This is a genomic window from Oerskovia sp. NPDC060338 (assembly GCF_042726295.1).
GTDB lineage: Bacteria > Actinomycetota > Actinomycetes > Actinomycetales > Cellulomonadaceae > Oerskovia > Oerskovia merdavium.
The window spans coordinates 71,701-187,043 of record NZ_JBHXCQ010000007.1; the positions used below are offsets into that span (position 1 = coordinate 71,701).

The following is a 115,343-nucleotide window of genomic DNA, read 5'->3' on the forward strand; positions in this document are numbered from 1 at the left end:
GTGGTGGTGCTCGTGTGCCTCATGCTGCGTCCAGTGGTCGTGGCGACCACGCGCGACACGGCCCGCACCGAGGACTGACCGGGCGAGCAGGGGAGCCGGCCGGCAGGCCGCTGCGTCCTCCTGGCGCCGAGTCATCCGGCGAACGCGACCTGCACGGGCACGAGCTCGCCCGACCGCACGGCCACCGCCCGGCCCGCAGGCCCGGTGCCGGGGTCGAGCACCTGGTCGAGCGACGCCCCGAACACGTCGGCGCTGCCGCGTTCGCCAGGACGCAGCACGAGCCCGCACCGCGCCGCGCGCACCTCGGCGAGCGGCCCGCGGTGAGCCGTCGCTGCGGCCACCGTCGACGCGGAGGCCAGGAGCACGACACCTGCCCGCACGAGTTCCGTGAGGACCTCGACCTCGAGCGGGCACGCCTGCTGGAGGACGTCGAGGTCGTCGACGACCACGACGTCCCCCCGGGCCGGAGGGTCGGTGGAGAGCAGCTTGAGCGCCTCGGCTGCCTCGAAGGGTGAGAAGCTGCACGCGACCACGACGTGGCCAGCGCCGTCGTGCGTGGCCGCGAGCTGCGTGAGACGCAGGTCGCGCGAGAGCACCGCCCGCACCCGGCCCGTCGGCAGCACGTACCCGAGCAGAAGGAGCAGCGCGCTGCTCCGCCCGCTGCCCCCCGGGCCGACGACGAGCGCGCCGGCACCCAGGTCGAGGCGCACGGGAGCCGCCGCGTCACCTCCGATCCCGACCGGCACGGCCCGGAGCGGGACCTCGCCCGGGCCGGGGAGGTCTGCCGGCGCCACGAGGCGCGGGAGGGGAGCGAGCCGGACCGGGGCCGGTCGGCCGTCGTCGCGGGACGTCGCGTCCGAGAGGGGGCCGCGTCCCGGTGCCGGTGAGGCGTCGACCACGACCTGGCACTCGACGGGCTCGTCGGACCCGAGCCACACGGCGCGCCCGGCTCGCCCACCGCGCCCTGCGAGCCGGGAGGGCACGCCGTGCGCGACGTCGTCGTGCACGGCGCTCGAGGTCAGCACGAGCCGCGGCCCGACGCGGTGCGCGAGCCCACCCAGCCCCGGGGTCTGGCCCGAGAGCGCGACGTGCACGCCGTGCGACGCCCCGTCGCCGAGGAGGCGCCCCAGGAGGTCGGCCCCCGCACCGCCCGCCAGGAGCCCGAGCGAGGCGCGCAGGTCCTCGATCCCGTCGAGCAGCACGAGCGTGGGCTCGCGGTCCGTCCGGCCGAGCAGGAGGTCGACGAGCCGCGCGACCCTGCGCGGGTCGTGCTGGTCGACGACGGTCCCGCAGCCGGCGTGCGCACGCAGCCCGGGGCCCGTGAGAGCGGGATCCTGGGCGACGACGTGCACGTCCCACCCCCGGTCGAGCGCCGCGACGGCGAGTGCCCGCAGCGCCGTGGTCCGGCCCGAGCGCGGGCGGCCGACGACCGCGAGGTGGCCGTCGCCGACGTCCCACGTCACGACTCCTCGGCTCTGCTCGCCGGGCAGGTCGGAGAGGGCGAGCGGAAGGTGGCTCTGCACGTCGCCGGAGGTGGTGCCCGCTCCCGGGAGGTCCGACGGCGTCACACGCCCCGGCAGGCCCGGGAGCCAGGGCGCGGGGTAGGGAGCGTGGCCCGCGAGCACCGCCGCCTCGCGGGCGGCCGCGACGAGGAGCGCCACCTGGTCGGTGGCGTCCGGTGCGTGTCCGCCCGGGGAGACGGGGGCGGCGCCCCACCGTGGAGCGGCACGCACGGCGTCCGTCCCCCGCGGGGCGGGCGCCGCCGCGTGGGCGCACTGGAACGCGAAGGGCGCGCCGTCGCCGCGGCGCAGGACCGCCCGCCCGGGACGGTCGACAGGTATCCGCGCCGCGTGAGGGGCGTCGATCACGTCGTGCGAGTCGCCCGTGTCGATCTGCCGCAGCGCGATCCGCAGCGAGATGTTGGCGCGCATGTCCGCGGTGACCGCACCGGCCGGCCGCTGGGTGGCCAGGACGAGGTGGACCCCGAGCGACCGGCCCTGGGACGCGAGGCGCAGGAGCCCGGGCAGGAAGTCCGGCAGGTCGTCGGCGAGCGCCCGGAACTCGTCGACCACCACGAGCAGCCGGGGCAGGACGCCCGGAGGGAGGTCGTCGAGGCAGGTGGCGCCCGCGCCTGCGACCACGTGCTCACGACGGCGCAGCTCGGCGCGGAGCCCGGCGAGCGCCCTGCCCGCCAGGCCGGGCTCGAGGTCCGTGACCTGCCCCACGACGTGCGGGAGTCCGACGCACCCGCCGAAGCTCGCTCCGCCCTTGTAGTCGACGAGCGCGATGGCGAGGTCGCGCGGGGACGTGGTGAGGGCCAGCCCCAGGACGAGCGACTGGAGCAGCTCGGACTTGCCCGCGCCCGTGGTCCCGGCGACCAGTGCGTGCGGGCCGTCCCGCACGACGTCGACCACCACCGGATGTCCGTGCGCGTCGAGACCGAGGGGGACCGGCAGGCCCGGCGTCGTCGACGCGCTTCGGGAGGACGTCTCCCACCGGTGAGCGACACGGGTCGCGAGCGAGCAGCGGACGTCGGCCGAGGGGGCGACGGCGTCGCTCGTACCGAGCCCGAGGAGCGCCGCGAGCGACGCCGCAGCGGGAAGCCCGGGGGCGACAGGGTCGGACGGTTCACCTGCGGCCGGGTCGCCCGTGCCGGCGGGCCAGCGCCCGAGCCCGGCCGCCGCGGCGAGGTGCCGGGCGTAGCGCTCGGACCAGGTGGCGGTGACGCCGACGGCGGGGGCGGGACGGGTGCTCCCGTCCGCGAGGTGCCATCCGCCGTTCGTGGCGTCGAGCACGGTCCGGCACCACGCGGGCACGGCATCCCGACCGGTGGCGAGCAGGATCAGCCGGTCGTGCGGGCCCCGTGCAGCCCACCACCGGTCGAGGTCCTGCGCTCCCACCGAGGGGCCCTCGTGCCCTGCCGGAGAGGTGTCCACGAGGAGCAACCGGTCGCCCGCGGACGCCCCCGGCGAGGCTTCCTGGCGCCGGCGCGACCGGGGGAGCCAGCGCAGCCACGCCCACTCGTGCGCGTCCTCGTCGGCGTGCACCGCCTCGACCGTGGCGCCCGAGGCGACCTGGGCCAGGAGGAGCGTGCGCGCCGCAGCGAGCCGGTCCGCCCGCCGCCCGACGACGGCCACGCACCCGTCGGGGAGCCGTGCGCCCTGGGCGCGGGGAGGCGTGGCCAGGGGGTCGGCCCAGGGGGCCGGGCCGGTCCCGGTGGCCGCCCTCGGCGCGCGCGACGGGTCGGGGGCAGCCCGGTGGACCGCGACCACGGCCGTCATGAGGTCCGCCGGGCTCGGGGCCGGTGGGTCGTCGTCCGCGGGCTCTGACGCTGCGAGGGGGATGCGGTCCGTCCCCCCGGCTCCTCGCGTCGCGGCGCCTCGGGACGCCTCGGTCGGTGCGGGGGCACCGCCCGGGTCACCACCCGTACGCCCGACCCGACCGGCGCCCGGGCCGGACCCGTCCTGCCCGCGCGAGCGACGCCGTCGGGCAGCGACGAGGAGCGGGACCACGAGCGTGAGCGGACCGAGCAGGGCGAGGAGCGCGAGCACGGGTTGGCGCAGCGTGGCCGCGAGCGCGAGCGAGCCGACCGCAGGGGTGAGCGCCATGGCGACCGACTGACCGCTGAGGCCCGGGCCGCCGGCCCGCACCGGGACGGGGAGGGGCAGCGCACTCGTGACGGCCCACTCCTCGAGGCGGGGACGCGGCCGCAGGTCGTAGACGGCACCGCCCACGTGCAGGACCCTGCCCGCGGGCCAGGAGCGAGGACGAGCGCCCCGGACCGGGCGCGGACGCGCACCAGGGGACTCCCACGTGCCGTGGGCGCCGCGGACCGCGACCCGGACCGGCCCGCCCTGCCCTCCCCGCCCGGACCGCCGGTTCCACCGGACCCACGGGAATCCCCGGACTCGTCCTGTCCGCCGCTCTCCGGCCGTGACCACGACCGTCGCTCCTCCAGGGCCCGCGGCCGCCAGCACGAGCCCGGATGCCTCCGGCACGGCGTGCAGCCCGCCGCTCCCCGGACCCGAGAGGACCGCGACGTGCCAGGGGGCGCGCAGCGCCGCGGCCTCGGGGTCCCGCTCCGTGGCGCTCGCGGCCGGACCCGTCCCGGGCATGAGTGCGTGCAGGGTCGCCCCCGGGAGCAGGGGGCGGGTGCCGACGAGGTGGTCGTCGTGCACGAGCACCCCGTCGGCCGCGAGCGGTTCGGCCAGCAGCTCGGGTCTGCGCGCGAGGCGCGCGAGGTCGGCCCGGAGGTCGCCCAGGCGGGCGCCGGGCTCGAGCAGGACGTCGAGGCCGGGGTGGAGGGTCATGCGCACGACCCGATCCTGGTGCCGGGACGGGTGTTCCTGCAGACGACGACGGCGCGCCTGTGGACGAGGTGGTCGTCCACAGGCGCGCCGTCGGGCGTCGAGCCTTGCCGCGGGTCAGTCGACCGCGAGCGCCTCCACGGGAGAGGTGCGGGCTGCCGAGCGGCCGGGGATCACCGACGCCAGGAGACCGGCGACGAGGGCCACGACCAGGACCAGGGCGACGTCGCGCCACGGCACGGCGAGCGTCACGTCGCCCATCACGGCCAGGGCCGTGGACGCGCCGGCCCAGCCGTACGCGATGCCGAGCAGGATGCCGAGCACCGCACCGACCCCCGCGATGAGCATGCCCTCGATCGCGAGCATCCAGCGCAGCTGGGACCGGCTCAGGCCGATGGCCCGCAGGGTCGCGGACTCCCGACGGCGCTCGATGACCGAGAGCGACAGCGTGTTCGCGACACCGATGAGGGCGATGACGACCGCGACCGCGAGGAGGCCGACGATGACGCCGAGGATCGTGTCGACGACCTTCTGGTACATCGCACGCTCGACCGCGGCCCCCGTGACGTCGATCGGGAGGTCGGTCTCCGCGAGCGCGTCCTGGAGGGCGGGCACCACGGACGCGGCGTCGTTGACGTCGGCCAGGCCGACCCAGGCGCTCGTGACGGGTGTCCCCGTCGCGACGCCCTCGAGCGTCTGCGGCGTGACGAGCAGGGCACGTCCACCCATCGGGGTCACGAGCGCCTCGAGGGTCGCAGGCGTCCCCTGGGGGTTCGCGTCCTCGGGGAGCGGTGCGGCGGCCAGCTCGAGCTCGTCGCCCGTCGAGATGCCCCAGTCCTCGGCGACCCCTGCCGGGACGACGACGGTGCCCGGGGCCAGGCCCTCGACCGCCTTCTCGTCGCGCACGAGCGCGGCCGCCGCGCCGGGGTCGACCCCGCGTGCGAGGAACGTGACGTCGTTGCCGTCGAGGGCGACGGTGACCGACGTCGCGGTCAGCGGGACGACGGACTCGACGCCGTCGACCTTCTCGGCCGTGCCGATCGTCGACTGCGGGAGCGCGACGGGCTGGTTGCCGCCGTACTCGTCGTAGCCGTCGGTCGCGAGCGAGACGTCCACGGGGTAGCGACCGTCGAGCTCGTTGTTCATGCTCATCCGGGCGCTCACCGCCCCGGTCGACATCATGGCCACGAGCGTCACGCCGATGAGGAGCGCGGTGCTCGTCGCGGCGGTGCGGCGCGGGTTGCGCAGGGTGTTCGCGGCCGCGAGCTTGGCCGTGCTGCCGGAGCCCGTCAGGACCTTGCCCACGAGGCTCACGACCTTGGGGAGCCAGAAGATCGCTCCCACGAGGACGCCCACGAACGAGGCCGCGCCACCGGCGGTCGCGGCGAGCAGGCCCGCCTCCGCGCTGCCCTGCTGCCCCAGGAGGACTCCCAGGACCAGGAGGCCCGCACCTCCGACGACGAGGATCGACGAGATCGCGAGGCGGACGCGTCCTGCTCCCGACGTGAGGGTCGGCGCGTCAGAGGGACGCAGCGCGGCGAGCGGCGCGACCCGGGTCGCGGCACGCGCCGGCGAGAACGACGCGACGAGCGTCACGACGGTCCCCACGAGCAGCGGGACGAGGACCGCGACGGGCGTCACCTGGACGACCGAGGGCAGCGGGATGCCGAGGTCCATGCTGCCCGCGACGGTCAGCGCGAGCTGGACGAGCCCGATGCCGAACAGGATGCCGGCGACCGAGGCGAACAGGCCCAGGATCACGGCCTCGAGCAGGACCGAGCGGGCCAGCTGCTTGCGGTCGGCACCCACGCAGCGCAGGAGCGCGAGCGTCCGGGTGCGCTGGGCGACGAGCACCTGGAAGGTGTTCGCGATGACCAGGGCCGCGACGAGCAGCGCGATCGCCGCGAACGTGAGGATCACGTAGGTGAAGACGTCCTCGCCGCCCGTCATCTGGGCGGCCTGCTCCTTGGCGTACTCGGCGCTCGTCCAGACCTCGGTGTCTCCCCCGAGCGAGCCCGTGACGCTCGACCGGACGGCCTCGAGGTCGGCACCGGGCGCCAGGGCGACCAGCACCGCGTTGTACGCGGTCGCGGACTCGCCCGGGACGAAGCTCTCTGCCTCCCAGGCGGTCAGGTCCTCGTCCGACAGGACGCCCGCGCCACCCACCTGGGCGTAGGCGCCCATCGGGTCGTCGAGGGTCCCGACGAGGGTCAGCTTTTCGTTCGTGTCGACGAAGGTGCCCGCGGGCTCCTCCTCGACGGGGGCGTCCTGGTCGGTGGGCGCGGTCTCGCTGCCCGCCTCGTCGGTCGCCCCGTCGGCGGGCGCGATCTCCTCGGGGGCGGCGGTCTCGCCGTCCGTCGCACCAGTCGGTGCGCCCTGCTCGGTGGCCGCGCCCTCGGCGTTCGGCGTCCACACCGAGCGCACGACGGTCACGGTGTCGCCGAGCCCGAGCCCGAGCCGCTCGGCGACGTCGGACGGCAGCGCGATCTCGCCCGAGCGTGCGGGCATCGCACCCTCGACGAGCTCCTGGGCCTCGAAGCGCGGGTCCGAGGCGGTCGGGACGACGACCTGGTAGGTGCGCTTGCCCCCCGAGACGAGCTCGAAGGCCCGCAGGACCTGCGGGTCGGCGGCCTCGACGCCCTCGGTCCCGCGGATCTCCGCGACCCCTGCCTGGTCGATGCCGGCGTTGCTCGCGACCACGAGGTCCGAGTCGGCGAACTGCGCGGCGATCGAGTCGGTCGTGATGCGGTTGATGACGGTTCCCGCGAGCAGGGTCGCGGTGAGGAACGCGGTCCCGATGAGGATCGCGATGCCGGCGGCGCTCAGCCGCCCGATGCTGCGGCGCATCTGCGCCAGGGTGAGCCGGACCATCAGGCGCGCACCGCCGTCGGACCGGTGGTGCCGGCGAGCGCGTCCGCGGGGTCGTTCTCGAGCGTGCGCAGCGCGTCGAGCCCGGCGAGGACCGACTCGGGGGTCGGGTTGTCGATGTCTCCCGCGATGCGGCCGTCGGCGATGAGGATGACGCGGTCGGCGTAGGCGGCGGCCGTGGGGTCGTGCGTGACCATGATGATGGTCCGGCCGAGCTCGCGCACCGAGCGGCGCAGGAAGCTCAGGACCTCGGCGCCCGAGCGCGAGTCCAGGTTGCCCGTGGGCTCGTCCGCGAAGACGACCTCGGGCTTGGCGATGAGCGCGCGGGCGATGGCCACGCGCTGCTGCTGCCCGCCCGAGAGCTCGCTGGGGCGGTGCGTGAGGCGCGCGCCCAGGCCCAGGGTCTGGACGAGCGTCGCGAGCCACTCCTTGGTCTCGGCGTCGACCTTGCGTCCTGCCAGCTCGATCGGCAGCGTGATGTTCTGCTCGGCCGTGAACATGGGCAGCAGGTTGAACGACTGGAAGACGAAGCCGACGCGGTCGCGGCGCAGCCTGGTCAGCTCGTTGTCGCCCAGGGCGGTGATCTCGGTGTCGCCGATGAATCCCTGGCCGCTCGAGGCGGTGTCGAGCCCGGCGAGCAGGTGCATGAGCGTGGACTTGCCCGAGCCCGAGGGCCCCATGATCGCGGTGAACGCGCCCTTCTCGAAGTCCACGTCGACGCCGTCGAGGGCGCGCACGGTCGCCTCGCCCTTGCCGTACAGCTTGGTCAGGGACCGGGCACGCACGGCGGGCGTGCCTTGCGCCGGAGGGGTGCCGGGGATGGGCTGGTACACGGTGGTGTCCACGTCTGCTCCAGGAGAGTTCGTCGTCGGTCTGCGCCGGTCCTGGGCGGGGGCGCGCAGGGCGCCCGGGCCCGGGACCGAGGGGTGCGGGAGAGGGCGCGAGGCCCTCGTTCCCACCTGATGACGACACTAGGAGCCGGGGTGGTGGTCGTGCGTCCGGCGAGGGGCGGGTCCTCGGGACGCGGGACGTCATCCCGTGGTCGTACACCGACCGGGGGAAACCCCTACCGGCGAGGTGCCCGACGGCGTCACGCGCCCGGGCGCACGAGTCCCGTCTCGTACGCGGTCACCACGGCCTGGACGCGGTCGCGCGCCCCGAGCTTGGCGAGGATGCGTCCGACATGGGTCTTGACCGTGGCCTCGGCGACGAACAGGTCGCTCGCGATCTCGTTGTTCGAGCGGCCGCGGGCCATGAGGACGAGGACCTCGCGCTCACGCTCGGTGAGGGAGGAGATCTGCTCCTGCGCACCCGTGTCGACGAGCTGCTCGGCGGGCAGGGCCACGACCAGGTGCTCGAGGAGCCGGCGCGTCGACGACGGGGCGATCACCGCGTCGCCCGAGTGCACGGTACGGATCGCGGCGAGCATCTCCTCGGGCGGGGCGTCCTTCAGGAGGAACCCGCTGGCCCCGGACCGGATGGCCTCGAGCACGTACTCGTCGAGGTCGAACGTCGTGAGCACGATGACCCGGGGCACGTGGTGGCCCTCGGCCGCCGCGGCCGTGAGCCGGGCCGTGGCCGAGAGCCCGTCGAGGTGCGGCATGCGCACGTCCATGAGCACGACGTCGACCGGGTGGTCCGCGAGGAGCCGCAGGGCCTGGAGCCCGTCGCCCGCCTCGACCGTGACCTGGAGGTCGGGCTGGGAGTCGATGACCATCCGGAACCCGGCGCGCACGAGCTGCTGGTCGTCGACGAGCGCGACCCGGATGGGGTCCTGCGCGGGGAGGTCGGGCGTGAAGAAGGTGGAGGTCATGGTTCCTGGGGATCGTCGGGTGCGGGTGCGGGTGGCGTCGTGGCTGCAGGCGCGGGGAGCGCTCCTGTGCCGGGCGTGCCAGGCGTGCCGGGCGTCTGCTGCCCCATCCTGCCCGACGCCGGTGCGGGCGGCGCCGCGACGGGGGGAGCGGCGCCGTCGAGCCGGGGGATGGGCATGGTGAACCGGACGCGGAACCCGCCGCCGGGGCGCGGACCCGTGGTCACCGCGCCGCCGAAGATCACCGCGCGCTCGCGCATCCCGAGCAGGCCGTAGCCGGGGGAGTGCGTGCCGTCGGCCGACGCCCCGCGGCCGTCGTCGTCGACCGCGAGCTGGAGCGTGTCGACGCCCCAGGTCACGACGACCGTGACGGTCGGGTCGGGACCCGCGTGCTTGAGGATGTTGGTGAGCGCCTCCTGGCACACGCGGTAGACGGTCAGTCCCGCCCCCGGGGGCAGGGGGCGCGGGGTGCCCATGCGGACGAGCGAGATGCGCATGCCGCTGTCGCGGACCTGCGAGACGAGGGACTCGAGGTCGGCCGAGTCGGGCTGGGGCGTGAGCTCGACGCGTCGCACGGAACCCGTGGCGGTCGGCACGGGGCCGGTCGCCGGGCCGCCCGTGCGAGGGACGGGCGCCGCGCCCGCTGCGCCGTGCGCCCGGGCCTCGTCCAGGACCTGCCGGGGCCGGTTGTTGAGCCCGGGGGCGTGCGTGAGCTGCGCGGGACGACCCGAGCCAGCGACCGCGTCGCGGTCGTCGGTGCGCAGGACGCCCAGGAGCCGGCGCATGTCCGCGAGGGCCGCGCGCCCGGTGTCCGAGACCGTGGCCAGCGCACGCGTGGCCGCCGCGGGGTCGGTGGCTCCCGCGTACCGGCCGCCGTCGGCCTGGGCGATGATGACCGACAGCGAGTGGGCAACGATGTCGTGCATCTCGCGGGCGATGCGCGAGCGCTCGGCGGCCGTCGCGATCTGCGCCTGCTGGTCGCGCTCGACCTCGAGACGCTCGGCGCGGTCGACCAGGGCGTTGATGGTCTCGCGCCGTGAGCGGCGCACCAGCCCGAAGGCCCAGACGGCGAGGAACATCATCGTGGAGAACATCGCCGTGAAGACGAACACCCCCGCCGCCTCGGCCGCGCTGCTCGCGTTGACGGCGAGCCTCAGCCCCAGTACGAGCGACCCGGCGGCCGACGAGATCATCGCGGTGCGGTGGGCCCAGCGGGGGCCGTAGACCGTGACGGAGAACAGCGAGATCAGCAAGAGGAAGTCGGAGGGCAGGAAGATGATCCCGACGAGCAGGTGGAGCAGCGCGACCGCGTAGACCGTGACCGCCGAGGCGACGGGGCGGACGCGCCGCCAGGGGAGCGGGGCGAGCATGCCGATCGTGAAGAGCGTCGAGAGCGTCGACCCGCCCGTGACGGAGGACCCGTAGGCGAGCGCGAACGGGATGAACACGAGCGCGACGACGACCGTGCTCGTGAGGTCGACCGCGAACCGGTGCCGCTCCCACCACTTGCCCATGTTCTCGTACCAACCCATGCCTGCCAGCGTAGGTGGCGGGCTCGGGGCGACGCGTCCACCTCCGGACGGACGGGACGCGCGACCGTGGGGGGACCCGCGGCGGGTGTGCGGCCGGGACGAGGGGCGGCGCACGAGGTCCTGCGGCGGGGAACGGGAGGACGGGGTCCTGCCGGGCGGCGCGGACCGGGACAGACCCGGGCAGAGCGGGACGGCGACTTCGGGGTGTCCATCAGGTGTGTCACGAGCGTCCCACGGGGCCTGATGGATAACGCCAAAGTTCTGCGAATGCCCTAGCATGATCGAATGACCCACGTACTGCTAGCGGAGGACGACCCGGCGATTGCCGAACCTTTGGCGCGTGCGCTGACGCGTGAGGGTTACAACGTGGTCGTGCATGGAACTGGTCAAGGAGCGATCGACGCCGCGAGCGGTGTCGACATCGTGGTCCTGGATCTGGGCCTCCCGGACATGGACGGCCTGGACGTCGCACGTGAGATCCGCAACAAGGGTCTGACGACACCGGTCCTGGTCCTGACCGCGCGTGCCGACGAGGTCGACCTGGTGGTCGGCCTCGATGCCGGCGCCGACGACTACGTGACCAAGCCCTTCCGCCTGGCCGAGCTCCTCGCCCGCGTCCGGGCACTCCTGCGCCGCACGCACGGCGACCCGACCGACGAGGAAGAGCTGGTCGCCCAGGACGTCCGCATCGACGTCGCTGCGCACCGCGCCTTCCAGGGCGACCGCGAGCTGCACCTGACGACCAAGGAGTTCGAACTCCTGCGCGTCCTCATCGCGAGCGCCGGGTCCGTCGTGGTGCGCGACACCCTCATGCGAGACGTGTGGGGCTCGGAGCCCGTGGGCTCCACCAAGACCCTGGACATGCACGTGTCCTGGCTGCGTCGCAAGCTCGGGGACGACGCCAACTCGCCGCGCTACGTCTCCACGGTGCGAGGCCTCGGCTTCCGCTTCGAGACCGGCGAGGGCTGATCCCCCGACGGGGCTGAGCGAAGGATCGGGGAAGCGTGCGTCGACGCGTTCTGCAGGCGACGGTCGCGGCCGTCGCCGTCGCCGTGCTCCTGCTCGGCTTTCCGCTCGCGTTCCTCGGTGCGCAGTTCGTCCTGGCCAACGAGATGGCCCAGCTCCAGGGCCGCGTCGACACCCTGGCGCGGAACATCGACAACAGGCTCGCGCAGAACGAGCCCATCCCGCAGTCCGTCCTCGACAACGCGTCCGAGGGGCGACCGGGGGAGCTGCCCGCGTACGTGTTCGTGAACCTCCCGGACGGTGAGCAGATGACCGCGGGCGAGGTCATCACGGGGCGAGCCAACGAGGCGGCGGACCGGACGGACCAGAACGCGACGGTCGCGCTGAGCACGTCGTTCGCCGAGAGCTACTGGAACGCCGCCCAGATCGTCCTGCTCGTCGTGGCGGCCTCGGTCGTGGCGTTCGCAGCGGGGATCGCCATGGCCGTCTGGCAGGCGAACCGGCTCTCCGCGCCGCTGGTCTACCTCGCGGCGTCGGCCGAGCAGCTCGGGTCGGGGCAGGTGCGCCCACGGCTCGAACCCTCCGGGGTCGAGGAGATCGACCTCGTCGCGGCCGAGCTCGCACGCAGCTCGGACCGTCTGGCCGGCCGCCTCGCGGCCGAGCGGCAGTTCGCCTCCGACGCCTCGCACCAGCTCCGCACGCCCCTGACGGCGCTGAGCATGCGGCTCGAGGAGATCTCGATGGCCTCGGACGACCCTGCCGTCCAGGAGGAGGCCCGCATCTCGCTCGAGCAGGTCGAGCGGCTGGTCACGGTGGTCGACGACCTGCTGACCCAGTCGCGGCGCGCCCAGGGCGGGACCACCGAGGCCGTGCGGCTCATCGAGGTCGTCCGGCAGCAGGAGGAGGAGTGGGTACCCACGTTCGCCCAGGCCGGGCGTGAGCTCGTGATCGACGTGCCCGAGGGGTACCAGGTCCTGGCCACGCCGGGCGCGCTCGCCCAGGTCCTCGCGACGCTCATCGAGAACTCGCTCAAGCACGGTGCGGGCACCACGACGGTCCGCGCCCGCCCCAGCGGGACGAGCGGGGCGGTCGCGGTCGAGGTCGGCGACGAGGGCGAGGGTGTCTCGGACGAGATGGCGCCACGGGTCTTCGAGCGCGGCGCGACCTCGGGAGCGGGGACGGGGCTGGGGCTCGCGCTCGCGCGCGACCTGGCCGCGGCCGACGGAGGCAGGCTCGAGCTCGCGCAGCGCCGTCCGCCGATCTTCGCGCTCTTCCTCGCCGGGGTCCCGCGGACGCTCGACCCGCGGGTCGTCCTGCCGACGGGCACGCTGATCTCTGCGCGCGGCGGCCGCCGGCGGCGGCGTGGTCGTGGTCCTGAGGTCGAGCCCCGCTAGGTGCCTCGCGCTCCGGTGGTCGGCGGGATGCCGCGCCCGGTCAGGCTCCCGTGAAGACGAACCTGCGGTAGCTCACGTAACGGAAGACGTTGGCCAGGGCCAGGCCGACCACGTTCGCGGAGATGTTCTCCGCGAGCGGCGACGTCAGGCCGAGGATGCTCGTCGAGAAGGCGAGGCATCCGAGCGAGATGGCCATGCCGACGGCGTTGACGAGCAGGAAGCCGACCAGCTCTCGCGTGCGCTGCGTGGTGCGCCGGTCGGAGAACGTCCAGTAGCGGCTGCCGAGCCACGAGACCAGGGTCGACACGACGACGGCGATCGCCTTGGCCTCGAGGGGGCTCGAGCTGAGCGCCTCCCAGGGGCCGAACCGCAGGAGGTTGAAGACACCGAGGTCGACGAAGAACGCGATCGTCCCGACGAAGCTGAAGCGCCCGAGCTCGAGGAGCCGCGCGGCGACGCGGGCGCGGCGCAGCGCACCACGAGCGAGGCCGTCGGCCGTCGCGCGGGCGGACCTGACCTCGCGAGCGGTGGACGGCCGGACGGGATCGAGCGCGAGCTCGTCGACCTGGCTGGACATGGTGGGCAGGGTACGCCGTCGACCTGGGAACAATTGCCAGGAGCAACCGATCGCTGGGACGGGTCGGCCAGAGCCGCGTCGAGCGACTACCCTCGGTACACGTGTCAGCACCAGTGATCGCCGTTGTCGGAGGCGGGCAGCTCGCCCGCATGATGGCCCCTGCGGCCGGTGAGCTCGGGGTGCACCTGCGGGTGCTCGTCGAGGCTCCCGGGTCGTCGGCGGCCCAGGTCGTGACCGACGCCCCGGTGGGCGCGGCCGGGGACGAGGCCGCGGTGCGTGAGCTCATCGCCCCGACCGACGGGCGGGCGCCCGCTGACGTCCTCACGTTCGAGCACGAGCACGTGCCCAACGACCTGCTCGCCGACCTCATCGCGCACGGCACCCCGGTGCGCCCCGCGCCGCACGCGCTGGTCCAGGCGCAGGACAAGATCGTCATGCGTCGGCGGCTCACCGAGCTCGGGGCTCCGTGCCCGCGCTGGGCACCGCTGCCCGTCGACCCCGAGCAGGGGCACGCGAGGCTCGTCGAGTTCCTCGCCGAGGTCGGGGGACAGGCCGTGGTCAAGACCTCGCGCGGTGGATACGACGGCAAGGGCGTGCGCGTCGTGTCGTCGGCCGACGAAGCCGCTGACTGGCTCGCGGCGGCCGCTGCGGGCGGACCGCAGCTCCTCGTCGAGGAGAAGGTCCCCTTCACGCGTGAGCTCGCGGTCCTGGTCGCTCGCCGCCCGAGCGGCGAGGTCCGCACCTGGCCCGTGGTCGAGTCGATCCAGCGCGACGGGGTGTGCTCCGAGGTCGTGGCCCCCGCGCCCGACCTCACCGAGGCCGAGGCCGAGGAGGCCAGGACCGCCGCGATCGCGATCGCCGAGGGGCTCGACGTGACGGGCGTGCTCGCGGTCGAGATGTTCGAGGTCCTCGAGAGCACGGGCGACGGCCGTCCCGCCCGCCGTGTCCTGGTCAACGAGCTCGCGATGCGCCCGCACAACTCGGGGCACTGGACCATCGACGGCTCGGTCACGAGCCAGTTCGAGCAGCACCTGCGCGCCGTGCTCGACCTGCCGCTGGGCGACACGTCGCCCACCGCCCCGTGGACCGTCATGGCCAACGTGCTGGGGTCGAACCTGCCCCGGCTGACCGACGCCCTGCCCGCGGTCCTGGGGGCGTTCCCCGACGCGCGCGTCAACCTGTACGGCAAGGACGTGCGCCCGGGCCGCAAGCTCGCCCACGTGAACGTGAGCGGACACGACCTGGGCGAGGTCCGCCGTCGGGCGCTGGGTGCTGCCGCGCTGCTGCGCGGCGAGACCCTCCGCGCGAACCCCACCAGCGACGAGACGAAGGCCTGAGACATGACGGAGAACGCTGCGACCAGCACGCACACGGTGACCGGTACCCCCGTCGTGGGGATCGTGATGGGGTCCGACTCCGACTGGCCCGTCATGCAGGAGGCCGCGAACGCGCTGCGAGAGTTCGGCGTGGCGATCGAGGTCGACGTCGTCTCGGCCCACCGCATGCCCACCGAGATGATCGACTACGGGCGCAGCGCTGCCGAGCGCGGCCTGCGGGTCGTCATCGCGGGCGCCGGGGGCGCAGCGCACCTGCCGGGCATGCTGGCGGCCGTGACACCCCTGCCGGTCATCGGGGTGCCCGTGCCCCTGCGCTACCTCGACGGCATGGACTCGCTCCTGTCGATCGTGCAGATGCCCGCCGGCGTGCCCGTCGCGACCGTCTCGATCGGGGGCGCGCGCAACGCAGGCCTGCTGGCCGCGCGCATCCTGGCGTCCGGCACCGACGACGACGCCGCGCACCTGCGCGAGAAGATGGTCGCCTTCCAGGAGGGGCTGAGCGAGCAGGCGCACGCCAAGGGCGCCGCGCTGCGCGCCTCGGTCGCGGGCGAGCGCCGGACGGGGTTCGGGGCGTAGGCGGCGGCTCGGCTTTTTGCCCGCACAGACCGAGCACGTAGGATGCCCGGACCGGGAGAGCAGGGCGACGAGCCGTGCCGGGGAGCACGCGCAGGTGCGTGGTCGGTGGGGGCGACTCGGTGAACAGGCCGACCGATGAAGGAACCCGACCGTGACCCTCCCGACGGAGAGCATCGCCGCGCGACCTGAGGTGGCGACGGCCGTGGACCCGGCCACCCGTGCGGTTGCCGCAGCACCTACCCCGCGACGTCGGGACCTCGACGGGCTCCGTGCCGTTGCGATCCTGCTCGTCGCGATCTATCACGTGTGGGTCCACCGGGTGTCGGGCGGTGTCGACGTCTTCCTCATGCTGTCGGGGTTCTTCGTCGGTGGGGGACTTCTCCGGAGCTTCGCCCGTGGCACGCCGGTGAGGCTGCGCACCTATCTACCCAGGCTCGGGCGGAGGCTGCTGCCCGCCCTGCTCGTGACGCTCCTCGGCGTGCTCGCGGCGACGCTCCTGATCCTGCCGCGCACGCGGTGGACCGACATCTCCTCGGAGACCCTGGCCTCCTTGCTCTACGCTGAGAACTGGCGGCTCGCTCTGTCCGGACAGGCCTACGGTGCGGCGGACGTCGGGCAGAGCCCCCTGCAGCACATCTGGTCGCTCTCGGTCCAGGGTCAGCTCTTCGTGCTGGTGCCGGTGCTCCTGCTCAGTCTCTGGTGGATCGGCCGACGCTGGGACCTGCGAGTGCGACTGCGGCTCGTGCGCGTCGCGGTCGTCGTGGTCGCCGTCGCATCCTTCCTCTACGCGATCGTCCTGGTCGGCGTCGACCAGCCTTTCGCGTACTACGACACCTTCGCGCGCGCCTGGGAGTACCTGGCGGGGACCGTCCTCGCGCTCGTCGTGGCGAAGGTCTCCTGGTCGAGGACGGCCCGGGTCGTCGCCGGCTGGCTGGGACTGGCGCTGATCCTCGCCGCTGGCGTGCTGCTCGACGGCGGTGCGGTCTTCCCCGGGCCCCTGACGACGGTGCCCCTCGCGGGGGCCGCGCTGCTGATCCTTGCGGGGACAGGGCCGGTGCAGGTCGGGGTGTCGCGGCTGCTCGCCTGGACACCCTTCGCGCGGGCCGGCGAGTATGCCTACACGTTCTACCTGTGGCACTGGCCCGTCCTCGTCTTCGTGATCGCGATCCGGGACCGGCCCGTCGGCTGGATGGCAGGAACCGGTGTGCTCCTGGTGTCGGCCGGACTGGCGTGGGCTACCAAGAGGTGGGTCGAGGATCCCTTGCGGGACGGCTCGGTCGCTGTCGTGGGGAGGTCCGTCTTCTCGTCCGGTGTTCGGCACGGGAGCCCGGTGCGCCGGAACGTGGTCACTCGACCGCTTGCGCTGCTGGTCGGCGTCGGCCTCCTTCTCCCGGCATCCTGGCTCGGCTACGTCGAGCTCACCAAGGCACAGAGCCGGTCTGCCATCTCGCTCGCGGACCTGGAGATGTACCCGGGAGCATTTGCCGTCCTGGAGCCGGGGGTGTTCACGGTCGACACGGAGATCGACCCGATCCCCTCGACGCTCGTCGCCCTGGAGGACAAGGTCCGGGCTGTCGCCGACGGCTGTGGCACCGGCCCCGGAGACACGGAGGTCAAGGTCTGCAGCTATGGCGATCTCGCTGCGGACCGAGTCATCGCCGTCGTGGGGGGATCCCACGCGGAGTACTGGATCGACGCACTCTCCGAGGTAGGTGAACGGGAGGGCTTTCGTGTCGACTCGATCATCAAGTGGGGTTGTTCGTTGATCGACGGCACGGAGGGGACCGGGGTTCTCGCCGAGGACCCGTCGTGCATCGCATGGTCGGACAGGACGCTCGTCAGGCTCGACTCCCTGCGGCCCGACGCAGTCTTCACCACGGCTACTCGCCCCGCGGGCGAGGACATCCCAGGCCGTGAGACCGTTCCCGCGGCGTACGTGTCTGCGTGGGAGCGCTTGTCGTCCGAGGGGATCTCGGTCGTCGCGATCCGGGACACGCCGTGGTTGAACGTCTCACCGGTCGAGTGCGTGGACGTCTTCGGCCCTTACGCGCCGGAGTGTGCGGTGCCTCGGGCCGATGTCCTCGACGACGTCGATCCTCTGATCGAGCTCGACCTCGCGACGCCGGTCAACGTCCGGTTCATCGACCTCAACGACGTCATCTGCCCCGACGGTGTGTGCTCTTTCGTCCAGGGCAACAGGATCGTCTACCGCGACAGTCATCATCTGACGGCAAGCTACGTCCAGACGCTGGCGCCGGTACTCGGGGCGCGCGTGCTCGAGTCGCTCGGCTGGTGAGCGCCGAACCCTATTGCGGCAGCCCGCCCACGACCCCGGCCGACAGCTTGCCGTCGCGGATGTCGGCCCAGAATGCAGGGCTCAGGTCGGGGTCGAGCTGCACGGTGGATCCCACACCACCCGGTCGGTAGTCAGGGTTGGAGATCGGCGGGGTGCCCGTGATGCCGTCGGGGCCGTTGGCCTCTCGGAACGCGAGAGCCATCTTGCCGAGGTCGACGATCCCGGTCTTCTCGTCGACCACGAGCGAGGCGAGACCGGCGTCGATCAACGAGACCTGGGTCCCGGGCTTGAACAGGAGGCTCTTGTCCGCGGCCTTCTGGCTGACGGCTCCGATGACCTGGCGCTGGCGCTCGGCGCGGCCGATGTCTCCCTGGGGATCGGAGTAGCGCATCCGGGAGAACGCTAGAGCCGTGTGACCGTCGGCCGGGTGGCACCCGGCAGTCCAGACGAGCTCGCTCCGCGGGTCGTTCACGTCGTAGTCGAGACAGAGCTCGACACCCCCGACAGCGTCCACGATGCCTTCGACGCCTCCGAAACCGATCTCGATGTAGTGGTCGACCGTGATCCCCGTCAGCTGCTCCACGGTCTGGACGAGGAGGGGTGCTCCGCCCCACGAGTACGCCGCGTTGAGCTTCGAGGCGCCCTTGCCGGGGATCTCCGCGAACGTGTCGCGAGGCAGGCTGATGAGCGACGCCGGACCGCTGCGGGGCTTGTGGAGCAGCATGATCGTGTCGGTACGCGCTCCCTCCGTGCCGTCCTCGCTGATGCCTTCGCCGCGGGCGTCGGAACCCGCGAGGAGATAGGTCTCGCCAGGGGTGCCCGCTGCCCCGGAGAGAGCCTCGACGTGCTGGATCTTCCCGTTCGCCCAGACGAGCAGGCCGATGGGCCAGGCCAGGAGGAGCACGAGGGCGAAGACGCCGACGACGGCGGCGAGACGCCGCTTGCGGAGCCGGAATCCGGACCGGCCGCGCGTCGACGTTCCGTCGAGCCGAGGGCGGGAGGGGGCAGGACGGGTGACAGGTGGGCGTGCTCCTTGTCCACCGGACGCCGGTCCGTGGGCGGGCCGCGGTCGGACACCTGGCGAACCGGCAGCGGAGCGGCTCGTGGCCGCAGGGCGGATCGAACCGGGGGTTCCGGGCCCGCTGGCGGGCCGACCGCGATCCGGTCCCTGGACTCCGGTCGCCCGAACCGGAGCGCTCGCGGGGCGAGGCTGCCGACCTGCACCAGGCGTGACGGACGGAGGGGCATCAGCACTCGATGCTGCGCGCCTCGTGGGCGGGGGAGCCGCAGCGCCGTCAGGCCTCGCGGTGCGAGCGCCGACGGGGCGGGCGGGAGCCGCCGGGGGAGGCGTCCCCGGGCGGGACTGCGGCGAGGACGTGCTGCGCGAGGACTGTCGCTTGATCCGTGGTTCCGCCGAGAGGGGGACGTCGGGCGAGAGAGGTTCCTGCGGCTGAGCAGACGATGCCCGAGAACCGTCCGATCCCACGGCGATGGCGTCGTTGGCACTCGGCGGGCGGACTGCCCGTCCCGACTGTGGAGTGAAGCTCGGGGGGCGTGTGCGGCCCGACTGCGACTCTTCGTGCGACATCGGTGACCTCAGCTGCCGACCGACGTGGCGCCGTCGTGCAAGCGAGGCCGTTCGCCTGCTCGCGTGTCGAGGAACAGGGCGACTCTGCACGTCATGAAGGTGATCGTGCCACCCGAAGAGTCCGGCGCGGCGGAGGCACGGCCGGAGACTGACAGGGAACGCGGGCAGGTCGTCACGGGAATAGAGCCTATTGCTCGCGGACGGCGAGCCCGGGCGAGCAGCGAGCGCTTCGGGTGGAGGACTTGTGCAGACTCGCCTCAGGTACGCTTCCAGCGTGCCAGCACCAGAATCCCCTTCGCCCACCCCTGAGCACGAAGTGTCCGTCGTCGCGGTCGTCGTCGCCTACAACCGGCGCGACCTGCTCAAGGAGGCGCTCGACGCGCTCGCCCTGCAGTCACATCGTCTGGCCGGGGTCGTCGTCGTCGACAACAGGTCCGACGACGACTCCGAGGTAGTTGCGTCCGAGCACCCGATCGGCGCAGAGGTCTTGTCCCTGAGCCGCAACACCGGCGGCGCCGGGGGGTTCGCGGCAGGTATCGCCCACGCACTCAGCGTGTTCGACCCCGAGTGCGTCTGGCTCATGGACGACGACACGATCCCGACCCCCACGGCCCTCGAGGAGCTCATCAGGGCGCGTGAAGAGTACCCGGAACCGGTCGCGCTGCTCGGGAGCCGGGTCGTCTGGCACGACGGTCGGGACCATCCGATGAACACCCCGCGCAGGCGGCCCGGAGCGACGGGCGACGAGATCAAGGACTCGGTCGCCGTCGGAGCGGTGCCCGTCCGCTCCTCGTCGTTCGTCTCGATGCTCGTCGACACGCGCGCGGTCCGTTTCCACGGGCTGCCGGTGGCCGACTACTTCATCTGGAACGACGACTTCGAGTTCTCGTGCCGCCTCCTGCGCCGTGGGATCGGTCTCTACGTGCCGACGAGCGTCGTCGAGCACCGGACCAAGGTCTTCGGATCGACCGACGTGGACCCGGGTGAGCGGTTCTACTTCGAGGTGCGGAACAAGGTCTGGATGCTGACACGCTCTCCTTCGCTCTCCCCGGAGGAGAGGATCCTGTACACCGGGTCCTCGTTGAGGCGATGGGGGCGTACCTTTGCCGGCTCGTCGAACCGGGAGGTCCTGCGCAAGGCCGGCCTCAAGGGACTGCGCGACGGGATCTTCCGAGCCCCTCGGCCCACCGTGCGCGTACTTGACGGAGCCGGGGTGCCGACGGACGAGGTCCATGACATCGAGTCCGGCGCCGGACGTGCCTGAGGCTGGACCGTCGGCGGCCGCCGACACCGGATTCTCCGTCCTTCTTCCCGTCTACCACCGCGACTCGCCGCAGTTCCTCCGTCGGGCGTTCGGCTCGGTGACGGTCGAGCAGACGCTACGGCCCGACGAGGTCGTGATCGTCCGTGACGGGCCGGTCGGCCGGGAGCTCGGGCAGGCGCTCGACGAGCTCGTCGCGACGAGCCCCGTTCCGGTCGTCGTCGTCGAGCTCGCCGAGAACGTCGGGCTGGCGCGAGCGCTCGAGCAGGGCCTCGCGCGGTGTGCCCACGAGATCGTCGCCCGGATGGACGCCGACGACATCAGCCGACCTGAGCGCTTCGCCGTCCAGATCCCCCTGGTGGTCGGAGGGCTGGACATCGTCGGTTCGGCGATCGAGGAGTTTGCCGATGAGTCCCAGGTCCATGGCGGCGAGGCGGTGGTCCGTACGCCGCCGTTGTCCGCCCAGGACATCGCGACCGGGTCACGGTTCCACTCACCGTTCAACCACCCCAGCGTGGTCTACCGTCGGTCCGCCGTGGCGGCGGCCGGGGGGTACCAAGACCTCCCGCTCATGGAGGACTACTGGCTGTTCGCACGGATGCTCCAGGCGGGGGCGCGAGCGCAGAACGTCGCCCAACCGCTCGTCCTGTACCGCGTCGGCGCAGGTGCCTACGCCCGCCGAGGTGGCTGGCGACTCCTGCGCTCGGAGCTACGCCTGCAGCGTCGGATGCGGCGCGCAGGGTTCACCACCCGAGCTCAGCTCGTGAGGAACGTCGTCGTCCGGGGCGGGTACCGGTTGATCCCCGAGGCGCTGCGACGACGGATGTACCGGTGGTGGGTCTTCGCGCGCTGACCGTCCCGCGAGGAAGGGCTCTAGCGTGCGAGGCCCGGCGGCACGAGCTGTTGAGTGAATGCCCGGATCCTTGTGGGGAAGGAGGCGGTGGTCGGTACAGGTGGACGTGATGTCGACTGGTCGGGGAGGCCGTAGATCGACCGGGCGAGGACTTCCTTCGCGTACTGAAGGCCCTTGGAACGTTCAGCCAGGGTCCCCACCGACAGCGAGGTCGGCTGAGCCAGGTCTGAGCCGACGATCGCCCACCCGCTGCCGAGGTCCACGAGTGATCGGTGCTTCGTGTCGTAGTAGCCCTCGTGCACGGAGATCGCTATCCCTCGGGCGCCAACCCTGGCTGCGAGCAGGTGTGGGTGGAATCGGGTCGAGATCCATCGTTGGTGGGCACCGGCCGGGAAGCCTCGATTCCAGAGGTGCTGGAAGGGGTAGAACTGGGCTCCCGGCCAGTCGGCTCCGACATCTTGGGCGGACGACGCGTCGATACGCGGGATGCACTCGATGAAGGCGATGCGGTCGGGAGGCGTTCCCCAGGCTTCGACCTGCGCCCTGATGAAGGCTCGCAGGGCACCCTTGTCGATCTGGACCAGATCGTCTTGAAGGACGATGCCGACATCGAACAGGTCTGCTGTCGCACTGTCGATATGCGCGTAGGGGGCGCTGAGGAACACGTCGTCAGCCGTGCGCTGGGCGCCCAGAGGAGGGTCGCCCGCGTCAGCGAGCGTCAGCGCCGAAGGGATGTCTCGGACGTCGACGACATCGAACGCAGAGAGGTCCTGGACCAGGTCGTTCCTGTTGCCGTCCGACAGGGGCGTGAGGCCAGCCCCTGAGAGTGCAGTGCGAGCGCCCGTGTTCTCGGCGAGCCAGCCGACACCCGCCACTACCGCGAAGTTGGAAGACCAGAGCTCGTTCAGGTAGCCGCCACCAATGATGTGCACGATGTCCGCCGACCTGAGCACGTCGATTCCGGCGGCCCACCACGGTGCATGACCTGGGTCGTGCAGCGCCTTGAGCACGAATGCGCGCGCATCACCGAACTGCTCACCGAGGTCCCGTAGGCGCCACATCGTGTCGGTGACACGAAGCCGGGGATGCAGACCAGCCAGCAGAGCGGCAGCCGGCCCTGGGTGGGGTGTGTCGAACCACACGTCGTCGTTCGGATGGTGTACCGCGAGGTACTCCAACCAGGTTCGTGCGATCAGCTCGTCCCCGTAGTTGGGGTTGCCAGCGACGCCGACCAGGTAGATGACTCGTCGCTCCATCGGTACGGTCCAATCTGTGATCCTCGGTGAAAACTGACCACACGGTACCGCGCCGACGCAGTAGCGCCTGAATGCGGCATTTGCGGCTGGCCGGGAGGCCGCGTGAAGATTGGGTGCAGAGCCCTCCTGAGGCGTGGGGCAAGGTGCGGCTCGGCTACGATTGGTCGGCTGCTGACCAACCGAGGAGTATGAGTGGACGCCGACCTTGTCGTTGTAGGATCTGGTTTTTTCGGCCTGACGGTCGCTGAACGGATCGCGGAGGAGCACGGTCGCAAGGTGCTCGTCATCGACCGACGGGAGCACATCGGGGGTAACGCCTACAGCGAGGCGGAGCCCACGACCGGCATCGAGGTGCACCGTTACGGTGCTCACCTCTTCCATACCTCGAACGAGCGGGTGTGGGAGTACGTCAACCGGTTCACGGCGTTCACGAACTACGTGCACCGGGTGTACACCACCCACCGCGGCGAGGTCTTCCCGATGCCCATCAACCTCGGCACCGTGAATCAGTTCTTCCGGTCCGCGCACGGCCCGCAGGCGGCCCGTGACCTGCTTCTCGAGCAGGCCGCGGAGCTCGGCGGCAAGACACCCGAGAACCTCGACGAGCAGGGGATCTCCCTCATCGGGCGTCCTCTCTACGAGGCCTTCATCCGTGACTACACGGCGAAGCAGTGGCAGACCGATCCCAAGGATCTTCCGGCGAGCATCATCTCGCGGCTCCCGGTGCGCTACACGTACGACAACCGGTACTTCAACGACACCCACGAGGGCCTCCCGAAGGACGGCTACACCGCGTGGATCGAGCGGATGGCGGACCACAAGAACATCGAGGTCAGGCTCGGCGTCGACTTCTTCGACGAGAGCCAGCCCGTGAACAAGAAGGCCGTCGTCGGGAACGTCCCGGTGGTCTACACCGGGCCGGTCGACCGCTACTTCGACTACGCGGAGGGCGACCTCTCCTGGCGAACGCTCGACTTCGAGGAGGAGGTGCTCCCTGTCGGGGACTTCCAGGGCACCTCCGTCATGAACTACGCAGATGCCGACGTGCCGTACACCCGGATCCACGAGTTCCGGCACTTCCATCCGGAGCGGGAGTACCCGTCGGACAAGACGGTCATCATGCGTGAGTTCTCCCGGTTCGCCGAGAAGGCGGACGAGCCGTACTACCCCATCAACACGGCGGCTGACCGGGAACGGCTCCTTGCCTATCGTGACCTCGCTGCCGCAGAGAAGGACGTCCTGTTCGGCGGACGGCTCGGTACGTACAAGTACCTCGACATGCACATGGCGATCGGCTCCGCGCTGTCGATGGTGGACAACAAGCTGAGCCCGTACTTCGCCCAGGGCGGTCACCTCACGAGCGGAGGCGTCGACGCGTGACGCTTCCCACGGCGGCACAGCCTTTCGCCGCTCCCGGGCGTGGGGGTGGACTGCTCGACGTCTTCAGGCGCCGCTACCTCGCCAAGCTCCTCGTGAACAAGGAGCTCCGCGTCAGGTACCGCGGGTCGGTCCTGGGCCTCCTCTGGTCCTACGTCAAGCCCGCGGTCCAGTTCGTGGTCTTCTACTTCGCCGTCGGAGTCTTTCTCCGGATGAACCAGAACGTGGACGATTTCGCCGTCTACCTCTTCTCGGGCATCGTCGCGATCAACTTCTTCAGCGAGGCATTCGGCAACGCCACCCGGTCGATCGTCGGAAACTCTGCGCTCGTCAAGAAGATCTACCTGCCGAGGGAGCTCTTTCCTGTCTCCTCGGTCTGGGTCGCTGTCGTGCACTTCCTTCCACAGCTCGTCGTCCTCATCATCGGTGCGTTCATCGCCGGATGGCGTCCGAACCTGCTCGAGCTGAGCGCAGGGTTGCTCGGCTTCGTCATCATCGCGGTCCTCTCGTTGGGCCTGGGGCTCTTCTTCGGGGCGATCAACGTGCTCTTCCGGGACGCCGAGAATATCGTGGACCTCATCCTCATGGTCGCGACCTGGATGTCTCCGGTGCTCTACCAGTGGACCAACGTGACCGACGCGATCGGCAAGGGGGTGCTCTGGTACATCTACCAGGCGAACCCGCTGACCGCCGCTGTCGAGCTGTTCCACTTCTGCTTCTGGTTCCCGGGAACCGACCGCAGTGCGCCACTCCCGCCCGGGCTCCTGTGGTCGAGCCTCTTCGCGCTCGTTCTCTCGTTCGTCGTGCTGGGGATCGGCCAGCTCGTCTTCCGTCGGCTCGACGGCCGATTCGCTCAGGAGCTGTGACATGACCGCTGTCCTCACCGACCAGGCTCGCATCGTCGTCTCCGGGATCGGCAAGAGCTTCGTCCTCCATCACACGCACACGCTCAAGGACCGGGTCGTGCGCGCGTTCAAGAAGAACGCCAGTGCCTCCTCGTCGGACTTCACGGCCCTCAAGGACGTCAACTTCGAGGTTGCCGACGGCGAGGCGGTCGCGCTCCTCGGGCTCAACGGCTCGGGCAAGAGCACGCTGCTCAAGCTGATCTCGGGCGTCATGCGCCCGGACAAGGGCGACGTCCTCGTCCGGGGAAAGATCGCCGGTCTGATCGAGGTCGGCGCGGGCTTCCACCCTGACCTCACAGGCCGTGAGAACGTGTACCTGAACGGCGCGATCCTCGGGATGACCGAGAAGGAGATCAACGAGCGGTTCGACATGATCGTCGCGTTCAGCGAGATCGAGGAGTTCATCGACACCGAGGTGAAGTTCTACTCCTCGGGGATGTTCCTCCGTCTCGCGTTCGCGGTCGCAGTCCATACCGACCCAGATGTCTTCCTCGTCGACGAGATCCTTGCCGTGGGCGACGAGCCGTTTCAGAAGAAGTGTCTTGCACGGATCCGCGAGCTCAAGGCAGCCGGCAAGGCACTGGTGATCGTGAGTCATGACCTTGGCATGATCGAGCAGCTGTGCGACCGCGCAATCCTGCTGCAGCAAGGAAACGTCGTCTTCGACGGGCCGACGCCCCGAGCGGTGGCCATCCTTCGCGGAGAGAATCTAGGTGAATCGTGAGTGACGTTGTGAACCCGTTCGAGGCCAGACTGCTCGAGGAGCTCGAGGGCCAGTTCCCGGAACGTGAGATCCGTATCAGTCTGACGGGCGAGGGACGTGCCATCGGGGTGCGGCTCGGCACGAAGTGGTTCGCGAGCGCGCTCGCGGCTCTGTCGCTCGCTGCCGGTGATGCCGCGTTCCAGGTGGTGCTCCTCGAGTCCGGTGACGAGCCCCTCCCCAACCCGACCACGCTCGATCCCTCGATGGCCGGTGGGCTCTTCGGGCAGCGTGACGCGGTGGGGCTGATCTCTGTCTCGGGCGCGTCCGGAAGTACGCGACCGGTCGTCCAGAAGGCTCTTCGGGTGCCCTCGCAAGCCCTGCTGGACGAGCGCGGTGACTTTCATTTCATCGCACCGACATCGCTGAAGCGCCGTGTCGTGGGCTCCGCCTACGAGCGCGTCTACAGCCGTGCTCCGATCCTGCTCGACCGCTGGCGGCAGGACCGCAACTCACGAGGGAACGTGACGCAGGAGATGGTGGCGCGCACCGCACTGCCACTCACCACCGTGTCCTCGGACGAGCGTGAGGTCGCGACGGCGCCCGTCGCCTGGTTCGCCCTCCACTGGCTGGAGTCGGGAGGCGCCGAGTCCTGGGCGCTGGAGAGCGCGCAGATCGCGGCCGACGCGGGATATCGCGTGCTGATCACCGCAGACGTGCCCGCTCCTCAGCGGTTGCTCGATCGTGTGGCAGAAATCACCCACGACGTCTTCATCCCCTCGAACGTCCTTGCGGACGACGACTGGGGCAAGTTCCTGACGGCGCTCATGGAGACGTATCAGCCATCTGTTCTCCACATCCATCATTCCGCGCGCGCATACTCGTTCCTCCCTGAGCTGCGTCACATGTATCCGGATGTCACTGTCCTGGACAGCACCCACATAGTCGAGCACCGCACTGGAGGATTCGTTCGCCAGAGCATCGAGATGTCACCGTACATCGACCTTCACCACGTCATCTCGCCCGAGCTCCGTGACCTCTACCTTCTCGATGCACGCATCGAGCCGTCCAAGGTCGCCTACCGGCCACTCACGTCATCGACTGACGTCGAGACCGGGACGGCGTCGCCCCGTGCCGACGGGCCTCTGAGGATCGGATTCCTGGGGCGCGTCGCACCGCAGAAGCGGCCGTTTCTCTTTGTCGAGCTGGTCCGCCGACTGACCCGTCGTCATCCAGGACAGTTCGAGTACCTGATGCAGGGAAGCGGTGGGCTCTCGGCGCTCACCGATGCCCAGATCGCTCGGCAGGGTCTGAAGGACGTGATCGATCGTCGTCCGTGGGGTCCGATCGCAGACTTCATGGACTCCGTCGACGTCTTGGTGATCACCAGCGACAACGAAGGACTGACGCTGACCTCGCTCGAGGCTGAGGAGCACGGGGTGCTCGTGCTGTCGGCAGACGTCGGCAGCCAGCGCACGGTGATCGCCCCTGACCTGCTCGTGCCGCGTGCACCGAAGGCGTTCCTCAAGGCGGCAGAGGCAGCCCTCGTCCGGCTCGCGGGGTCGCGATCGGCATTCGACGAAGCGCGTACGGCGCAGTCAGAACTCATCCAGGCACTACGGGAGATCGAGCCGGCCTCGCTCTTCCTCTCATCGAAGCTGCAGCAACTCAAGGAGAAGAACTGATGCGCGTTGGCGCCGTCATCGTCACGTACAACAGGCGCGAGCTCTTGAAGCAGACGCTCGCGGGGATCGAGGGGCAGAAGAGGCTTCCCGACCATGTCGTGATCATCGACAACGCCTCGGACGACGGGACGGACGAATACCTCGCCGGGCGGGAGTTCACGGTCCCGACGACAGTCCGACGGCTGCCGGAGAACACGGGTGGCGCCGGTGGCTTCGCCACCGGGACCGAGGTCGCGTACGAGCTCGGTCTCGATGCCATGTGGCTCATGGACGACGACACCGTTCCCCAGCCCGAGGCGCTCGGCGAGCTGGTCGACGGCCTGGACCGCGCATCCGATCTGCTCGGGTACCTTCCGAGTTTTGCGTGCAGCCTGGTCCTGTGGAAGGACGGGTCGTTGTGCGAGATGAACACCCCTGATCCCACCTGGGACTTCGCCCGGCCGCTCGCGATGGGTGCGGACTTCACGCTCATGAAGTCGTGCAGCTTCGTCTCGGTGCTCGTGACGCGTGAGGCGGTCCACGCCGTGGGACTTCCCAGCGCCAACTTCTTCATCTGGTACGACGACGCCGAGTACACGCAGCGGCTCTCCAAGTACCGTCCGGGCATCTTCCTGCCGTCCTCCAAGGTGAACCACCTGCTCCCGCAGAACCGAGGCGTGAACTTCGGCGACGTGAACGACGGGAACATCTGGAAGTTCGAGTACGGCGTGCGCAACCAGATTGCCTCCGCCCGCGTCTTCCGGAGTCCGACGCTCGCGGCCTCGCTCGTGGAGAACATGACCAAGCAACTGACGCACTCCGGCGTTCCGTGGCGTCTGCGCATGCGGCTCGTGAAGGCTGCTGCCAAGGGTGTCGTCTTCCGGCCAGAGGTGAACCAGGCGCGGTCCACCAGGTGACTGGAGCAGGGGGCGGCGGGGGGCTTGGTGAGAGCACGAGACATCACGTCCGTGCGCTCACCGGGGTGCGGATCATCGCGGCGCTGCTGGTTGTCTTCTTCCATATTCGCGGGAACATCGCCTCGGAGTTCCCCTCGGTCTACTCGGTGGTCGGACCGATAATCGATCACGGAGAACTTGGCGTCGACCTCTTCTTCGTCCTGTCAGGTTTCGTTCTTGCCCTGAACTACACGTCTCGGATGGGGCAGCGGTTCGAACGGGGAGCCGCCGGGCGGTTCTTGTGGGCGCGGATCGCAAGGATCTGGCCGGTCTTCTTCGTCACCCTCGCTGTGGCTGGGGTCTGGCACGGGATCTTCGTGGCCGGCGGCGGTGGGGATCCGGTCGCCCCGCGAGAATACTCGGTTCCGAGCTTCCTCCAGCAGACCTTTCTCGTCGCGCTGTGGGACGAGCCGGACTTCGATCGGTTGATGTGGAACGGCCCGGCCTGGTCCGTCTCTGCGGAGGCGCTCGCCTACCTGGTCTTTCCTGTCTCCGTACTGCTCTTCTACCGCCTGGGGCGCATCGTCGGTGCGCGAGCGAATGCGTTGCTGGCGGTTGCAGCGATGCTGCCCGTGACCATGTTCGTCGGCGCAAGCGGAGGACTCTACTTCGAGTGGTCCTGGCTGTTGCGGATCGTGTGCGGCTTCACGGCGGGGGCTCTCTTGTACCAGAGCTACCACCGTTGGCGGCCGACGGCCTCGCAGCGGGCATGGGCGAGCCACGGCGCGGTGGCCATCATCGTGCTGGTGATTGCGATCTGCTATGTCGCGGGAGCGACGGGCTACGGTCATCTCGTGCCGATGGTCGCTCCACTCTTCGTGGTGCTCATCGGACTCCTCGCAGTTGGAGACCGGCATGTCGTCAAGCTTCTCGGAACGCGGCTCTTCTTGGTGGGTGGTGCGGCGTCGTACAGCGTCTACATGGTCCATATGCTCGTCATCGAACCGTTCTGGTGGGCCCAGGGCAAGATCCCGGCACTCTTCGCTCCGGGTAGCGTGGGGTCAAAGATCGGCTTCATCGCGATCCCGTTCGTCGTCTGTGTCGTCGGCTACGTCTTGTGGCGGTACGTCGAAGAGCCGGCGCGCCATGTGATGCGACGGATGTCCCTGCGATTCGCAGAACAGTCGCCTGGCGCGCGCGCGATGGTGTCGCTTCCGACAGAGAACAGCGCCGCTCGAGTGCTCGACGCGGAGAAGACGTGACCGCGGGCTCCACGTGCGTGGGCCCAGGGTGCGGTGAGAGGGACTGATGGCCACCGAAGTCGATGAGACAAGTGTCTCGACCGTTGATCGGAAGCAGAAGACCAACCACAGGCGTGACGTCTACTGGTGTGTTGCGGTGGTGGTGACGGTCGTCGTCGCGGGCGTGCTGCCGACTCTTTTTGCTCCGCGCTACTACTTCAACGACGACACCCAGATCGGCGCATTCGGCATCTGGTTCCGCATCGGCGAGCTGCTCCGCGAGCAACAGCTGCCCATCATCAATCCGCGCACGTGGATGGCGGGCAACTACTTCGTCGAAGGTCAGTGGGGACTGCTCAACCCCATGATCCTGATGATCGGCGCCTTCGCCCGCGCGACCAGCGACGCGGTCGTCTTCTCGAGTGTCGTCAAGATTGTCTTCCTGGCGGTGGCCGGCCTGGGTGCCTACGGGCTCGCCAGGAACTACGGTGCACACCGACACTGGGCTTACATCGCGGGTACCGGCTTTCCGCTGGCGGGCTTTACCTTCTACATGGACGCCACGACCTGGGTGACCGGGCTGTTCACCTCCGCACTCATTCCCTGGTTCTGGTGGATGGCTCGTCGGACGGTGCGTGGTGCGAACCCCATCGGTGCATTCGTGGCTGGCTACCTGGTGATAACCGTGGGATACGTGCACGGAACCATCGCGCTCGTGTTCGTGGTCGCCGTCACTCTCTTGGACGCGTGGTTGGCTCGACGCCTCAAGGGTGGTCTCGTCCTCCTTGCCACGTCCGTTCTCCTCGGGCTCGTCGCGCTCGCGGTCTACCTGCCTGGTGTCCTCACCGCCAGCGTGACGGTGCGAGAGGGGACCTCGATCTTGAACGACGGTTTCTTCGTCGCCGACCTGAACGGACTCCTCGCCAGTGCGGTCTCGACGGCCCGGCCAGAGGTCTCTGCGTGGTGGGGCGCTTTTGCCCTCGTTCCCATGCTCTACGTGAGCTGGGCCCTGCCGCTCATCGCCTTCGTCGACTTCCGAAGGGTCGGCCCGTCCCTTCGCCGGCTCGTCGGTCTCGGGGTCTTCCTGCTGGTGATGATCCTGTGGGTCATGGGTCCCAGCTATGTGGGGCCCCTGCGTATTCCGGTACGGATGATGCCCTACGTCGCGTTGGCTCTGCTGGTCGGCCTCGCGGTGCTCTTGTCCAGGGCGCCTCTCCGCCGACCCGGCATCAGCAGACTCCTCATCTTCGCCGGTCTGGTCGCCGTCGGTCTGTATGTCGCCTTTGCGCAGGTTCCGGACTCGATGGCTCAGCTCGCGGCTGCCGGTGCTCTGCTCTTTGTCACCGGCGTGGTGTTCTATCTGGTACTCCGGCGTGGCCAGGCAGGCCCGCGCGCAGCAGCGATGGTGGGCGTGGTCGCGATGCTTGCCACCTTCGCGAACGTCCTCGTCCAGCACCACTACCAGCCTGCTCCGCCGCTCCAGGACTTCGGGCTCTTCGCGAAGACGGCGGACTATCGTCCGCAGCTCGCCGCTGCGGAAGGTGACGTGTTCGTGGTCGGTTCGCCGACGGCGGGCCCGCTTCCCCAGATCTGGGACGAGACGTTGCTGGCCAACCAGTGGTATCTCAATGCGAGCTCGGTACAGAACGTCTACACGCCGATCGGGTACGCGAGCTACGCCACCACCATGTGCATGAACAATCGTGGTGAGACCTGCTCTGCTTCCCTGGACAGCCTTCTGTCGACCCCCGCGGGGATGGATCGGCCGCTCGTCGACTTGATGGGCATCAGCAGCATCCAGCTCATCAAGTCGGCGTTCGAGGGCGAGCTCCCTCCGCTCCCGGCAGACTGGTCGGTCGTTGATGATCAGGAGCTCACCCAGCTGTGGGTCAGAGACGTTCCCGTCGCATCGGCTGGTGGTGTGACCTGGACGACCCCAGGTCTCACCATCTCCGATGTGGAGGTCGAAGACGATCGCGTGTCGTTCACGGTCGACGAAGTGCCTGAGGACGGGGCAGACGTCGTGTTCAGCCGTCTTGCCTGGCCCGGATACTCTGCGTCCGGTGCAGAGATCGCAGAGCCCGCCGCGTCGTTCCTGCTGACCGCATCCGTGGCTCCAGGTGCCCAGGGACAGTTGGTGGAGATCGAGTTCCGGCCGCCGGGCTGGACTTTCGAGGTAGCCGCCTTCGGCGTCGGCGTTCTTGGCAGCCTTGTCTTGAGCCTCGTGCTCCGCGTGAAGAGGCCTCGTGACCCCTCGGCGGTAGATCGCGCCAGGCGACCCGCCACATCTGATTGAACCGTCCCGCGTCCTTTGCCCCTGGGGACGCGGGACAACTCGATTGCTGCCTTCCCACAGGGAGCTCGTCGAGCATCCCATCCGTCGATCGACCTGGAGCTGTCTTGACTCGGTACCCGGACCGGACCCACATCGAGGTCCGAGGACGCTGGACCACTACCTGGAGCGTGGCCGTCGTCCTTGCGGTGTGCGCTGTCTCAGCGGTACTTCCGCTGTTGTGGAACCGTCGCTTCTACTGGTGGGACGACACCGTGAACGGCGCGTTCGGCCAGTGGTATCACACCGGCATGTCGCTGCGAACGGGCACGCTCCCGATGCTGGAGCCCAGCGTGTGGTCTAGCGGGAACTTGTTCGCGGAGGGCCAGTGGGGGACGTACAACCCCATCGTCTGGTTGATCGCGCTCGGGTCGACGCTGGTGGCCAGCGCCGCGCTCTTCACGACGATCGTCAAGCTGGCTGCGATCATGATCGGCGCGGTCGGGGTCTACTTTCTTGCACGCCATCTTGGTGCCCGCGACGTCTACGCGGTCCTTGCCGGCGTGACAGCCCCCTTCTCGGGCTTCACCACCTACTTCGACGCCCCGTCGTGGGTCACCGGACTCTTCGCCTGGGCCCTGATCCCCTGGGTATGGCTCCTGGTGCGCCGCAGTGCATTCGACGGACGGAGCCCATTGCCGGCGTTCCTGGTCGCGTACCTCACCATCACGATCGGCTACGTCCACGGGACGATCGCCCTGGTCTTCATCCTGGCGAGCGTCCTTGTCCAAGGGATGGTGAGGCGTGACAGGAGGGCGATCCTGATCGTTCTCGGGATCGGCTCGCTCGCCGGACTTGTTGCGGTCGCTGTCCATCTTCCGTCGCTGCTGACCGCGTCCGTGACGAACAGGTCGGGTACGGGTGTCTACATGGATCAGTTCATGACGCTCGACCTCTCGGGGCTCGCGATGTCGAGCATCGCGACAGCGCTCCCGCAGGTCGCGTCGTGGTGGTGGGCCGGGTTGACCGCGGCGGTGCCGATGGCGTACATCGCATGGTCGCTGCCTCTCGTCGCCTTCATCGACCTTCCACGAGCTGCTGCCGTCGTGCGCAAGAGGCTGGACGTGGTCATCGCCGGCGGTCTGTTCTTCCTGTTCCTCATGCTGCCGACCGTGGTAGGACCGCTTCGTTACCCGTCGCGGATGATGCCCTACCTGGCACTGACGGTGGTGCTGCTGCTTGCGGTTCTTCTGTCGAAGGCGCGCGTCGACGCGCTAAGGGTGGGTCGCCTCGCACTGGCGCTCGGACTTGCCGCGCTCGGTTTCTATCTGAGCTGGGCACAGACGCCCCACCTTGCGACGTCGCACCTCCTGTCGGCTCTCATCGTCGCCGTCGCGATCATCGCCTTGTACCTGTGCTGGCGGCGGCCAGTGCAGCGAGGACGGTCTTGGGCGGCGACGTCTTGGGCAACCCTCAGCATCATCGCTGTCGCGTCGATCGCGACGCTGGCGCTCCAGCACTCCACCCATCGAGCACCTGCATGGCCCGACCAGGGGCTTCCATCTCGTGTGGAGGGCTTTCAGCAGCAGCTCGAAGGTGCGGTCAACGACACCTTGGTCGTCGGTGACACCCAGGCCTTGCTTCCCGAGCCGGCCTTGTGGGACGAGACCTTGCAGGCGAACACCTGGTACGTCAATCCCCACAACGTGATGAACCGCTATCAGCTCCTTGGGTACGGCCCGTTCAACGCGACCATGTGTCTCGAGTACCTCGGGGGGACGTGTCCGGAGCTCCTGACCAATCTCTTCGAGGTGCGGGAGGCGACGGGCCTCCGCCTGGTCGACCAGATCCGCATCGACACCCTGCAGATCGTGAAGGCCGACGTCCCTGAAGAACTCTGGGCGCAGACTCCCGAAGGTTGGACCACGGTGAACGATGGGCGTTTCACCAGGACGTGGGTCCGGGACGAGCCGCTCGGGCCTGCCGGGGGAGTTGTCTGGTCCGCGCCAGGTGTTTCGGTGACTGAGGTGTCCACAACCAACACGTCTGTCGTCTTCAGGGTCGACTCGCTCCCCGACAGCGGCCCCCGAACTGTTGCGTTCAGTCGCCTCCCGTGGCCGGGATATTCGACCTCCGACGGCAGGATCACCGCGCCGACCGACTTGTTCCTTCTGACGGTGGAGGTCCCTGAGGGGGCCGAAGGGGACGAGGTGACGGTCACCTTCAGGCCCCCGGGCTGGAATATCGAGCTGGCCTGCCTGGCGATCGCCCTGACGTTGGCGGCCCTGTGGGCGCTCGTCTTCGGGGTTCGTGGGCGCCGCGGTTCGTCCCGGTCTGGCGTCGACCCGGCCGCGGACTGAAAGGTTGCCACGCCGGGTCGACTCCGACCCGGCGTGGCAGGTCTCCAGGAAGACCAGAGGCGGTCAGAGGCTGAGCCGATCTGCCCTCGGACTGACGATCAAGGGCTCTGGCGCATCGTGCTGAGGATTCTCCGGTGTGCAAAGGGGCGTGCGTTGCGCGGGATTCGTGCGGGTCCGGACGACGAGCGGGCCGTCTTTGGGCACCTGCGCCGGTCTTTCGGCACCAGCCGACGCCAGAGGGGCCCTCACCTTCGGCGAGAGCGCCCCGGGCATCGCGGTGTGGACCTACGCGTCAGGGATCCGCGCCAGGGCGGCGTCGTTGATCGTGGCGATCAACGGCGTCCCGTGCGGCGAGTTGAGTACGAGCAAGGCATCCCAGGTCGGAACGGCGATCTTGCCGGAGCTCCCGACGGAGTACACGGTGGACCCGGAACCCTTGACGAACACCGGACCAGTCCGGGCGGGTTCGGAGGACATCTTGAGCCTTTCACACGCACGGGTGGTGAGTGGGGTCACGGGCAGCACTTCAGGGTCGGCACCCAGGGGACGACGTGGGATGAGCAGTCCTCGCTGCCCGACGAACGGGTTCGTGCCGCAGGTGATGACGGACGAAAGTGGCGATGTTGTTCCGCGGTATCCGTTCACGGTCGCTCGGTCGACCGTCCTCCAGGTCATGAGGCCGATCTCGTGTGCCTCCACGAACGACTCGAGGTGAATCTTGGCCGATCCGTCCACGAGGTAGATCTCGGGCCCGCTGTCGGCCTTGATCAGTGTCCCTGCGGGGATCGCCAGGCCCGCCGAGGGGATGGCATCCAAGGTGGACTGGGGAACCGTGACGATTCGCGGCGCAGCAGTTCCTGCGACTGCCACGAGCTCGTCCCAGGTCCGCGCCCATCGACGCACGCCGTTCTCCAGTAGATAGACCTCGGAGCGCTCCACAGATCGCGCAAATAGTGGAGCGGTCGCGGCAGGAAGCTGTGGAAAGCGAGCAAGAGAGGCGGCGGAGAACGGCGTTGCGGTCCCCGGCACCGTTCCCTCGACTGCGGACAGCGGGAGCAGGCCCGTCACCGTGACGAGATACTCGGCACCGGACGAGTCGGCAGCCTTTCCACCGAACGGCGTACCGACGGGCATGGCGTTGATGCTCTGCCCGTCCAGCACGCCAGCCGGGATGTCGCGGAGTGCCGTCTGTGACTGTGCATCTGCGGGGACGGCGAACTTCGTGCCACCTTGGGTCATCCATCGTGGCGCGGTGGTCTCGCGTGCGACGGCCATGGAATCGGCAGGAAGGACCGGTTGCCCGTACGGCAGGGAGGCCAAGACAGTCGTGGGGAGCGTCGTCTGGGGGCCCGCTGCCCCCGTGCTCGACACGAGTGAACCGTTCATGACCTCACGCTTGACCCCAGCGGTCAGCCAGAACAGTGCCCCATGACTCGACAGGACGAGGTCCGAGAGCGTCGTGCCGCGAGGAAAGGAGCTGACCTGCGCGCTCGACAGCGTGGAGTACCGAGTGCAGGCCCCGCCTCCCCACGCGGCGACGACCGCGCAGCTCGGGAAGTGGAAGCGCTGTCCGTCAGCTATCAGGTAGATGCCGCCGTCGCCCGAGTCGCGGACGATGCGAGACAGAGGATCGCCGGTCGTGCGGCTCGCGAGGAACTCGTCGGAGGCCGTCCCGAGCGGCCCCAGGCGTTCGAGGAACGTGAGGTAGAGCTGCCAGTCGGTGATCGGGTACTTCGTGTTCTCGGAGACGAGGTAGACGGTGGCGTCCGACGCGCTCCGGACCAGGGAGGTCCCGGAGGACGTCGAACCGAACCAGTCCGTGAAGAGACGCCAGAAGTTCCGGTTCCCGTAGGACGAGCAGGAGTCCCCGGTCCCGTACAGGTTGGCGAGGGCGGCGTTGTTCGGCTGGTAGGGCGTGTAGATGTACAACGCAGCCGTCGACTGGTTCTGGATGTACACCGGCGAAGTTCCACAGGCCGCGTTGGGATGGAACAGGATGTTGTTCGTCCTGCCGGCCTGATATCCGTAGCGAGTCGGATTGGCTCGGTAGACCAGGAACTGTCGAGCGGCACGATAGACCTGATTGCTGAACCCGTAGTACTCGGTGTTGCAGGGAGCCGTATCTGGGCAGCCGAACCCCATTGCCGCGTCGTAGTTGCGCGTCGTGGGTCGTGACCTGGTGACGAGGCTGTTTTCCTTCTCCAGCATGACCAGCAGCACACGGGGGCTGACTCCACATGCCTGCGAGACCTTGGTGATGATCGCGGCGGCCGACTCGTTGCTCGCCCCGCTGTAGGGCCAGCAGTAGCCCGCCTCGATCGGCCGAGTGCGTGTCGTCTCTCGATAGTCCTTCAGGCAGGGCTTCTCACCGGCCACGCAGTTCGCACCGCGAGTATTGAGGAAGGACTGGATCTCAGCCTGGGACATCGCAGCGCTGTCTTGGAAGACGGAGTCCGAGATGATGTTCCCCGGCTGGAAGTTGCCGGCGTCGGCGGCAGCCGCAGGGGGAGCAGGTGCAGTCAGCGCGAGTATCAGGACGACGGCGAGCGATACGGTCAGGATGGCGCCTATCGCGCGATCAACTCGTCCCTTGGCAGGAGAGGCGATCACGGGATCACGACCTCGAACCGTTCCGACTGGCCCGACGAGGACGAGGACGAGTAGGTCACGGTGCCCACCCAGGTGCCCGGGGCAAGGTCGGAGATCGGCAGACTCAGCGGAGTGCACCAGGTCGACGTCGCGTCAGCTTGAGCAGCACCGGAGGTGGACCGTGTCACTTCTCCGGACGTGAGCTCAGCGACGCAGGTGCCTGAGTTCTCGACGATCTCGGGAACCAGTGCATTGATCTCCATGCGCTCGTCCACGACGCCCGCGAAGGCGACCGACGGGACGACCTTCGACCTCCCGTCCGAGCTGGGCCGGTCCTCTCCCGAGACCTCGAGGTCGGTCGACGGTGCCGAGGCCCCGGGTGGCGGTTCGACGGGCGGAGAGCCTGCGGTGGACCCCTCGGTCTCTGAAGCATCTCTGGGCGGCGCGCTCCCGGGGTCCGAGGCGCAGCCGCCGACAGCCAGCGCTCCGGCGAGCACGAGGGAGATTCCGGCACGACGTGGTGTGAGAGTGAGCAACTGTCGACCTCCTCCTACCTGGGCAGCCTGGATGAGAGTCAGGCTATGTCAGGGGAGGGCGTGTGGGTCGTCATGTTGATCGAGCATCGGCGTGTCAGTCGTCGAGGGGCTTCATCCGCTTGCCCAACGCGAGGTAGGCCAGGCGTCGCTGGACGGCAAGGAGCTCGGCGCGGACGTCGCCGAGCCGGACGTCCCCCCTGGTGATGGTGTCTGGCGCGAGCGACTGTGCTATGCGGTGGAACTCCGCGGCCTCGGCGGCCTGCTGGCGCATGAGCCGGACCGACCATTGGGAAGCGCTGACGCGGAACGAGGCGAGCGATTCCCGCAGAGCGACCATGTCGCCCTGCACCAGGACGTGCGCGTACGAGCCGGCGTCGATGTAGTAGCGCAGGTCCTGCCACCAGCCGGCCTTCTCGAGCGCCTCCGTCCGCATCATGACGCACGCCGGCTCGCCGAAGATGTTCCCACCGGAACGGACGGTCGCGCGCAGCGCCTCCGCTCCGCCGACCTGGCCCTCCAGATGCCCCAGACCGCGCGACCGGACGAACTCCTTGCCGCGTGCGTCGACCAGGTCGCGCTGGGAGGCCACCAGCTTGACACGCTCGCCGCCGGCGTCGAGCGCTGCGAGCTGTCGCTCGAGCATCCGGGGATGGATGAGATCGTCCCCGCACACCAGCTTGATCACCTCACCTGTGGCGAGCTGGCTCACACGGTTCCAGTTGCGTCGTGCGCCACCTCCCGCCTCCGTGCTCACGAGGGTCAGGCGAGGGTCGTGGGAGAAGCGCTCGACGACCGCCACGGTGTCGTCCGTCGACGCATGGTCGGCCACGATGAGCTCGAAGTCGGCGAACGTCTGGTTCAGGATCGACTCGATCGTCGCTCCGATGTACTCGCCGTTGTTGTAGGCGGGGACGACGACGGACACGCGGGGCTTCATGGGGTACTTCCTTCTTCGGGGCGGAGTCGTGGTGGAGCCGACGCTGCGGAGCTCCCGCGCCGGAAGGAGAAGCCCTTGTGGCCGAAGTAGCTCACGAGCGCCGTGACGAAGGTGATCAGGAGCTGGGCGAGGATCGGGGGCAGGCCGAGCACCTCGACGCACAGCGGCAGGGCCAGGAGATTGATGCCGAGCGAGCTGAGGTTCACGACCTCGAACCTGGCGAGGTCGAGCCAGACCTGTCCTCTGACGCGGAAGACGAACCGGCGGTAGAGCACGAAGGCGCACAGAACCGCGGCCACGTGGGCACACACGAGGCTGGCCATGTACCCGTAGGCGCCCAACCGCGGCCCGAGCAGAAGCTCGAACACGATGAACCAGGCCGTACCCAGGACGGTGTTGAAGGCTCCCACGACCAGGAAGGCCACCCGCTGATCGCGGATGATGCGGAACAACGGGCCGCGTGGCCCGTGCATCCCGGCCGGAGGGGCCGAGTCGAGCGCTTCTGCCGGGGCCTCCGTGGTCACGGTCGTGTCTGGGCTCAATGTCTCGCTTCTCGTCACGTTGTGGTCCGGGAGGGCGCCGTCGTGAGCGTGCCGGGGACCCGATCTGCACCGACTATAGTCGGGCGCGTGACAACGCCAGAATCCTCGGGATCGATCCATCGTGTGTCAGTCGTCATTCCTGTCTATCAAGGCGCCAAGACGCTCCCCGCCCTCCTCGCGGAGATCGACTCGCTGTCGAGCGGTTTCGTGACGACAGGCGGGCGCGACGCCGTCGTGAGCGAGGTCCTCCTCGTCCATGACCACGGTCCGGACCGGTCCGACGAGACGATCCGCGACCTTGCCGCCGTGTACCCGTACGTGCGCCCGGTCTGGTTGAGCCGGAACTTCGGGCAGCACGCCGCGACCCTCGCAGGGATGGCGTCCTCAGGAGGCGACTGGATCGTCACTCTCGACGAGGACGGGCAGCACGATCCCCGTGAGATGGCGGACCTGCTCGACGCAGCTCTCGATGTCGGCGCCACGGTCGTCTACGGTGCGCCGCGCAATCCCGCACCGCACGGCGCCGTGCGCAACGCGGCGTCCCGGACGTCGAAGCGTCTCATAGCCGGCGTCATGGGTGGTGCAGACACGTCGATCTACCAGAGCTACCGGCTCGTCCTGGGAGAGATCGGTCGATCGGTCGCCGCGTACGCTGGCTCGGGCGTCTATCTGGATGTCGCCCTGGGATGGGTCGCGGGCGAGGTCACGACCGCGCCGATCACCCTGCGCGAAGAGGACAGGGCGTCCGGGTACTCGTATCGTCGTCTGCTCTCCCACTTCTGGCGGATGGTCCTCTCGAGCGGCACGAGGGGACTCCGGCTGGTGAGCGTACTCGGGGTGATCCTCGGGGTGATCGGCGTGATCATGGCCGTCTTCTTGACGGTGAACAAAATCGCAGGCGAGGACGTACCTTCGGGCTGGACGTCCCTCATCGTCGTCATCCTCCTGACGAGCGGGGCGATACTCTTCTCACTGGGCGTCGTTGCCGAGTACATCGGTGTAGCCGTCAACCAAGCGATGGGCAAGCCCCTGTACCTCATCGTCTCCGACCCGAGGAACGGTCCCCTCGGGAAGCGGGCGCAGCGCTCTTGAGCACCGCAGAGCGGGCTACCTCATTGGTGGTCGGTGCGAGAGGGCTCCTCGGTCGGGCGGTGCTTCAGGAGTCGGCAGCGCGCGGTGCGATCGTCGTGCCGGCACGTGTCCGGTGGAGCGATCCCGACGATGCAGCGAAGGATCTTTCGGCCGCTCTCGACGAGGCGCGCACGACGGGCGCCGGTCCGATGCGGATCCTGTGGTGCGCCGGCGCAGGTGTGACGGCGACCCCTCAAGAGGTCTTGGACGCGGAGCTGGCCGTCTTTGACGCTTTCCTCGACGTCGTCGCGAGGATGGGGGCCGAGGACCGGTCGCGGACGACCTTCTTCTACGCCTCGTCGGCCGGGGGGGTGTACGCCGGTGCCAGTGAGCCGCCATTCAGCGAAGCCACCTCTCCGTCACCGCTCGCACCGTACGGTCACGCGAAGCTGCAGGCGGAGGCTGCTCTCGCACGGCTGTCGGACGTAGATGTTCACGTCCTGATCGGGCGTATCGCGAACATCTACGGGCCGGGTCAGGACCTTGGCAAGCCTCAGGGGCTCATCTCCCAGCTCTGCCTGGCTCACCACACAGCTCGACCGATCGGCGTATACGTCTCGCTCGACACTTTGCGAGACTACGTCTTCGTCGACGACTGTGCGGCGATGATCATGGACATGGTAGAGCGTCGCGAGCAGCTGGTCGACGACTCTGGCCCGGTGATCAAGATCATCGCGTCCCAGCAGTCGGTGTCGATCGCGATGCTGCTCGGGGAGATGCGTCGGATCTTCAAGCGAGCGCCGCGGGTCGTCCTCGCCTCCTCTCCGCACGCGCGCCAGCAGGCACGGGACCTGCGCTTCCGCTCGACGATCTGGCCGGAGATCGACCGGCGGGTCTTTCGGACCCTGGCCTCCGGGGTCGGGGTCACGGACGAGGACATCGGGCTGCGGGTCCGGTCCGCAAGATGACGGAGGGGAAGCGCGAGAACGTCATGCAGTACATTGATTGGTCGTTGTCAGATCTACTCGGAGGGGTCCTGTGAAGGCTCTCATTACCGGTGGCGCCGGCTTCATCGGCGCCAACTTCGTCCACCAGACCGTCCAGGAACGTCCGGATGTCGATGTCGTGGTGCTGGACGCCCTCACGTACGCGGGGGACGTCTCGTCGCTCGCCGCCGTTCGTGACCGCATCGAGTTCGTGCAGGGCGATGTCGCCGACGCAGAGGTCGTCGACTCCCTCGTGGCCGATGCGGACGTCGTCATCCACTTCGCGGCGGAGTCACACAACGACAACTCACTCAAGGACCCGTGGCCGTTCGTGCAGACGAACGTGATCGGGACGTTCACCCTGCTGGAGGCGGTCCGTAAGCACGGCGTGCGGTACCACCACATCTCGACCGACGAGGTGTACGGCGACCTCGAGCTGGACGACCCTGAGCGCTTCACGGCCGAGACCCCCTACAACCCGTCGAGCCCCTACTCGTCTACGAAGGCGTCGAGCGACCTGCTCGTCCGCGCATGGGCGCGATCCTTCGGGGTCCAGGCAACGATCTCCAACTGCTCCAACAACTACGGGCCGTATCAGCACATCGAGAAGTTCATCCCTCGTCAGATCACCAACTTGATCGATGGGATTCGCCCTCGCCTCTACGGCAGCGGAGAGAACGTCCGCGACTGGATCCATGTGCACGACCACAACTCGGCGGTGTGGAGGATCATCGAGTCCGGGAAGATCGGTGACACCTATCTGATCGGAGCGGACGGTGAGAAGAACAACCTCGAAGTTGTCCGCAGCCTGCTCGAGATCTTCGGCCGGGATGGCGACGACTTCGACCTGGTAGCCGACCGGCCGGGGCATGATCTTCGTTACGCCATCGACTCGAGCAAGCTCCGGGACGAACTCGGCTGGGTTCCGCAGTTCACCGAGTTCGATTCCGGGCTCCGTGCCACTGTGGACTGGTACCGCGAGAACGAGCAGTGGTGGCGCCCGGCGAAGGCTGCCATCGAGGAGAAGTACGCCGCGAGCGGTCAGTAGCAGGACTCCGGTATCGATGCCGGCGCATCGCACGCGCGTCGAACGACGAACGCAACGATGCGCCGGTAGCGTGTCAGAGGAGAACACGGGACAGGGACGACCAAGCAACGGTTTCTCCTGATCGTGTGGCCCCTGACCGGAGGTAATCATGCCCAAGCGTTTCCGGACCGCCATCGTCGCCCTGTTGACATCCGCTGGACTCCTTCTGCCGGGGGCGCTGGTTCCGGTAGGCGCAACCGGTGTCGAGCCGGCACTCCTGTCTCACCCGGCACCGGCATCCGCCGCCCTGCCTGAGCCACCCGCGCCTGTCTTCTCCGAGGTCTCGTTCGCTGCGGCAGGGGAGGCGTCGGCCAGGAGCGGCGCCTCCTCAGGGGCAACCACCTTCGGAACGGCCCCTCGCACGCTTGTCGCTGCGTCCGACGTGGGGGGCTTTGCGACCGTCGGTGTCACCTGGGCTGGTGATGCTGCGCCGCAGATCGAGGTGCGAACTCAGACCGCGTCCGAGTGGTCCGGATGGCAGGACCTCGAGGTCGACGACCCGACCGGTAGTGGTCCCGAGGCGGGACGTAGCGGGACTGCACCCTTTGCGATCGGGCGTGTCGACCGGGTGGAAGCCCGGATCACCCCGACCAGCTCTGCCGACCTCCTTGACCCTCGGTTGACGGTCATCGATCCCGGTGTGTCAGACGTGGACGCGCGTGCCACAACGGTCCCCCCCGCCTCGCGCGCGACGCCGGGACGTGCCGGCGTGGCAGACGTTTCAAGGTCGGGAGAGGTGCAAGCGACCCTCGCCACCTCGATGGGCAGCAACGGCGCGCCCGACTTCGTCTCGCGGGCACTGTGGGGCGCGGACGAGTCGCTGATGAGGTGGAGTCCCTCGCAGGGGGACTTTCGCGGCGCGATAGTTCACCACACCGCCGGTACGAACAACTACGGTCCCGGGGATGTCCCCGCGATAATCCGCGGAATCTACGCATACCACTCTCAGACTCGCGGTTGGGGCGACATCGGTTACAACTTCCTGGTCGACAAGTTCGGACGCGTCTGGGAAGGGCGCGCCGGAGGGGTGGAGCTGGAGACCATCGGCGCCCACACCACGAGCTACAACGCCCAGACCTTCGGGGTGTCTGTCCTTGGCAACTACCAGGAAGCGACAGTCAGCAACGAGGCAGTCACAGCCGTGGTGGGGATCCTGGCGTGGAAGATGTCGTTGCTCGGGATCGACGCCGGCGGCACGATGAGTGTCAACGGGAAGGTCCTGCCGACGATCATCGGGCACCGGGACGTGGCAGCGACCTCGTGCCCTGGGCAGAGCCTCTGGGCCCGGCAGGCTGAGATCAGGCAACGCGTCAAAGCGGAACAGGCGAGATACGGGGCGATCTACGGCGTGGGTACCGGGGCCTTCGTCAAGTCCCCGGCGCGACCGGAGGTGTATCTCGTCGTCGGGGCCACCAAGCATCATGTGACGTCCGGCGCGGTCCTCACCTCGCTCTCGCGGCTCGGTCGGATTCAGGACGCGCCCGACGTCTATCTCAACTTTCTCTCCACCGGCCCCTCGCTCAAGCGTTTCGTCCGAGACCCGGGCTCGGGTGTCGTCGCGTTCGTGGACTCGAACTACCGGCTCCGGGCACCCTCGTGTCAGATGGTCGCCGACTACGGGGGATCGTGCGGGGACCTCGTCAATCTGTCCATGACCCAATGGTCGCTCCTGTCGCAGGGACCTGAGCTGACCTCGGCCTACGGTACGACCAATGGCAAGCTCTTCTTCATTGCTGGAGGAACCCGCCGCGAGGTGTTCGACGCGGCCTCACTGACCGCGCAGGGGCTGCCGTCGCTTCACAATGTGCTGAGCGAGGACGGTATTGGTGCACTGCCATACGGCGCGCCGATCATCAGGGATCGGGTTGTCGTCCAGCAGCGCTCGAGCTCGAACGCGATGCTCTACGTCGACGGACGAGCTGCCGCGCTGACGCCGTCGCTCGTGGCCGACTCCGCGTTGAGGACGCTCCCGCGAGGGAGCCTCGACGGGCAGAGCGTGGGGCTCGTGCCGACGACCTCGGCGGTGAGCGGGCTGGTCGTGGCTTCCGGGACGTCACAGAACTTCGTGCTCACGTCCAGCGGGCTGCTCGATGTCACGCACTCGGGCACGTTCGCCCCATCGACGGCCAGGTCCACCTGGTCGGCGAGCCTCGTGTCGGCGTTCACCCCGCAGTCGACCGCCGGAAGGGCTGTGGCACTCAAGGCGACCGGTGCGCCGGAGATCTGGATTCTTCAGAACGGGCAACGCCGGTGGGCGAAGACCTGGAGTGCCTATGTCGGTGCTTTCGGTGGTGCGGCCCCGATCTACTGGGAGGTGGCCTCGACCACGGTCGACTCGATCCCTCGAGGCGCCGACCTCAGTTGATGTGCTCCGCGTCGCCGCAGGGGGGCTGGACAGCACTGCCGCAGCACGTCCCTCGAGCCCGAAGGGCGTGCACTGGGTGCGTGACCGAGCGTGACGGTCTGCCACATCTCCTCGGTGAGGTGCTCAGCACGTGGTACGGACGGGGCGCGGCGGTCGGCAGGGTGCGCGACGTGCCGCTGGGGACGGGTGGTGGGCTGGAAAGGACTATGACGGCCGAGGATCGGGGTCGAGGGGGCCGCTCAGGGCCTTGCATCGCGTGCTGGTGGACGCGTTGACGCCACCGAGCTACCTTCCGATCAGTGGGCTGGAATCAGCGTGGCGCGCTCGCTTCGAGCGAGACGGTCGTCGCGCTGGTGGTGGATGACGACGATCGGACAGCGCCTTCCGAGGCCACCCGCTGAGCGACCACGACGAGGGCGAACCACGCCACTCCGTAGGCGACGACCAGGACGAGGATCGGCAACGGGGGAGTCCACGACGCGGCATCGGTCTTGAACCACCCGCCCCACGCTCCGTTGACATAGCGGTGCAGGTTGACGACGAAGACGGAGACGTTCGCAACGGCAAACAAGAGACCGATCGTCCAGGTCGTCCGACGCACGAACCAGGGAGGAAGCCCGTCACTGCGCTCAGCGAGCGCGAAGGCGGCGAGCAGGATCACCCCGAACGCGATCGGGAACGTGTACCTGCCCTGCCAGTAGTAACCGACGTCTTCCACCAGCGGAACCTGTGCAGCGACGGGGATGAGCACCACGAGCACTGCCGTGGCGGCGATAGCGATCCTGTCGCGGTTCAGCCCGATGGCCCAGGCGAGGATCGCGACGGTCAGGATCGTGCCACCCAGGGTCATGTGTAGCCACCCGGGGATCGGAACGTCCAACCAGCCGAGCGCGGCGAGCATCTGGTGCAGATAGGTGCTCGTATCGCCGAGGGTGCGCAGGATCGCCTCGCGCTGCGTGATGCCCGGGCCCCCCGGACCTTGTGGCACGGCATTTGCATTGAGGATCCAGAAGCTGGCGGCCGCGCAGATGGCGACACAAGCGGCAATTCCCCAGATCGCCTTTCGGTGTCGTACCGCGTCGACCACGGGGCGCCAGCCTGTGCTCACGACGACCATCACGACGATCAGTGCCACCCAAAGCGGCCCGAGGCTCCTGGGCAGCGCGACGAGGGCCGTGGCGAGAATTATCCGGACGATCCGCCTGTTCAGCAGATCGGGTGCAGGGTGGCGGACGATCGCGAGGCAGGACAGCCAGAGCAGCACGGCACCCGTCACCTCGAACGACTGAGGGTTGACAGCACCCGTCAGATTCACGAAGGTCGGCGTCAGCGGGAGCAGGAGGGCGAGTCCGAGCCATCGTCGGCGCGGGAGCTCGGCGACGGTCCGCGCTGCGAGTCCCATGACCGCCGCACAGACGAGCGCGTTCATGAGGCGCATCAGGTAGAGAGTGTGCTCACCACCGCCGGGAAGCAGCGCGGGGAGTCCGACCACGGCGTAGTAGGCCGGGTTGTAGTTGATCGCTGACGAGTCGATCTCCTGCGGCGTGCTCAGGTCTCCCTCGAGCGTCGGTTGGCACGAGGCCGAGGCTCCGCTCTGGAACATTATGCAGTCGGCGTACCGCGCCAGCTGGGCGTAGAGGCTGGGTAGCTCGACCCACCCGGTACCGGTGCTGGCCCCGTCAGGGGAGATGTCTTCGGCTCCACGCACCGTGGCGGCGGCCTTCACCACGTGCGAGGGCTCGTCGGCCGACGCCATGATCGGGTTGCTGATGGCCCACAGGGAGCTCACGAGGAAGTAGGCGACGAAGGCCCACCAGAACGCCGCCCGGGGAGTCAGCGAGCCAGTTGGCGTGACGAGCCGCAACGCGGACCGGAAGGGGCGCGAACGCGTGTGGTGAGGCATGCCTGGCTTTCGATCGGACGGGGCCACGTCGAGCCGACCTGGCCCCGTGTACTGGGCTAGTTCTGAGGGGGCACCTGCGACTCGTCACGCCACATCCGGACGATCTTGCGTTCGCCGAGAAGGAGCGTGACGAGTGCCGCGCCGGTTCCGGTGCACAGGGCGAGCGCGACTCTGAGCGACAGCTCGATGTCGACGGCGAGCGTTGCGCACGCGATGACCAGCCCGATTCCCCAACCGATGGCGATGAGTCGCTCGCGGTGGTGGGCGATCAGCGACTGGGCGTATGCCTGGGCGAGCATGAAGAGTCCACCTGACACCGCGATGAGAACCAGCGTCGAGGTCCCGATGGTGAAGGCTGGTCCGTAGGCCACACTGAGTGCCCACGGACCGAGGACGGCCACGCCCAGCGTGCCGACGCTGGCCAGTGCTGCGGAGATGAGGAGCGTCTTGCGCATGGTCGTCCGGTACGCGGGCCAGTCGTGACGAACGACGATCGCGGCGAGCGCCGGCAGCACCACGACCTGGACGGGGGTGAAGAGGAAGAGTGGGATGCGAGCGATCGTCACAGCCGCGATGAAACGCCCACTGAGATCTTGCTGGCTGGCGCCGGCAAGGACGGCCATCGCGATCGGCCCCATGTTGGCGAGGAGTTGGCTCGACAGGGCAGCCGCGACGAGCCCCCCGAGCGGGCTCTCGGTCGCATCGGGCAGGGGGCGTGCCCGCAGTGGGCGCATCAGGGTGGTGGGGCGGACCGTGATCAACGTGGCGACGAGCGGAGCGATGACGAGGATCGTGGCATAGGCGACCTGGGACGAGGCGCCGGTCACGAAAAGTGCCAACGACAGGAAGATCCTCAAGCCACCGTCGACGGCGAGCTGGGCGCCATAGCGACGGAACTGCCCGGTACCGGCCAGGATCCCTCGCGCGTAGTAGGCGAACGCCTGGGCGCCAAGGCCGAGGACGACGACCAGTACCATCGATCCTGAAGCCAGGGGCCCGTCCGCCAGCCATCGGTAGCCGACAAGTGCGAGAGCCACGACGGTGAGGATCGCGAGGCCGACATATCGCACGATGCGGGTGACCTGACCGCTCGCCGCGCCGTCGGCACGCGCAGCGGAGAGCCTCCGCGCGATCTCCTGCTCGACGGGCTGGAAGAGTCCGATCCCGATCGCGTTCAAGAGGGTCCACGCGACCGAGACTGGAGCCGTGCCGGCCGGGCCGAGGTCGCGTCCGGCGAGTGCCAGGAAGACGAAGTGCGCGGCCCCGAAGACTCCCAGCCCGACGGCGACGTGCAGGGTCGATCTGTTCGAGCTTTCGGTGATCTCAGCCGACATCATCGGTCTCCTGGGCGCCGATGTTGCTCAAGGATGTCTGCCTCAGCTCGTCGACGTCATGCCTCAGCATGGCGACCTCTTCGACGAGCGTCCGGGTCTCGTCCTCGAGCGAGGTGATCTCGGTGCTGAGCTGGACGCAGACGATCAGCAGCACCATGAGCGCGAGGGCGAAGAGCAGGTTGCTGGGGGTCTCCACACCGACAGCCGTGGCGAGCGCCGTGACGAGTGCGGGAAACGCCCCGAAGATGCACACACCGATCGCAAGGAGGAGCCAGATGGCGACGTACTTCTCTCGAAGCCGCCGCCGACGCAGGAGTACCAGCAGGGACAGGACGAGGACGAGGCAGGAGGCCAGTGCGAAGGCGTAGCCGCTCACGATGCGTCCGGAACGATGGCGACCGGGCGTGACAGGGCGATGACCAGCGCGAGCGCTGCGCGCCCGAGGAAGATCGCTGCCTTCAAGGGATGGTGCGACGGCACGCCTCCTGCACGAGGTCTCATCGAGACTCCGGTCTGGCGGATGCGGAGTCCGGCACGAGAGGCGATGACGATGGACTCCACGGTGTCTCCGAGGTATTCGGCCGGGTAGTCCCGGGAGAAGAGTGCGATGGCCCGTCGGTTGGATGCCTTGAATCCGGACGTGGTGTCGGTCAGAGTGGTACCGGCGACCCGGGAGAGGATCACCGAGAGCAGGCCCATCGCCCACCGACGTGGGCCGCGGACGGAGTAGTCGCCCTCGCCGGCGAATCGGGCGCCGATCACGATGTCGGCCTCGCCGTCGCTCAGGAGAGCCAGAAGCCGTGGGACGTCGGCAGGTGAGTGCTGTCCGTCTGCATCGAGCTGGACGGCGGCGTCGTACCCGTTCCGGTGGGCGAACTTGTAGCCGGCGCGCATCGCCCCGCCGACGCCGAGGTTGACGGGAAGGTCAAGAAGCATCACGGAGCGGCTTCGTGCAACTCTCGAGGTCTGATCCGTCGATCCGTCGCTCACGACGAGGACCTCCACACCGGGCAGGGTACGGGTCAGCTCGTCGAGAACTCCGGGGAGAGCCGCTTCCTCGTTCCATGCGGGCACTACCACGAGGACGCGCATCTGGTCGATCACGCCGGACATCCTATCGTCGGCTCGAACGTCACCGTCCGCCGCTTTCCATGAGGGATCGCACGAACTCGTCGACGGCGCTCCAGGTCGGAAGGAGCGCGTCCGCGGCCGCCTGGGCGAGCGTGGGAGCGTCGGAGTCCTTCTCGGAGAGAATCGGTGTCAGTGAGGCTCCCGACCGGCCGGTGGTCGGCCAGGCGATCCCCAGGTCCGGGTCGAGGGGGTCGATCCCGTGCTCGCGCCCGGGCGCGTAGCCCGTGGAGCAGAGATAGAGAACTGTCGAGCCGTCCTCGAGGGACATGAAGGCGTGGCCCAGGCCTTCGCTGATGTAGACAGCGCGACGGTCGACATCGTCGAGCAGTACCGAGTCCCACTGGCCGAAGGTCGGCGAGCCGGTCCGGACGTCGACGACGACGTCGAGCACCGCTCCCTTGGCGCAGGTGATGTACTTCGCCTGCCCGGGGGGGACGTCGGCAAAGTGAATGCCTCGGAGAACACCGGCGGCGGACACCGAGCAGTTGGCCTGTTGGAGGTCGAACGCGTGCCCGGTGACCGCCTCGAACGCGGGTGCCTTGAACCACTCGAGGAACGCGCCACGGGCGTCACCGAACTGCGTCGTGGTGATCTCCCAGGCGCCGGGGACGCTCAGCTCACGAAACTCCATGCTCTCCTCAATCTTCTTGTCACGCGCGCCGGTCACCGGGAGGTTCCTGGGACCGATCGATCAGTCGACGCTCTCGCAGGTCCGCCTCGTCAGGCCCTCGCTCGCCGGGGGCGAGCGGTCGACCACGATCGCAACCTAGAAGAATCCGTCGGATCTCGTCGGGCCTAGAATCAGGTGATTCTGCGGGCCGGACGGACCGCGCACTGAGTGATCATACGAGGACGGGCCCGCCCACTCCTCCAGGACGGAGCCATCTGGGATGGAAGCATCATCGCACCGATCGAAGAAGTGGCTGGTGGTTGGGTCCGCCGGCATGCTCGGCCAGGACATGGTCCGGGTGCTCGAACTATCGGGACATGACGTGTCCGGGGTCACCCGGTCGGAGCTGGACGTCACGGATCCGACGTCGGCGGAGGCAGGTGTCGCGGGGTTCGACGTGGTGGTGAACTGTGCCGCATGGACCGCGGTCGATGACGCCGAATCTCGTGAGGGCGAGGCCTTCGACATCAATGCGGTCGGTGCCGCGAACCTTGCGAAGGCCTCGAACCGTACCGGTGCCCGGCTCGTTCAGATCTCGACCGACTACGTCTTCGCTGGCTCCGCGACAGTGCCCTATGACGAGGACCAGGCTGTCGCTCCACGCTCGGCCTACGGTCGGACGAAGGCTGCAGGGGAGTGGGCGGTCTTGGCGGCCTCTGCCGGACATCTGGTGGTGAGAACTGCATGGTTGTACGGAGCTGGTGGGCCGTGCTTCCCTCGCACGATGGCACAGCTTGCTCGTGAGCGCGACGAACTGAGCGTCGTGGCGGACCAGGTCGGACAGCCCACCTGGACGGTCGACCTCGCAGACCTGGTGCTGCGTCTGGTGGACACCGACGCCCCGGGCGGCGTCTACCACGGGACCTCCGCCGGAGAGACGTCCTGGTTCGACTTCACTCGGGCGATCGTCGAGTCGATCGGTGCCTCGGTGAGCGTCGTGCCAACGACGAGCGAGGCGTTCGTGCGCCCTGCTCCGCGACCTGCCTACTCGGTGCTCAGTCACGGAGCGCTCGAAGCGGTGGGGGTCGCCGCGATCGGCGACTGGTTCGAGCGCTGGCAACGCGCTTCGGCGGAAGTGCTCGGAGCCTGACGTCCCGCGGGCCGGCCCCGCGTCCGGCGGCCGGCCCGCAGACGAGGCCGTCTAGCTGGGGTGCGGAGAGCTGGTCGTTCCGAGCAAGCCGAGCAGGTACGTCCCGTAGCCAGACTTGACGAGGCGCTCGGCGCGTTCACGGAGCTCGTCGTCCGTCAGGAAGCCTCGACGCCAGGCGACCTCCTCCGGCGAGCCGATCTTGAGACCCTGCCGGTTCTCGATGGTGCGGACAAAGTCCGAGGCCTCAAGCAGTGAGTCGAAGGTGCCGGTGTCCAGCCATGCCGTGCCTCGCGGAAGAACCTCGACCTGCAGGCGTCCTTGGCGCAGGTACTCGCGGTTGACGTCCGTGATCTCATACTCGCCGCGTGCCGACGGTTCGAGGTCCCGTGCGATCGAGACGACGTCGTTGTCGTAGAAGTAGAGGCCAGGGACGGCGTAGTTCGAGCGGGGGACAGCAGGCTTCTCCTCGAGCGACAACGCCATACCGTTCGCGTCGAACTCGACCACGCCGTAGGCCGTAGGGTCTGACACGCGATAGGCGAAGACTGCTCCGCCGTCGATCGACTCGAACCTGGTCAGCTGGCTGCCCAGTCCAGGGCCGTAGAAGATGTTGTCGCCGAGGACCAGCGAGACGGAGTCGTTGCCGACGAAGTCAGCGCCGAGGACGAACGCCTGGGCGAGGCCGTTCGGCTCCGCTTGCACGGCGTACGAGATAGCCACACCGAACTGCCCGCCGTCGCCGAGCAGCCGATGGAACTGTTCGGCGTCGTGAGGCGTCGTGATGACGAGGATGTCCTTGATCCCGGCAAGGATGAGTGTGGACAGGGGATAGTAGATCATCGGCTTGTCGTACACAGGGACTAGCTGCTTGCTCACGCCGAGCGTGATCGGGTGGAGACGGGTACCGGATCCTCCGGCCAGAATGATTCCGCGCATGGGCGGGATCATCTCACGTCGAGTGGTCGGGAGCTCGGACGTCCCCCGGCGGCCGACGCGCTAGCCACCCGTGCGGGTGCTTGCCGGAGTGCGGGCGACAACGACGAACTCGTTGTACACGAAGCGTGTGCCCAGGCGACGTGGGAACGGGAAGGACCTGGACGTCGCCACGTCCAGACCGAGCCCGGCGCAGATCGCCAGGAGGCGGTCGGAGTCGACGAAGTCGACGTGCGACGAGTCGCTCGCGTACCCGCGTTCTTGGGGACAGACGAGCATGACGACCGAACCTGGCCGGAGGTACGGGAGGTACTCTGCGAGAAGCGGTGCCTGAGTCTCGGGTGACAGGTGCTCAAGGACGTGCGCTACGAGCAACCCGTCGAACTCCGCACCCTCGGAACGAGCCCAGGTGTGGAACTCTGCAGGGGTGTGGGCCGTCAGTCCGCGGGCTCGACAAAAGGCCACCGAGCTCGCGTTGTGGTCGATCCCCACGCTTCGAGCCCCGAGTGCGCCGAGATTGCGGCCAACCCCGCAGCCCAGGTCGAGCGTCCTTGCGGAACCGAGAGTGCGGCGCACGTTCCAACGGTAGGGGGCCTGGACGTGGAGCGCCCGCTTCCACCATGCGCCCTGCAGCGCGCGGAGCCGCTCAGAGTAGGCCTCCGACCTCGTGTCCATGGTTGCGTCCATCTGACCGTCGTTCTCCATGCGGGTCTCTCCTTCAAGCGACGGGTCCAGCGTGTTCGAGGGGCGTCGGCAGATCGTTCACGTTCCGGTCAAGGAGCGCCGGAAGTCCTGCTATGTGCGCGTCGACCGATTCGTCGCACCGTCGTGGGCTTGCCGGATCTCTCTTGATTGCCGTACTGTACGCGACCGAGCTTCGGCTCGCTCACTCTGCTGAAGGAGCTGCCATGCTGCGTGGTTCAGGTCGACTTGCCATCATTCTCGCCCTGGCGCTCGGAGGTGCGGGAACTACCCCCGTCGCGACGGCGGTCGAGAGCGACTACTTCCTGGCGAGGTCGGAGTTCAGCTCGGCGATCTTCCGTGTCGAGGGTCGAATCGACGGTTCATGGAGCGACTACCACTACGTGTCCTTCGACGAGTGGCGACAGCTCGGTTTTGAGGAACCAGTCGTCCTCGAGGCGGAGCTCCTGTCTGCCTCGTGGACCGACCACATCTACTGGCGGGTCGACTGGCCTCCAACCGGTGGGCCGTCGACGAGTAACGAGACGGGTCGGCTCACCCTCGAGCAATGGCGGGGCACCGGATTTCGAGAGCCCTACCAGGACCCGGACTTCTGCGAGCGCCTGCCGTGTTCGATCGCGAAGTTCCCGTCGTCCTCAGAGCTCTTCGTCCAGGTGCCGCTCTCGTCGGAGATCCACAAGCTGACGTTCAGCGAGTGGGACTTCATGGGGCGGCCGGCGGTGGACAACATGCAGACGGACGGCTGGTACAAGCTGCCGTGGGCAGCCAACATCTTCCGCATCGACCCGTCCCAGATCGGTCCACGAGACCCCTTCTACTACGACACCCAGTTCGGGGAGCACCGCACGGAGAAGTACTCCTACTGGGCGGCCTGGGACTTTCCGACCCCGAAGGTCGTCGAGTCGGTGCGTCGTGACCGATTCGTCAAGTTCCCGGAGTCTCCAGCGATCTACTACGACGGCCCTGCGGGGTTCTTCCACATGTCGTCGGGCCAGTGGGCTGCGGCGGGCTATCCGATCCCTGGTGTCCACACGGGTCCACGTGCCTTCTACACCTGGTGAACCCGTCATGCCTTTGGCGGGAGGACCGTATCGACTCGCTCTGTAGCGACGAGCCGTGCGAGTCGTGGGTCGTCGGTGCCCAGGTGTGAGGTGACGGTACCGACGAGCACCACCGAGCCGTCCGAGGCCAGCACCTGCAGGGCGCGACGCAGCAGTCGGAAGGCGTCGCCCTCCTGGACGAGGACGCGTGCCCCGGGGGAGACGTCGTCGCCGAGCCGGGCCGCCCAGGTGACCAGCTCGCCGTGGAGCACGGCTCCCGGCTCGAGCGCGACCGTGGCCAGGTCGACCTCCTCGACCCAGCCGATCTGGTCGCCGTAGGTCATGACGGCCGAGCCCGCATCGATGGCACCGGCGGGCAGGTCGCCGTCGAATCGACGCGCGAGAGCGGGGAGCGGCACGGCGACGACGGGCGCGCGCGTTCCCGTCCAGGCGGCCGGCCGGGACGTCACGACGACGTCGACGTCGCGCGCGAGGTCGAGGAGCGCGGGTTCCGCGGGCTGGTCCTCCGGCCCGACGGCGCCGCTCGCCGGGGCGTCCGGCAGGAGGACGAGCGTGGCACCGGCCCGCCATGCGGCGAGCCCCCAGACAATCGCCCGCCAATGCGGGGGCAGGTCGAGAAGGACTCGTGTCCCCGGGGCTGCGTCGAATTCCTCGACGAGGAGGTTGACGGTTTTGTTGACCCAGTTGTGCAGGACTGCTCCCGAAAGCTCCACGCGCTCGCCGTCGTCGCCGTACCAGGTGACGCGGGGTCGCCCGGGGTCTCGGAGGATGAGACGTTGCAGGTCAGCGACGTGAGCGGCGGGTGCAGAGGAGAGGGTCATGGGGCCCAGCCTAGGGCGCGGCCGTCGGCGCCGCGGGTTCCGTGATTTCACCCACGGGATCTGCTCGATAGCACATTTCGGCTTGACGGACGCGCATGACACGCGTGTAATTTCCCTAATGCAGTTTCCAAAGAACGGCATGAAGGGGCGCATCATGTGGAACGTGCTGGGCGAGGACCAAGGGGCATTCCCCTCGGATGCAGGTCGGACGATCGAGACGGTGGCGCCAGTGCTGCCGCTCTTCGGTCAGGTGGTGGACGACACGCTCATGGGGTGGCAGGAGCGTGCTCTGTGCGCTCAGACGGACCCTGAGGCGTTCTTCCCGGAGAAGGGCGGCTCGACTCGCGAGGCGAAGAAGGTCTGCACGGGGTGCGAGGTGCGGTCCGAGTGCCTCGAGTACGCGCTCGAGCACGACGAGAGGTTCGGCATCTGGGGCGGGCTCTCCGAGCGCGAGCGGCGCAAGCTGAAGCGCCGCGTGGTCTGACGGACCCGCTGCCCGCCTCGGAGTGACGGGCCCTGCGGGCCGTCGTGCCGAGGCCCCAGCACGGGGTGCCCCGGGGGCTGCAGGTCCGCGACCTGCCGGGCCGAGGTCCCACGATCTCCAGCGGGGGCGGGTCATGATGACGGCAGGATGACTTCTTCAGACACCACCACCGTGACCGGGCCCCTCTCTCAGCCGGGTGCATCGCAGCAGCGTGCACGTGGTGTGGCGCCTGACGCCACGGCCGCAGCATCGGGCTCGGCCTCGACGCCGGTCACGGTCGCCGCCGTGATCGTGACGCAGGGACACACGCCCTACCTCCCGGAGACCCTCGAAGCGGTCCGGGCGCAGTCGATCGCCCCCGACACGGTGATCGTCGTCGACGTGGCCGCGTCCCGGGCCATGAGCGAGTACCAGGAGCTGCACCTGGGCGGCGCTCGCTTCCTCGCTGCCCCGCACGCACGGTCCTTCGGTCAGGCGGTCGACACGGCCCTCGCGTCGCGGGGCGAGGACCCCCCTCCGACCTGGCTGTGGCTGCTCCACGACGACTCCCCGCCCGAGCCCGGCGCCCTGGCCGAGCAGCTGCGCGCGGTCGAGCACTCCGCCACGGTCGCCGTCGCGGGCGCCAAGCAGCGTCGATGGGACGAGGGTGGCGACGACGACGGGCTGCTCCTCGAGGTCGGCTTCACCATCTCCCCGCTGGGGCGCCGGATGACTGGCATCGACGAGCACGAGATCGACCAGGGCCAGCACGACGCCCGGGAGGACGTCCTGGCGGTCGGGCTCGCCGGAGCGCTCGTGCGGACCTCGGTCTGGTTGGAGCTGGGCGGCACCGACCCCGAGTACGGGGTGTTCGGCGACGGCCTCGACCTCTGCCGCCGTGCTCGGCTCGCGGGTCATCGGATCGTCGTCGTTCCTCGGGCGGTCGTGCGCCACGCGCAGGCCTCGCTCCTGGGCCTCCGGCAGGAGGACCAGCGAGACGACGAGGAGGTCCCCGCTCCCGACGTCGATGCGTCCTACGGTGCACGTCGACGGAGTCTCCTGCACCAGCGGCTCGTGAGCGTCTCCGGTCCGAGCCTGCTGCCGGCTGCTCTCGCGATGATTCTCTGGGCCCCGTTCCAGGCCATGTACCGTCTCGCGGTCAAACGCCCGGGGCAGGCTCGGGACGAGCTCCTCGCGCCCTTGTGGGCGGTCTTCCGCTTCCGGGCGCTCGCACGGTCCCGGGGCAGGATCCGACGGACGAGCGTCCTCCCGCGCCGCGCCCTGGCGCCCCTGCAGGGGACGTGGCGGGACGTGCTCGGGGAGCGCCGGGGCCATCGCCTCGCGCATGCCGAGCTGAGCAGGACGGTCGAAGCGCCGACGGACCTCGAGCGTGCCGAGCTACGAGCCCTGGCGCGTCGTCGACAGGCGATGCTCACGGTGGCCGTCGTCGCCCTGCTCGGTGTGACCGCTGTCGTCTTCGGCCCGCTGCTCTCCGTGCTCGGCGCCGGGGGGCGGTTCGTCGGAGGCGCGCTCCTTCCGGTGCAGGGCCGTCTCGCGGAGGTGTGGCAGGCCGCGACCGGTGGCTGGATCTCGGAGGGCTTGGGGGCCGCGGCCCCCGCTGATCCGTTCACGACCCTCCTGCTGTCGGCCTCGCTCCTCGGCGGAGGCGTCGCGCAGCCGGTGATCGGCGTGCTCGTCGTGACGTCGTTCCTCGTCGCGGGGCTCGGAGCCTGGTTCGCCGCGGGTGGAGTCACGCGCTCGGTCTGGTTGCGCGCCTGGGCGGCCGTGGTCTGGGTCGCGGCGCCCTCGCTCCTGATCGCGCTCGGCGACGGCAGGTTGGGCGCTCTCGTCGCCCATGCCGCGCTTCCCTGGGTCGCGCTCGGGGTCCTGCGCGCGCTCGGCGTCCAGGCGCGCGACGAGGTCGCGCCCGCGCTGGTGGCCACCTCGGTGGTCGAGGTGGGTAGGGCGGCACCTGCCCCGCGCGTCGTCCGCACGGCGCGGCGCAGGCGCCAGGGATCGATCGGGGCGGCCGCGGCGGCGGGACTCGCGCTGTTCATCGCGGTGTGCGGAGCCCCCGTCCTGCTGCTCGTCGCTGCCCTCGCGCTGACCGTCGTGGCGGTGGCCGCCACGCAGCACCGCAGGTATCTCGTGCTGGTGCTCCTCCCGTCGATCGTCCTGCTCGCCCCCTTCTGGGGGCGCGTCGTCACGACCTGGGACGACGGCGGCTGGCGGCTCCTGCTCGCGGACCCGGGGGCTCCGGTCCAGGCCGTGGCCGCGCCGGCGTGGCAGCAGCTGCTCGGTCAGCCCGTCGAGGCCGTCGCATGGTTCGGCCTGGATGAGGGCGCCCTGGGCGAGGCCGGCCGCTGGGCACCTCTCGCGACCGGCGCGCTCGTCGTGGTCCTCGCACTCGTGGCGTTGTTCCGTCGGCGGGGGGCTGCGGTGGTGAGCGCCTGGTTCATCGCGGCGCTGGGCCTCGCGACGGCCGTCCTGGCGGGCTCCGTGGAGGTCGCGGTCGGCGAGGACGGTGCGGTCACCGGCTGGCCCGGCGTCGGGGTCTCGGTGGTCCTCCTGGCGCTCCTGGGGGCCGCGCTGCTCGGCGCGCCGGCTCTGCGGCGCCCGGTCCGCCCGGCCGCCACCGTGGTCCCGCAGGACCGCACCCGTGCGGGGTGGCGGGCCTGCGCCGTCGGGCTGCTGGCGCTCGTCGCCCTCGCCCTCCCCGCGGCCTCGCTCGCCTCGTGGGTGCTGTTCGCGACCGAGCAGGACGGCGCGGTGGGCGAACTGACCGTCACGACCGAGCCCGTCGTGCCCAAGGTGGGCCAGCAGATGCAGGACTCCGACCGCGAGGTGCGCGTGCTCTCGATCGAGCTGGGGCCCGGTGGCGTGCTCGAGTACGCCCTGCTCCGCGGCGACGGGCCGCAGATGATCGACTCCTCGAGCGCGGTCCGTGCCCGGGCCATGGACGACCCGTCGTTCGCTCAGGGCCCCGTGCCAGAGCTCGTCGCCGCGATGGCCTCCGGGAGCTCGGCCGACGCCGCGACCGGGCTCGCCGACCTGGCCGTCGGTGCGGTCCTGATCCCGGCCGAGCCGGCCCCAGACCCGACGACCGCTCGCGAGCGCGCCGAGCTCGTCGCCCGCCTCGACATGGTGCCCGGCCTCGAGCGCGTGACCGAGGGGCAGTCGGGCGTCCTGTGGCGCGTCGCGCCGGGACCGACGGAGACCGACGCACCCGCCTGGGCGCGCGTCGTCGACGCCCTCCCCGCGACTCCTGCCGCGGGGGACGAGACGACCGAGCCGGTGTCCGTCGAGCGCCTCCTCCCTGCTGACGACAAGACCGTGGCGACCCGGGTCGCCCCCGGTGCGCAGACACGCGCCGTGGTCCTCGCGGAGACGGCTGACCCCGGGTGGTCGGCGACGCTCGACGGCCGGAACCTCCCGCGCGCCGAGGTCGACGGGCGCCAGGCGTTCCTGCTCGGCCCCGACGGCGGGTTCCTGCGCATAGAGCACGACCCCGTGCACCGGCTCCCGTGGCTGGTCGCCGCCGGGGTCACCCTGTTGATCTTCGTGCTCCTGGCCGTGCCGGTGGGACGTCGTCGGACCGGAACGAGGTAGTACCAGTGACCACCAGACGCTCGCGCCCGCGCGCCGCCCTGCGCCGCGTCGCGACCATCTCCACGGGGCTCGTGGCCGTCGCGCTCACGGGGGTCGTGGCGGCAGTCGGCGTGCCCGAGGGTTGGGGTGCCGCGCCCGGCGCCGCCTCGACCGACGTCGAGCAGATCGAGGCGACGACACCCGAGCGCGTGCTCGTGTGCCCCGCACCCGTGCGTCTCGCGGACACGGCGCAGGTGGGTGACGCGCAGTTCGGCGCCGCTCCCGTCGAGACCACGACCGCCCTGCGCGCGGCCGTGGTCGGCGGCGCGGGGACAGGCTCGGCGAACCCGGGGGACACCCCTGTGAACCTCACGGGCCTCGACGCGCTGGACGCGTCGCCGCTCGAGGAGGGGGAAGGCGCGACGATCGTCTCGCTGGCCGACGTGACGGACGGCGAGGTGCTTCGCGTCGGTGCAGGCACCCCGGTCGACACCAGGGTCGCGGCGTCGGTGGGCTCGGTGACGACCGCCGGGGACCTCCGAGGCCTGGCGGCAGCGAGCTGCGCGGTGCCCGACATCAGCCAGTGGCTCGTCGGGGGGAGCACCGAGGTCGGCAGCAGCGCCCAGCTCGTGCTCCAGAACCCCGGACGAACGCCCGCCACGGTGCGCCTGAGCATCTGGGGGCCGGGCGGACCCGTCGTCCTCAGCGGGGGTGGGCAGTACCTCGTCCCGCCCGGAGAGGAGGTCGTGACCCTCGTCGAGGCGGTCGCTCCCGAGCAGCGCCGCCTGGCCGTTCACGTCGAGTCCACGGGAGGGACGGTCGCGGCCTACCTGCAGCACAGCACCCTCGACGGCCTGGTGCCGGTCGGGGTCGACTTCGTGGTCCCCGGTGCCGAGCCGACCACGGCCCTCGCGCTCGGCGTCACGAGCGCCGGCGAGTCCGTCGAGGACCCCTGGGCGCCCCAGCTGCGCCTGCTCGCGCCGGGGTCCGAGGCGGGAAGCGCGACCGTGACGGTCTACGGTGCCGACGGCCGCGTGCGGTTGCGAGGTGGCGAGGAGCAGGACCTCGCCCCCGGCGCGGTCACGGACGTGTCGCTCGGTGGCTTGCCCGCAGGGGACTACACCGTCGCAGTGGACTCGACCGTGCCGGTCGTGGCCGGTGCCTTCCAGGCGCGTGCCGGAGACCCGGTCCCCGACTCGCTCGACGACACCCCGCAGGTCGACCGCGCGTGGGTCGCGGCGACCGCGCTCGACGCGCTCTCGGCAGCAGCCGAGGACGACTTGTCGGCCGACGGTGCCGGCAGGGAGACGGTCGAGCCCACCGCGGCCCGGACGACCGACCGCGGGACCGTGACGCTCGTCCCCGGCACCAACAGCGTCGTGCGGGTGGGAGCGGTACCCTCGGTGCGCGGCGACGATGCGGCGCCGACGGGAACGTTCAGCGGGACGCTGCGCGCGTACGGAGCCGATGGTGCCCTGCTGGGCGAGACCGTTCTCGCTGTCGAGGCGGGGACGACGACGAGTCTTGACGCGCTCGCGATCGGCGACGGTAAGGAGCCCGCCGTCCTCACGCTCGACGCGAGCGAGAAGTCGGCGGGATCTCCCCAGGACGGTCCGACCCTCGTCTGGTCGGTGCTCGCGAGCGCGGGGTCGCCCGTGGCGGACGCGGACGAGGGAGCGCCCGGCACGCTGGTGTCGGTGCTCGTCCCGGTGCCGCCCGCGTCGAGCCAGGGCACGGTCGCGGTCCGCGCCACGAGCACCGCGGGCCTGCCCGACTGAGTCCGGTCGGCGACCCGCTCAGTGCCCGCCCTGGTACCGCGGGTCGATCTCCTCGGGAGTGCGCGCGAGCATGTGCGCGACCTGCTCCACGACGACGTCGCGCACCAGGTCGGCCGTGTCGTCGTCGTCGAACGCCCGGGACTCGATGGGGCGCCGGTAGACGACGATCCGGGCGGGCTGCCCGGAGTCGGCGGGGAAGTACCGACCGAGCGGCACCCCGGCGTCCTCCCAGGGCGCGGGGTCGGAGGGCGGGACGTCCTCGACCGCGAACTCGGTGCCGTGCAGCTGCTTGGACCAGCTGCGCTCGAGCAGGGCGATCGTGGCGATCACGTGCGCGTCGAACTTCTCGCCGCGCGTGCGGTTGGCGGGTGCCGACGGCGGGAGCAGAGGGCCGCGGATCCCGCGGCCGCGCCGGTCGCGGCGACGCGGGTGCGGCCCGGAGTCGTTGAGGTCCGGCCCGCGGGCCGGGATGCGCAGCGACGCCACGAGGGGTGCGGGTGCGTCGGACGCAGTGCGCTCGGGACGTCGACGGCGCCCGTGCGGGGTGGGAGACGGGGAGGGCGAGGGGTGGGCGGGCACGTCTCCGAGCCTAGAGGACGGCAGCGTGCCGTGCCCGGGGCGACCGGTCGCGAGGACGGGGATCGGCGTGTATGGCATCGCGACCATCGTGCAGGGCGTAGTGTCAGCGCGTGAGATCCGTCAGACAGTGCTCGCGCACCGCATGCACCCGCGCGTCGGTGGCGACCCTCACCTACGTCTACGCGGACTCGACCGCCGTGCTCGGGCCCCTCGCCCACATGGCCGAGCCCCACAGCTACGATCTCTGCGCCGAGCACGCCGAGCGGCTCACGGCTCCCCGAGGGTGGGAGGTCGTCCGGCTGACACAGCACTTCGTCGAGACCGGGCCCAGCGACGACGACCTGTCCGCGCTGGCCGAGGCCGTCCGCGAGGCGGGCCGCACGCGTCGAGGCGCAGAGCCCGACGACGTCACCGAGGTCGGGCGCCGAGGTCATCTGCGGGTCCTGCGCGCCGAGGGCGACTGAACGCAGGGTCCTGCCGTCCCGGCTAGGCTGAACCGGTGCCCATCGACCTGACCCAGCTGATCAAGGCCTACGACGTCCGAGGTACCGTCCCGGACCAGTTCAACCCCCAGGTGGCCCGAGCGATCGGCGCTGCGTTCGCGCGCGTCGTCGTGCTGCCCGAGGCGAGCCCCGGTGAGCCGGACGCCGTCCCGCGCGTCGCCGTCGGGCGGGACATGCGCGACAGCGGACCCGAGCTCGTCGACGCGTTCGCGCAGGGCCTTGCCGACGCGGGCGTGGACGTGATCCGGATCGGGCTGTGCTCGACCGACGGGCTGTACTACGCGTCGGGGGCTCTGGACGTCCCGGGCGCCATGTTCACGGCCTCGCACAACCCCGCCGTCTACAACGGCATCAAGCTGTGCCGTGCCGGCGCGCGCCCCGTCGGGCAGGACTCGGGTCTGGTCGCGGTGCGCGAGCTCGCCCAGGAATACCTCGACGGCGAGCTGCCCGCCCCGGTGGAGGAGCGGGGAGAGATCACCGACCGCGACATGCTCGCGGACTATGCGGCGTTCCTGCGCTCGCTCGTGGACCTGCGCGGCATCCGCCCGCTCAAGGTCGTCGTCGACGCGGGCAACGGCATGGGCGGCTACACCGCTCCCGCGGTCCTCGGGACCGCGGCGGGCCTCGAGGCGCTGCCGCTCGACGTCGTGCCCCTGTACTTCGAGCTCGACGGCTCGTTCCCGAACCACGAGGCCAACCCGCTCGACCCCAAGAACCTGGTGGACCTGCAGGCCGCGGTCGTCGAGCACGACGCGGACCTGGGCCTCGCGTTCGACGGCGACGCCGACCGCTGCTTCGTGATCGACGAGCACGGCGACCCCGTGTCGCCGTCCGCGATCACGGCGCTGGTCGGGCTGCGCGAGGTCGAGCGCGAGAAGGCCGCCGGGCGGGTCCCGACGATCATCCACAACCTCATCACCTCGCGCGCGGTGCCGGACTTCATGTCCGCGGCCGGGGCGAAGGTCGTCCGGACGCGCGTGGGGCACTCCTTCATCAAGGCGCAGATGGCCGACAACGACGCGGTGTTCGGCGGCGAGCACAGCGCCCACTACTACTTCCGCGACTTCTTCTTCGCCGACACGGGCATGCTCGCGGCGATGCACGTGCTCGCGGCGCTCGGCGGTCAGGAGCACCCGCTCTCGGCGCTCGGCGAGGTCTACGAGCCGTACACGTCAAGCGGGGAGATCAACTCCGAGGTGGCCGACGTCCCGGCCGCGCGGGCCCGTGTCGTGCAGGCGTACGTGACCGAGGAGGGCGCAGGGCCCGTCGTGGTCGACGAGCTCGACGGCCTCACGGTCTCCCACTGGGACTCCCACCCGCAGTGGTGGTTCAACCTCCGTGCGTCCAACACCGAGCCGCTCCTGCGGCTCAACGTCGAGGCCGCCGACGAGGACATCATGGAAAAGGTGCGCGACGACGTCCTGTCGCTCGTGCGCGCCACCGAGAACGAGAACTGAGGTCGAGCACATGAGCAAGGACACGACGGCGGGCGCCCCCACGGGTGGATCCGTGACCCTCGACGCCTGGGTACGCGAGGCGCTGCGCTGCCCCGTGACCGGCGCGACCCTCGTCGAGGGCACAGGCCCCGACGGGAGCCCCGAGCTCCACTCGACGGACACCGAGCGCCCGCTCGCCTATCCCGTACGTGACGGGATCCCCGTGCTGCTGGAGGGCGACGCGCGGGCTCTGTAGGGCCTGGCGCCGACGCCCTTCGCCGTGAGCCCGGGGCCCTTCGGGGGCGGCCACCGGGCTCACCTGTTCTCCTGGGGCTACCCTTCCTCTCGGGTTCCCGTGCGTGTTCGCGTGGCGAGGGCCGAGCAGAATCCCGTCGGCCCCGCCTACGTCTACGCGGTCATCGTCTCGATCGTGCTTGTTCGCGGTCGGCAGTCTGTTCGTGCTGAACGAGGCGTGGCCCAACTGGTAGGACCACCATCCCATCACCGAGCGGCAGTGGGTGCCCGTCAGCAGTCGTGGCCGTCGGTCATCCGCACGGCAGGGCCATCCCCATCGCGCGCCCATCCATCTCGAGCCGGACCTGCGTCGCGCAGTGCGGGTGGCCGAGGCTTCTCCCGCCCGGCCGAAGTCCTGCGCTCAGCCGATGGCACCGGCTGTCTCCCGCAGCCGAGGTCGGTCTCCGTCGTCGTGGGCCTGGGCACGACGAAGCACCCGTGATCAGGACCGGGGCCTCGTGCCTGCCGCTGACTCGAGCACCGCGAGGTTCTGGCGTGCGAGGTCGGCGGTCATGGGATTCTGCACGGCGACGTCGAGGTGCTCGCGGGCGAGGTCGAGCTCTCCCGTACGAGCCGCGGCGACTCCCCGCAGGAGCCGCGCCCGGGGGTCCTCGCCACGCTCGAGGACTTCGTCGAGCAGGGTCCCGGTCACCTGCGGCTCGCCCAGCGCGAGGTGCCCGAGCGCGAGCGAGAGACGAGCCTCGGAGGACGACGGATGGCTCGCGAGGGCGCGCCCCGCCCACGTGACGGTCGCTCGTGCAGACGGCTCGTGCCCGACCTCTGCCCCGGCCGAGAAGGTCTGCGCGGCGATCAGGGGGACGTCTCGGTCCCAGGGGCGGAGGGTCTGCGCGAGGTCGAATGCGGACTCCGAGTCGTCGACGTCGCCGGCCGCCGCGGCTGTCACCGCGCGGGCGAGGGGGATCTCAGCGGCCGATGCAAGGACCAGCGCCGCACAGAGCAGTCCGCCCGTGGCCAGGACGAGCGGTGCCTTCCATGGCTTCCGACGCACCGAGGAGGCCTCGGGTGCACTCTTGCTTCGCACGTCCTGCGGGCCTGAGACCAGCGCTCCTGCGGCGAGGCCCACGAGCGCGACCGTGCCGATCGTCGTGAAGTGCGTGAAGAGGGCGAAGGACGCGCCGACCACGGCCGCGAACGATCCGTGGACGAGCAGGGTCCGAGTGTCCTGAGGTCCCCACGGGTGCGCGACGGTCCGAGCGTTCTCCGAGCAGGCGGCGCGGCTCCCGACGACGAGCACGGTCAGCGCGAGGGCGAGCGCGCCCAGGAGCATCGGGACACCGCCCGAGACGGCGGCCTGGAGCGGCCAGGCGTGCGCCGAGTCCAGGACCAGAGCCGGAGCCGAGGAGAACGTGGCGGCCTCGGACCGCTGGCCCGGGTAGGCGTCGACGAGACCGCTGGGCCCAGCGCCGACGAGGGGGCGGTCCGCGACCAGGCGCACCAAGGAAAGCCAGAGGTCGGCACGGCCACCGATGGTCGTCGCGGCGAGCGGGTCCGCGCCCGTGAGCCTGTCGCGTGAGGCGGGGAGGAGCAAGGCGCCCAACAGTGCCATGCAGGGTGCCATGAGCGGCACCAGGGCAGTCACGGGCGAGTGCCGAGGAGGGAAGAGCGCCGACCCACGCGACCGTAGCCGAGGTGCGATCGCGAGGACAGCGCCGACGACCACGGTTCCCATCAGCGCAGCTCGTGACCCGGACACCACGATCACGGTGACCGCGCTGAGCACGCCGACGAGCGGGAGGGCGCGGACAGGCTTGTCCCGGACGTCGTGCGGAGGGGTCGCCGGGGTCGAGACGACGAACGGCAGGAGGAGTGCGACCAGGACCATCCCGCAGATGCCCTGGTCGGTCGCGTTGCCCAGCAGCGCACCGGGGCGGGAGACGTCGCCCCCCGTCGGGCGCTGACCGGTCGCCTCGAGGACGCTCACTGCGCCGAGGAGGACCGATGCGACCGAGAGCATCCTTGTCCACGCGAAGATCACCCTGTCGGGGGCGCCCGGTCCGAGGACGCGCGCCCCGGCCCAGGCGACGCCTACGTACACGGGCAGGGCGACGAGTCCTTCGTAGCGAGGCCACCGTCCGACGGCCTGTGCCAACGGTGCGTCGGAGGCGAGGGCGGCCACCATCAGCCAGACCGCGCCCAGGCCGAGCAGGACGACGACCGCCCGCGGGAGCGTGCCACGCCGGGCCACGGGGACCGCGGTCATGACTGCGCACGCCGCGACCGCGAGCTTCGGGAGCGTGAACCGGTCGAGGCCCCCTGGCAGGAGGACGAGCGGGACACAGGTCATCAGCACGAGCGCCGCGCGGCCGTCACGCACGGCTGTGAGCAGCGCACCGACGAGGGCGGTACGGCGTGGGACCGAGAGCCGGGCAGCGTGTGGAGGCACCGGACGAGACTAGTGGCTCCTCACGGGAGGGAATCGCGTCGCATATCCACCCAGACTCGGACAAACGAATTGTGCGTTCCCGGCATTCTCCGACACACTGTGCGCGTCCGTCCGCATCGGTGCGCGACGGATCCGAACGAACGGAGCATCGATGCCCCTCCCACCACGGACCCGATCGGTCGAGCGCCGAGCTCGCCGGGGACACCTCGCCCGTCGCGCCGGCGGCAGGACCCTCGCTGCCGCCCTGGCGCTCGCGGTCCTTCTGCCGACCGGAGCGGTCGCGGCCACGGACCCGGTGCCCCCCGGATCGTCGACGACCCAGTCTGTGCAGGTCGCATCCTCGTTGAGCCTGAGCGGCAGGCTCGTCTCCCCGGAGAGTCAGCCGGTCGCAGGCGTCCTGGTCCAGGTGCACGACGTCGCCGACCGGACGAGTCCCGCCGGGACCTGGACGGCGGAGGACGGGACGTTCCGCCTCGCCGGTCTCGATCCGACGACTGCCTACGAGGTCGCGGTGCACGACTCGACCGCGACGTACCTCGGAGGCTTCGTCGTGAGTGCCGGAGGAGAGGCCTGGCTCACCCGGGATCGTTCGCGCGCCCAGGTCTTCTCCGAGACGACTGCCCTCGGTGATGTCCGCCTCGAGGCACCCTCGACGATCCAGGGCAGCGTGCTGGACTCGGTAGGCCGGGCCGCGGCTGGAACGGCGGTCGTGGCCAGCGCTCCCGACGAGTCGTCGAGCGCGCTCGTCGGAGAAGACGGTACGTTCGTGATCGAGGGGGTCAGCACCCGCACCGACCACGTCCTGTCGGTTGTAGGCCAGCCGGGCGTCAACACCCCGCAGTACCTCACGTTCGAGGACGGGACCTGGATCACGCAGGGCGACCTCGCGGGAGCGACCTCGGTGCGTGGGGGTACGTCCGGCGTCACCGTCCGCCTCCGCCCCTCTCCACGGGTCGACGGGACGCTCCACGACGCCGCCGGGGTGGGGATCGACGGCCTGTACGTCCAGCTGCTGAAGAGCGGGTCGGGTGAGTGGGCAGGCTCCTCCCCGACCCTCAACCGTGGGAAGTTCGCGTTCGACGGGCTCGAGATCGGTGCTGACTTCGTCTTGTTCGTCTCGAGCTACAGCGACCCGCGCTATCTCGGTGGCTACGTCCGAATCGCGGACGACGGGACAGCCACCCTGGTACCGGACGTCGTGGACGCGACGCGGGTCTCGACCGGGACGCTCGGCCTCGACGTCACCGTCGGCGAGACAGGAGGGTTCTCGGGGCGGCTCACCGGTGTCGGCGGAACCTCGGAGTACTACTCGTTCACGCTCCACTCCGCGGACGGAGAGATCGTCGGCTGGCCAGGGCAGGTCGCGGCGGACTGGGGGCTCGGCGCAGACGGGGCGTACTCCCTGCGCTCGTCGGCCCCTGGGACCTACCGGATCGGCGTCAACCGGCAGAGCGGCATCTCTCGGTACGCCGCGACGTACTTCTCGGCGACCAAGGCCCAGGGGGTGACCACGGTCGCCGAGGCGTCGCCGGTGCTGCTGACCGCGGGCGAGATCACCTCGGACGTCGACGTCGAGCTGCGTGAGTGTGCTTCTGTCAGCGGGAAGCTGACCGGATGGCGTCCCACGTCCGGGACTGTCACGGTCTACGACGACGAGAACCCGGACGTCGCGACGCGCCAGGCCATCGTCGCCCCGGACGGGACGTACTCGGTCACTGGCCTGCTTCCCGGGCGTTACCACGTCGCTGTGGACTACTTCTCCGACTCGGGGCCGGCGTTGTGGGGCAAGGTGTTCCTGGGCGGCGGCGCGACAGAACCCGAGCGCACGCGCCTCGACGTCCCCCGCTGCGCACCCGTCAAGGGTGTGAACATCAAGATCCCGGTGCCTCGCCTCGAGGTCACCGAGGCCTCGGCCGTCTCGGGAACGCCGGTCGTGGGCGCGGAGCTGGCCGTGACGTCGGGCATCTGGACCCTCGAGGGGGCCTTCGAGCCGTCCGCGCCTACGGCCGTCAGGTACCAGTGGCTCCGCGACGGTAGGGCCGTCAAGGGGGCTACGAGCGCGACCTACCAGCCTGTCCGAGCCGACGTCGGCAGGAGCCTCTCGGTCCGGGTGACCGCTGAGCTGGCGGGGTTCCGCAAGGGCAGCACCACGTCGGAGGGGACCGCTCCGGTCGTCGCGGCGACACCAGGGAGCTGATGCCCGGCCGCCGGCGCGCCGAGGTCTGAACCTGTGGCGAGGTACGGGCGAACGCGACAGGCCGGCACCCCGTGGGGGCGCCGGCCTGTCGTGAGGGCGGAGGAGCGGAGGTCAGCCCTTCGCGGCGGCCTTCAGGTCGTCGACGAACGTCGGGTTGGCCTCGAGCCACTCGCGCACCGAGGCGTCGTTGTCGGAGCCTTCGTTCTCGTTGAACATGATGTTCTCGAGCGAGAAGAGCTGCTCGTCGCTCAGCGTGAGCGCAGAGATCCAGGACGCGACGTCGGGGTGGTCCTCGGTGAAGCCGGTGCGGGCGACCGAGTGGATCTTCTCGGCGTCACCCATGGCGCCCTCGGGGTCCTCGAGGTCCTTGACGGGGAACGCGTCGTAGGCCCAGTGCGGGCGCCACAGCGTCACCGCGACGTTCTCGCCCGCGTCCGTCTTGCTCTTGAGCTCGGCGAGCATGGCCGGCGTCGAGGAGATGACGAAGTCCATGTCGTCCAGGCCGTAGGTCGGGATGGCCTCGTCCTGCGTGATGCGGGTCAGGCCTGCGCCGGACTCGATGCCGACGATGCGGTTGTCGAACAGGTCGGCGTTCGCGGCCAGGTCGGCGAGGCTGTCGACGGGGGCGTCCTCGTTCACGGCGACGGTCAGCTTGGCGTCGTCGTACCAGTAGCCGAGGTCCTCGAGGTCGTCCCCGTACTTCTCCAGGTAGTCGGCGTGGGTGAGGGGGAGCCACATGTCGAAGTTGACGTCGAAGTCGCCTCCCGCCATGCCCGTGTAGACGACGCCGGGGTCGGCCGTCTCGGTGCGGACCGTGTAGCCCTCGTCCTCGAGGATCGCCTTGAACAGGTGCGAGACCGCGATGCCCTCGTCCCAGCCCGAGTGGATCGCGATGGTGATGTCCTTGCTGGGCTCGGCCGAGCCGGAGCCTGTCTCGCCCGAGGCGCAGGCTGCGAGCCCGAGCCCCAGCGCGAGCGAGGAGGCGACGATCGCGGTGCGACGACGAGCCTGGTGGTGACGTGCGGGAGACATGCTGTCCTTCCTTCGGGGGCGGGCCGCTGGTGCGGCCGTGCCCTCCTGGGTTGGTGGTGGTGCAGAAGACGTGCCGGCCCGTCCGGGCCGGGGCTCAGACCGCGCTGGCCGCGAGGGCCTTGGCGATGGGCGAGCGGGTGCTGAGCGCCGAGGTGACGCGGTCGAGGAAGATCGCGAGGATCACCACGGACAGGCCGGCCTCGAAGCCGAGCGAGATGTTGACGCGCTGCAGCGCCCCGACGACGTCGCCGCCGAGCCCGCCCGCGCCGACCAGACCGGCGATCACGACCATTGAGAGCGAGAGCATGATGACCTGGTTGACGCCGGCCATGATGGTCGGCATGGCGAGGGGGAGCTGGATCTGGCGCAGGATGCGGCGCGGGGTCGAGCCGAACGCGTGGCCGGCCTCGACGACCTCGGAGTCGACCTGGCGGATGCCCAGCTCGGTGAAGCGCACGCCCGGGGCGAGGGCGAACACGACGGTCGCGACGATGCCGGGGACGGGGCCCGTCAGGAAGATCATGACGGTCGGGATGAGGTAGACGAACCCCGGCATGGTCTGCATGAAGTCGAGCACAGGACGCACCACGCGCGAGACGGTGTCGTTCCTGGCGGCCCAGATGCCCAGGGGGATGCCGATCGCGAGCGAGATCACGCTGGCCACGAGCACGAGTGCCAAGGTGTCCATGGCGTTGTCCCACTGGTCGACGCTCGCGATCACGACGAAGCCGACCAGGGCCGTGACGCCGAGGCGCCAGCCCTTGGCGAAGAAGGCGAGGGCCGCGAGCGCGAGCGCGACGACGACGAAGGGCGGGCCTTGGAGGACCAGCGCGAGGGAGTCGTAGCAGGACAGCAGGACGTCCTTGACGACCGCGAAGAACGGCTTGAACGACGCGATGAGCCAGGTGACGAAGAGGTCGACCCAGTCGCCGAGCGGCAGGCGGGGGACGAACGTGTCGGTGGTGCTCATGCGTTCGCTCCTTCCGTCGTGGCAGCGTCGTGCGGGGCGGTCGCGCCCTCGGCTGCGTCGGTCCCAGGGGCAGGCCCGTCGTCCGTGTTCTCGTCGGGCCCGACGGCGTCGCTCTCGTCGAGCGTGGGCGGCACCATGGCCTCGAGCAGGGTCACGCGGGGGATCACGCCGACCAGGCGGTTCCTGTCGTCGGTGACCGCGACGGGAAGAGGCGACTCGGCCGCGGGGGCGAAGAGCTCCGCGAGGGGGGTGTCGACGCTCACAGGGGCGACGCCGTCGTGCACGATCGACTCTATGCTCGTGTGGTCGCCGCCCGACTTCAGGAGGGCGACCGCGTCGTCGTCGCGCACGACGCCTCGCAGGACGCGCTGCCGGTCGACGACGTAGGCCGCCGACACCTGCGCCTCGCGCATGGTGCGGCTCGCCACGCGCGGTCCGCCGCCGAGCGGGACGACCGCCGTGGGGCGGACCATGACCGACGAGGCGGTCAGGACGCGCGTGCGGTCGACATCGGCGACGAACTGCGCGACGTAGTCGTTCGCGGGGTCGGAGAGGATCTCCTCGGCCGTGCCGATCTGGACCGTGCGACCGTCACGCATGACCGCGATCCGGTCTCCCAGGTGCATGGCCTCGTTGAGGTCGTGGGTGATGAAGATGATGGTCTTGCCCAGAGTTTGCTGGAGATCGAGGAGCTGTTCCTGCATCTCGCGGCGGATGAGCGGGTCGAGCGCGGAGAACGCCTCGTCCATGAGCAGCACGTCGGTGTCCGCGGCCAGGGCGCGGGCCAGGCCCACGCGCTGGCGCATGCCGCCCGAGAGCTGCGACGGCAGCGAGTCCTGCCAGCCGCCGAGGCCCACGAGGTCGAGGGCCCGCTGCGCCTTCTCGCGGCGCTCGGCCTTGCCCATGCCCTGGATCTCGAGCGGGTAGGCGGCGTTGTCCAGGACCGTGCGGTGGGGGAGCAGGGCGAAGTGCTGGAACACCATGCTCACGCGGCTGCGGCGCAGGGCGCGCAGCTGCTTGGCGCTGACGTTCGCGAGGTCGGCGTCGCCCAGGAGGACGTGGCCAGCCGTGGGCTTCCACAGGCCGTTGAGCATGCGGATGAGCGTGGACTTGCCCGAGCCGGACAGGCCCATGACCACGAAGATCTCGCCCTGCTTGACGTCGAAGCTCGCGTCGATGACCGCGGCCGTGCCGAGGGGCTTGACGTCGGTGCGGCTCGCGCCCTCCTTGAGGCGGCGCACGGCCTCCTGCGGGCGGCGGCCGAAGACCTTGTAGACGCCCTGGACGCTCACGGCCACGGGCCGGTCGTCGGGAAGGGCGGCGGCGCCGTGGGCGCCGGGGTACGGCTCGGTCTCGACCGGGAGCAGGACCGGCGCGGTGCTCTGCCCGGTGCTGCTGTCGGTGCTGGTGCTCGTGCTGCTGGTCGTCATGCTGGCGGTGTTCGCCACCTTCCACGTGTCGTGGCGGTTCCGGAACGCTCCGGGGAGGGCGCCAGGGGGACCTGGCAGCGACCTCCCGGTGCGCTCAGCGCCGTCAGGCGCGTCACGGTCCACCGGATCGTGGCCCGCTGCCGGGGGCCACCCGGGAGGGCGGCCGCCGCGAGACGCTGCGGGCCATGACCTGTCACCGGTCGGCGAGGCGCCGGGCCGGGACAGGTCGATCTGTCTCCTGCACCCTGCCCGATCCCAGGACGAATTGCTACCGAGTGAACGGTGTGTATGGCGGTTTCCGGGGAGATGCTTGACTGTTCAATCGTTGCGAGCGCGCGGTTTTGACCATTCACAGGATCGTTACTGCTTCGTGATCTTGAAATGGTCAAGCAGATTTGTTATCGCGCGCGGGCGCGGACAGTTGAACGGTGCGTGCGAACGGGGCGCGCCGCCGGGCGCGACGCCAGCGCCCGCCGAGGGCGACCGCCTCGCCTGCCGGGGGCGACCGCCCCGCCTGCTGAGGGCGACCGCCTCGCCTGCCGAGGGCGACCGCCTACCCCGCCGAGGGCGACCGCCTCGCCTGCTGAGGGCGACGGGTCGGTGAGTCGAAGGTGACGGTGAGCGACGCCGTCGGGCCGCCTGTGGTGCGGGGCGGGCGCTCACCACCGCGGGAGCTTCGCTCGGTCGAACAGCGCGGCCACCGCCGCGAACAGGGCCTCGCGCCGACTGAACAGGGTGCTGTCGACGACCAGGAGCTGCCACCCGTTCGCGCGCACCCGCTCTCGCCGGACGCCGTCCCTCGCCGCCTGGTCGGGATCGAGGTGATAGGCGCCGTCGTACTCGATGCCGACGCGGAGCTCGGGATTCGCCAGGTCGAGCCGCGCCACGAACGACCCGGCCAGGTCGTGGAGATCGTGCTGCGCGACGAGTCGCGGAAAGCCCTCGAGCGCGAGGAGCACGCGGAGCATCGACTCCCGCACCGACTCCGCGCCCGCGTCCACGAGGTCGAACGCGCGGGGGACCATCGTGATCCAGCGGGCTCCCGGGTTTCGTTCGACGACCGGCCAGACGTCGGCGATCCCCAGTGTCGTCGCCCGTACGAGCGCGTCCAGACGGGGGACCGATCGCAGGAGCATGGGGTCGCGAGCAAGGTCGTACGCCGTACGAGCGGGCGTCGTGACGAGGCCCCAGTCGGAGTCCTGCACGTCGTCGGGGTGGAAGGAGCGCCCGCGAGACGAGCGGCCGTCGACCGACCGGACGCGTCGGCCGTGCCGGGCGCCGACCTCGATCGCGTGTGCAGCGCTCGTCTGGTCCACGCCGTAGATCCACGCAGCCGTCGTGCCGCACAGGACAGCGTCGGAGGGGAGCGCGAACCGGGTTGCACGGACCCTGTCGCCGTAGGTGAGGGAGTGCCGGGCCGGTGCGACGACGTCTCGTGCGACACGTTGCAGGAGTGGGCCGCCGAGGCGCGCCGGGACGAGGTCCCGGGTGTCGGTCGAGCGCAGGAGGAGCTGTCCGTGGTCGTCGATTCTTCGCATGGCTGGGATCGTGCCGAACGCGGCCCCGTGATGTGCTGGGGCTCGGCGGCGGCTGTGGACGATGCGACGTGGACGGGGGCTGTGCACGGGGTGCCTCCTGGGCGCAGCTCGACCGTGCGTCCGATCGCACCCGTCGCGTCGGCGGGGCCGCCCCGAGCGGGCTGCGCAGTCACCGGTCACCATCAGTGGCCGGGACCGTCACCGTGGGCGGCCAGGATCGTCACCCTCGGGGCTCCCCGTGGTCACCTTCAGCGCCCGACGAGTCACCCCCGGTAGTCTGGAGCGACACCGTCAGAACCGTCGTTCGGAGCACCATGTCTTCTGCCACGCCCGCCGCCCAGGCCTCCTTCGACGAGGTCCCCGGCCGCTACAAGGTCCGCGACCTGTCCCTCGCCGAAGCGGGTCGCCACCAGATCCGCCTGGCCGAGCACGAGATGCCCGGGCTCATGGCGCTGCGCGCCGAGTTCGGTGAGTCGCAGCCCCTGGCCGGCGCGCGCATCGCGGGCTCGCTCCACATGACCGTCCAGACGGCCGTCCTCATCGAGACCCTCGTCGCGCTCGGTGCGCAGGTGCGCTGGGCGAGCTGCAACATCTTCTCGACGCAGGACGAGGCCGCCGCGGCCATCGTCGTCGGCCCGCACGGCACGCCCGAGGATCCCCAGGGCGTCCCGGTCTTCGCGTGGAAGGGCGAGAGCCTCGAGGAGTACTGGGACTGCACCGAGCAGATCCTGCTGTGGCCGGGCGACGAGGGAGCGAACCTCATCCTCGACGACGGCGGCGACGCCACGATGCTCGTCCACCTGGGCCTGCAGTACGAGCGCCTCGGCACGGTCCCCCCCGACACGCTGCCGGGCGAGCCGGACCACACGCACGAGATGAACGTCGTGCGCTCGGTCCTGCGCCGCGCGCTCGCCGCCGACCCGCTGCGGTGGACCGGTATCTCCGAGCAGCTGCTCGGCGTGACCGAGGAGACCACCACGGGCGTGCACCGCCTGTACCAGCTCGCCGAGTCGGGCGAGCTGCTGTTCCCCGCGATCAACGTCAACGACTCGGTCACCAAGTCGAAGTTCGACAACAAGTACGGCATCCGCCACTCGCTGCCCGACGGCATCAACCGCGCGACCGACGTCCTCATGGGAGGCAAGGTCGCGTTCGTCGCGGGCTACGGCGACGTGGGCAAGGGCGCAGCAGAGGCCTTCCGTGGTCAGGGCGCGCGCGTCATCGTGTCCGAGGTCGACCCGATCTGCGCGCTGCAGGCCGCGATGGACGGCTACCAGGTCGCGCGCATCGAGGACGTCCTGGGCGAGGCCGACTTCTTCATCACGACCACGGGCAACAAGGACGTGGTCACGGCCGAGCACATGACGGCGATGAAGAACAAGGCGATCGTCGGCAACATCGGCCACTTCGACAACGAGATCGACATGGCGGGGCTGGCCCAGATCCCGGGCATCACGCGCACCGAGATCAAGCCGCAGGTCCACGAGTGGACGTTCCCGGCCACGGGCGACGAGGAGCCGCGCTCGATCATCGTCCTGTCCGAGGGCCGTCTGCTCAACCTGGGCAACGCGACGGGCCACCCGTCGTTCGTCATGAGCAACTCGTTCTCGAACCAGGTCATCGGCCAGATCGAGCTCTTCGAGGACAGCAAGCGCCCCGAGGGCGAGCGGACCTACGAGCGCCAGGTCTACCGCCTGCCCAAGGTCCTCGACGAGAAGGTCGCGCGCCTGCACCTCGATGCTCTGGGCGTGCGCCTGACCGAGCTCTCGAAGAGCCAGGCGGACTACCTCGGGATCCCGGTCGAGGGGCCGTACAAGCCTGAGCACTACCGCTACTGAGCGGGCGCGCGCGCCCCTGAGCGCGAGGTCGACGCCGCAGGGCCGGGTTCCGGGAGGAGCCCGGCCCTGCGGCGTCGGTCTTCCCGAGCGCACCCCTCCCTCCTGCGCGAGGATGTACCCAGCACCGCGCTGACAGGAGAAGACGATGGCGACCGTCCCGAGCGAGCCCACGATCAGCGACCCCGAACGCGCCGAGCTCGAGGCCCTGCGCGCCGAGGTCCAGCGCCTGCGGGCCGAGCGGAGTGCACCCCCACCGTCGCCCGGCGCGGCCGTCGCCGCCCCCCACCGCCACTGGGTCCGTTGGACTGCGGTGACGGTCCTCCTGGTCCTGGCCGGGGTCCTCATGCTCGGCTCGGTCCTCGCCCGCTACGTGCGCGGCGAGATCCTCGACACCGACCACTACGTCGCGACCGTGACCCCGCTGGGCTCGGACCCGGCGATCCAGGCGGAGATCGGCACCAAGGTCAGCGACGCGATCCTCGACCGGATCGACCTCGAGTCGGTCACGACCCAGGCACTGACGACGCTCACGCAGAACGCCGAGCGCCTCCCGCCGCAGGTCATGGGTCTGGCCCCGCTGCTCGCGAGCCAGGGCGAGTCGTTCGTCCGATCGACGGTCGACCGCATGGTGACCTCCCCGACGTTCGAGGAGCTGTGGATCGTCGCGAACCGTCAGGCGCACAAGAACCTGGTCTCGGTGCTCACGGGGGAGGGGGAGACGTCCGTCACGGCCGACGCGAACGGTCAGGTCACGCTCTCGCTCGGCCCCATGATCGACGAGGTGACCAAGCGGCTCTCGGCGCGCGGCTTCACGTTCGTCGAGAACCTTCCGTCGATCAACCCGCAGTTCGTGCTGTTCACCTCGGACGACGTCGTCACGGCCCAGCGAGCGGTCGCGTTCCTGGACAAGGCCGCGAACGTCCTGCCCTGGCTCTCGCTGGCGGTCGCGGTCTGCGCGGTGTGGGCCGCGCCGCGCGGCGGTCGTCGGCGCGCCGTGGTCCTGGCAGGCGTCGCGTACATCGTCGCCATGGCGCTCCTCGCGATCGGGATCACGGTCGGACGGTCGCTGTACCTGAGCGCGGTGCCGTCCGACACCCTGTCGCCCTCGGCCGCGACCGCCCTGATCGACGCGGTCCTCGTCCCGCTGCGCACCTCGTTGCGGGCCGTCTTCGCGTTCGGCCTGGTCGTCGCGCTCGCGGCGTACCTCACAGGGTCCAGCCGGTCGGCGGTCGCGGTGCGCAGCGGCTTCAACTGGGCCGTGCGCGCGGTCAGCCGTGGCCACGCGGGTGACGGTGGGCGCGCGCCGCACCCGTTCGAGATCTGGGTCGCGAGGCTCCGCTGGCCGCTCGTCGGGCTCGTCCTCGCGGGAGCGCTGACGGTCCTGGTGTTCTCGCGCTACCCGAGCGGCAGCACGATCCTCGTGATCGCCCTGGTCGCGGCCGTCCTGGTGATCGCGATCCAGGTCGTCTCGGCGCCCGCACGCGGAGCGACCCGGGCGACGGTCGAGGGAGAGGCGGGTGCCGCCGTCGGGCAGGGGGCCGCCGAGACCCCCGAGGAACCCCCGGTCCCGGCGGCCCGCTAGCGTCCTGCGCACGGGGGACAACCCCCGTGCACGACGGCGGAGCGCACCCTGGGCGCCGAGGCGCGCGTCGGGAAGACTGGTGGCACCGCTCGAACCAGATGCAGGAGCCCTGACACCATGTCTGCTGTGACCTCTTCCCAGCCGCTCGGCGACGCCGGGCCCACCGGCGGCCCTGCCGACCCCACGGGTCCCGTGCCCCCTGCCGAGCCGTCCTCGCCGCTGTCTCCGGGCGGCACGCACCCGGCGTCCGCAGGCGCTGACGCGCCCCCGACGGCCCGCCCTCCCCGCCCGGGGCGGGTCCCCGTGCCCGTCGACCCGCGCTACACGGACCACCGCGAGGACGTCGGCTTCCTGCGCGCGCCGTTCGCGCGCAGCACGTGGCGCGAGTTCGGGTACATCTGGCTCTCGCTGCTCGTCGCGCCCGTGGCCTTCGCCTACGCGATCTTCACGGTGAGCTTCACGGCCGGGATCCTCGTGACGGTCGTCGGGCTGTTCGTGACGGGCGCGCTCGTCCTCGGGGCCCGCGGCTGGGGCGGCATGTACCGGACCATGGCGCGCTCCATGCTGTCGGTCGACGTCCTTGCCCCGGCCCCCTACGAGCGCCGCCGGGGGTTCTGGCGCGTGCTGTGGTCGACCGTGTCCGACGGGCCCGGGTGGCGTGCCCTGTCGTTCATGCTCGTGAGCTTCGTGCTCTCGATCGTGTCGTTCGTCGTGAGCGTGACCTTCTTCTTCACCGCCGTGGGGGCCATGACGCACTGGTACTGGTCCCAGTTCCTCCCGCTCCAGCAGGCGGCCGACGGCACGTGGCACCGCGGCGCACAGATGGGTACCGACTGGTTCGTCGACACCCCGATGCGGCAGTCGGCGCTCGCGGCCGCCGGAGTCGTGCTGTGGTGGCTGTGGCCGCAGCTCGTCCGGGGCTTCGCGCAGCTCTTCCGCCTGCTCACGATCAACCTCCTGGGCCCCACGCGCGCGAGCCTGCGTGTCCGTGACCTCGAGAAGTCCCGCGGTCGGACGGTCGAGGACGCCGACGCCAAGCTGCGCCGCATCGAGCGCGACCTGCACGACGGTACCCAGGCCCGGCTCGTCGCGGTCGCGATGCAGCTCGGCGAGGCCAAGGAGCAGCTCGCCTCGGGCGGCGACGCGACCGAGGCGCTCGAGCTCGTCGACAGCGCGCACGCCTCGACCAAGGAGGCGCTCGTCGAGCTGCGCGAGCTCGCGCGGGGCATCCACCCGCCCGCGCTCGACAACGGCCTCGCGGTCGCCCTGGAGACGCTCGCGGCGCGCTCGCCCCTGCCCGTGACGGTCGACGTCGACCCGCGCGTCGCGCCCTCGCCCGCAGTGGAGACCATCGCGTACTTCTGCGTCGCCGAGCTCGTGACCAACGCCGCGAAGCACGCACGCGCGTCCGGGGTGTACGTGCTGGTCGAGGAGCAGGGCAGCACGCTGCGCCTGCGCGTGCGCGACGACGGGCAGGGAGGCGCCCGGGTCTCGACACCCGACGCCCAGGGGCACCGCTCGGGGCTCGCAGGGCTCGAGGAGCGGGTCCGCTCGGTCGACGGCACGTTGGACCTCGTGAGCCCGGTCGGTGGGCCTACGGTGGTCACCGTGACCTTGCCGAGCAGGGTCTGACCCCGTCCGCTCCACCGGGTCGAGCACGACCCGGAACACGGGACTGCCTGCCTGCCCGCCGGCCGTGCGGCCTCCCGCTCCACCCCGACCCTTGAACACAGAAGAGGTACACCGTGCGGCTCGTCATCGCCGAGGACTCCGTCATCCTGCGCGACGGGCTCGTCGCGCTGCTCACGCGCCGCGGCCACGAGGTGGTCGCGGCGGTCGGCGACGGGGACGCGCTCGTCGCGGAGGTCGGCAGGCTCGGGGTCCTGGGCGAGCTGCCCGACGTCGTCATCATCGACATCCGCATGCCCCCGACCTTCACCGACGAGGGTCTGCGTGCGGCCCTGGCTCTGCGGGAGTCCTCGCCGGGGCTCGGGGTGCTGCTGTTCTCGCAGTACGTCGAGACGCGCTTCGTGAGCGACCTGCTCACGGGCGGCGCTGAGGGTGTGGGCTACCTCCTCAAGGACCGGGTCGCGGACGTGAGCGAGTTCCTCGACGCGCTGACCCGGATCGCCGCGGGGCAGACGGTCCTGGACCCCGAGGTCGTGAGCCAGCTCATGGGCGCCTCGCGCCTCGACGACGGCCTGGGGCGCCTCACACCGCGCGAGCGCGAGGTGCTCGAGCTCATGGCACAGGGGCGGTCCAACACCGCGATCGCGGAGAGCCTGTTCCTGTCCTACGGCGCGGTCGAGAAGAACGTGACGTCGATCTTCGGCAAGCTCGGCCTGCCGCAGGACGCGGGGGACCACCGGCGGGTGCTCGCGGTACTGAGGTACCTGCGGGACTGAGCGTGAGGTGGCGGTACCTGCGGGACTGAGCGTGACGTGGCGGTACCTGCGTCCGGGGGACAGCCCCCGCACCGGCTCGCTGGATCGCCTCCACGGCCTCGGGGGCGGCTCCCATTCTGGGACGAACCGGGATCTTCAAGACTGACAGGGAACCTGATCCCCGTCTCGAGGAGCATCCCGTGGCCGTCGTCGACGCCCCCTCCGCACGGCCGTCCCGGCCGCTCGCGCCGCCCGCTGCACGTCCCGACCGCACGGCGGACGGCGTCCCTCGCCGCAGCGTCGGCCGCCACCCCGCCCAGGTCTCGGGCAAGACGCCCGCGACCGGACCGCTCGACCCGACGCTCCGCCGTCGGGCTGCCGTGCCGCCCGGCGGCGCCGCCAGGCGCGACGTGTTCGTCGACGCCGTGCGCGCTCTCGCGACCCTCGCGGTCCTCAGCGTCCACTGGCTCATGCCCGAGGCCACGTGGGACGGCGAACGGCTGGGCATCGGCAACGCGCTGTCGCACGGCGGCGCCTGGGCCCTCACGTGGGTCCTGCAGGTCCTGCCGCTGCTGTTCTTCGCGGCGGGCGCGTCGGCGGCGTACCAGCTGTGGCGCGGCACGGGCGGAGGGCCCGACGGCGCCGCTCCGGTCGCGACCGCACGTCGCCAGGGCGTCGTCGCGGCCGGGTGGGACGTCGTCCGACGCAGGCTGCCGCGCATCTGGAGGCCCGTCGCGGCCTTCGCCGGTACGTGGGCCGTCGCGGTCCTCGTGCTGCCGGCGCTGGGGGTCCCGGAGGTGGCCGTGCAGCAGGTCGCACGCATCGCGCCCCAGCTCCTGTGGTTCCTCGGGGTCTACCTGCTGCTGCTCGCCGTCACGCCGGCCCTGCTGCGCGCCTACCGGGCGTGGGGGTGGCGTCTGGTCGCGCTCGTCGTGGCCGCACCGCTGATCGTGGACGCGCTGCGCTTCGGTGCCGGCGTGGACCAGGTCGCGGTCGTCAACGTCCTGCTCGGCTGGGCCGTGCCCTACGTCCTGGGGATCACGTACGTCGACCTCGTGCGCCGCGACGCGCTGCCCTCGCGTCGTGCCCTGTGGCTCACGGCCGCGGCGTCGCTCGCCGCGATGGCGGGCCTCGTCACCGCGGGCCCCTACCCTCTGAGCCTCATCGGGATGCCCGGCGACGCGATCTCCAACCTCGGCCCGCCCACGGCCCTCGCCGTGACCCACGCGGTGCTCCAGGTGAGCGTGGCGCTCGCGGTGCGCGACGCCGTCGTGCGCTGGGCGGGCGGACGAGGCGCGACGATCGTGACGTGGGTCGCGGCGCGCTCCATGACGCTGTACCTGTGGCACCTGACCGCGATGTTCGTCGTGATCGGTGTGGTGCTGCTCGGGCTGGGCTCGGCGCTGCCCGTGGCGTGGAGCGCCGACTGGTGGGCCAGCCGGCCCCTGTGGTTCGGAGCCGCGGCGCTCGTCCTGGGGGCGCTCGCGGCGGTCTTCGGCCGCTTCGAGGCCCCAGCGGTCCGGACGGCTGATTCCGCGGCGGCCAGGGCGGCCGAGCCCGGCGGGCGGGCCGGCTACGCGGCGGTCAGCTCCGAGGGTCGGGCACCGAGTACGGCAGCCGGTGCAGCATCTCGCCCTGCTCGTGCGCGAGCTGCTGCCCCCGCTGGGCCGTGACCCAGTCCCGGTTGCGCCGCTCGGCGAGCACCGCGCACAGGAAGTCCTCGGGGGGCGTGCCGGGCGGCGGGCCGGGGGCCACGTAGCGCTCGATGCGGCCCGCGAGGTCCTGCCCGATCCGCACGCGCGAGGCCGGGTTGAGCGTGGCCGCGCGGCCCAGGAACTGACGCACCGCGAGGGCCAGCCCGTCCGGGAGCTTGCGCATGTCGGTGTGCACCGCCCAGGCCGCCAGGTAGGGCGGCATGGAGATCGCGGCGTACGTCGGCCTGCCGCCGCGCACGCGGATCGCGTACGTCCCCGCGAGCATGTCGCCCACGCGCTTGCCCTTGTCGTTCGACAGCGACGCGATGAGGGCGACCGAGCCGAACGTCAGCCAGAGCTCGCCCACGCCCACGAGCGCACGGATGAACGCGTGCCGGAAGCGGACAGGGCCGCCGTCGTCGCGCACGACGCGGATACCCATGGCCAGCTTGCCGAGCGACCTGCCGCGCGAGAGGGTCTCGACCGTGGTGGGGATGCCCACCATGACGAGGACCAGGATCACGGCCCAGAGCGCCGGGGCGAACTCGGGGCTCACCGCGTCGAGCGCCGACCCGGCCGCGGCGAAGAGCAGGGCGAACAGCACGATCCCGATCGCCGTCAGGTCGATCACGGCCCCCAGGGCGCGCGTCACGAACGACGCCGGTCGTGCGTCGAGGACCACTCCCTCGCCGGTCAGGATGCCGTCTCGCACTCGTGCTCCTCGTTCGTGCCTCGTCGAACCTCGTGCCCCGTCGCGCGGACGGCCACGAAGCGGTCCGGCCCACTGTAGGTCAAGGGCGGTCCCGGAGGGTCCAGGTGTGGCAAGGTTGCCGCGTGGACCTGGATGCCTTCAACGCCGTGCACAGCGCCGAGTGGTCGCGACTCGAGGAGCTGACCAAGAAGCGCTCGCTCGACGGCGCCGAGGCCGACGAGCTCGTCCGCCTCTACCAGTCGGTCGCGACGCACCTGTCCACGATCCGTTCGGCCGCCCCGGACCCTGTGCTCATCACGCGGCTCTCCGACCTGCTCGGGCGTGCCCGTACGCGCATCGCCGGGGCCCACGAGCCCGCGTGGCGTGACGTCGTGCGGTTCGCGACCGTCTCGGTGCCCGCGGCCCTCTACCGGATCCGGTGGTGGACGGTGACGATCATGGTCCTGTTCGTGGGCGTCGCCGTGATCTCGGGGTGGTGGGTCGCCACGAACCCCGACGCGCTCGCCTCGATGGGCACGCCCGCGCAGCGCGAGCAGTACGTCGACGAGGCCTTCGCGAGCTACTACGACCCCGGTGCGGGCTTCGCGTCGATGGTCTGGACCAACAACGCCCGGATCGCCGCGCTGTGCATCGCGCTCGGGATCTCCGGGGTCTTCCCGGCGTACATCATGTTCGCCAACGCGGTCGGCGTCGGGTCGACGGGCGGCATGATGGCGTACTACGGCGAGCTCGACACGTTCCTCACGCTCATCGCCCCGCACGGCCTGCTCGAGCTCACGGCGATCTTCGTCGCGGGAGCCGCCGGGCTGAGACTCTTCTGGGCCCTGATCGACCCGGGGCCGCGCACCCGCGGGCGGGCCGTCGCGGAGGAAGGGCGGGCGCTCTTCACGATCGCGATCGGGCTCGTGGTGGTCCTGGCGGTCTCCGGGATCATCGAGGGGTTCGTGACCGGGTCGAGCATGGCGTGGTGGCTCAAGATCGTCATCGGCGCGATCGCGCTCGCGGCGTTCTGGGTCTACACGATCGTGCTCGGTCGGCGCGCAGTGCAGGCCGGCGAGACGGGGGACCTCACGGCCGACCACGCAGGGGACGTCGCACCCGTCGCGGCCTGAGGCCTACCGCGCTCCTATCGCCACCACGCGCTCGGTCGCCTCGGGGGCCACGAACCGCAGCAGCTCGTCGCCGCGCTCCTCGAGCGCGGCATGCTGGCTGGGCGTGAAGACGTGGCCGAGCGGGGTGACGTCGAGGTACGCGGCCGCGCCGGGCGTCGTGGCCGGCCGGGAACCGGACCGTCGGACCTTCCACGTCGCGGCGACGTAGCCGTCCACGAGGACCGTCCCGGGCACCTGGCCGTTGACGGTCGTGATCGCCCTGCGCCGCACGTCGTCCACGACGCGTGTGCGGTCGGCATGGCCGAGCACGAGGTTGTCGAACTCCGCGATGAGCGCGAGGGGGGCGGGGGCGTCCGCGCCGGGGCGTGGTGCACCCGGCAGGTCGAGGTACTCCTTGCCGTCGGGCCCGGTGAAGGTCGAGAGCTCGGGTCGCAGGTGACCGACGACGTCGCGCAGGCCCGTCAGCCCGGACCACCGCTGGGCGTCCATGACGGTGGCGGGGCCGAACGCGGCGAGGTAGCGCCGCACGAGGCGCACGAGGGCCTCGAAGCGTTCTTCGGGGTCTCGCAGCGATCGGCTCGGTCGCCCGGTCCAGGCGTCGGCCGTGGTCCAGGTCGTCGTCGTGCCGGAGCCGCTCGCTCCCCACACCCCGCGCGGCGTGACCTGGACGAGCGGGAGGTAGCAGCGGGCCGTGTAGGCCAGGTGCTGGGGGTGGACGTCGGGCCAGCGCTCCCCGAGGAGCCTGCCCAGGTCGGTCGAGGTGAGCGGCCCCTCGGCCAGGAGGTCCTGCGCGGCCGCCGCGACGTCGTCGAGGTCGGTGCCGACCAGCGCCTTGGCGTGGACGCTGCCCACACGCACACCCGACTCGAGCAGCGGGCGCAGCACGCCCGGCAGCTCGAGGGCGTCGTCGGCCGTGACGAGGTGGACCGTGCCGCGCATGACCGCGATGCGCGTGACCGAGCGGTCGAGGAACCGGTCCGCGAGGTCGTCGGTGCGGAACCCGTCGAGGCGCGACCACAACCCGGGGTACGGGGTCGTGGGGACCTGCGACTGGAGCCCCACGAGATGGTCGACCTCGGCGAGGGTCGGCGTGCGGGGACCGGCCTGCGCCCCCGGCGCCGAGGAAGGGCGCGGGGCCAGCAGGTGCTGGCGCGCGAGCAGCGCGCGGTTGAGGTCGTCGAGGCTGAGCGTGGGCCCGTGGCGGCCGGCGGCGGTCATGGGGCCATCGTGCCGCGAGGGGCCGACGGACGGGAGGTCTCGGCTCGCGTGCCGGGGCGACGCCCGGCCCTCTCCCGGCAGCGGCGCTGCTCGCGCCGGCGTCAGAAGATCAGGAAGCCGAGCGCGGGGATGACGAACGTTGCGGACAGCGCGAAGATCACGATGATCGCGACGCGGCGGTTGCGTGCTTCACGGTCGCGCGAGGTGGCCGGTCGGCGCACGATGCTGCTCCTCGGGTGGTGGGGCGGGACAGGTACCAGCCTAGACGGCGCCCTGGGAGCGGTGCGACGGGTCGTGTGACGGTGCTGTGACGGCGGGGTCTCGCCGGTCCCGACGAGGACCGGCGAGACCCCGGTGCCGTGCTCGTGTCTTGCCGGCGTCTTGCCGGGGCCGGGCGGCCCGGCGGTCACAGCCGCCCGGCCGCCTTGAGCGCGAGGTACGTGTCGGCGAGCCGCGGCGCGAGCTCCTCGGGCAGCCCCTCGACCACCTCGACGCCCTTCTGCGAGAGCACGGTCCGCACCGCCGTGCGCTCGAGCTCGACGCGCGCGGCAGCCGCGGCGTCGTAGACGTCGGCGCTCGAGTCCCGGGCCGCACGCAGGGCCGCGACCTCGGGGTCGGCGACCGAGGCGACGACGACCTGGTGCTTGGAGGTCAGCTGCCCGACGACGGGCAGCAGGCCGGTCTCGACGGCAGCCGGGTCGAGCGTCGTGAGCAGGACCACGAGCGCGCGCTGCGAGAGGCGCTGGTGGACCGAGCCGACGAGCCCCGGCCAGTCGGTCTCGAGCAGCGCGGGCTCGACGGGTGCGAGCGCGTCGGCGAGGGCCGGCATGAGCCGCGGGCCCGCCGCACCTGCGACGCGGGCGCGCACCCCGCGGTCGTACGCGAACAGCTCGACGCGGTCGCCCGCCCTCCCTGCCAGGGCCGAGAGCAGCAGGGCAGCCTCGATGCTCGCGTCGAGGCGCGGCTCGTCGCCGATGCGGGCCGCGGACGTGCGCGAGGTGTCGAGCACGATCAGGACGCGACGGTCGCGCTCTGGTCGCCACGTGCGCACGACCATGTCCGCCCGGCGCGCCGAGGCACGCCAGTCGATCGACCGTACGTCGTCGCCGATCACGTACTCGCGCAGCGAGTCGAACTCGGTCCCCTCGCCGCGCACCTGGACCGCGGCGCGCCCGTCCATCTCGCGCAGGCGGGCGAGCCGGCTCGGCAGGTGCCGGCGCGACGCGAACTCGGGCAGGACGCGCAGACGTCCGGGCACGTCGAGCGAGACCTGGCGGGCCGCGAGCCCGAGCGGTCCCGCGGCGCGGATCGTGACCTTGTCCGCGAGCCGGTCGCCGCGCCGGGTGGGCACCAGCACTGTCGTCAGGCGCGCCGACTCACCGGGGGGCAGGTCGACGGGGTGCCGGTTGACCTGCGGGCCCGCCGAGGGGGCCCAGGCGTCGCGGACCACTGCGCGCAGGCGCCTGCCGGTCAGGTTCGTCACGACGAGCTGCGACGTCGCGCGACCCGTGAGGCGGACCGAGCCCGGGACACGTCGTTCGACCGCGACCCGCCGCGGGGAGGCCGCCAGGGTCACGTCGAGCGCGCACAGCAGCGCCACCACGAGCGCCCAGACCAGGACCGTGCCGTACGAGGGCACGACGAGGACCGCCACCACCCCGAGGGCGGCCAGCGCGACGGCGCGCCACGTCAGAGCCATGTCATCCCTTCAGGCTGCCGGCGCTCAGCGCGGGACCGGCACGGAGGCCAGCACCGTGTCCAGCACGCTCTCCGCGGTCACGCCCTCGAGCTCGGCCTCGGGGCGCAGCTGGACGCGGTGACGCAGCGTCGGGTGGGCCAGGGCCTTGACGTCGTCGGGCGTGACGTACCCGCGACCGGACAGCCAGGCCCACGCGCGTGACGTCGCGAGCAGCGCCGTGGCGCCTCGGGGCGACACGCCGAGCGACAGCGAGGGGGAGTGACGCGTCGCGCGGCACACGTCCACGGCGTAGCCGAGGACCTCGCGCGAGACCTGGACCTGGGCGACCTCGGCGCGTGCGCGGTCGAGGACCTCGCGGCCCGCGACGGGCCGCACCCCCGCGGCGGCGAGGTCGCGCGGGTTGAAGCCCGCGGCGTGCCGTGCGAGGACCTCGATCTCCTGGTCGCGCTCGGGCAGCGGCAGGACGAGCTTGAGCAGGAAGCGGTCGAGCTGGGCCTCGGGCAGCGGGTAGGTGCCCTCGTACTCGACGGGGTTCTGCGTCGCGATGACGAGGAACGGGTCCGGCAGCATCCGCGGCGTCCCGTCGACCGAGACCTGGCGCTCCTCCATGGCCTCGAGCAGCGAGGCCTGCGTCTTGGGAGGCGTGCGGTTGATCTCGTCGGCCAGGAGCAGGTTCGTGAAGACGGGGCCCTCGCGGAACGAGAACTCGGCCGTGCGCGCGTCGTACACGAGCGATCCCGTGACGTCGCCGGGCATGAGGTCGGGCGTGAACTGGACGCGCTTGGTGTCCAGGTCGAGCGAGGCTGCGAGCGTGCGCACGAGCAGCGTCTTGGCGACGCCAGGCACGCCCTCGAGGAGCACGTGGCCCTTGCAGAGCATCGCGATGAGCAGGCTCGTGACCGCGGCGTCCTGACCGACGACGGCCTTGCCGACCTCGGTGCGCACGGCCGCGAGGGCTGCGCGCAGCTCGTGCGAGGGGCCCGACGGCGCAGCGTGCGCGGGAGCGTCGGTCACGGGCTGCGGGGCGGGCGCCGCGGGTGCCTGCGCCGGGGTGGGCTGGGCGGGAGCAGCGGGGACCGGAGCCCCGTACGCGGGGGGCGTCGCGGGCTGGGCCGGCGACGGCGCGTAGCGCTCGGCGGGCTGCTGATAGGGGTTCGTCCCCTCGGGGTGGTGCGTCACGGGTGGAAGACCTCGCTCTCCAACTGGTCAAGGTGACGTGCGAGCTCGAGCAGCGCGGCGTCGTCGGCGGGTGGTGGTCCGTACAGGAGGTGCGCGACCTGCTCGGCCGGTCGGTGCGTGGCACGGACGATCGCGTCGATCAGGGCCGGGGCGGCCGCCGAGCGGGGCAGTCCCAGGCGTGCGGCCATGCGGTCGGCGCCGTGGGCCCGCAGGCCCGCGGCCGCGTGGCCGCGCGAGCGGGAGCGCCGGTAGAGCCGTCCGCGTCCTCGCGTGGTCTCCGACGCGCGGACCACGACGGGCAGGTCCTCGGTCACGAGCCGTCCCAGGCGGCGCCCGCGCCAGAGTGCCGCGAAGAACGCGACCACGAGGAGCTGGACGAGCACGACCGAGACCCACGGGGGGAGCGTGCCGGTGCCCGCACCGACGCCCTCGGAGATCGTGGCGTCCGTGAGGCTCGGCACGAACCACGTGAGGGTCTCGTGGCGCCCGAGCGAGCGCAGCGCGAGCGCGGCGTTCCCGTCCTCGGTGATGCTCGCGTTGGTGAGCAGGGTCCCGTCGTCGAGCGCGACGACGCGGCGCTCGCCCTCGTGGACGAGGTACGCGCCGGTGTCGGGCGGGCTGTCGTCCCCCGGGAAGCAGACGAGGGAACCGGGCCCGGTCGCGGTGAGCCCGAAGCCCGTGCTGCGGATGGCGCCTGCGGCGACCGCGTCCGGGTCGCTGCACCCCGGGGCCCGGGTGGCGTCGGGAGAAGACCAGTCGTCGGCCAGGGTCGCGGTCCCGCCGGTCGCACCCTCGAGCAGGTCGTACCCGGGCTCGACGAGCACCAGGTCGGCCTCGGTCTCGAGGAGGGCGTCGATCTGCTCGGGCAGGAGGTCGAGGTCCGAGGTCACGAGGAGGGTGGTCCCGGCGAGGGCCCGGGAGACCGCGTCCGCGGTCGTGGTCACGTACTCGACCTCGACGCCCTGGTCGCCGAGCACCTGGGCGAGCGCACGGGCACCGTAGGGGCCCGGGTTGTCGGGGGCCAGGGGCGTGCTGGACACGGCCGGTCGGGACAGGGCCGCGAGGCCCGCGACGATCGCGACGAGGAGCAGGACCGCGAGCGGCCAGCGCACGGCACGCCACCGTCGCCGTGCGCGCGAGCCGGCCGTGGTGCCGTCGCCCATGACCGGGGCGGGCACGTAGGCGGTGGTGACCGCGGACGAGGACGCGTCCGGGGCCGAGACAGGGGGCGGAGGGGCGGCGAGTCCGGTCGTCATCGTTCTGCTCCCGACGTCGAGGACGTCCCGGCCGCGACGGGCAGGTCGGTGGGCACCTCGGTGGGCGAGGAAGCGTCGGCACCGGTCGCCGGCGAGCCGGTGCCGACGGGCGTCGGCCGGGTCGCGAGGGCTGCGGCGTCGAGCTCACGCAGCGCCTGGTCGGCGGCGGGACCGACGGCCACCTTGCCGTACCGGACGTCGTCGAACAGGTGGGCACCACCCGCGAGCCGGTCCGCGAGGGCAGGGAGGCGCAGGGCCGCGGCATCGGCCGCCTCGTGAGCCGTGCGCCCGGGGCGCGGATCGAGGACGACCCGTTCCTCGAGCGAGCGGACGACGGCCCGGTAGCGCTCGACCACGGCCGTGGCCCAGTCGCCCGCCGCCGCCGCGGCATCGGCCGCCGCGCGCAGGTCGGTGGCCGAGCGCGTGTCGTCCTCGAAGACCGCGGCCGACGTGCGCGCCCGGCGCGAGAGCCGGACGGGGCCCGCGACCAGGTAGGCGATCACGGCGACCACGAGGACCACGCCGGCCACGACGAGCGAGGCGACGACGGGGTTCACGTCGAGGACCTCGACGCCGTCGAACAGACCCACCAGCCAGTCGATGAAGCGCATGAGCAGGGACGGCTGGTCCTGGTAGACGGGGTCGAGCAGCTCCTCCTGGAGCCAGCGACGGGCGGTGTCGGCGTCGGGCGTCACGGGGACGTCCCCACGAAGCGCCACCGGCAGGTGCAGGCGCGCCGACCAGGCCGCCTGCCCGGCGGCGAGCGACGCGGAGAGCGCCCCGGTCACGCCGTGCCGTGCTCGGCGTGCTCGTTCGCCGCGGCCGTGAGCTCGACGTCGAGCCCCTCACGGCGCATGCGCACGTCGATGTAGAGGAGCGAGACGACGCCCGCGAGGAACACCGACGTGACGACCGAGCTGATGATCTGCGCCACCGCGGTGAGGGCCAGGATCCCGAAGGTGTCGGTGACGAGGAACGTCGTGAGGGCCGAGAACGGGTAGACCACGATGCTGGCGATGACGCTCACCGCGATGTAGGCCAGGAGCGAGATCCCGAAGGTCCGCCAGTAGGCGCCCCGCGTGAGCTTCCATCCGCGGACGACGGCCGAGCGGAACCCCTGCCCCTCGAGCACCAGGGCGGGAGGGATCAGGAGCGTCCGGACGATGAACCAGGCGAGGAAGACGGCCCATCCGGCGAACCCGAGGAGCAGGACGACGATCCCGAGGCCGACGTCACCCACGAAGCCGAGGATCGTCAGCCCCACGTAGAGGAACGTCGCCACGTAGACGACGAGGTTGGTGAGGAACGAGAAGCCGATGAGGGGCCACACCTTGGAGCGCACCTGGGCCCAGACCTCGCCCACAGTCGCCTTGCGCCCGACGACCGACTGGCCGACGGACGTGATCAGGATGCCGTTGACGATCGGGAGCGCGAGCGCGAGGACGACGCCGGTCACGAGCGAGGCCCCCAGCAGCGGGAGCATGTCCGTGAGCACCTGCACGTCGCTCCCGAGCTCCGTCTCGAGCCGAGCGAGCTGCGGTGCGAAGATCCCGGACACGAGTGCTCCGAGGGCCATCCCGACGATCGTCGCGACCGCGATCACGGTCGCACTCATCCCGAGCATGACCTTGGGGTTGGAACGGATCGCGCCGAACGCGCCGTCGAAGATCTCGCCCAGGGTCAGCGGGCGCAGCGGGATGATCCCGGGCTTGTTGGCGGGCGGCGCGAAGGGGCGGCCCGCGAACGACGGGGGTCCGTACCCGGGCTGCACCGGGCCGCCGTACTGGCCTTGCTGTCCGTACTGGCCCTGCTGGCCGTACTGCGGCTGACCCCAGGCATTCGGCGTGGGCTGGCCGGGCTGGCCGTACTGACCGGGCTGGCCGTACTGACCGGGCTGGCCGTACTGACCGGGCTGGGGCGCACCGGGCGGGACGGGGGCACCGCCACCGGGCGCAGCCGCGCCCTCGGGGGGCTGCGGCCCGCGCTGGCCGTAGCGCGGGGTGTCGTCCGGTGCTGGCGTGCCGGCGTCGTCGGGCGTCGTCATCTGCTCTGCTGTCCCCGCTCGGTTCTGTGGGGCCCGGAGGCCTCGTCCTGGTGCGGCCGTGCACGGCACTTCGACAGTGCCCTGCGCGGTCGCGGCCCACCCTAGTACGGGGGCCTGTCAGGTGCTGCGAGCGAACCGCCCGGGTGAACACTGGGCGCCGCCCGGTGGTTCGGTCGGGCGCTGCCGGGGTCGATGGCAAAATGGGGTCATGAAGGTACGCGTGCTTGTGGTCGACGACGACACCGCTCTCTCCGAGATGATCGGCATCGTGCTGCGCTCCGAGGGGTTCGACCCGGTCTTCTGCGCGGACGGGGACCTCGCCCTGGCGACGTTCCGCAGCACGCAGCCGGACCTCGTCCTCCTGGACCTGATGCTCCCGGGCAAGGACGGCACCGAGGTGTGCCGTCTGATCCGCGCGGAGTCGGGGGTGCCCATCATCATGCTCACGGCCAAGAGCGACACGGTCGACGTGGTGCTCGGGCTCGAGTCGGGCGCGGACGACTACATCTCCAAGCCGTTCAAGCCCAAGGAGCTCGTGGCCCGCATCCGTGCGCGCCTGCGCCGCTCGGACGAGCCGGCCCCCGAGCACCTGTCGATCGGGGACGTGGAGATCGACGTGACGGGGCACCGGGTCACGCGCGACGCGCGACCCATCGCGCTCACGCCGCTCGAGTTCGACCTGCTGGTCGCCCTCGCGCGCAAGCCCTGGCAGGTCTTCACGCGTGAGGTCCTCCTGGAGAAGGTCTGGGGCTATCGTCACGCGGCGGACACGCGCCTGGTGAACGTCCACGTGCAGCGGCTGCGGTCCAAGGTCGAGCACGACCCGGAGAACCCGGAGATCGTCCTGACGGTGCGCGGCGTCGGCTACAAGGCGGGCGCGGCACGCGGGTGAGCAGCTCGTCGCTCCGAGGTCGGGTGGGGCTGACGTTCCGCCGTACCCGACGTCGGGTGCGTGCCGCGATCGGACGGCTCACCTGGCGCGCCCGGTCGTCGATGCAGCTGCGCGTCGTCGGGACCGCGCTGGTCGTGGGTGCGATCACGGTCGCGGCTCTCGGTGCCTACCTGTCGAGCACCATGCGTGACGGCCTGTTCGAGCAACGGCTCGAGCAGATCAACGTCGAGAGCGCGAACTCGATCCAGCAGGCGCAGAGCCTGTTCACGGCGTCGCTGTCCAAGACCAAGGACTCCGAGCTCCAGACTCTCCTCCTCGACGTCCACAACACCCTGCGCACGAGCGGCAGCCCGGACCGCAAGATCTTCCTCATGCGGCCCGAGGGAGCCACCTCGCGCCTCAACGACGTCAGCACCGACAACCAGCTGACGAGCCTGGTCTCGGACGAGCTGCGCGACGCGGTCCTCGAGAGCGACGGTCGCGAGCTCCAGTCGGTCGCGATCCCCCGGGACCCGTCCGACCCGCACTCGCCCGTGGACCCCGGGGTGCTCGTGGGGTCCAAGGTCCAGGTCCCCACGGTCGGGACGTACGAGCTCTACTTCCTGTACTCGCTCGCGCCCGAGCAGGAGACGCTGTCCTTCCTCCAGGGGACGCTGGCCCTCGGGGCAGCCTTCATGGTGGGCATCCTGGTGCTCATCACCTGGGTCGTGACGCGCCAGGCCGTCCAGCCGGTCCGCAACGCCGCAGGCGTCGCCGAGCGGCTCGCCGACGGGCACCTGAACGAGCGTCTGCCGGTGAAGGGCCACGACGAGCTCGCGACGCTCGCGCGCTCGTTCAACGAGATGGCCGAGAGCCTCCAGCTCCAGATCGGTCGGATGGAGGAGCTGTCCCTGCTCCAGCGGCGCTTCGTGTCGGACGTGTCGCACGAGCTGCGCACGCCGCTCACGACGATCCGCATGGCGGGCGAGGTCCTGCACGCCTCGCGCGACGACTTCGACCCCGCGTCGAAGCGGTCGGCGGAGCTCCTGCAGACCCAGCTCGACAGGTTCGAGGACCTCCTTGCGGACCTCCTCGAGATCAGCCGGTTCGACGCGGGGGCAGCGCAGCTGGACGCCGAGCGGCGCGACGTGCGAGACGTCGTCAACGCGGCCGTGGACCTCGCGGCCCCGCTCGCCGAGCGCAAGGGCGTCTGGATGTCGGTGCACTTCCCGGACGAGCCCGCGATCGCGGACGTCGACCCGCGACGGGTCGAGCGGATCGTGCGCAACCTCGTGGTCAACGCGATCGAGCACGCCGAGGAGCGCCCCGTCGAGATCACGGTCGCCCAGGACCGGCACGCGGTCGCGATCGTCGTCCGCGACCACGGCGTGGGGATGACCGAGGACGAGGCGCTGCACGTGTTCGACCGCTTCTGGCGGGCGGACCCGGCGCGGGCACGCACGACCGGCGGGACCGGGCTCGGTCTGGCGATCTCGCTCGAGGACGCCCACCTGCACGGAGGCTGGCTCGAGGTGTGGGGCCGCCCGGGTCGGGGCGCTGCGTTCCGGCTCACGCTCCCGCTCCGGGCCGGGATCCATCTCTCGTCCTCCCCGCTCCCGCTCGTCCCGGAGGAGCCCACCCGCACGCGCGGGCTCGGCCCGGCGACAGGTCCGGTGGGTCCGGTCGAGGACCCGGCCGAAGGGACCACGAGCCCGTCGGCGCTCCCCGTGCTCCCCGACGAGCCATTGGTCGCCGGGCGCCAGGGGGCGCTCCGGGCGGCGCACGAGCACACCGCGGACGAGGAGCGACCATGACGAGGACAGCGGAACGACGACGTCGCTGGGCCGCGCGGGCCGCGAGCCTCGTCGTGGCGGCCGTCGCCCTCTCGGGCTGTGCGGCGATCCCCACGTCCGGTCCCGTGATCCAGGGGGACACCGTGGTGCAGGGCTTCAACGCTCCGGGCCTGCGGGCGCGGGGCCCCGCGGTGGGCGACGACCCGAAGGGCATCGTGTCGGGCTTCCTGACCGCGCAGGCGGCCGGGCCGGCGGGAGACTTCGACGTCGCGCAGGAGTTCCTCACGTCGGACGACTGGGACTGGAAGACGCAGGTGCTGGTCTTCGACGGGGACCTGGACCTGACGTACGACGAGGAGGCGATGCAGACCGGTGCGGTCACGGTCACGGGCAGCGCGTCGGTCGTGGGCGCCCTGGACAAGCGTGGCGTGTACACCGAGGACGTGCCGGTCAGCACGGTCGTCTCGTTCGGGCTCGTCCGTCGCAGCGACGGGCAGTGGCGGATCGAGACGGCCGAGGACGGGTTGTTGCTCTCGCAGAGCGCCTTCCTGGCCGCCTTCAGGTCGACCCGCCTCTACTTCCCGTCGGCAGACCGTGAGGTCCTGGTCCCCGACGAGCGCTGGTTCCCCAACAGGACCTGGCAGACCAACGCGGTGGACGAGACGTTGGTCGGTCCCGTCGAGTGGCTCCGCGGCTCGACCGACGTCGTCGTCCCCGAGGGGACGCGCCTGAGCATCGACGCGGTCACGAACGAGGGCGGGGTCGTCGACGTGCGCCTGACGGACGCGATCTCGCTGGCGTCGCCCGAGGACCGCGCGCTGCTCAAGGCGCAGCTCGAGGCGACGCTCTTCGACGCGGTGCCTCTGACCGTCAACCTGTATCGGGGCGAGGACCTGCTCAGCACGCCCTCAGGCGGCCCGGTGCTGGCCAAGGCGGACGCGGTGGGGAACGAGGTCGTCGCGGCCCAGGGCCAGGTCATGACGCTCGAGACGGGAGCCGACGACCTGGTTCCGCTCGCTCCTGCCGTCTCGCTCGAGGGCATCGACGCGACCGCGCTCGCGCAGGGCGCCAACGCCCGCCCCCTCGTCGTCCGGGACGGTACGAGCAACCTGCTGCGCCTGCCGACGAAGACCCTTCCGGGGGTGACCCTCCTGACCGGCGACGACCTCCTGGCCCCGAGCGTGGACCGGCTGGGTGGTGTCTGGTCGGGTCCGCGGGCGCAGGCGGGAGTCCTGCAGGTCGTGCGGTCGGACCTGGCCGACGCCGGGACCCCGGTCGAGGTCGCCGCCCCGTGGCTCGCCGGTCGTTCCGTCCAGTCGATCCGGGTGGCTCACGACGGGGCGCGGATCGCGGTGGTCAGCTCGGACGCCTTGGGAGCGACCCGCGTCGACGTCGCAGGGATCGTGCGCGACGAGAAGGACGTGCCGACCGCGCTGTCCGAACCCTTCCGGGTCGGGGCGCCCATCAGGTCGGCGTCTCAGGTCGTGTGGGCCGACGAGACGCTGCTCGCGGTCCTCGGGACGGACGAGGCGGAGACGTCTCCGGCGGTCCATCTCGTCGCGGTCGGGGGAGACACGACCCGGCTGTCCCCGGTGGCGGGCGCGACGGCGATCAGCGCGGGCGACGGGGAACGAACCGTGCAGGTCCTGACCGAGAACGGCACGCTGTTCGGGCGCAGCCGGTCCGGTGCGGTGTGGGAGAAGCGGATCGAGGGAGTCGCGCTGCCGACGTTCCCGGGCTGACCCGGTGGTGCGGAGGCTGTGCCTGCGCACGGGCCGGTGCACAGGCGCCAGAACCGATGCTGGGTCCACAGGGCAAGTTCGGTGCCGCCCTGGGACGCGGCGCGGCGTGGCAGGCTCCGGCCGTGCCGTCCTCCTCCGCGCCGTCCTCGGGTCGCCGAGCGCCCCGTCGCCCCTCACCGGCTACCGGGACCCCCGGCCGCCGGCTCCCGACGGCCACGGGTTTCCTGGGGGATCACCCGCTCGTCGCCGCGCTCGCGGGCGCGGCCGCCTCGCTGACCCGGCTCGTCGTCCCGATCGAGTGCCCCGGGTGCGGCGCGAGGGACCTGGTGCTGTGCCCTGGGTGCGCCGGGCTGCTCGACGCCGCGCCGACCCGCCGCGAGCGGGACGCCCCACGGCTCGACCGGCTCGACGGTCGGCCCCCGCTGCCCGTGTGGGCCTGCGCGTCGTACACGGGCCCGCTGCGGGACGTGGTGGTGGCGTGGAAGGACAAGGGGCGCGTGGACCTCGCAGGGGTGCTCGACTCCGCGGCGCGCCGGGCAGGGGTGACCCTGGCGCCCCAGGTGCGGTCCGCCGTCGGGCGCGGGGAGACCAGGACCCGTGCCGGGAGCGGGCGGGGCCCCGTGCTCGTGGTGCCTGCGCCGTCGACCGGCGCGGCCCGGCGCGCCCGGGGGCGCGAGCCTGTCCTCTCCCTGGCCCGCGCCCTCGCGCAGGGGCTCGGAGAGGCGGGCCTCGAGGCAGTCCCTGCGGCACTGCTGGCGCAGCGCGGGCGCGACCAGGTGGGGCGGGGTTCGCGGGGCCGGGGGGAGCGGTTGGCGACGGTCCGGGCGACCCGGCAGGGCGTCCGGTCGAGCCCGTCGCTCGTGGGAGCCACGTGCCTCCTGGTCGACGACGTGCTCACCACGGGGGCCACGCTCGCGGCCTGCGAGCGCGCCCTGGAGGGGCTCGGAGCACGCGTCCTGGGGGCTGTCGTGCTGGCCGCGACACCCCCTCCTCGGCGGGGTTCCGCGGCCCCCGAAGTTCATCTCGCGTAGATGCTGCCTTTACCTCGCAGGGGGGTTAACCTGGGGTCCAGTCGTCACGGGGAACGGTTGGTAACGGGACCCGTGCGGCCACAGAGCGACAGACCCGAGGCAAGGTCTTCGGGCAGGGAGGTGATAGGTACTCCGGATCCCCCTCGGGGGAGCCAGACCCAGGACCACACGGGACGCTCTGGAGAAACGGGAGCGTCCGAGACCCTTTGCGGAGGCTCACATGGAGATCGTTGTCGTCGGCAGGCACACGGAAGTGGCTGACCGCTTCCGCCGACACGTGGAAGAAAAGCTCGCGAAGTTCGAGCAGTTCGCACCGACCGCCCAGCGGATCGACGTCGAGGTCACCCACGAGAACAACCCCCGACTGTCCGAGGTGCGCGAGAGGGTCGAGCTGACCGTCCGCGCCAAGGGACCCGTCGTCCGCGCCGAGGCGGCAGCCGACGACCGGTTCGGGGCACTCGACCTGGCCATGAACAAGCTTCAGGAGAGGCTGCGGCGCGTCAGCGACCGCCGCAAGGACCACCGCAACAACAACCCCCAGCCGCCCGTCGACGTCCGGCCGTTCATCCCGGAGGACAAGCAGCCCGAGCCCGTCGCCGCGCACCCCGGTGTGCCCGGCGAGGCGGTCGAGACCCAGCTCGGCGACTCGCCCGTCGTCATCCGTCAGAAGCTGCACTCCGCGGAGCCCATGACGATCGACGACGCCCTCTACGAGATGGAGATGGTGGGCCACGACTTCTACCTCTTCGTCGACGTCGAGACCGCCCGTCCCTCGGTCGCCTACCGGCGCAGGGGCTGGAGCTACGGGGTCATCGCGCTCGACACGGCGTGCGCCGGCGGCCTGAAGGGATCCCCCGACCAGGGGTGAGCACCGCGAGGTCCGTCTGACCCAGAACCGACCCGACGGGGTGGCGTCGCCGACCAGGCGAGGCCACCCCGTCGGCGTGCGGCCCGCGCTGCGTGGCCCGCACGCTCGCCGCGCCGTGTGTCAGGGGGGACGGGCAGGATGGGTCGGGTGAAGACCGAGACAATGTCGCTCGCCCAGGCTCGTCGCGTCGCGCTCGCCGCGCAGGGTCTGCACACCCCCCGGCCCGACGACGGAGCCACGCCCCGGCAGGTCACGCTGCGGCACGTGCAGCGCACCGTGGACCGGCTGGGGCTGCTCCAGATCGACTCGGTCAACGTCCTGGCCCGGGCGCACCTGGTCCCGCTGTACTCCCGCCTCGGTCCCTACGACGTGAGCCTGCTCGACCGCGCGGCGGGTCGCGCGCCGCGCAGGCTCGTCGAGTACTGGGGGCACGTGGCCTCCTACGTACCGCCCGAGACCTACCGCTTCCTCGAGTGGCGCCAGCGTGCCTACCGGACCGAGGCGTGGGGGGCCATCAGCGGTGTCGAGCTGTCGCACTCCGCGGTGGTCGAGCACGTCCGCGGGATCGTCGCGGCGCGCGGCCCCATCACCGCGGGCGAGGTCCACGAGCTGCTCGAGGCCGAGGGCATGGGCGAGGCGCGCACCACGACCGAGTGGGGCTGGAACTGGTCGCTCGCCAAGCGGGCCCTCGAGTTCCTCTTCTTCACCGGTGAGATCACCGCCGCGCGCCGCAACGCGGCGTTCGAGCGCTGCTACGACCTGACCGAACGCGTCCTTCCCGCCGCGGTCGTCGCGGCGCCACCCGTGAGCGACGAGGACGCGGTCCGTCGGCTGCTGGAGATCGGGGCCAGGGCGCACGGGGTCGGGACCCTGCGCTGCTTCCGCGACTACTTCCGGCTCAGAGGGCCGGCCCCACGACGTGCGCTCGACGAGCTCGTCGAGGACGGCGTGCTCCGGCCCGTCGAGGTGCGGGGGTGGGACGAGACCACGTACCTGCACCGTGACGCCGTGGTCCCGCGACGGGCGCAGGGGCGCGCGCTGCTCAGCCCGTTCGACCCGCTCGTGTTCGAGCGGACTCGGCTCGAGCAGCTGTTCGGGACCCGCTACCGCATCGAGATCTACGTGCCCGCGGCCAAGCGGGTCCACGGCTACTACGTCCTGCCGTTCCTCCAGGGTGACCGCATCACGGCCAAGGTGGACCTCAAGGCGGATCGTCGCGCGGGCATCTTGCGGGTCCTCGCAGCCCACCGCGAGGAGCATGCGGACGCAGAGACCGCCCCGGCGCTCGCGGCCGAGCTCCGCCTCATGGCGACCTGGCTGGGCATGGCGAGCGTCGTCGTCGGGCCGCTGGGGGACCTCGCACCTGCGCTCGCCGCCGAGCTCGCCCAGCCCCCGGCACAGGGCGCCGCGGGGGTGGTCGCCGGGTAGAGGTGACGGGCGGCCGGCGCGGCGGGTTTCGCCGCAGAGCGAAACCCCCATCGCCGGACAGAAGCCCTACCACGCTCGGGACTCGCCTACGATGGTCTGTGGTGTGATCCAGCCGACTGCCGAAAGGTGGTCGCCTCGCATTCGCCCCGGACCGTCCGGCCCGGGGGCGCGATCGATACGGGAGTACTGCGTGCCTGCGATCCTCGAGAAGGTCCTGCGCTTCGGCGAGGGCCGGATCCTGAAGAAGTTGTCCGGCCTGGCTGAGCAGGTCAACAAGCTGGAGCCCAGCTTCGAGGACCTCAGCGACGAGGAGCTGCGCGAGGAGACGGACCGCTTCAAGGAGCGGATCGCGAACGGGGCGACGCTCGACGAGCTGCTCCCCGAGGCCTTCGCCGCGGTCCGCGAGGCGGCTCGTCGCACCCTGGGGCAGCGCGCGTACGACGTGCAGCTCATGGGCGGCGCGGCCCTGCACATGGGCAACATCGCGGAGATGAAGACCGGTGAGGGCAAGACCCTCGTCGGGACGTTCCCGGCGTACCTCAACGCGCTGTCCGGCAAGGGCGTCCACGTCGTCACGGTCAACGACTACCTCGCCAAGTACCAGAGCGACCTGATGGGCCGCGTGTTCCGCGCCCTCGGCCTCACGACGGGCTGCATCATCTCCGGGCAGACCCCGGCGGTCCGCCGCGAGCAGTACGCCGCGGACATCACGTACGGGACGAACAACGAGTTCGGCTTCGACTACCTGCGCGACAACATGGCGTGGAGCACCGACGACCTGGTGCAGCGCGGCCACAACTTCGCGATCGTCGACGAGGTCGACTCGATCCTCATCGACGAGGCGCGTACGCCGCTCATCATCTCGGGCCCCGCGTCGGGCGACGCGAACCGCTGGTACGGCGAGTTCTCCAAGGTGGTCCGCCGCCTGAACCCGGAGACCGACTACGAGGTCGACGAGAAGAAGCGCACCATCGGTGTGCTCGAGCCCGGTATCGCGAAGGTCGAGGACTACCTCGGCATCGACAACCTGTACGAGTCGCTCAACACGCCGCTCATCGGGTTCCTCAACAACGCGATCAAGGCCAAGGAGCTCTTCAAGCGCGACAAGGACTACGTCGTCCTCAACGGCGAGGTCATGATCGTCGACGAGCACACAGGTCGTATCCTCGCGGGGCGCCGCTACAACGAGGGCATGCACCAGGCCATCGAGGCCAAGGAGGGCGTGCAGATCAAGGCGGAGAACCAGACGCTCGCCACGATCACGCTCCAGAACTACTTCCGCCTGTACGACAAGATCTCGGGCATGACGGGTACGGCCGACACCGAGGCCGCGGAGTTCCAGGGCACGTACAAGCTGGGCGTCGTCCCGATCCCCACGAACCGCAAGATGCAGCGTGTGGACCAGCCGGACCTCGTCTACAAGAACGAGGAGGGCAAGTTCGACGCGGTCGTCGCGGACATCGTCGAGCGCCACGCCGAGGGTCAGCCGGTCCTGGTCGGCACCACGAGCGTCGAGAAGTCCGAGCTGCTCTCGTCCAAGCTCAAGAAGCAGGGCGTCCCGCACGAGGTCCTCAACGCCAAGCAGCACGAGCGTGAGGCCGCGATCGTCGCGCAGGCCGGCCGCAAGGGCTCGGTCACGGTCGCGACCAACATGGCCGGTCGTGGGACGGACATCATGCTCGGTGGCAACGCCGAGTTCATGGCCGTCGCGGACCTCGCGGCCCGTGGGCTCGACGCCACGGAGAACCCCGAGGAGTACGAGGCCGCGTGGCCCGAGGCCGTCGAGCGCGCCAAGGCCGCGGTGGCCGCGGAGCACGACGAGGTCAAGGAGCTCGGCGGGCTGTACGTGCTCGGCACCGAGCGTCACGAGTCGCGTCGTATCGACAACCAGCTGCGTGGTCGTTCCGGCCGTCAGGGTGACCCGGGCGAGTCCCGGTTCTACCTGTCGATGCAGGACGACCTGATGCGTCTGTTCAACTCGAACCTCGCCGAGTCCATGATGAACCGCGCGGGCTTCCCGGACGACGTGCCCCTCGAGTCCAAGATCGTCACGCGCGGCATCGCGAGCGCGCAGGGTCAGGTCGAGGCGCGCAACTTCGAGATCCGCAAGAACGTCCTCAAGTACGACGACGTCCTCTCGCGTCAGCGCACCGTCATCTACGACGAGCGTCGCCGCGTCCTCGAAGGCGAGGACATGCAGGAGCAGATCCAGCACTTCATCACCGACGTCGTCACGGCGTACGTCGACGGCGCCACGTCCGAGGGCAACCCGGAGCACTGGGACCTCGAGGGCCTGTGGACGGCGCTGCGCGCGGTCTACCCGGTCTCGATCGAGGTGGACGAGGTCGTCGAGCAGGCCGGGGGAGCCACGCGCCTGACGCGCGAGCTGATCCTCGAGGAGATCCTGTCCGACGCCCGCGTGGCGTACCAGGACCGCGAGGCGACCCTCGGGAGCTCCAACATGCGTCAGCTCGAGCGCCGCGTGGTGCTCTCGGTGCTGGACCGCAAGTGGCGCGAGCACCTCTACGAGATGGACTACCTCAAGGAGGGCATCGGCCTGCGCGCCATGGCGCAGCGCGACCCGCTCGTCGAGTACCAGCGCGAGGGCTTCCAGCTCTTCCAGGCGATGACCGAGGCCATCAAGGAGGAGTCGGTCGGCTTCCTGTTCAACCTCGAGGTCAAGGTCGCCGAGCCGACCACGCCCGCGGTCAACCCGGTGTCGGCCGCTGCTGCCGCGCAGTCGGCGGCGGGTCAGGCGTTCGGAGGGACGGCCGGGGCCGCGGCCGCGGGTGCCGCCGTGGCGGCAGCAGCCGCCGCGAAGGCAGCTGCTGAGGCCGAGGCCGTCCAGGACGAGCCGGTCGCCGAGGAGGTCGTGGACGCGCCCGTCGAGGACGCCGCCTCGGCCCCCGCACCGAAGGCCGAGCCCACGCTGATCGCCAAGGGCCTCGACGGTCCGGGCGAGCAGATCCCGCTGCAGTACTCGGCGCCGTCGGACGACGGCTCGGGACAGACCGTGGTCTCGGGTGACGGTTCGCGCCGTGCCCGCCGCGCCCTGCACGGCGAGGCGACCGCGGTCGAGGGTGACGGGCGCACGTTCCCCGGCACGCCCCGCAACGCCAAGTGCCCCTGCGGCTCGGGCAAGAAGTACAAGCTCTGCCACGGGTTGAACGAAGAGGACTAGCCCTCGCCCGAGGAGCACTGCGAGCGGCGGTCAGCCGATCTCGAGGACCACGACGCGCCACACGCCGCGCCGGGCCTCGAGTCGGACGGCCGCCGCTCGCACTCTGTCCATGTCCTCCAGGACGATCGTGGCCTCGGCAGCGGTGTCGCCGAGCCGCAGGAGCCTGGCCCGACGGATCGCGACGGGGCGGGAGGCGACGACGCGGTCCGGTGCGTCCTGGGTGAGCTGTGCGCGGCGACCGATCGCGTCGAACACGTCGGGGGCGAGCCAGCGCTGGAGCTGTGCGACGGGCCGCTCGCCTCGCAGCACCTCGACCGCGGCGCGCACGACCGAGCAGCAGATCGAGGTCGGGTCCGGCAGGTCCGCCTCCGGCGCGGAGACCACGGGTCGGCCGCTCTCCTCCAGGTCCTCGGAGTGCGGGAACTGGGGTGGGCCGCCGAACGTCAGGACCCGCACTGATCGGTGGCCGGCCCGCGGCAGGGTCGCGACGGGGTCGTGGCGGGGGACCCCGCCCGAACGCAGGGTGCGGACGACGGGATGCTCCGTGGAGATCGACATGGTGCTCCTTCGGGGTACGACGAGGGACCGGGGCGCTCGTGCGAGCGCCCCGCGGGGCGAGACGTGGGACCGGCCTGGCTGCCGGTCGCGGGGAAGAGGTGTGCGCGGGGCGGTCGGCCGCCGCGCCCGAGGTCAGGGAGACAGGGGTGCGCTGAGGATCTGACCAGGCTTGATGAGGTCGGGATCGTCACCGATGACGTCTCGGTTGGCGTCGAACCAGCGTCGGCACTCGGTGGCGACCGATGCGTCGGAGGCGTTCGGGCCCAGGCTCCTGCCCGCGATCGACCACAGGGTGTCGCCGCGGAGCACGACGATCTCCACGACCGTGGGCGCGGGTGCGGTGGGGTCCGACGTCGTGGTCGGGGAAGGTGCTGCCGTCTGTGCTGGTGAGCCGAGCAGCGTGCCGAGGGGAGTGTGCGGGGGCTGGGGAGAACCTGTCCCGGCACCGTCAGGCCGCCCGGTCGGCGGCGCGTCCATGATCGTGGGGGCATGGGGGGAGCGTGCTGCGGTGTGGGGAGCCGGTGCGGTGGACGGCTCGGACGGCGGTGCGGCCGACCGGGAGGCTGCCACGGTGGGGACGGGCTCGGGAACGGCCGAAGGATCTTGCCCGGGGGGCGAGTCGGCGGCAGGGGCGGAGAGGTGGTCTCCTGCTGACGACCGGGGACCGGGCGCGGGCAGCGGCGGAGCCGGGGGGACGTCCTCGGAGGTGGCGTCCGTCAGGTCCTTGCCGAGCAGGTGTTGTTCGTCGCCGACCGGGCCGTCCGTCGGAGTGGTGGGCTGCCATCCCAGGTCGACGACGGGTCCGCTCGTGCTGTCCTCCGGCACGTACGGCAGCTCGGTGGCCTGTGCTGAGCCCGCTCCCAGGGTCAGTCCGGCTCCGACCGAGAGCGAGACGCCGACGCTGGCAAGCCTGCGGACAGCAGCGGGTGCGTGGCGACGAACGAGGCGCTCACCCGTCTCCCATCGCTGCCCGACGCTCTGAGCGATCAGGCAGACCAGGGCTACGGCGGAGGTCAGTGCGACCCATGCGGCGAGCGCAGCACCGACGGCGAGCACGAGAATCTCCAGGTACACCTCGACGTGTGCCGCAGGCAGGGACTGGAGCATGCGAAGCCCTCGTCCCGCGAGGAGGGCTGCGGCAAGCCCGCCCGCGGTCGAGAGGGCGACGAGAGCCGCGAGCCGTGGCGCGCGTCGATCGTGCTCGCCGTCCTGTGCGTGCCGAGACTGCTGCGTCATTGCTTCCCCCTGAAGACGGTGACTTCCGTGCACTCCTGATCATCGCATTTGATCGCGTTTGATCTCGTTACATCAAACTCGATCCTCCTTGTCTTGTCCAGGGGAATGTCGCACTGCGGACAGGTCTGGACGAAACCCCCCGGGTAGGCACTAGCGTGTCCGCGTGCGCTGGGACCTCTTGTTCGCCGATCTCACGGCACAGCTCGACGCGGCGGAGGCCGCCGACGGGATGCAGGCCGTCGCCGAGCTGACCCGCGCGGAGCAGGCGACGATCCTGCTGACGGACCGGCTGCGGGCGGCCGTGGGCGCGCCGCTCGACGTTCACCTCGCCGACGGGCACCGTCTGGCAGCCGAGGTACGCGACGTGGCCCCTGAATGGGTCCTCCTGGCCGAGAGATCGCGACAGCACGTCGTGCCGTCGGCCGCGATCGCGTCGATCTCCGGTCTGACCCGCAACGCCCTGGCGCCTGCCACGCACGCGGAGGTGGGCAGGTCGCTCGGTGCGGTGCTGCGCGCGCTCATGCGCGACCGTGCGCAGGTCCGCGTCCGGACCACGTCCGGTCAGCTGGACGGGCGGATCGCACGGGTGGGCAGGGACCACCTGGACATCGACGAGCCGCGACGCGACCAGGGGCCGGGCAGGACGGCCGGGTCAGGTCGACTCGTACCGTTCTCCGCACTGGTGTGCGTGAGCGAGACCTAGGGGCCGGCGCAGGGGGATGCAGGGGAGCAGGGGGAGAAGGGTCTGGCAGCGGCGCAGGGCAGGTGCCGCACGCCCCGCGACGGTGCGCTCCGTCGACGGACGGCCTCGACGGGTAGGAGCGGCTCAGCCCTCGAAGTCTCTGGCGTCGATACGCGTACGTGTCTGCTGGTACATGCGCTGGATGTACCCCTCGAGCTCGGTGGCCTCGACGCGCCACTGCCCGCGCCCGCCGACCTGGATCGCCGGCAGGTCGCCGCTGCGGACCAGGGCGTACGCCTGCGCTGCGGAGATGTTGAGCTCCTCCGTCACGTCGGCGAGGGTGAGAAAGCGCGGTGCCATGCCGACATTCTTCCACGGGGCGCCGGATGGACGGAGTTGTCCACAGCCACCCCGAGGTCACCTCCCGCCCCTACGTCCCAGCAGCCATGATGTGCACGAGCACGCCTCCCGGCCTCGCCCGAGGTGCGGATCGAGGCAGCACCCGACCCGCAGCGCCCGACCGACCTCGCCCGCCCCTTCCGCCCTCGACCGTCCCGACGAAACGGATCCTCATGACGAGCACGATCGACCGCCCGCCCACCCCGACGGCGGCACGGATACGCAGACCTACCTGGCGTGACCCACGACTCGTGCTCGGGATCGTCCTCGTGGCGGGTTCCGTGGCCCTCGGGTCCTGGGCCGTGTCGACGGCAGGACGGACCGTCGCGGTCTATGCCGCGGCCGGGCCGCTCACCCCGGGCCAGACGCTCGACCTGGGTGCGCTCCGGACCGTCGACGTCCGCCTCGGTGCGGGGGAGGACGCCTACTTCGTCGTGGGCGAGGCCGTGCCCGAGGACCTCGTGGCGCTGCGCGTCGTCGGGGAGGGTGAGCTCGTCCCGCGAAGCGCGGTCGGTGACCCGGCCGACCTCGCGGTACGGCCCGTGGCGATCTCGGTCGCCGGAGGACTGTCGGACCGGGTCACGGACGGCGCGCTCGTGGACGTCTGGTTCGTCCCGGACACGTCGAGCGCACGAGGTGCAGGGGACGAGTCCTCGGCTCCCGAACCGCCGCACGAGCTCGTGGGCCAGGTCGTCGTCGCGCAGGTCGCGGAGGCGTCGAGCACGCTCGTCACCGGCGGCACGACGACGCTCCACGTGCTCGTCCCGACCGACTCGTTGCCCGAGGTCCTGGGTGCACTCGCCGCGGAGGGCGAGATCGCCGTCGTGCCGGTCGCCGGGGGAGCGTCATGACGCTCGAACCGACCACGCCGCCGGCGTCGGTCCTGTGCGCCGTGCGCGGGGACGGCGAGACGGTCGTCGTGACGGCACTGACGAGGCCAGGATCGGGGGTCGCGGTCGCGCGCCGATGCGCCGACCTCACCGAGCTCCTGGCGGCAGCCGGCGCGGGCGCGGGGACGGCGGCGGTGATCTCGGCCGACCTGCCGGGCCTCGACCGGGAGGCCGTGGCTCACCTGCACGAGCACGGGGTACGGGTCGTGGCCCTCGCCGACGGACCGGGCTGGCTCGCCGACCGGTTGCGGGCGATCGGGATCGACGTGGTCCTCGACGAGGGCACGCCGACCTCGGTGCTCGTCGAGACGGTGCGTGACGAGGCGCGGGGGCGGGGGAGCGGCACAGGACCTGCCGACGCCCCCGGAGCGCCTCCGGCAGGTCGCGGCTCAGGTCGACCGGGAGGTGCGCCCCCGGTGCCCGCGCCGGTCGAGACGCGCCGCGGACGGGTGCTCGCCGTCTGGGGTCCCACGGGCGCACCCGGGCGGACCACGGTCGCGGTGCACCTCGCCGCGGAGCTGGCCGGACTGGGGCCCGAGCGCGGGATCGGCAGGCGTCGACGAGGACGCCGGAGGAACGGCCCGTCGTCGGGCACGGAGGGCTCTCGTCCCCAGGACGTGCTCCTGGTCGACGCGGACACCTACGCCGGATCAGTGGCCCAGCACCTCGGGCTGCTCGACGAGTCGTCCGGGATCGCCGCGGCGGCACGCAGCGCGAGCCACGGCACGCTCGACCTGGCGGGACTCGCGCGCCTGGCCCCCGAGGTCGCACCGCGCCTGCGCGTCCTCACGGGGATAGCCCGCGCCGCGCGTTGGCCCGAGCTCCCGGGCTCGTCGCTCGACGTCGTCTGGGAGCACGGCCGGGCGCTCGCGGACTGGACCGTGATCGACTGCGGGTTCGGGATCGAGCAGGACGAGCTCCTCACCTACGACACCCGAGCCCCCCAGCGCAACGGTGCGACCCTGAGCGCGCTCGCCGCAGCGGACGCCGTGCTCGTCGTGGGGGGAGCAGATGCCATCGGGATCCAGCGGCTCGTGCGGGGACTCGCCGAGCTCGCCGACTCGGGCGCAGGAGCAGGCGCGCACAGGATCGTCGTCGCGAACCGCGTCCGCGCCTCGGCGGCAGGGCCGCGCCCCGAGGTGGCGGTCCGTGACGCCCTCGGTCGGTACGGGGGCGTCGTGGACCTGCACGTGCTGCCCGACGACCGGGCCTCGCTCGACGCGACGCTCCTCGCGGGGCGGACGCTCGCCGAGCTGGCGCCCGAGGCAGCGGTACGGCACGCGGTCGCGGCCCTGGCGCAACGGGTACGGACCGAGCTCGGAACAGTGCCGGTGGCTCCCGCAGCGGGCGGATCACGCGAACGCGTCCCGGAACCGGCACACTGATCCCATGCGCATCTACGTTCCCGCCACCGTCGACGAGCTCGACGCCGTCACCGTGACCGGCGACGAGGCCGTGTGGTCGCTCGCTCCGCGAGCCGCCCACGCCGTCACGTCCGCCCTCTCCCGCGAGCTGCCCGACGAGGACGAGGAGGGCCTGGAGTTCGCCGCGGCCCTCGAGGCCGCCGACGACTCCCTCGCGCTCATCGCCGGCCGGGTCGGCGCCCCGCGTCAGCGCCTCGTCGTGACCGTCGACGTCCCCGACGAGATGGTCTCGCTGACCGAGCCCCGTGGCGGCGAGACCGCCGAGGACGTCGCACCCAGCGCGGTCGAGGTCACGGCGACCATCCCCGAGGTGCGGATCGTGTGCGTGCACGTCGACGAGCCCGAGGCCGCCACCGACATCGCCGACGTCTTCGCAGCCGCCGACGAGGACCGCGACGAGGACCTCGACGCGGCCCTCGACCGCGTGAGCGAGCGCGACCTGCTCTGGTACGACTGGTCGGAGCTCAAGAGCGTGCCGCGCGCGAAGTAGTCGTGCCCAGAACGAGGTCGTGGTCGCTATCCGTGGGATAGCGACCACAACCTCGTTCTCGGCAGCCAGGCGCAGCCGGTCAGCAGCTCACGACGGACCCGTCAGGACAGCCGGCCCAGGACGTCGTCGTGCAGCAGCCCGTTGGTCGCCACGGCATTGCCGCCCCACGGTCCGGGCGCGCCGTCGAGCGACGTGAAGCTCCCGCCGGCCTCGGTCACGATGGGGACCAGGGCAGCCATGTCGTAGAGCTCGAGCTCGGGCTCGGCGGCCGCGTCCACGGCACCCTCCGCGACGAGCATGTAGGACCAGAAGTCGCCGTAGGCGCGCGTGCGCCACGTCTCGCGTGTCAGGTCGAGGAACGCGTCGAGCTTGCCGCGCTCCTCCCAGCCGGACAGCGACGAGTAGGACAGCGACGCGTCCTCGAGCCTGCTGACCTTGGACACGCTCAGGCGGCTCGCGGCCGCGAGCGAGCGCCCCGTCCACGCGCCCGTGCCCTTGGCGGCCCACCAGCGGCGGCCCAGCGCGGGCGCGGACACGAGCCCGACGACGACCTCGTCGCCGTCGGCCAGCGCGATGAGCGTGGCCCACACGGGGACGCCGCGCACGAAGTTCTTGGTCCCGTCGATCGGGTCGACGATCCAGCGCCGCGCGCCGTGCCCGGACTCGCCGAACTCCTCGCCGACGATCGCGTCACGACCGCGAGCCCGCGAGAGGTGGCTGCGGATGATCTCCTCGGCCGTGCGGTCCGCGTCGCTCACCGGGGTGTTGTCCGGCTTGGACTCCACAGTCAGGTCGAGGGCCTTGAAGCGGGACATGGTGTGGGAGTCGACCTGGTCGGCGATCACGTGAGCCAGGCGCAGGTCGTCGTCGTAGGTCGGCATGGCTCACACCGTACCGGTGCGCGCGGCCAGCAGACGGCGGAACGACTCGACACGCGCCGTGCGCGCCGCCTTCTCGTCCTCGGGCGAGGCCTCGAGCCAGTCGTCGAGCGCGCAGTCGGGCGCGCCGTCGAGGTGCGTGCAGCCGCGCGGACAGTCCTCGGCGACCACGTCGAGGTCGTCGAACGCCTTGAGGAGGTTCTCGACGTCGACGTGCGCGAGCCCGAACGAGCGCACCCCGGGCGTGTCGATGACCCACCCGGCGGGGTCGCCGTCGGCGTCGGGCAGGCGCAGCGCGACCGCCGACGTCGAGGTGTGCCGGCCGCGGCCCGTCACGTCGTTGACGACGCCCGTGGCGCGGTAGGCGTCCGGGACGAGCGCGTTGACGAGCGTCGACTTGCCGACCCCGGAGTGGCCCACGAGCACCGACGTGCGGCCCTCGAGCTCGGCCCGCACGGCCTCGAGCGGCTCGATGCGCCACGCGTCCTCCGCGGCCCCGTCGTCGTGCACCCGTCGCGTCACGACGACCTTGACCCCGATGGGCTCGTAGAGCTCGCGCAGGGGCGTCGCGTCCGCGAGGTCCGCCTTGGTGAGGCACAGCAGGACGTCCATGCCCGCGTCGTACGCGGCCACGACGCAGCGGTCGATCATGCGCGTGCGGGGCTCGGGCTGGGCCAGGGCCGTGACGATCACGAGCTGGTCCGCGTTCGCCACGATGATGCGCTCGTACGGGTCGGTGTCGTCGGCCGTGCGGCGCAGCGTCGAGGTTCGTTCCTGGATGCGCACGATCCGCGCGAGCGTCCCGTCCTCGCCCGTGGTGTCGCCGACGATGTCCACGCGGTCGCCGCACACCACGCGGTTGCGGGTCAGCTCGCGGGCCTTCATCGCGAGGATCGTGCGCTCGTCGGGAGTGTTCTCGTCGAGCAGGAGCGTGTAGCGCCCGCGGTCGACGCCCGTGACGAGCCCGGTCTCGGCGTCCTCGTGCTGGGGGCGCTGCTTGGTCCGCGGGCGCGAGTTCTTGTTGCTCGCCCGGTCGCGGAAGTCGGACTCGTCGCGGACGCGCCGCGCCATCAGCTCGCCGATCCCTCGGCGGTCAGCATGCGGCCCCACATGTCCGTGAAGCCGGGGAGGGTCTTGGCGGTCGTGCCGACGTTCTCCACGAGCACGCCCGGGACGCGCAGCCCGATCAGGGCTGCCGAGGTCGCCATGCGGTGGTCGTGGTACGTCCGGAACGTGGTGCCGTGCAGCGGGCGCGGCGTGATGACGAGGCCGTCGTGCGTCTGCTCGGCCTGACCGCCGAGGCGCGTGATCTCGGTCGCGAGCGCGGCCAGGCGGTCGGTCTCGTGCCCGCGCAGGTGCGCGATGCCGCGCAGCCGGCTGGGGGAGTCGGCCAGCGCGGCGAGGGCCGCGATGGTGGGGGCGAGCTCGCCGGCCTCGTGCAGGTCGATGTCGATCCCGTGGACCTCACCGGTCCCGGTCACAGCCATGACGCCGTCGACCAGCTCTGCCTGGCCGCCCATCGCCGTGAGGAGCTCGGCCATCATGGCACCCGGCTGGGTCGTGACCGTGGGCCAGCCCGGCACGCGCACCGTGCCGCCGACCACGAGGGCCGCGGCGAGGAAGGGGCCGGCGTTCGAGAGGTCGGGCTCGACGTAGACGTCGCGCGCCGCGATGGGGCCGGGCGACACGATCCAGGTCAGGGGGCGCGAGTCGTCGACGTGCACGCCGACCTCGCGCAGGACCTCGACGGTCATGTCGATGTGGGGCACGCTCGGGAGCGTGGGACCGACGTGGCGCAGCGTGAGGCCCTGGTCGAACCTGGCCGCGGCGAGCAGCAGACCCGAGACGAACTGGCTCGACCCCGACGCGTCGACGTCGACCGTGCCGCCGCGCACCGCGCCGTGCCCCGTGATGGTGAAGGGCAGGGTGTCCTGGCCCTCGACGGGCACGCCCAGGTCGCGCAGCGCGTCGAGCACAGGGCCCATGGGCCGCACGCGGGCGCCCTCGTCACCGTCGAACCGCACGGTGCCGTCGGCCAGGGCCGCGACCGCGGGCACGAAGCGCATGACAGTGCCCGCGAGGCCGCAGTCGATCTGGGCGGGTCCGCGCAGCGCCCCGGGCGTGACGTGCAGCTCGCTGGGGACGTCGCCCTCGGTGATGCCCACGCCCAGGTCGCGCAGCGCGGCGGCCATGAGGTCGGTGTCGCGGCTGCGCAGCGCGCCGCGCAGGACGCCCGGCCCGTCGGCCAGGGCCGCGAGGACCAGGAGGCGGTTGGTGAGCGACTTGGACCCGGGGACCGCGACGGTCGCGTCGAGCGGGGCGCCGGCGGACGCGCCGGTCCGGCTGGGCGCGGGCCAGGCGGCCGGGTCGAGGGCGGTCTCGTCGGAGCGGGCGGCAGGAAGGTCGCTGGTCACATGCCCCAGGTTATTGCACGGGGTGCGGGGAGCGGGCTTCCGTCCGGTGCGCGGCGAGGGAGCCGGACGCCGCGGCGCTCCGCCGCCGGAACGTCACCTCTTGCGCGCTCTCACCAGCCCGACGGCGCCGCTCGTCGTCGAGCAGAGGTCCAGGTCCCGTGCGGGTCGTCCAGGATCCAGCCGCGGCGCGGCAGCGGCCGACCGGCGCAGGCGTCGTCAGGAGGAGACGGCGCCCTTGACGGTGTCGACGGCCGACCTGGTCGCCGAGCTCGCGGCCCGACGGGCCTTCCGCGAGGCCTTCGCGGCGCCGTCCGTCACGGTGTGCGCGGCCTTCTCGGCCGTGGACCCGATCGTGTGCTTGGCGGCGTCGACCTGGTGCTTGGCGTTCTTGGCCAGCGCGAGGTCCTTGCGTGCGCGGTCCACGCGCCAGCGGACGCCGGGCCGGCCCTCGTAGTCGGCGCCCGCGATGAGCGCGGCGCCGATCGCCCCGACGTTCGCGACGAACTTCCGGGTGCGCACGTCGCGGGGCACGTCGCTCGGGGTGAAGGGCTGGTTGACGAGCGCGAGCGGAACGCTGAGCGCCGCGAGCGTGAGCGCGGCCGTGCGGGGGGCCTTGCCGAACGCGAGGAAGAGTCCGGCGACCGCGGTCGTGGCGCCGTGCACGCGGACCAGGGCCGCGACCTGCTTCTCGCTGAGGGGGTCCTCGACGCCGAGCTGCTGCCCGACCAGGCTCACGCCGCGGCGTGCGGCGCGCACGTGCTCGGCGGGCTTGAGGGCGGCCTGCACGCCGTCGTAGATGAACCAGGAGGCCAGCATGGGCCTCGCGACGTGACGCAGCAGCATCGGTGGATCTCCTTCGTCGAACGGGGGCCGCGGGCAGCGACCGGGTCCGGGACGCCGGGGACGCCCTCGGTGCGTCCAGCCTGTCCCATCGCTGCTCAGCATGCCACCGGGCGTGCGCCCTCGGGGCGACGCGCGCCGGGTGAGCGGGGTGATCGGGGACCGCGTGCCGGTGCGCGTCCGGGGCGAGCGCCGCCGTCGGGCACGAGGGGCGGAAGGCGCGCACGGCGAGGACGGAGCCGGGACCAGCCCGGCTCCGCCCTCGCCGTGCGTCGGGTCAGAGTGCCCCGCCGGCCGCCTCGGGGGCGTCGGCAGACTCGCCGCCGTCGCCGATGGTCTCGCGTGCGACGTAGTTCTCGAGGTCGAACAGGTTCTCGCCCGCACGACGTGCGACCGTCAGGAGCGTCGTGGCGGAGGCCACCTCCTCGACCTGCTCCTTGAGGAACCACAGCAGGAACTGCTCGCCCAGGGCGTCGCCCTCCTCGCGGGCCGCGCGGAAGATGGCCTCGATCTGGTCGGTGACCTGCTTCTCCTGGTCGAGGGCGAGCTGGAGCGGTTCGAGGACCGAGTCGAAGTCGTTGCGGACGGCGCCTGTGCCGGGGATCGTGATGTCGAGGTCACGGTCCAGGTGGTACTGGACGATCATCATGGCGTGGTTGCGCTCCTCGACCGCCTGGCGGTAGAAGTGCGCCGCGAGCTGCGGGAGGTCGTGGGAGTCGAACCACACCGCGATGGCGATGTACTGCTGGTGGGCGTCGAGCTCGTGGCCGACCTGCTCGCGCAGGAGGGTGCGGAACCGGGAGTCGGGAGTCGTGGTCGTCATGCGCCTCACGCTAGCGAGGATCGTCGTGGAGCACACCCGATGGTTGCCTGTCCTCACCGAGCGCAGCCTTGCCTGTGCCGCACGGCCCGCCGCGGGGCCGTGGGAATGTCGGCAGCGGCCGGACGGTTGTGCTGAGCGTGACATGTGTACTGGAAGCGGAAGCCGACAAGAGCGCCACCGCTGCACCGAGCCTGGAGGTCGTGCCGTTCGGCGCGATCGCCCCTTCAGCGCTCTCGGCGGACGCCCGACCATCTGGGGGACTAGGCTCGTTGTCGATGACGGATCAGATCAGCAGCAGCGCAGGCGACCTCGCGGGAGCCGACGACGCCGAGGACACCAACCGGGCTCCGGCCACGGAGAGTGACGCGGCTCGTTCGGCGCGCTTCGAGCAGGACGCCCTGGTGTACCTCGACCAGCTCTACTCGGCGGCGCTGCGCCTGACGCGCAACCCGACCGACGCGGAGGACCTGGTCCAGGAGACCTTCACCAAGGCGTTCGCGGCGTTCCACCAGTACCGTCCTGACACCAATCTCAAGGCCTGGCTCTACCGCATCCTCACGAACACGTTCATCAACAACTACCGCAAGAAGCAGCGCGAGCCGCTGCAGTCCGCGGCAGAGGACGTCGAGGACTGGCAGATCCACCGCGCGGCGTCCCACACGTCGCAGGGGTTGCGCTCGGCCGAGGCCGAGGCGCTCGACAGGCTCCCGGACTCCGACGTGAAGAAGGCGCTCCAGGAGCTGCCGGAGGACCGTCGTATGGCCGTGTACTACGCGGACGTCGAGGGTTTCCCGTACAAGGAGATCGCCGAGATCATGGGCACGCCGATCGGGACCGTGATGTCGCGGCTCCACCGTGGTCGGCACCAGCTGCGTGATCTGCTGAGCGACTACGCAAAGGACCGAGGACTGGTGGGGGCCAAGACCCCCGGAGGTGAGTCGTGAGCAAGCAGAACGTGAGCACGGAGGCGGAGGAACCCGTCATCGTGCCGATCCCTCACTCGACCGAGGGCGAGACGGAGTGCGAGCACGCGCTCAAGCACCTGTACGAGTACCTCGACTCGGAGATGACCTCCGACGACGAGGTCCGCATGCGCGCGCACGTCGCGCACTGCTCGCCGTGCCTGGCCGAGCTGAGCGCGGAGGAGCTGGTCAAGCAGCTCGTGCGCCGCTCGTGCCACGAGCAGGCGCCGGCGGACCTGCGGCTGCGCATCCAGGCGCAGTTCACGGTCCTGCGTACCACCACGGTGATCGAGACCTTCTGACGCCGTCACGCCCGCGGACGTGACGCCGTCGGGCCGGGTGCGTACGGCGCCCGACGGCCCGGCCGCGACCGGCGGACCGACGGGCGGCGGCGAGAACCGAGAACGACGAAAGGGCCTGTCCTCACCGGAGTGAGGACAGGCCCTTTCGTCGCACTCGCCCTCAGGCGCGTGATCGCGGCCCTGGCGGGCTCGTGATCAGGCGTTGGGGCGCTTGCCGTGGTTCGCTGCGCTGCCCTTACGGCTGCGACGCTTGCGTCCGCGCTTGCTCATGATTGCTCCTCACGCCGGATTCTGTCTGCTCAATGTTCCCACATCCAGGGCTTGTCCTGGTCCAAGACGCGATATATCGTGTGGAGAAGGACGCGATACATCGCGTCATCGACCACCGAGCGGGACACCGCAGGAGCGCGAGGAGAGACATGGCGACCGAGAGCTGGACCGTGACGGGTCCCCAGACCATCGACGTCGGGCCCGTGAGCCGCCTCGACGCCAACCTGCTCAACGGGCGCATCGACGTCGTGGTGCACGACGAGCCCGGCGTCCGCGTCGAGATCCACTCGATCGAGGGCCGACCGCTCGAGGTGCGTCTCGAGGGCGACCGCCTCCGGGTCGGGTACTCGCCCACGGGCGGCTGGCAGGGCTTCCTCGACTCGTTCCGCAACTACCGCGGCAAGGACCGCGCGGACGTATACGTGGGCGTCCCGGCCCACGTCGCGGTCAAGCTCGCGACCGTGCGCGGTGACGGCCTCGTCGCCGGGACGCACGCCAAGGTCTCGGTCGCGACCGTGGGCGGGTCCGTCATGACGACCCAGACCACGGGCGCCGTGCGCGTCGACACCGTCTCGGGCGAGGTCACGGTGCGCGACCACGTGGGCACGCTCGTCATGGACTCGGTCTCGGGAGACCTCACGGCCTCGGGCGCGCTCAGCGACGTCAAGCTCAACACCGTGTCCGGGAACGTCACGCTCGACTCGAGCAGCACACCCGACTCCATGAACGTCAACGCCGTCTCGGCCGACGTCCTGGTCCGCGTCCCCGAGCCCGACGCGCTCGACTACGCGCTGCGCTGCGTGAGCGGCCGGCTCGTGGTCGACGGCGTCGAGCACCGGGGCACGCCCGGGGGCGCCTACCGCCAGGGCGGTCCGGCCGCAGCCCCCGGCAAGCGGCTCCAGGTCAACTCGGTCTCGGGGAACGTCACGGTCCTGCGCGGCGATCCCGAGCAGCCCGTGACGTGGGGGGCTCCGACCGGGCACGGGGTTCCCGACGACGCCCCGACCGACACGTACCCGGGCTACGGCGCCCCGTGGGGCACCGCGGGCGTGCAGGCGCCCTGGACGGCAGGCGGACCCGCGGACGGACCGGCGGACCGCTGATGGCCTCCGTCTTCGCCCACGGAGAGCTCCGGCTCTACCTCCTCGCGCTGCTCGAGTCCGGACCCAAGCACGGGTACGAGCTCATGACCGAGCTCTCCGACCGGTTCGGCGGCACGTACCGGCCGAGCGCGGGCACCATCTACCCGCGCCTCGCACGGCTCGAGGAGGAAGGGCTCGTGCGTCGCAGCGACGAGGCCCGCAAGTCCACCTACGAGCTCACGCCCGCGGGCCGGGCCGAGGTCATGGCCCGTCGTGCCGACGTCGCAGCGCTCGAGGACGGGATCGCGCAGACCGTCCGGACACGGGCGCAGGCGCTGCGCACCGACATCGAGGGGTCGATGCAGGGCCTGCGCGCCGAGCTCGCGGCCGCAGCCCAGGAAGCCCGGGTGCGACCGCGCCCCGCAGCGTCCCCGGACCCCCGGCGCGGCGAGTCCTACGCGCGACGCGTCGAGGCCGAGGCGCTCGTCCAGCGGTTCCGCGACGACGTGCGCGCCGACCTGCGACAGGCCGACGCGAGCAGCGCCGTGACGGACCTGACCCTCGAGACGCTGCGCACCGTGCTCGACTCGGCACGTCGGGCCGTGCGGGGGACGCTGCGATGACGGGCCACGACGGGCAGCCGCCCCCGGACCCGCGTCCCGACGGCAGGCGAGAGGACCAGCAGCACCTGGACGACCAGCTCCACCAGCACGACCAGCAGCACGACGACCGGCACGACACGCAGACGCAGAAGGAGAACGACATGGGCACCGAGTCCTGGGTCATCGCAGCACCGCAGCAGATCGAGGTCGGCGAGGTGACCTCGCTCGTCGTGGGCCTCACGAACGGCGCGATCGAGGTCGTGAGCGACCCGGCGCGCGAGTCGGGCGCGAGCATCGACGTCACCGAGGTGGGCCCGCGCCCGCTGCACGTCACGTCGCACGCGGGCGAGCTCCGTGTCGCCTACGACTTCGCCGGGGTCGAGGGGGTCGTGGACCGCGTCCGCGGCCTCAAGGACAAGGACACCGCTACCGTCCGCGTCGTGCTCCCAGCGCACCTGCCCGTGAAGATCGCCACGGCGCGCGCGGCGGTCGCCGTGACCGGTACCCGGGCCGACGTCTCCGTCACCACGGCAGACGGCGCCGTGACCGTCGACGACACCGTCGGCGTGCTCGCGGTGAAGTCCGCCGCCGGTCGGGTCGCCGCGACCGTGCACGAGGGGGACGTCCGGGTCAGCACGGCCTCGGGCCGCGTCGAGGTCGGCGGACGGCTCGGTCGGGTCACGGTCAGCACGGTCACGGGCGACGTGGTCGTCGAGGCGCGCGAGACCACGCCGCTCGTGACGGCCAAGACCGTCTCGGGAGACGTGACGCTGCGCCTGGGGCAGGGTGCGGGGGTCAACCTCAAGGCGCGCGCCGTCACGGGCAAGGTCGTGCTCGACGGGGCCCCGCTCCCCAGCACGCAGTCGCGGACCACGTCGGTCGACCACTCGGACGGTACGAGCGGCGCCTACGTCTCCGCGAGCTCGGTCTCGGGGAACCTCACGGTCTCGCGCGCCTGAGGTCCCACGTCCTGGGGCTCCTGCCCCCGCCGTGCGACGGACAGCGGCTCGTGCCCCGAGGAGGGGCACGAGCCGCTGCGGTCTTCGCCGGCTCCGACGTGAGCCGGACCGTCCGCCCCGGTCCGGTCACCGTGGCCGCGCTGTGCGGTGGCCCCGGCCGGCGGGGTGGTCCCCCTCGGCGGACGGCGGGCGAGGCGCCCGCGCGGCCTACGCGACGTCGTCGGGCAGGCCCAACCAGGCGTGCCAGCCGGTGTGGAGGACGAGCCAGGCCATGAGCCCGTAGCCCGCCTGCCCCGGGTACCCGCCCACGCCCGTCGCGAGGTCCGCGAGCCACTGCTCGTGCGTCACGAGCGGCGTGAAGGTGTCGACGTACGGGACCCGTCGCCGGTTCGCGACGTCCGCGAACGCCCCCGAGAGCTCCGCGAGGCGGTCGTTGTCCTCGGGGCAGCCCGGTGGGGGACCCACCACGAACACGGGGAGACGGCGCTGCTCGGCCACGTCGAGCACGTTCGCGAGGTTGAGCCGCGACCTGGCCACCGACAGACCGGCGTCCAGGTCGTGCCGTCCGAGCGCGATGACGAGACGGTTGTCCGACTCCGGGTCCGGGTGGAAGCGCTTGGCCGACTCGAGGTCCCAGCGCTGGCTCATCGCGGTGGTCGTCTCGCCAGGGATCGCGAGCGGGAAGACCATCGCCGTCCCGGGGAAACGAGAACGGGCGACGACACGCCCGACCCAGCCGAGGCCCTTGGCGTCGCCGACGCCCGCGATCAGCTCGTCGCCGACCACGCAGATCCGTACTTCAGGTTCTCCCACGGTGATGTGCTCCTCGTTCGCTCGCACACCATTGTCTGTCACGACCGGGGTCCCGTGCGGGACGTCAGGCCGGACGGACGA

Annotated in this window: 94 protein-coding genes (1 of these 94 running past the window's edge); 51 read left to right on the forward strand and 43 right to left on the reverse strand. The window is 71.0% G+C overall.

The features are described from left to right. On the forward strand, positions 1-78 hold the 3' portion of the coding sequence (locus ACFWGN_RS10210; RefSeq protein WP_377616746.1) for a hypothetical protein. It extends 387 nt beyond the left edge of the window; only the last 78 of its 465 coding nucleotides appear in the window; its start codon lies off the left edge, out of view; its stop codon occupies positions 76-78. Positions 79-131: 53 nt separating this feature from the next. On the opposite strand, the gene ACFWGN_RS10215 is transcribed toward ACFWGN_RS10210, so the two are convergent. From ACFWGN_RS10215 to ACFWGN_RS10235, 5 genes are all read right to left on the reverse strand, one after another. Then, positions 132-4,310, reverse strand: coding sequence for an FtsK/SpoIIIE domain-containing protein (locus ACFWGN_RS10215; RefSeq protein WP_377616861.1), 4,179 nt, complete (start codon positions 4,308-4,310; stop codon positions 132-134). Positions 4,311-4,424: 114 nt separating this feature from the next. Next, a complete protein-coding gene (locus tag ACFWGN_RS10220; protein WP_377616747.1) occupies positions 4,425-7,154 on the reverse strand; it encodes an ABC transporter permease in 2,730 nt (909 codons plus the stop codon). Between the two features lie 23 nt (positions 7,155-7,177). Continuing rightward, positions 7,178-8,020, reverse strand: coding sequence for an ABC transporter ATP-binding protein (locus ACFWGN_RS10225; RefSeq protein WP_191800189.1), 843 nt, complete (start codon positions 8,018-8,020; stop codon positions 7,178-7,180). A gap of 245 nt (positions 8,021-8,265) precedes the next feature. Further along, positions 8,266-8,988, reverse strand: coding sequence for a response regulator (locus ACFWGN_RS10230; RefSeq protein ID WP_377616748.1), 723 nt, complete (start codon positions 8,986-8,988; stop codon positions 8,266-8,268). Continuing rightward, complete coding sequence (locus ACFWGN_RS10235) at positions 8,985-10,517, reverse strand: sensor histidine kinase (RefSeq protein WP_377616749.1); 1,533 nt, start codon at positions 10,515-10,517, stop codon at positions 8,985-8,987. The genes ACFWGN_RS10230 and ACFWGN_RS10235 overlap by 4 nt, the downstream gene beginning before the upstream one ends. Positions 10,518-10,802: 285 nt before the next feature. Here ACFWGN_RS10235 and ACFWGN_RS10240 point away from each other — a divergent pair, with 285 nt between their 5' ends. Together ACFWGN_RS10240 and ACFWGN_RS10245 are read left to right on the forward strand one after the other, a co-directional pair. After that, positions 10,803-11,486 carry a response regulator transcription factor gene (locus tag ACFWGN_RS10240; protein WP_056645940.1) on the forward strand — a complete coding sequence of 228 codons (684 nt, stop codon included), beginning with the start codon at positions 10,803-10,805 and terminating at the stop codon, positions 11,484-11,486. Positions 11,487-11,521: 35 nt separating this feature from the next. Then, positions 11,522-12,877: an ATP-binding protein gene (locus tag ACFWGN_RS10245; protein ID WP_354506760.1), complete on the forward strand. Its 1,356-nt coding sequence runs from the start codon at positions 11,522-11,524 to the stop codon at positions 12,875-12,877. Positions 12,878-12,917: 40 nt separating this feature from the next. Here the strand turns inward: ACFWGN_RS10245 and ACFWGN_RS10250 are convergent, their stop codons facing one another. Beyond that, complete coding sequence (locus ACFWGN_RS10250) at positions 12,918-13,454, reverse strand: GtrA family protein (RefSeq protein ID WP_377616750.1); 537 nt, start codon at positions 13,452-13,454, stop codon at positions 12,918-12,920. Between the two features lie 101 nt (positions 13,455-13,555). Between ACFWGN_RS10250 and ACFWGN_RS10255 the strand changes: the two genes are divergently transcribed. The 3 genes from ACFWGN_RS10255 to ACFWGN_RS10265 all read left to right on the forward strand — a co-directional run bounded on the left by ACFWGN_RS10255 (position 13,556) and on the right by ACFWGN_RS10265 (position 17,663). Beyond that, positions 13,556-14,791: a 5-(carboxyamino)imidazole ribonucleotide synthase gene (locus ACFWGN_RS10255; RefSeq protein WP_377616751.1), complete on the forward strand. Its 1,236-nt coding sequence runs from the start codon at positions 13,556-13,558 to the stop codon at positions 14,789-14,791. 3 nt (positions 14,792-14,794) lie between these two features. Then, on the forward strand, positions 14,795-15,367 hold the full coding sequence (gene purE, locus ACFWGN_RS10260) for a 5-(carboxyamino)imidazole ribonucleotide mutase (RefSeq protein WP_377616752.1): 573 nt from the start codon (positions 14,795-14,797) through the stop codon (positions 15,365-15,367). Positions 15,368-15,518: 151 nt separating this feature from the next. Continuing rightward, the gene (locus ACFWGN_RS10265) at positions 15,519-17,663 is read left to right on the forward strand and encodes an acyltransferase family protein (RefSeq protein WP_377616753.1); all 2,145 of its coding nucleotides are present in this window, start codon (positions 15,519-15,521) and stop codon (positions 17,661-17,663) included. Between the two features lie 10 nt (positions 17,664-17,673). Here ACFWGN_RS10265 and ACFWGN_RS10270 read toward each other — a convergent pair whose 3' ends face one another. Continuing rightward, positions 17,674-18,567 (reverse strand): LCP family protein, encoded by an 894-nt coding sequence (locus ACFWGN_RS10270; protein ID WP_377616754.1) that lies wholly within the window; start codon positions 18,565-18,567, stop codon positions 17,674-17,676. A 958-nt stretch (positions 18,568-19,525) separates the two neighbouring features. On the opposite strand from ACFWGN_RS10270, the gene ACFWGN_RS10275 reads away from it, so the two are divergent. Both ACFWGN_RS10275 and ACFWGN_RS10280 read left to right on the forward strand, forming a co-directional pair. Next, on the forward strand, positions 19,526-20,515 hold the full coding sequence (locus ACFWGN_RS10275) for a glycosyltransferase (RefSeq protein ID WP_377616755.1): 990 nt from the start codon (positions 19,526-19,528) through the stop codon (positions 20,513-20,515). Further along, positions 20,484-21,365 (forward strand): glycosyltransferase, encoded by an 882-nt coding sequence (locus ACFWGN_RS10280; RefSeq protein WP_377616756.1) that lies wholly within the window; start codon positions 20,484-20,486, stop codon positions 21,363-21,365. Before ACFWGN_RS10275 ends, ACFWGN_RS10280 begins: the two co-directional genes overlap by 32 nt. Positions 21,366-21,385: 20 nt before the next feature. On the opposite strand, the gene ACFWGN_RS10285 is transcribed toward ACFWGN_RS10280, so the two are convergent. After that, a complete protein-coding gene (locus tag ACFWGN_RS10285) occupies positions 21,386-22,621 on the reverse strand; it encodes a polysaccharide pyruvyl transferase family protein (protein WP_377616757.1) in 1,236 nt (411 codons plus the stop codon). 192 nt (positions 22,622-22,813) lie between these two features. Here ACFWGN_RS10285 and glf point away from each other — a divergent pair, with 192 nt between their 5' ends. From glf to ACFWGN_RS10325, 8 genes are all read left to right on the forward strand, one after another. Beyond that, positions 22,814-24,001 (forward strand): UDP-galactopyranose mutase, encoded by a 1,188-nt coding sequence (gene glf, locus ACFWGN_RS10290; protein ID WP_377616758.1) that lies wholly within the window; start codon positions 22,814-22,816, stop codon positions 23,999-24,001. Further along, complete coding sequence (locus tag ACFWGN_RS10295; RefSeq protein WP_377616759.1) at positions 23,998-24,864, forward strand: ABC transporter permease; 867 nt, start codon at positions 23,998-24,000, stop codon at positions 24,862-24,864. The genes glf and ACFWGN_RS10295 overlap by 4 nt, the downstream gene beginning before the upstream one ends. Before the next feature lies 1 nt (position 24,865). After that, the gene (locus ACFWGN_RS10300) at positions 24,866-25,627 is read left to right on the forward strand and encodes an ABC transporter ATP-binding protein (RefSeq protein WP_377616760.1); all 762 of its coding nucleotides are present in this window, start codon (positions 24,866-24,868) and stop codon (positions 25,625-25,627) included. Next, complete coding sequence (locus ACFWGN_RS10305; protein ID WP_377616761.1) at positions 25,624-27,288, forward strand: glycosyltransferase; 1,665 nt, start codon at positions 25,624-25,626, stop codon at positions 27,286-27,288. The genes ACFWGN_RS10300 and ACFWGN_RS10305 overlap by 4 nt, the downstream gene beginning before the upstream one ends. After that, positions 27,288-28,184 carry a glycosyltransferase gene (locus tag ACFWGN_RS10310; RefSeq protein WP_377616762.1) on the forward strand — a complete coding sequence of 299 codons (897 nt, stop codon included), beginning with the start codon at positions 27,288-27,290 and terminating at the stop codon, positions 28,182-28,184. The genes ACFWGN_RS10305 and ACFWGN_RS10310 overlap by 1 nt, the downstream gene beginning before the upstream one ends. A 65-nt stretch (positions 28,185-28,249) precedes the next feature. Continuing rightward, positions 28,250-29,425: an acyltransferase family protein gene (locus tag ACFWGN_RS10315; protein WP_377616763.1), complete on the forward strand. Its 1,176-nt coding sequence runs from the start codon at positions 28,250-28,252 to the stop codon at positions 29,423-29,425. A 46-nt stretch (positions 29,426-29,471) separates the two neighbouring features. Then, entirely contained in the window at positions 29,472-31,700 is a 2,229-nt protein-coding gene (locus tag ACFWGN_RS10320; protein WP_377616764.1) for a hypothetical protein, read from the forward strand. 167 nt (positions 31,701-31,867) lie between these two features. Then, positions 31,868-34,036: a hypothetical protein gene (locus ACFWGN_RS10325; RefSeq protein WP_377616765.1), complete on the forward strand. Its 2,169-nt coding sequence runs from the start codon at positions 31,868-31,870 to the stop codon at positions 34,034-34,036. 285 nt (positions 34,037-34,321) lie between these two features. On the opposite strand, the gene ACFWGN_RS10330 is transcribed toward ACFWGN_RS10325, so the two are convergent. The 4 genes from ACFWGN_RS10330 to ACFWGN_RS10345 all read right to left on the reverse strand — a co-directional run bounded on the left by ACFWGN_RS10330 (position 34,322) and on the right by ACFWGN_RS10345 (position 38,640). After that, positions 34,322-36,646 carry a hypothetical protein gene (locus tag ACFWGN_RS10330; protein WP_377616766.1) on the reverse strand — a complete coding sequence of 775 codons (2,325 nt, stop codon included), beginning with the start codon at positions 36,644-36,646 and terminating at the stop codon, positions 34,322-34,324. Then, positions 36,643-36,888 carry a hypothetical protein gene (locus ACFWGN_RS10335; RefSeq protein ID WP_377616767.1) on the reverse strand — a complete coding sequence of 82 codons (246 nt, stop codon included), beginning with the start codon at positions 36,886-36,888 and terminating at the stop codon, positions 36,643-36,645. The genes ACFWGN_RS10330 and ACFWGN_RS10335 overlap by 4 nt, the downstream gene beginning before the upstream one ends. A 367-nt stretch (positions 36,889-37,255) precedes the next feature. Continuing rightward, positions 37,256-38,098, reverse strand: coding sequence for a glycosyltransferase family 2 protein (locus ACFWGN_RS10340; RefSeq protein WP_377616768.1), 843 nt, complete (start codon positions 38,096-38,098; stop codon positions 37,256-37,258). Continuing rightward, entirely contained in the window at positions 38,095-38,640 is a 546-nt protein-coding gene (locus ACFWGN_RS10345; RefSeq protein ID WP_235535338.1) for a GtrA family protein, read from the reverse strand. The genes ACFWGN_RS10340 and ACFWGN_RS10345 overlap by 4 nt, the downstream gene beginning before the upstream one ends. 87 nt (positions 38,641-38,727) lie before the next feature. On the opposite strand from ACFWGN_RS10345, the gene ACFWGN_RS10350 reads away from it, so the two are divergent. From ACFWGN_RS10350 to ACFWGN_RS10365, 4 genes are all read left to right on the forward strand, one after another. Further along, positions 38,728-39,732 (forward strand): glycosyltransferase, encoded by a 1,005-nt coding sequence (locus ACFWGN_RS10350; RefSeq protein ID WP_377616769.1) that lies wholly within the window; start codon positions 38,728-38,730, stop codon positions 39,730-39,732. A gap of 26 nt (positions 39,733-39,758) precedes the next feature. Next, complete coding sequence (locus ACFWGN_RS10355; RefSeq protein WP_377616862.1) at positions 39,759-40,679, forward strand: NAD-dependent epimerase/dehydratase family protein; 921 nt, start codon at positions 39,759-39,761, stop codon at positions 40,677-40,679. Between the two features lie 70 nt (positions 40,680-40,749). Next, on the forward strand, positions 40,750-41,745 hold the full coding sequence (rfbB, locus tag ACFWGN_RS10360) for a dTDP-glucose 4,6-dehydratase (protein WP_377616770.1): 996 nt from the start codon (positions 40,750-40,752) through the stop codon (positions 41,743-41,745). Between the two features lie 148 nt (positions 41,746-41,893). Further along, complete coding sequence (locus ACFWGN_RS10365; protein WP_377616771.1) at positions 41,894-44,149, forward strand: N-acetylmuramoyl-L-alanine amidase; 2,256 nt, start codon at positions 41,894-41,896, stop codon at positions 44,147-44,149. 310 nt (positions 44,150-44,459) lie between these two features. Here the strand turns inward: ACFWGN_RS10365 and ACFWGN_RS10370 are convergent, their stop codons facing one another. The 5 genes from ACFWGN_RS10370 to ACFWGN_RS10390 form a co-directional block, all read right to left on the reverse strand. Continuing rightward, a complete protein-coding gene (locus ACFWGN_RS10370; RefSeq protein ID WP_377616772.1) occupies positions 44,460-46,013 on the reverse strand; it encodes a DUF2142 domain-containing protein in 1,554 nt (517 codons plus the stop codon). Positions 46,014-46,108: 95 nt separating this feature from the next. Beyond that, positions 46,109-47,386 (reverse strand): lipopolysaccharide biosynthesis protein, encoded by a 1,278-nt coding sequence (locus tag ACFWGN_RS10375; protein ID WP_377616773.1) that lies wholly within the window; start codon positions 47,384-47,386, stop codon positions 46,109-46,111. Next, a complete protein-coding gene (locus ACFWGN_RS10380; RefSeq protein ID WP_377616774.1) occupies positions 47,376-47,762 on the reverse strand; it encodes a DUF2304 domain-containing protein in 387 nt (128 codons plus the stop codon). The genes ACFWGN_RS10375 and ACFWGN_RS10380 overlap by 11 nt, the downstream gene beginning before the upstream one ends. Then, the gene (locus tag ACFWGN_RS10385; protein ID WP_377616775.1) at positions 47,759-48,499 is read right to left on the reverse strand and encodes a glycosyltransferase family 2 protein; all 741 of its coding nucleotides are present in this window, start codon (positions 48,497-48,499) and stop codon (positions 47,759-47,761) included. Before ACFWGN_RS10385 ends, ACFWGN_RS10380 begins: the two co-directional genes overlap by 4 nt. A 19-nt stretch (positions 48,500-48,518) precedes the next feature. Then, on the reverse strand, positions 48,519-49,148 hold the full coding sequence (locus ACFWGN_RS10390; RefSeq protein WP_377616863.1) for a dTDP-4-dehydrorhamnose 3,5-epimerase family protein: 630 nt from the start codon (positions 49,146-49,148) through the stop codon (positions 48,519-48,521). A 259-nt stretch (positions 49,149-49,407) separates the two neighbouring features. On the opposite strand from ACFWGN_RS10390, the gene rfbD reads away from it, so the two are divergent. Continuing rightward, a complete protein-coding gene (gene rfbD / locus ACFWGN_RS10395) occupies positions 49,408-50,277 on the forward strand; it encodes a dTDP-4-dehydrorhamnose reductase (protein WP_377616776.1) in 870 nt (289 codons plus the stop codon). Positions 50,278-50,328: 51 nt separating this feature from the next. Here rfbD and rfbA read toward each other — a convergent pair whose 3' ends face one another. Next, on the reverse strand, positions 50,329-51,213 hold the full coding sequence (gene rfbA, locus ACFWGN_RS10400) for a glucose-1-phosphate thymidylyltransferase RfbA (RefSeq protein WP_377616777.1): 885 nt from the start codon (positions 51,211-51,213) through the stop codon (positions 50,329-50,331). A gap of 60 nt (positions 51,214-51,273) precedes the next feature. Further along, a complete protein-coding gene (locus tag ACFWGN_RS10405) occupies positions 51,274-51,915 on the reverse strand; it encodes a class I SAM-dependent methyltransferase (protein WP_377616778.1) in 642 nt (213 codons plus the stop codon). Between the two features lie 203 nt (positions 51,916-52,118). On the opposite strand from ACFWGN_RS10405, the gene ACFWGN_RS10410 reads away from it, so the two are divergent. Next, on the forward strand, positions 52,119-52,973 hold the full coding sequence (locus ACFWGN_RS10410) for a hypothetical protein (protein WP_377616779.1): 855 nt from the start codon (positions 52,119-52,121) through the stop codon (positions 52,971-52,973). 5 nt (positions 52,974-52,978) lie between these two features. Here the strand turns inward: ACFWGN_RS10410 and ACFWGN_RS10415 are convergent, their stop codons facing one another. After that, on the reverse strand, positions 52,979-53,794 hold the full coding sequence (locus ACFWGN_RS10415; RefSeq protein ID WP_377616780.1) for a TIGR03089 family protein: 816 nt from the start codon (positions 53,792-53,794) through the stop codon (positions 52,979-52,981). A 154-nt stretch (positions 53,795-53,948) separates the two neighbouring features. On the opposite strand from ACFWGN_RS10415, the gene ACFWGN_RS10420 reads away from it, so the two are divergent. The 3 genes from ACFWGN_RS10420 (at position 53,949) to ACFWGN_RS10430 (ending at position 59,623) form a co-directional block, all read left to right on the forward strand. Then, complete coding sequence (locus ACFWGN_RS10420) at positions 53,949-54,278, forward strand: WhiB family transcriptional regulator (RefSeq protein ID WP_056764226.1); 330 nt, start codon at positions 53,949-53,951, stop codon at positions 54,276-54,278. 222 nt (positions 54,279-54,500) lie between these two features. After that, entirely contained in the window at positions 54,501-57,866 is a 3,366-nt protein-coding gene (locus tag ACFWGN_RS10425; protein ID WP_377616781.1) for a glycosyltransferase, read from the forward strand. 5 nt (positions 57,867-57,871) lie between these two features. Next, entirely contained in the window at positions 57,872-59,623 is a 1,752-nt protein-coding gene (locus tag ACFWGN_RS10430; RefSeq protein WP_377616782.1) for a DUF5719 family protein, read from the forward strand. An 18-nt stretch (positions 59,624-59,641) separates the two neighbouring features. On the opposite strand, the gene ACFWGN_RS10435 is transcribed toward ACFWGN_RS10430, so the two are convergent. Continuing rightward, the gene (locus ACFWGN_RS10435) at positions 59,642-60,280 is read right to left on the reverse strand and encodes a metallopeptidase family protein (protein WP_377616783.1); all 639 of its coding nucleotides are present in this window, start codon (positions 60,278-60,280) and stop codon (positions 59,642-59,644) included. Between the two features lie 32 nt (positions 60,281-60,312). Between ACFWGN_RS10435 and ACFWGN_RS10440 the strand changes: the two genes are divergently transcribed. The 3 genes from ACFWGN_RS10440 to ACFWGN_RS10450 are packed head-to-tail and all read left to right on the forward strand — an operon-like array spanning position 60,313 to position 62,397. Further along, positions 60,313-60,666 carry a DUF3499 domain-containing protein gene (locus ACFWGN_RS10440; RefSeq protein WP_377616784.1) on the forward strand — a complete coding sequence of 118 codons (354 nt, stop codon included), beginning with the start codon at positions 60,313-60,315 and terminating at the stop codon, positions 60,664-60,666. 35 nt (positions 60,667-60,701) lie between these two features. Further along, positions 60,702-62,162 (forward strand): phosphomannomutase/phosphoglucomutase, encoded by a 1,461-nt coding sequence (locus ACFWGN_RS10445; RefSeq protein WP_377616785.1) that lies wholly within the window; start codon positions 60,702-60,704, stop codon positions 62,160-62,162. A 10-nt stretch (positions 62,163-62,172) separates the two neighbouring features. Then, entirely contained in the window at positions 62,173-62,397 is a 225-nt protein-coding gene (locus tag ACFWGN_RS10450) for a Trm112 family protein (protein ID WP_377616786.1), read from the forward strand. Between the two features lie 480 nt (positions 62,398-62,877). Here the strand turns inward: ACFWGN_RS10450 and ACFWGN_RS10455 are convergent, their stop codons facing one another. Next, a complete protein-coding gene (locus ACFWGN_RS10455; RefSeq protein ID WP_377616787.1) occupies positions 62,878-64,839 on the reverse strand; it encodes an O-antigen ligase family protein in 1,962 nt (653 codons plus the stop codon). A gap of 325 nt (positions 64,840-65,164) precedes the next feature. Here ACFWGN_RS10455 and ACFWGN_RS10460 point away from each other — a divergent pair, with 325 nt between their 5' ends. Then, a complete protein-coding gene (locus tag ACFWGN_RS10460; RefSeq protein WP_377616788.1) occupies positions 65,165-67,036 on the forward strand; it encodes a carboxypeptidase-like regulatory domain-containing protein in 1,872 nt (623 codons plus the stop codon). Between the two features lie 111 nt (positions 67,037-67,147). On the opposite strand, the gene ACFWGN_RS10465 is transcribed toward ACFWGN_RS10460, so the two are convergent. The 4 genes from ACFWGN_RS10465 to ACFWGN_RS10480 form a co-directional block, all read right to left on the reverse strand. Beyond that, positions 67,148-68,068 carry a glycine betaine ABC transporter substrate-binding protein gene (locus tag ACFWGN_RS10465; RefSeq protein ID WP_377616789.1) on the reverse strand — a complete coding sequence of 307 codons (921 nt, stop codon included), beginning with the start codon at positions 68,066-68,068 and terminating at the stop codon, positions 67,148-67,150. 94 nt (positions 68,069-68,162) lie between these two features. After that, entirely contained in the window at positions 68,163-69,038 is an 876-nt protein-coding gene (locus tag ACFWGN_RS10470; protein ID WP_377616790.1) for an ABC transporter permease, read from the reverse strand. Then, positions 69,035-70,468 (reverse strand): glycine betaine/L-proline ABC transporter ATP-binding protein, encoded by a 1,434-nt coding sequence (locus tag ACFWGN_RS10475; RefSeq protein WP_377616791.1) that lies wholly within the window; start codon positions 70,466-70,468, stop codon positions 69,035-69,037. Before ACFWGN_RS10475 ends, ACFWGN_RS10470 begins: the two co-directional genes overlap by 4 nt. 659 nt (positions 70,469-71,127) lie before the next feature. After that, positions 71,128-72,006: a hypothetical protein gene (locus ACFWGN_RS10480; protein WP_377616792.1), complete on the reverse strand. Its 879-nt coding sequence runs from the start codon at positions 72,004-72,006 to the stop codon at positions 71,128-71,130. Between the two features lie 314 nt (positions 72,007-72,320). Between ACFWGN_RS10480 and ahcY the strand changes: the two genes are divergently transcribed. The 5 genes from ahcY (at position 72,321) to ACFWGN_RS10505 (ending at position 79,483) form a co-directional block, all read left to right on the forward strand. Then, positions 72,321-73,844 carry an adenosylhomocysteinase gene (ahcY, locus tag ACFWGN_RS10485; RefSeq protein ID WP_377616793.1) on the forward strand — a complete coding sequence of 508 codons (1,524 nt, stop codon included), beginning with the start codon at positions 72,321-72,323 and terminating at the stop codon, positions 73,842-73,844. Positions 73,845-73,989: 145 nt separating this feature from the next. Beyond that, positions 73,990-75,426, forward strand: a complete 1,437-nt coding sequence (locus tag ACFWGN_RS10490) for a hypothetical protein (RefSeq protein ID WP_377616794.1) — start codon at positions 73,990-73,992, stop codon at positions 75,424-75,426. Between the two features lie 126 nt (positions 75,427-75,552). Continuing rightward, complete coding sequence (locus tag ACFWGN_RS10495) at positions 75,553-77,058, forward strand: sensor histidine kinase (protein ID WP_377616795.1); 1,506 nt, start codon at positions 75,553-75,555, stop codon at positions 77,056-77,058. A 113-nt stretch (positions 77,059-77,171) separates the two neighbouring features. After that, positions 77,172-77,831 carry a response regulator transcription factor gene (locus ACFWGN_RS10500; RefSeq protein ID WP_377616796.1) on the forward strand — a complete coding sequence of 220 codons (660 nt, stop codon included), beginning with the start codon at positions 77,172-77,174 and terminating at the stop codon, positions 77,829-77,831. A 179-nt stretch (positions 77,832-78,010) separates the two neighbouring features. Then, on the forward strand, positions 78,011-79,483 hold the full coding sequence (locus tag ACFWGN_RS10505; protein WP_377616797.1) for an acyltransferase: 1,473 nt from the start codon (positions 78,011-78,013) through the stop codon (positions 79,481-79,483). On the opposite strand, the gene ACFWGN_RS10510 is transcribed toward ACFWGN_RS10505, so the two are convergent. Continuing rightward, complete coding sequence (locus ACFWGN_RS10510) at positions 79,395-80,216, reverse strand: RDD family protein (protein WP_377616798.1); 822 nt, start codon at positions 80,214-80,216, stop codon at positions 79,395-79,397. The two genes, ACFWGN_RS10505 and ACFWGN_RS10510, sit on opposite strands and share 89 nt — an antisense overlap. 122 nt (positions 80,217-80,338) lie before the next feature. On the opposite strand from ACFWGN_RS10510, the gene ACFWGN_RS10515 reads away from it, so the two are divergent. Beyond that, on the forward strand, positions 80,339-81,328 hold the full coding sequence (locus ACFWGN_RS10515; protein ID WP_191800088.1) for a stage II sporulation protein M: 990 nt from the start codon (positions 80,339-80,341) through the stop codon (positions 81,326-81,328). A 3-nt stretch (positions 81,329-81,331) separates the two neighbouring features. Here the strand turns inward: ACFWGN_RS10515 and ACFWGN_RS10520 are convergent, their stop codons facing one another. The 6 genes from ACFWGN_RS10520 to ACFWGN_RS10545 all read right to left on the reverse strand — a co-directional run bounded on the left by ACFWGN_RS10520 (position 81,332) and on the right by ACFWGN_RS10545 (position 88,724). Next, positions 81,332-82,546 (reverse strand): winged helix DNA-binding domain-containing protein, encoded by a 1,215-nt coding sequence (locus ACFWGN_RS10520; protein ID WP_377616799.1) that lies wholly within the window; start codon positions 82,544-82,546, stop codon positions 81,332-81,334. 406 nt (positions 82,547-82,952) lie between these two features. Continuing rightward, positions 82,953-84,245: a DUF58 domain-containing protein gene (locus tag ACFWGN_RS10525; protein ID WP_377616800.1), complete on the reverse strand. Its 1,293-nt coding sequence runs from the start codon at positions 84,243-84,245 to the stop codon at positions 82,953-82,955. Between the two features lie 24 nt (positions 84,246-84,269). Next, positions 84,270-85,259 (reverse strand): MoxR family ATPase, encoded by a 990-nt coding sequence (locus ACFWGN_RS10530; RefSeq protein ID WP_191800590.1) that lies wholly within the window; start codon positions 85,257-85,259, stop codon positions 84,270-84,272. A 161-nt stretch (positions 85,260-85,420) separates the two neighbouring features. Beyond that, positions 85,421-86,680: a DUF4350 domain-containing protein gene (locus ACFWGN_RS10535; RefSeq protein WP_377616801.1), complete on the reverse strand. Its 1,260-nt coding sequence runs from the start codon at positions 86,678-86,680 to the stop codon at positions 85,421-85,423. Further along, a complete protein-coding gene (locus ACFWGN_RS10540) occupies positions 86,677-87,468 on the reverse strand; it encodes a DUF4129 domain-containing protein (RefSeq protein WP_377616802.1) in 792 nt (263 codons plus the stop codon). The genes ACFWGN_RS10535 and ACFWGN_RS10540 overlap by 4 nt, the downstream gene beginning before the upstream one ends. Continuing rightward, the gene (locus tag ACFWGN_RS10545) at positions 87,465-88,724 is read right to left on the reverse strand and encodes a hypothetical protein (protein ID WP_377616803.1); all 1,260 of its coding nucleotides are present in this window, start codon (positions 88,722-88,724) and stop codon (positions 87,465-87,467) included. The genes ACFWGN_RS10540 and ACFWGN_RS10545 overlap by 4 nt, the downstream gene beginning before the upstream one ends. A gap of 208 nt (positions 88,725-88,932) precedes the next feature. Here ACFWGN_RS10545 and mtrA point away from each other — a divergent pair, with 208 nt between their 5' ends. The 7 genes from mtrA (at position 88,933) to secA (ending at position 99,638) form a co-directional block, all read left to right on the forward strand. Next, positions 88,933-89,616, forward strand: coding sequence for an MtrAB system response regulator MtrA (gene mtrA, locus ACFWGN_RS10550; protein WP_377616804.1), 684 nt, complete (start codon positions 88,933-88,935; stop codon positions 89,614-89,616). Between the two features lie 56 nt (positions 89,617-89,672). Next, on the forward strand, positions 89,673-91,409 hold the full coding sequence (mtrB, locus tag ACFWGN_RS10555; RefSeq protein ID WP_377616805.1) for an MtrAB system histidine kinase MtrB: 1,737 nt from the start codon (positions 89,673-89,675) through the stop codon (positions 91,407-91,409). After that, entirely contained in the window at positions 91,406-93,130 is a 1,725-nt protein-coding gene (locus tag ACFWGN_RS10560; protein ID WP_377616806.1) for an LpqB family beta-propeller domain-containing protein, read from the forward strand. The genes mtrB and ACFWGN_RS10560 overlap by 4 nt, the downstream gene beginning before the upstream one ends. Positions 93,131-93,186: 56 nt before the next feature. After that, positions 93,187-94,161 carry a ComF family protein gene (locus ACFWGN_RS10565; RefSeq protein ID WP_377616807.1) on the forward strand — a complete coding sequence of 325 codons (975 nt, stop codon included), beginning with the start codon at positions 93,187-93,189 and terminating at the stop codon, positions 94,159-94,161. A gap of 220 nt (positions 94,162-94,381) precedes the next feature. Beyond that, positions 94,382-95,029 (forward strand): ribosome hibernation-promoting factor, HPF/YfiA family, encoded by a 648-nt coding sequence (gene hpf / locus ACFWGN_RS10570; protein ID WP_377616808.1) that lies wholly within the window; start codon positions 94,382-94,384, stop codon positions 95,027-95,029. Positions 95,030-95,167: 138 nt separating this feature from the next. Beyond that, the gene (locus ACFWGN_RS10575) at positions 95,168-96,457 is read left to right on the forward strand and encodes a winged helix-turn-helix domain-containing protein (protein ID WP_377616809.1); all 1,290 of its coding nucleotides are present in this window, start codon (positions 95,168-95,170) and stop codon (positions 96,455-96,457) included. Between the two features lie 190 nt (positions 96,458-96,647). Then, a complete protein-coding gene (secA, locus tag ACFWGN_RS10580) occupies positions 96,648-99,638 on the forward strand; it encodes a preprotein translocase subunit SecA (RefSeq protein ID WP_377616810.1) in 2,991 nt (996 codons plus the stop codon). Positions 99,639-99,668: 30 nt separating this feature from the next. Here secA and ACFWGN_RS10585 read toward each other — a convergent pair whose 3' ends face one another. Both ACFWGN_RS10585 and ACFWGN_RS10590 read right to left on the reverse strand, forming a co-directional pair. Continuing rightward, on the reverse strand, positions 99,669-100,196 hold the full coding sequence (locus tag ACFWGN_RS10585) for an Rv3235 family protein (protein WP_377616811.1): 528 nt from the start codon (positions 100,194-100,196) through the stop codon (positions 99,669-99,671). A gap of 132 nt (positions 100,197-100,328) precedes the next feature. Further along, positions 100,329-101,432, reverse strand: coding sequence for a LysM peptidoglycan-binding domain-containing protein (locus tag ACFWGN_RS10590; RefSeq protein ID WP_377616812.1), 1,104 nt, complete (start codon positions 101,430-101,432; stop codon positions 100,329-100,331). Between the two features lie 163 nt (positions 101,433-101,595). On the opposite strand from ACFWGN_RS10590, the gene ACFWGN_RS10595 reads away from it, so the two are divergent. Continuing rightward, positions 101,596-102,135 carry a hypothetical protein gene (locus ACFWGN_RS10595; RefSeq protein WP_377616813.1) on the forward strand — a complete coding sequence of 180 codons (540 nt, stop codon included), beginning with the start codon at positions 101,596-101,598 and terminating at the stop codon, positions 102,133-102,135. A gap of 123 nt (positions 102,136-102,258) precedes the next feature. On the opposite strand, the gene ACFWGN_RS10600 is transcribed toward ACFWGN_RS10595, so the two are convergent. Beyond that, on the reverse strand, positions 102,259-102,474 hold the full coding sequence (locus ACFWGN_RS10600) for a helix-turn-helix domain-containing protein (protein ID WP_377616814.1): 216 nt from the start codon (positions 102,472-102,474) through the stop codon (positions 102,259-102,261). A 212-nt stretch (positions 102,475-102,686) separates the two neighbouring features. Here ACFWGN_RS10600 and ACFWGN_RS10605 point away from each other — a divergent pair, with 212 nt between their 5' ends. Genes ACFWGN_RS10605 through ACFWGN_RS10615 form a run of 3 tightly spaced genes read left to right on the forward strand, consistent with a single transcriptional unit; the run spans position 102,687 to position 105,317 of the window. Continuing rightward, entirely contained in the window at positions 102,687-103,364 is a 678-nt protein-coding gene (locus ACFWGN_RS10605; RefSeq protein ID WP_377616815.1) for a hypothetical protein, read from the forward strand. Beyond that, positions 103,361-104,788 carry a CpaE family protein gene (locus ACFWGN_RS10610; protein WP_377616816.1) on the forward strand — a complete coding sequence of 476 codons (1,428 nt, stop codon included), beginning with the start codon at positions 103,361-103,363 and terminating at the stop codon, positions 104,786-104,788. The genes ACFWGN_RS10605 and ACFWGN_RS10610 overlap by 4 nt, the downstream gene beginning before the upstream one ends. A gap of 4 nt (positions 104,789-104,792) precedes the next feature. Continuing rightward, positions 104,793-105,317 carry a DUF6912 family protein gene (locus ACFWGN_RS10615; protein ID WP_056646107.1) on the forward strand — a complete coding sequence of 175 codons (525 nt, stop codon included), beginning with the start codon at positions 104,793-104,795 and terminating at the stop codon, positions 105,315-105,317. Positions 105,318-105,418: 101 nt separating this feature from the next. Here ACFWGN_RS10615 and hisN read toward each other — a convergent pair whose 3' ends face one another. The 5 genes from hisN to ACFWGN_RS10640 form a co-directional block, all read right to left on the reverse strand. Then, positions 105,419-106,198, reverse strand: coding sequence for a histidinol-phosphatase (gene hisN, locus ACFWGN_RS10620; protein ID WP_191800064.1), 780 nt, complete (start codon positions 106,196-106,198; stop codon positions 105,419-105,421). A gap of 3 nt (positions 106,199-106,201) precedes the next feature. Beyond that, positions 106,202-107,266, reverse strand: a complete 1,065-nt coding sequence (rsgA, locus tag ACFWGN_RS10625) for a ribosome small subunit-dependent GTPase A (RefSeq protein ID WP_377616817.1) — start codon at positions 107,264-107,266, stop codon at positions 106,202-106,204. Beyond that, positions 107,266-108,609: a 3-phosphoshikimate 1-carboxyvinyltransferase gene (gene aroA / locus ACFWGN_RS10630; RefSeq protein WP_377616818.1), complete on the reverse strand. Its 1,344-nt coding sequence runs from the start codon at positions 108,607-108,609 to the stop codon at positions 107,266-107,268. Before aroA ends, rsgA begins: the two co-directional genes overlap by 1 nt. A gap of 216 nt (positions 108,610-108,825) precedes the next feature. Further along, complete coding sequence (locus ACFWGN_RS10635; protein WP_377616819.1) at positions 108,826-109,452, reverse strand: DoxX family protein; 627 nt, start codon at positions 109,450-109,452, stop codon at positions 108,826-108,828. Positions 109,453-109,726: 274 nt separating this feature from the next. After that, complete coding sequence (locus ACFWGN_RS10640; RefSeq protein ID WP_191800056.1) at positions 109,727-110,272, reverse strand: ferritin; 546 nt, start codon at positions 110,270-110,272, stop codon at positions 109,727-109,729. Positions 110,273-110,409: 137 nt separating this feature from the next. On the opposite strand from ACFWGN_RS10640, the gene ACFWGN_RS10645 reads away from it, so the two are divergent. Then, entirely contained in the window at positions 110,410-111,216 is an 807-nt protein-coding gene (locus tag ACFWGN_RS10645) for a sigma-70 family RNA polymerase sigma factor (protein WP_056646784.1), read from the forward strand. Next, positions 111,213-111,536 carry a mycothiol system anti-sigma-R factor gene (gene rsrA, locus ACFWGN_RS10650; protein WP_377616820.1) on the forward strand — a complete coding sequence of 108 codons (324 nt, stop codon included), beginning with the start codon at positions 111,213-111,215 and terminating at the stop codon, positions 111,534-111,536. The genes ACFWGN_RS10645 and rsrA overlap by 4 nt, the downstream gene beginning before the upstream one ends. Before the next feature lie 195 nt (positions 111,537-111,731). Here the strand turns inward: rsrA and ACFWGN_RS10655 are convergent, their stop codons facing one another. After that, positions 111,732-111,806, reverse strand: a complete 75-nt coding sequence (locus tag ACFWGN_RS10655; protein ID WP_156968370.1) for a 50S ribosomal protein bL37 — start codon at positions 111,804-111,806, stop codon at positions 111,732-111,734. Positions 111,807-111,955: 149 nt separating this feature from the next. On the opposite strand from ACFWGN_RS10655, the gene ACFWGN_RS10660 reads away from it, so the two are divergent. The 3 genes from ACFWGN_RS10660 to ACFWGN_RS10670 are packed head-to-tail and all read left to right on the forward strand — an operon-like array spanning position 111,956 to position 114,449. After that, a complete protein-coding gene (locus ACFWGN_RS10660) occupies positions 111,956-112,909 on the forward strand; it encodes a DUF4097 domain-containing protein (protein WP_377616821.1) in 954 nt (317 codons plus the stop codon). Beyond that, positions 112,909-113,511: a PadR family transcriptional regulator gene (locus tag ACFWGN_RS10665; RefSeq protein WP_354506887.1), complete on the forward strand. Its 603-nt coding sequence runs from the start codon at positions 112,909-112,911 to the stop codon at positions 113,509-113,511. The genes ACFWGN_RS10660 and ACFWGN_RS10665 overlap by 1 nt, the downstream gene beginning before the upstream one ends. After that, a complete protein-coding gene (locus ACFWGN_RS10670; RefSeq protein ID WP_377616822.1) occupies positions 113,508-114,449 on the forward strand; it encodes a DUF4097 domain-containing protein in 942 nt (313 codons plus the stop codon). Before ACFWGN_RS10665 ends, ACFWGN_RS10670 begins: the two co-directional genes overlap by 4 nt. A gap of 207 nt (positions 114,450-114,656) precedes the next feature. Here ACFWGN_RS10670 and ACFWGN_RS10675 read toward each other — a convergent pair whose 3' ends face one another. Next, the gene (locus ACFWGN_RS10675) at positions 114,657-115,289 is read right to left on the reverse strand and encodes a GDSL-type esterase/lipase family protein (protein WP_377616823.1); all 633 of its coding nucleotides are present in this window, start codon (positions 115,287-115,289) and stop codon (positions 114,657-114,659) included. Positions 115,290-115,343: the final 54 nt, after the last annotated feature.

Excerpts from the sequence above, each read along its gene's own strand:
- ACFWGN_RS10660 (WP_377616821.1), top strand. The coding sequence starts at position 111,956 with ATGGCGACCGAGAGCTGGACCGTGACGGGTCCCCAGACCATCGACGTC.
- ACFWGN_RS10435 (WP_377616783.1), bottom strand. The coding sequence starts at position 60,280 with ATGCCATACACGCCGATCCCCGTCCTCGCGACCGGTCGCCCCGGGCAC.
- ACFWGN_RS10475 (WP_377616791.1), bottom strand. The coding sequence starts at position 70,468 with ATGACGACCAGCAGCACGAGCACCAGCACCGACAGCAGCACCGGGCAG.
- ACFWGN_RS10665 (WP_354506887.1), top strand. The coding sequence starts at position 112,909 with ATGGCCTCCGTCTTCGCCCACGGAGAGCTCCGGCTCTACCTCCTCGCG.
- ACFWGN_RS10520 (WP_377616799.1), bottom strand. The coding sequence starts at position 82,546 with ATGACCGCCGCCGGCCGCCACGGGCCCACGCTCAGCCTCGACGACCTC.
- ACFWGN_RS10230 (WP_377616748.1), bottom strand. The coding sequence starts at position 8,988 with ATGACCTCCACCTTCTTCACGCCCGACCTCCCCGCGCAGGACCCCATC.
- ACFWGN_RS10410 (WP_377616779.1), top strand. The coding sequence starts at position 52,119 with ATGCTGCGTGGTTCAGGTCGACTTGCCATCATTCTCGCCCTGGCGCTC.
- hisN (WP_191800064.1), bottom strand. The coding sequence starts at position 106,198 with ATGCCGACCTACGACGACGACCTGCGCCTGGCTCACGTGATCGCCGAC.
- ACFWGN_RS10560 (WP_377616806.1), top strand. The coding sequence starts at position 91,406 with ATGACGAGGACAGCGGAACGACGACGTCGCTGGGCCGCGCGGGCCGCG.
- ACFWGN_RS10635 (WP_377616819.1), bottom strand. The coding sequence starts at position 109,452 with ATGCTGCTGCGTCACGTCGCGAGGCCCATGCTGGCCTCCTGGTTCATC.
- ACFWGN_RS10490 (WP_377616794.1), top strand. The coding sequence starts at position 73,990 with ATGGCGACCGTCCCGAGCGAGCCCACGATCAGCGACCCCGAACGCGCC.
- ACFWGN_RS10385 (WP_377616775.1), bottom strand. The coding sequence starts at position 48,499 with ATGTCCGGCGTGATCGACCAGATGCGCGTCCTCGTGGTAGTGCCCGCA.
- rfbD (WP_377616776.1), top strand. The coding sequence starts at position 49,408 with ATGGAAGCATCATCGCACCGATCGAAGAAGTGGCTGGTGGTTGGGTCC.
- ACFWGN_RS10220 (WP_377616747.1), bottom strand. The coding sequence starts at position 7,154 with ATGCGCCGCAGCATCGGGCGGCTGAGCGCCGCCGGCATCGCGATCCTC.
- ACFWGN_RS10280 (WP_377616756.1), top strand. The coding sequence starts at position 20,484 with ATGACATCGAGTCCGGCGCCGGACGTGCCTGAGGCTGGACCGTCGGCG.
- ACFWGN_RS10615 (WP_056646107.1), top strand. The coding sequence starts at position 104,793 with ATGCGCATCTACGTTCCCGCCACCGTCGACGAGCTCGACGCCGTCACC.
- ACFWGN_RS10250 (WP_377616750.1), bottom strand. The coding sequence starts at position 13,454 with ATGTCCAGCCAGGTCGACGAGCTCGCGCTCGATCCCGTCCGGCCGTCC.
- ACFWGN_RS10640 (WP_191800056.1), bottom strand. The coding sequence starts at position 110,272 with ATGACGACCACGACTCCCGACTCCCGGTTCCGCACCCTCCTGCGCGAG.
- rsgA (WP_377616817.1), bottom strand. The coding sequence starts at position 107,266 with ATGGCGCGGCGCGTCCGCGACGAGTCCGACTTCCGCGACCGGGCGAGC.
- ACFWGN_RS10575 (WP_377616809.1), top strand. The coding sequence starts at position 95,168 with ATGGGTCGGGTGAAGACCGAGACAATGTCGCTCGCCCAGGCTCGTCGC.
- ahcY (WP_377616793.1), top strand. The coding sequence starts at position 72,321 with ATGTCTTCTGCCACGCCCGCCGCCCAGGCCTCCTTCGACGAGGTCCCC.
- ACFWGN_RS10535 (WP_377616801.1), bottom strand. The coding sequence starts at position 86,680 with ATGACGACCGGACTCGCCGCCCCTCCGCCCCCTGTCTCGGCCCCGGAC.
- ACFWGN_RS10240 (WP_056645940.1), top strand. The coding sequence starts at position 10,803 with ATGACCCACGTACTGCTAGCGGAGGACGACCCGGCGATTGCCGAACCT.
- ACFWGN_RS10670 (WP_377616822.1), top strand. The coding sequence starts at position 113,508 with ATGACGGGCCACGACGGGCAGCCGCCCCCGGACCCGCGTCCCGACGGC.
- ACFWGN_RS10605 (WP_377616815.1), top strand. The coding sequence starts at position 102,687 with ATGACGAGCACGATCGACCGCCCGCCCACCCCGACGGCGGCACGGATA.
- ACFWGN_RS10465 (WP_377616789.1), bottom strand. The coding sequence starts at position 68,068 with ATGTCTCCCGCACGTCACCACCAGGCTCGTCGTCGCACCGCGATCGTC.
- ACFWGN_RS10585 (WP_377616811.1), bottom strand. The coding sequence starts at position 100,196 with ATGTCGATCTCCACGGAGCATCCCGTCGTCCGCACCCTGCGTTCGGGC.
- ACFWGN_RS10320 (WP_377616764.1), top strand. The coding sequence starts at position 29,472 with ATGGCCACCGAAGTCGATGAGACAAGTGTCTCGACCGTTGATCGGAAG.
- ACFWGN_RS10545 (WP_377616803.1), bottom strand. The coding sequence starts at position 88,724 with ATGACGACGCCCGACGACGCCGGCACGCCAGCACCGGACGACACCCCG.
- mtrA (WP_377616804.1), top strand. The coding sequence starts at position 88,933 with ATGAAGGTACGCGTGCTTGTGGTCGACGACGACACCGCTCTCTCCGAG.
- ACFWGN_RS10525 (WP_377616800.1), bottom strand. The coding sequence starts at position 84,245 with ATGGCTCTGACGTGGCGCGCCGTCGCGCTGGCCGCCCTCGGGGTGGTG.
- ACFWGN_RS10600 (WP_377616814.1), bottom strand. The coding sequence starts at position 102,474 with ATGGCACCGCGCTTTCTCACCCTCGCCGACGTGACGGAGGAGCTCAAC.
- ACFWGN_RS10405 (WP_377616778.1), bottom strand. The coding sequence starts at position 51,915 with ATGGAGAACGACGGTCAGATGGACGCAACCATGGACACGAGGTCGGAG.
- rfbA (WP_377616777.1), bottom strand. The coding sequence starts at position 51,213 with ATGCGCGGAATCATTCTGGCCGGAGGATCCGGTACCCGTCTCCACCCG.
- ACFWGN_RS10310 (WP_377616762.1), top strand. The coding sequence starts at position 27,288 with ATGCGCGTTGGCGCCGTCATCGTCACGTACAACAGGCGCGAGCTCTTG.
- purE (WP_377616752.1), top strand. The coding sequence starts at position 14,795 with ATGACGGAGAACGCTGCGACCAGCACGCACACGGTGACCGGTACCCCC.
- ACFWGN_RS10300 (WP_377616760.1), top strand. The coding sequence starts at position 24,866 with ATGACCGCTGTCCTCACCGACCAGGCTCGCATCGTCGTCTCCGGGATC.
- ACFWGN_RS10470 (WP_377616790.1), bottom strand. The coding sequence starts at position 69,038 with ATGAGCACCACCGACACGTTCGTCCCCCGCCTGCCGCTCGGCGACTGG.
- ACFWGN_RS10610 (WP_377616816.1), top strand. The coding sequence starts at position 103,361 with ATGACGCTCGAACCGACCACGCCGCCGGCGTCGGTCCTGTGCGCCGTG.
- ACFWGN_RS10365 (WP_377616771.1), top strand. The coding sequence starts at position 41,894 with ATGCCCAAGCGTTTCCGGACCGCCATCGTCGCCCTGTTGACATCCGCT.
- ACFWGN_RS10565 (WP_377616807.1), top strand. The coding sequence starts at position 93,187 with ATGCTGGGTCCACAGGGCAAGTTCGGTGCCGCCCTGGGACGCGGCGCG.
- ACFWGN_RS10450 (WP_377616786.1), top strand. The coding sequence starts at position 62,173 with ATGAGCAAGGACACGACGGCGGGCGCCCCCACGGGTGGATCCGTGACC.
- ACFWGN_RS10390 (WP_377616863.1), bottom strand. The coding sequence starts at position 49,148 with ATGGAGTTTCGTGAGCTGAGCGTCCCCGGCGCCTGGGAGATCACCACG.
- ACFWGN_RS10375 (WP_377616773.1), bottom strand. The coding sequence starts at position 47,386 with ATGTCGGCTGAGATCACCGAAAGCTCGAACAGATCGACCCTGCACGTC.
- ACFWGN_RS10590 (WP_377616812.1), bottom strand. The coding sequence starts at position 101,432 with ATGACGCAGCAGTCTCGGCACGCACAGGACGGCGAGCACGATCGACGC.
- hpf (WP_377616808.1), top strand. The coding sequence starts at position 94,382 with ATGGAGATCGTTGTCGTCGGCAGGCACACGGAAGTGGCTGACCGCTTC.
- ACFWGN_RS10415 (WP_377616780.1), bottom strand. The coding sequence starts at position 53,794 with ATGACCCTCTCCTCTGCACCCGCCGCTCACGTCGCTGACCTGCAACGT.
- ACFWGN_RS10420 (WP_056764226.1), top strand. The coding sequence starts at position 53,949 with ATGTGGAACGTGCTGGGCGAGGACCAAGGGGCATTCCCCTCGGATGCA.
- ACFWGN_RS10340 (WP_377616768.1), bottom strand. The coding sequence starts at position 38,098 with ATGAAGCCCCGCGTGTCCGTCGTCGTCCCCGCCTACAACAACGGCGAG.
- ACFWGN_RS10335 (WP_377616767.1), bottom strand. The coding sequence starts at position 36,888 with ATGGAGATCAATGCACTGGTTCCCGAGATCGTCGAGAACTCAGGCACC.
- ACFWGN_RS10235 (WP_377616749.1), bottom strand. The coding sequence starts at position 10,517 with ATGGGTTGGTACGAGAACATGGGCAAGTGGTGGGAGCGGCACCGGTTC.
- ACFWGN_RS10285 (WP_377616757.1), bottom strand. The coding sequence starts at position 22,621 with ATGGAGCGACGAGTCATCTACCTGGTCGGCGTCGCTGGCAACCCCAAC.
- ACFWGN_RS10480 (WP_377616792.1), bottom strand. The coding sequence starts at position 72,006 with ATGCGAAGAATCGACGACCACGGACAGCTCCTCCTGCGCTCGACCGAC.
- ACFWGN_RS10215 (WP_377616861.1), bottom strand. The coding sequence starts at position 4,310 with ATGACCCTCCACCCCGGCCTCGACGTCCTGCTCGAGCCCGGCGCCCGC.